This window comes from Nitrospirota bacterium (genome assembly GCA_040757335.1).
Lineage (GTDB): Bacteria > Nitrospirota > Nitrospiria > 2-01-FULL-66-17 > 2-01-FULL-66-17 > JBFLXB01.
Genome location: JBFLXB010000009.1, coordinates 1 through 110,027, shown reverse-complemented (window position 1 = coordinate 110,027; position 110,027 = coordinate 1). Strand labels below are relative to the sequence as shown.

Genomic DNA, 110,027 nt, shown 5'->3' with positions numbered 1-110,027 from the left:
TTTCCATTTGCTCATCGCTCTTGTCGAAGAGGTGGGCTTTCATTTAGCACAGGAATGCTTCTGGTACAACCCCGCAAAGATGCCGATGCCGGCCGAATGGGTGACAGTTCGGCGGATTCGAATCAAGGATTCTGTGGAGTATGTGTGGTGGTTCTCAAAGACCCCCTGGCCAAAAGCAAGCAATCTGCGGGTTCTGAAAGAATACAGTCCGGACATGATTCGATTGAGCCGCAGGGGTGTACGACCCACGGTACGCCCGTCGGGGCACGTCATCCGGGACTCCTTTGACAAAGTCGAGGCCGGCGGCGCTATTCCCCCCAACGTTGTTGAGAGGGAATTACCAGAAGAATCGGGGGCACCAATTCCAGAAGCAATGCTGAAGTTCGGCAACAACGCCGCTAACGATGATTACGCGAAGCGGAGTAAGGAACTCGGTCTGAAAATGCATCCAGCGCGGTTCCCCGCCGCCCTGCCGGAATTCTTTATTAAGCTCCTGACTGAGGAGGACGATACAGTTGTCGACCCCTTCGCTGGGTCTAATACGACGGGCGTCGTCGCCGAAAGTCTGCGACGCCGGTGGACCGCTATCGAGCGTGTTCCCGAGTATCTGGAAGCAAGTAGGGTGCGGTTCGAACGCCTATACAAGCCAGAGACACAACCCGCGCGAGTACAACCTGGGTTGTTCTGAGCTAAATTCTAACTCTGTCAGGGCTGGACGGTTCTTTAAGAGCATAGCATCTAGCTGGGAAATTGAGCATGGAAATCAATGGCATCTGAATCAACGGGACAACATACTCTAGGACTCCATTTTTTTTCGAATCAGGCTATGTGATGAGCACCAGACTGACTCAGGAGTTCCAGGAAACGGTTCCGCGGGAAACTGCGCCTCGATGGTGGACAGAACCCTGCGCTCATCGCGAATGTTCCCTACACCAACTGGCTCCTTACATCGGAAAGATCAAGAGTAGTATTGCTGGTGATTTGATCGAGCGATACTCGATGCGAGACGATCTAATTGTCGACCCATTTGCGGGTGCCGGCACGATTCCATTGGAAGCAGCACTCCGCGGACGTCGAGCATTCGCTACTGATATCAGCCCCTATGCACGAATACTCTCGCAGGCGAAGCTTTCGCCGCCAGTAACATTGCAGGCCGCCCTAAACACTGTCGAGAAAGCTTTGTCGGAGGCCGAGGCCCTTCCACAACCAGACCTCCGTTCAACGCCTCAATGGGTGCGACGGTTTTTTCACCCAGATACGCTGCGTAGCGCACTACGTTTTGCAACGGTAGCGAGACGACGCGGTAATGAATTCCTAATGGCTTGTTTCCTTGGGATTCTCCATCATCAGCGCCCAGGATTTCTTTCCTATCCAAGCAGTCATTTGGTCCCATATATTCGCAGCAAGAAGTATCCCCGCACGAGGTTTCCTGAGATGTATGCGTACCGCGAGCTAAGGCCCCGTTTGCTTGCCAAAGTGCACCGTAGCTATAAGCGGTTTTCCAGACCTCGCAAGTTAGGTGTAAAGTTTTTCCAAATCCCAGTCGAAAAAGTCAGTTTCCCCAGTCGGTTCGACGCTCTCATAACAAGTCCTCCCTATATGAACGCGCTCGACTATGTCCGCGACAATCGCCTCCGGCTCTGGTTCATTGACCCTAGTTTGGCAGAACGGGAAGACGACGACATCACCCAACGGCGCAAAGCGTTCGTGGATGGAATCACAAGCTTAGCAACGAAAGTGGAAAAGGGACTTAGACGCGACGGCTACTGCATTTTCGTTGTAGGCCAAGAAGTGCAGCGTAGCTTCCATGCTCATCCATCCTCCGTAGTCGTTTCGCTCGTCAAGCAACATGCTCCATCGCTGCGCCTCCGTAAAGTCATCACCGATGATATTCCAGACGTACGTCGAACTCGCCGAAAGTATCGCGGTGTGAAGTCAGAACATTTCCTCATATTTCAGCGAAACTGAAATGCGTGCGAATCTCCCTGACCGAAGTTATTTTGTCGGCAAGCCTCTGCCAAACCGTGCTGACGTAGTAGTCGTCGGGTGGGTTGATAGCGGGAATGACGCCCACGTGTTCCGCGCACGATCAGATAGCCTTAACCGAGACCTGGCGTGTAAGGTTATTCCGCGATCGAACCTCTTGCACGACCAAGACGGTGGAGAACTCTGGCGGAAGGAAGTCTATAAAGCCGATGCGCTGAAGAGCTCAACTGTCGTCAAGTTTGAGGACATTCAAGAATGGCGGGACGATTCTGCAGGAATCGACTGCGTCGTTCTCATCTCTGAGTTTGTTGAGGGACCAAGTCTCCGAAAATTCGTATCAGCCTTTGCCGATGTAATTACGGTAACCTTTATTGCGAATTGGCTGGCAACCATGCTCAACCTATTTAACGAAATGAAACGTCAAGGCGTTAGCCACGGCGACCTTCATAATGGGAACATCTTGGTCGAGGATCGCTCGTCGTATGATTTGTTGGGGCCTCAATATGTTTTTCGGGTTACGGACTTCGGGGTCGCAGATGCGACAAGCGAACCTCGGTTCAAAGACGATTATCTGCAGCTTGCCGATATACTCAAACAACTGCTGGGTTTGGTAAGATATTCGGAAGGCAGTCCAAAGGACAAGTTCATCTTCAAAGTCCTTCGTGACCACTTCGTTTCTCGTCATCTAGTCGAAGCAGATCTCACGCGGGATCCTCTTGCAAGACAACCGGCTAGTCTTCTCCGACGTCTGATAGATCTCGATGGTGATTTCGAGCGGAGTGCTGCTCAGGAGTCCGCTCGTCTGCTTACACCATTCGACTTCCTTAGCTGTGAACAAATCGGGGAGGCCCCGTCTTTGTTACGCGCGCTATATTCTGACAGATTTCTTGGGCTGTCTGAGATCGAAAGCCAAAACAATGTTGTTGTTACGGGTCCACGTGGTTGCGGGAAGACGACGGTTTTCCGAAGTCTCAGCCTTGACCAGAAAATGCATGTAAATGAGGCAGACCCTGACCAAACGCGTTACATTGGTGTCTACTATCGGTGTATTGACCTTTACTTTGCATTCCCTCGCTATGTGATTCCGGCTCGCAACGAGGCGCTGGACATCCCTATTCACTTTATTACTGCGACCCTGCTTGCCAAGCTCCTGGATTCACTCGAAACATGGGCCCGCAAGCACTTCGGTGATGAGTTCAATTCTGCAGAGTCAAAGGTCGCAGAGAATCTCTGGAGTGCCTTCGAGATTGATCCGCCCCAATACCCGGGGCAGACAACGCTCAAGGCCATCATAGCAAGACTCAACAAGGAACGATTAAAAGCGGCCGAGCGTCAACGATTTGTGAACGACGAGAATCGTGACATAGGACGATGTTTCGGCCCAGAAGTATTACTAAAGGCGTGCGAGGCTTTGAGCCACTTCCCATTCGCTCGAGGACGGCCAATTTACTTCTTCATTGATGACTATTCTTCGCCAAAGGTCACGAAAGATTTACAGAAAAGCCTGAATCGTGTGTTCATGCAGCGAGCATCTGTCTGTTTTTTCAAGCTTTCCACAGAAAGCCCTGTCTCATTTGCAAAGAGCGACATCGACCAGAAGATATACGTCGAGAGTAGAGAATTCATCGTCCAGAACCTGGGACTGGTCTATCTTCATGCTGAAATAGGTCCCAAGCTCACGTTTATTGATGACGTTTTTCGTCGTCGGCTCGCCCAGAGCAATACAAGCCTTTCCGCGAGAGAGCTTGCGCATCTCGTTGGCACCAGTTCGCAATGGAGTAACAACGAATCGGCGCGTCAGATTCGTGACGGCAAGAAACCACTTCTGTGGGGCAGAGAAACGCTCTGTAGCCTGTGCAGCGGTGATATTCACTACCTAATCAGCTTGGTTGGAAACATGGTGAATCTGAGTGGTGGAGCCCAAGAGTTGGCAAATGCACAGGGCGCGTTCAGAATACCGCCCGAGACCCAAAACCGGGCGATTCGTGAGGAAGCGGGCAGGTTCTTGAAGAATCTGCGAGGCATCCCCAAGTGCGGAGAACAGTTGGTTTCGATTGTCGAGGCCTTTGGGAACGTGTCTCACTCACACCTGAAGTACATCGACTCAAAAAACGAGGACGGGTCTCCTCCTAAACAGGCATCACGGGTCGAACCATATGAGCCGTTTTCCCTTTCACCGGCCGCACAGCAACTCTACGACGAACTACTACGCTATTCTGTTTTCATAGAAGACTTTCGTGGCAAGAGTCGCCGCGGTAAGGTGGTGCCACGCCTCTACCTACGGCGCTTCCTAATTCCTCACTTCAATCTGACGTTCAGCATGCGCGACTCAATTGAGCTTGAACCGGTAGACTTTGAGGAGTTTCTCCTGGCGCCAAAGACCTTCGAACAAAAGTTGAGATTGAAAAGCCAGGAAGATGCAAGGAGATTTGCAAAGACGGAGGAAGGTGAAGATAAAGACCAACTCCCACTGCGACTCGGGATCCCGCTCAATGACTCTGATAGTCCCAACACCTGACGAGAAACTTGCAGCGCAACGAAAGCCAGCGCTTGTAGCCGTAGATGCAGTGGAGCTGCATCCACAAGACTGGCTTGTGGTATGTGGTGGATTTGAAGATCGAGCCCTAGCAATCTTGGAGAACGCAACATCGAATGGAACACCTTTCAATGTAGCGGTCATTGTTTACGAGCCATTTGTTCCAGAAAACAAGACGGCTGATATCCGAAGAATTTGCCAAGATCGGGGCATAAGCGTTAGGGAATTGACCTATGACCGGCAAGACCCTGCCGGCTTCGGCAACGATCTGATCGAAGCATTGGCTGTATGTCGTGGGCGAATTGTCGTGGACATTTCAGGGATGTCGCGATTGCTGATTGTACAGGCGTTGGTTGCGCTTCAGAAACGTCCTAAGGGATTTGCGGACTGCTTTGTTGCCTACGCAGAGGCGCAGTGTTATCCACCAAGCGCCGAAGAAGCTGACGCAGAAATTTCTAGGTCGGAGTCAGATCCAACATTTTCCATTTTCTTTCTTTCCTCTGGCGTATTTGAGGTCACGGTCGTTCCTGAACTATCCTCCAACGCAGCCGCCAGCGTTCAGACAAGACTCATAGCGTTCCCGTCCCTCGACGCGCACCAACTGACGGCACTACGGGCCGAACTTCAACCATCCCGTCTGAGCATTATCGAAGGTATTCCGCCTGGCGCCCATAATCAATGGCGGCAGGGGACAATCGCCCGAGTAAATCGCCTTGATCAAATTCAAGATGCTGAACGCTACAAGGTCAGCACGCTAAATTATGAGGAGACCCTTTCCTCTCTGTTAGCTCTATACGTTAAACACGGGGTCTATGAGCGCCTGCTCGTGTCACCCACAGGAAGCAAGATGCAGGCAGTAGCGGTCGGTATTTTACGGTCGTTTGTGGAGGATATTCAAATTGTATATCCTACTCCTCGCGATTTTCTTAAGCCAGAAAGATATACACAAGGTGTAGGACAGCTGTACTTGCTGGAGCTTGGGCCACTTTCGGAAAACTAAATGGCAAGATAGCTACTCGTCGCAAATGGTCTTTCGCCGGGCTTATATCTGTGCTGATTCAAAGGAGTGGGCGGGAAGGAAAACTCGATGGGCCTAGAAATGCAAAAATGATCCGTCCTGTAAACTATCCGGCCAAGCCATTTTATTGGACATCCTTGACTGATAGAGGTGTTAAGTCCCATCGATTTCTGAGTTCAGTCTCATGACATCTTCGAAACGGTACGCGAAGACCAAACCCACGCCCAAGTCGACGAACTCGACCGCACATAAAGCACCAATACCGAGGGCTCCGAAACGGCTCAACCGCCCAGGAGTCCCCATGTTAGATGCGATATTAGGCAAGCCATTTTGTGCACTCGACGACGGTTTCATTCGCGTCATCGACTATATGGGTGATGACTCCGCGGTTGTTCAGGCCGCACGGGTCTCGTACGGGACGGGTACCAAGCAGGTGCAAGGAGACCGTGCCCTTATTCGCTATCTAATGCGACATTCGCACACAACTCCGTTCGAGATGTGTGAGATCAAGCTCCACGTCCGCGTTCCGATGGATGCGTGGCGCCAGTGGATTAGGCACCGCACCGCAAACGTCAATGAACATTCAACGCGTTACTCCGTCGCCATTGACGCCGCCCAACGCACGGCCCCGGACGAGTGGCGGGCACAAGCTACAGCGAGCCGTCAAGGAAGCACGGGCCACCTACCTCTTACCGAGGGTAAGCGTCTGTCCGCCAATGAAAGGCAGCTTCAGAAAATGGCGCGCGAAGTGTATGAGGCAAGGATCACGGCCGGGGTTGCGCGCGAGCAGGCTCGGAAGGACCTTCCGTTATCTACTTACACTGAAGCGTATTGGAAGATTGATCTCCACAATTTACTTCATTTTCTCAATCTGCGGATGGACGTACATGCGCAGCAGGAGATCCGTGCATACGCGACAATTATCGGCCAGGAAATCGTTGCCAGGTGGGTACCGGTAGTTTGGGAGGCATTCCTCGACTACCGCCGGCACGCCGTTCAACTCTCACGCATCGAGGCCGAGATCATAGGTGCTCTCGTTTCGAACGCCACGGCGCGCGCGCGCAGCCTCGCAGGCAAGTTCGGCCTACTCAACGCGGGCAAGGACGGTCGCCTTGCACCCAACCGTGAGCGAACGGAACTAGAGGCGAAGCTGCGTGCCCTCGGGCTAACATTACCATGGGGTTAGCGAACGAGCCTCTCCGCAGGTTGTTATGGTATTTTAGAATTCTTCCCCATTTCCTCTTCCAAATCGCGGTAGATCCGTTGATTGATCCGTTGCCACAAACCGAGCGGCGTCGGTTCCTTCCTCCGAAAGCGAGGCAGCGTTTTGGCGTAGTCCCAGCCGTGCTCGATTTCCGGCTCGACCCACGAAATACGCGTTTTCCGCGGCTCGCCGCTCCAGTTGATCATCGCTTCCCCGACCGGCAGTTCGTGCAGCAACGCCTCCGGTCGCACGCGCTGGTCGTACATCTGCCGATGCGTGAGTGAAGAGGAATTGGAGTCTGTCCGCCGGGGATTCAGGTAGCGACGCAGGCTGATTACCTGCTCGGCGTCCGATGTGGATTTGCCCGCCGATACTTGAGCGAACCACCGTAGCTCCTGCCCGAAGAAGTCCGACGCCCACAGCGCCGACTCCAGGCTCTTGAGCCGCATAAAGACTTTCATCTCGGTGTTCCCCATCACCGTCTCCAGAAATCCCGTCGAGAGCCCTTTCTCCCGATCCGCGAGCTGCGACGTCAATTGGAACGCCGCCACCACCGCAACGTTGGCCTCGCGCGCCTGCTCGAAGACCACGGCAAAATCGGGGAGGGCGTACGAGCCGAATTCGTCCAGCACCACCAGACACGGCATCAGCGGCCTAAAGTCCTTCTCGCTGTAAACCGCACCGATCGAAGATTGCAGGTCGGTCAAGATCACCTTGCCCAGCTTTTCCGATTTCTTCGTCTCCTGCAGCCGCGGGAGCGCGGCGTAGATGATCTGGCTTTTCTTGATCGCCTGGTAGAAGTCCACGTCGCTAACCGGCCGGCACAGAAAGTCCCCCATCGGGGTGCTCGAGATCGCGCCTAGCTCCGAGATCAGGCCGGAGAGCAAGTCGCTCACTTGGGCCGTGCCCTTGAACTTCCGCACGAACTTCTCCACCTCGATCAGCGAGTCCGACGCGTTATCGTTATACAGATCTTGTTTCAAGATCCGGAACGCCTGGTCCGGCGTTTCGAAGATTGCCAAAATGTCTCGGTACGAGAACCCACGCTTGAGATGGTGGAGCGCGCGCACCATCTTGAGAATGGCCGTGTAGGCGAGGTTGGAGTAGTACGAGGCGGGGTGGCCTTCGGGAACGGACGGCAGGAGGCGGTGGATCTTGTTCGCGATGATCCCGGCCTCGCGCTCGGCGTCGCGCGCCATGAGCGGGTTGTAGGCGTGGGAGAGCGTCGGGTCCTGGGGATCGATCACCCGTAAGTCGCTCGCGCGCCCGCAGGCTTGGGCGAGCCACGCCACTTTGGCAAAGCCGGTGTAGCGGCGCTTGCCGTCCATGAAGATCACCGCACCGCCTCGGCGCATTTGCTGGTAGATCAATGAGAGCAGGAAGCTCGTCTTGCCCGCACCGGACGAGCCGACCACGGCCATGTGCTGGGTGAGCAGCCGGTCAGGCAACACCAGCTCCTTGCCGGTTGCGGCGTCATAGCCCAGCGTCAGGCCAGGCCTCGGCCCCACAAGAGGTGTCGCGTTAGTCGGGACTTCCATTTTTCTCTGCAGCGATCTTCGTCCTGAATCTGGCGACTCCTCTGGCGATCACCAGCACTACGACTGTTTCGTCGACGAGCACCAGAACCATGGCCCACCATGGATCCACCCACCCGGGGATTGGCACGACGGCCCGAAAGGGAAGAAAGAAAGCGGCGTGTACCAGAACTAGTGCCGTGCCACCCAGCACCCAGGGCCAGCGACGGCGTGTGTGCGCGATCGGCAGGTACTCCGCCGGCCGCGCCTCATCACGCATGCCGCGCCCCGGTCAGCTTCACCTCGTACGGCTGGCACCGTGTCCAAGACCGGACCGCCTCGGGAGCGAGCGCCTCCAGCGCGGGCAGCGAGAGGGCGGCCACGCATTTGTACGTCACGCCGCTTGCGTTGATATTGAACAGCGCCGACGGGTTGGGCTTCCGGCCTTGCGCGGCCTCCGCCAGGACGCCGTGCTCTCGCAGCACGTCGACCAGCAACGGCCAGGCGGGGTGGAGCTTGCCGAGCGGACGCCGGATCGGCAGCTTCTCTTTGAGCTGCGACGGTAAGCGGTCAAGCGTCTTCTCTCGTAGGGCGTGTTCGAGCACATAGACGAGATCTTCAGCCGTGAACCCCTCGGGATATCCCCCGCGGTGCCGGTTGATATTGAAATCAGGGACCGCCGCGCAAAACGCCTCCCATAGATAGGGCTTCACCCCCTCAACCTGTTGTCGGCTCCGGGAAGTTTCCTGCTCGTGCGCGATCGCGTCGGCCTTGTGCATCAGCTCGAACAGCACCGAGGTGACCGGTGGCGCCGACGTGGGGATCTCTTCGGGGTTGTGGTAGTACCGCAGAGCGCATAACAGCGCCTCCCGGTGTGCCGGACCCATCTCGGAGTAGAGAGCGGGCAGGCTCGCGATCATGAGTCCGGATATTCGATCGTGGGGCAAGCGCCGATCGATCCAGCCGCCATCGGAGTTCTCGTAGGCCAGCACCTTTCCCAGGTCGTGGCCGAGCGCCATCAGTAGGCAGAGCCGCCGCTCGTCATCGGGCCGACCCTGCGCGAGTGTGGCCATGATCTCGATCGTCCGCGCGGTGTGCTCGATGAGCCCGCCCGGGACGTTGAGGTGGTCGGCCAGCGAGGCCGGGTGTTCGGGCGAGGCCGCGAAGCACGCGAGGATCTGCTCGGTCAGGGGTGAGAGGACACCGAGCTTCTCGGCCTGTGCGTACAGCGCGGTGGATCTCGGGTCAGCTTGCGGCACGCTGAAGTCCAGTGGTTGATTGGGCGTGACGAGCATCCGCGATAATCGCGGCAGATGCTCGGCGGTAGTCCGGCGCCGAACGGTTCGTGCAACCACGAGCGCCCCCACGCCTCCGAGTCCAGCACTCAGGGCGCCCAAGCCGAGCGCGCTGTCCCGTAAGACGATCCATCGCAAATCGTTTTCGGCTCCCCAGAGACTCCAGGTTGATCGAGCCCCGCCGAGTAGTGTGTTGAGTTCGTTCCGATTGTCTCCGTTACGGACCGTTTTCCCGTTTGTCGCCTCATCCAGAGCGGTCTGGTAGACGCCCCACGCTTCAGGCGTGTCTTCCCACGACATGAGCCTAGCGATAGCCGCACCCGCGCGCATCGGGAACCATCGTGTGCCCCGCCACAGCGCCTCCGCTCTCTGAGCACTTTCTTCGACCTGGGATCGAACGATATCGCCAAAAGACGCGTGTGCCGACACGGGCGCGGTTGCGAGTGTCATCGCGAGGGTCGCAGGAGCGAGTCCGGGAGCGAAGCGAACCAACTTTGGGGACGTTTCCACCATCAGATCCGGTGTAGTTCCGAAGTATCAATGCGGTCTCCCCACGATACCTGCCCCATCCAAGGTCTTCTGCTCTGAATCTCGCCAAAACACGCCCCACGCCGTCCGTTTTGTGGCCTCAGCCGATCTCGCGCGGTTGCTACAGTCGCGCTCACGCAACGGGGCGCTGCCCCACAACCAAGGAGGAGAGATGAAAGAGACACGTACGATGGCCCAGGTCGTGGTGCTCACGCTGCTCTTGCTGGCCGTGCTCGCGCCAGCCGTGGCGCTCGCGGGCACGGCCGACACCGAGTTCCAGCCGCTGTACCAGAAGTTCATCGACTGGGTCAGCGGGTATCTGGGCAAGACGCTGGCCGTCGCCGCCCTGATCGCCGGGCTGTTCATCGGAATCGTCCGGCAGAGCCCGCTGGCCGCGGTGGCTGGAGTGGCAACGGCAATCTTCGCAGCCTACGGACCTACCGTTATTGAAGGTCTGGTCGGCGCCACGTTCTAACGATGCTTCCGAGGATTTGGGTAATGAGCCTGTTCAGGAATGCGCCAGATGCAAGGCGCCGCGAGAACCGGACCGGAGCGTACTGGTCTGTACGTGAGGACCGGAAGCGCAGTGGCAACGCAGCAAATGGTCGTTCATCAACAGGCTCCTGATGGAGACGCGAATCCCGAGATACATCGACGACCCGCCGCAATTTCTGTGGTGGGAACTGGACGAACTGATGTTCGTCGTCGCCGGCTTCGGCCTCGGCATCTTCCTCGACTATCCCAGTGTCGGCGGGTTGATCGGAATTGTCCTGGCCAGACTGGCCAGTAAGCAGAAATCGGGACGGGCTGACGGGTACCTCTGGCACGCCTTGTACTGGATCGGCGTCGTGGCGGGCAGGCCGCCGGGACACATCCGGGAGATGGTGGAGTGAGGATCGAGCGGTATCTCGCGGGACAACGAGAGCATGGCCTGCTCAAGCTCGCGGTCCTGGTGCTGGTCTTGGGGCTGCTCGCAGAAGGCGTGCTGGTGCTCCTGCTGGCGAGGTCCCAGCGCATCGTGCTCGTCCCGCCCGCGCTCTCGGAGCAGCGCGAGATCTGGGTGAGCGACGAGGTCGCGAGCGCCGCCTACCTGGAGGACCAGACGCGGTTCCTGCTGCCGTTGTTGGCCGACGTGCACCCGCGCAACCTGGACGCGCAGTTCTCGCTCTTTCTGCGCTACGTGGCGCCCGAGTCCTACGGCGCGGTCAAGGCGCAACTGCTCGCCCAGGCCGAGCGCGCGCGCCGGAACGATCTCGCGCAAGTCTTCTACATTCAGAATCTCGACGTGAAAGACCATACCGTTCGAGCGACCGGGCTCTTGCGGCGCTTCGTCGGCAAGACATCCACATCGGAGGAGGTGGCGACCTATGAAGTACGTTACGAAATGCGGCGTGGCCGCCCTGTGGTGGTTGGCGTTGCTGTCGGCGCCCCAGGCGTGGGCGCTCCAGAGCGTGTCGGGCCATGATGCGGCGGTGGTGAAGGTCAGCAACCGGGATCTCAACCGCATCGCGCTGCCGTCCAAGGTCCTCAAGGCTTACACGAGCAAGCCGATCGACGTGAAGGTCGAGGGCCGCGACGTGTACGTGAAGGTGCCCGCAACCACTGCCGGACCGATCGAGCTGTACCTGCTCACCGAGGAAGACACCTACACGCTGATGCTGGTTCCGGTTCCCACGCCGGCCGAAACCGTGGTGATCAAGGCCGGATCCGACACCGGGCCCAGCCTGGAGGGCGAACCCTACGTGCGGCAGATCAAATCGCTGCTGCGAGCGATCGCGTCTGGCGCCGTACCAAAGGGCTACGACGAGAGCCCGGTCACCGACGCCAAGGAGGAGTGCACGCTCGCGCAGTGCTCGCTGATCCCGACGCGGCGCTACCTCGGCGCGCGCCTCTCCGTCACCGAGTACCGGCTCGCCAATCCCGATGGGGAGCCGCGCGCGTACTCGGAGGCCTCGTTCGACCAACCGGGGACGCGGGCGGTGGCCATCGAGCGGCAACCGATCGAGCCGGGCGGGGCGACGCGGCTCTTCCGCGTTGAGGAGGTGGCGCCGTGAAGCTGGCGGAACGCCTCGGCACACTCGCTCGCAAGCCCGTGGTCGTCATGGGCGTGATCGCGGTCGCCCTCCTGGTCGTGGTCGTGCTGATCATCGGACCCGGGACCACGCCCAAGCCCACCCCACCCAAGAAGGCGGTGGAGGTCAACGTCTTGGGAAGTGCGGATCTGGAGAAAGAGCACTGGCGCGCGACCGCCGAGAAGGATCTGGAAGCGATCAAGACCCAACAGCGAGCGATCGAGGCGCAGCTCAAAGCGCTCGCGGAGAAGGGATCGGACCGGTTTTCACGAACGACGCCGTCCTTGACGACCGGAACGGTTCGGCGCGACCCGTTCGAGCCGAGGATCAAGCCGGCGCCGATCCAGCCCCTGCTCCCGGTGGCAGCGACGACGCCGATACGACCTGAGATGGTTCCGATGCCTGCGGCGCTTCCCGCAGCCGAGCCGATCCGCATCTTCGGGCCGGATACCGGGGTCGGCGCGGCACTCGCGTCGTCCACTCCGAAGCCGGTTGAGGCCGCGAAAGCCAACGGCTTGGGCGAGGAGTCGGCGTACCTTCCCTCCGGGAGCTTCGTCCAAGGCATCCTCCTCTCCGGGCTCGACGCGCCAGCCGGAGTCACGGCCTCCAAGGAGCCGCACCCGGTGCTGATCAAGCTCTCGGACCTCGCCGTGCTACCCAACCGCGCGCGACTGGACATCAAAGACTGCTTCATCGTGGGCGAGGGGTACGGCGACCTCTCGTCCGAGCGCGCCTACGTCAGGACCACCACGCTCTCGTGCGTGAAGGCGAACGGCCAGAGCCTGGATACCGCGCTCAAGGGGTTTGTCGCGGGCGAGGACGGCAAGGTCGGGCTGCGCGGCCGCGTGGTGTCCAAGCAGGGACAGTTCCTGGCCAAAGCGTTGGTCGCCGGGTTCGCCGAGGGGCTGTCGGATGTCTTCAGGCTCTCGGCCACGACCGTGAGTGTCTCGCCGTTGGGGTCCACCCAGTCGCTCGACCCCGAGCGCGCGCTGGAGGCGGGCGCGCTTTCCGGCACGGGCCGGGCCCTCGACCGCCTGGCGCAGCACTACATCAACATGGCTGAGCGGCTCTTCCCCGTGATCGAGATCGACGCGGGCCGCAAGGCCGAGGTGGTCGTCCTGCAGGGGCGGCCGCTCGAATCCGTGGAGGCCAAAGCCCGATGAAGATCGTTCATCACGTATTCGCACTCCTGGTCTTCACCGCGGCGGCCACACCAGCCCTCGCGGGGGAGGACATTCCGGCCGTGGTGCGCCAGGCGCTGCCCCAGGTCGACATCCAGCGCGTGGAGACGAGCGAACTGGCCTCGCCGCTCTACACCGTGGTGACCGCTCAAGGAATCTTCTATCTGGATGGCAGCGGCCGCTACCTCTTCACCGGCGAACTGTACGACCTGAAGACCCAGGAGAATCTGACCCAGGCCACGATCTCAGCTCGCCGTCGCATCGCCTTCAACGATCTCCCACTTGGTGACGCGATTCTTTACAAGAAAGGGCTGCGACGTCTGGCGATCTTCGTCGATCCGGATTGCCCTTATTGCCGCAAGCTGCATCAGGAGTTGGGGCAGCTCGACGCCACCGTGTACGTCTTCCTGTATCCCTTGGCCGAGCTGCATCCCTTGGCGTATCGCAAGTCGGTGTCGATCTGGTGCAGCGAGAACCGGATTGCCGCGCTCGACGCGGCGCTGGGCGGGCAGGTGGTTCCCGCGCGCGACTGCGAACATCCAATTGACCGTACCGTCACCCTAGGGACGCGGCTCGGGGTGCGGGCCACGCCGACCATCGTGCTCGACGACGGGCGCTGGATCGAGGGATACCGCTCGGCCGCAGAACTGGCGCGGCTGGTCGGTGCGACCCCTTCAGGAGTTCCCAACACCAATCGCTGACGGATCTGTCCACCATCCACGAAGGAGCTGTGACGCAATGACCCATGACCTGTTGTATTTCGTCTTACTTCTGATGCCCATCGCGGGACCGGCCTGGTACCTGCACATCGAAGCCAAGCAAGAGATGGCTGGCCGTGGCAAAGAGGAACAGTCGTCATGAGGTTTGCGGCGGCGTGCGTGTCGATCCTGGCCGCTGCGGTCCTTGCGGGTTGCGCCGCCCGTTATAGCTGTCCCGCGCCCAAGGGGGTGTCGTGTAAGCCGATCTCGGAGGTGTACCGGTCAACCCTCGGCAGCGCCACAACACCGAAGGTGGCGAAGAATGCGACGGCTCCGTCGACTCCAGCCAAGCCTGCTGCGCCGCCTTCGCTCGCTGAAGGCCAGCCGCCGATCCGCTCAGCCCCCAAGATCCTGCGGGTATGGATCGCGCCCTGGATCGATGACGAGGGCGACCTGCACCAGGAGGGGTACGTGTACGTGGTGGTGGATCATGGGGCGTGGACGTTCGGGGTGCCTGCGACGACTCAAGAGGCGGGGAGCCGCGATGAGGCGAAGTGAGCGGCTCCAGGAGCTCTTCGATCGGGAGCGGCTTTCCTCATTCCTACCCTACGAGGCCTACGACCCGGAGACCGGAGTCTTTCTGGTCGAGCACGGGGCCGGTGTGGTCTTCGAGTGCCTCCCGCGCTGCGGAGTCGGGATCGAGACCATCCAGGTGTTGGAGGCGCTCTACGCCGCGACCTTCCTGCCCCCGGGAACCGCGATCCAGGTGATGCTCTACGCGTCGCCCTCGGTGGGGTCGTTGCTCGCGCTCTGGAGCGAGGCGCGTGGGACCGGCCCGCTGTTTTCGCGCATGGCGCAGCAGCGAATCGATCTCCTGCGCGGCCGGGCCTCGGGGGAGGGCGACGCAGGGCTCGGCCCCGCGCCGGTCCGCGACTTCCGGCTCCTGGTGAGCGTGACCGTGCCGACGAATCTCAATGGATCGGGCTCGTTGACCGATCGAGCGAACGAGCTGTTCACCAAGGTCGAGGGACTTCTGCAGTCCATGCACCTCTACCCACGCAAGCTCTCGGCGCAAGGCCTGATCGGGCTCGTCTTTGAGCTGCTCAATCCCCGCCACCCGGTCGAACGACTACCAGTTTGGGACGAGACGGCCCCGCTCCGGGACCAGACGATCTTCGCCGACAGCCCGCTACGATTGGAGGCCGCGCATCTCGTGCTCGACGGCCGGGTCATCAAGAGCCTCTCGGTCAAGCAGTATCCCCAGGAGGCGAGCCTGGCCACGATGAACCAGGTCATCGGCGACGGGTTGAAGGGGATGGACCAAATCCCCACGCCGTTCTGCCTGACGCTGAACGCGCTGGTCCTTGATCTCGACAAGGACGTGAAGGCCATCGAGGCCAAGGCGGGCCTGGTGACGTATCAGTCGCTCGGCGTCCTGGCGCGCATCCTGCCCAAGATCCAGGAGAAGAAGGAGCACTTTGACGTGCTGTTGAAAGGACTCGGTGATGGCCACCGGCTGATCAAGGCCTACCTGCACCTGGCCCTGTATGGCCGCGAGGCGCAGAGCCTCGATCAGGTCGCCCAGCAGGTGGTGGGCCTGTTCCGCAAGCAGGGGTTCATCCTGCAGGAGGATCACTTCATCACGCTGCCCCTCCTGCTTGCAAGCCTGCCGATGGGGCTTGGCGCCGAGCACGAGAAAAAGCTGCTCAAGCGCGCCAAGACCGTGCTGTCGTCGAACGCGGCGTTCCTCTCGCCGGTCTGCGCAGACTGGAAGGGCACGGGCTCGCCCGCCCTGTTGCTGATCTCCCGGCGCGGTCAGGTGATGCTGCTCGACCTGTTCGACTCGCCGGGCAACTACAACGCGGTGGTGGCGGCCAGCTCCGGATCGGGGAAGAGCTTTCTGGTCAATGAGCTGTGCTTGTCCTACCTGGCGGCGGGCGGGCAGGTCTGGGTGATCGACATCGGCCGCAGCTACGCCAAGCTCTGCCGCCTCCTGGACGGCGACTTCATCGAGTTCCGGCCGGACAACCCGCCGGGCTTGAACCCGTTCTCGCGGGTGAAGGACTTGGACGGCGAGGACACGGATCTCGATCTGTTGATTCCGATCATCGGCCAGATGGCCTCGCCGTCCAAGCCGCTCTCGGATCTGGAGCGCTCCTTCATCGAACGCGCGATCCGCAAGGCGTTCGGCCAGCACCAGCACCAGACCACGATTACCGCAGTGGCCGAGGCACTGGCCAATAGCGACGATGCCCGAGCCAAGGATCTGGCGACGATGCTCTTTCCCTACACGCGCCGCGGCCGGTACGGCCGGTTCTTCGAGGGGGAGATGACGCTCCGATCGAAGAACCCCTTCGTGGTCCTGGAGCTGGAGGAACTGCGGGGCAAGGGCGATCTGCGGAGCGTAGTGCTCCTGCTGCTGATCTATTACATCCAGACCGAGATGTACCTGGGCGAGCGCAAGCGCAAGAAGCTCGTGGTGATCGATGAGGCGTGGGACCTGCTCGGGGAGGGGAACACGGCCAAGTTCGTCGAGCACGGGTACCGGCGCTTTCGCAAGTACAACGGCGGCATCGTGACGATCACGCAGGGGATCAACGATCTGGCCAAGACCGACGCGGGGCGCGCGGCCTTGGAGAACAGCGACTTCCTCTTCCTGCTGCGCCAAAAGGCCGAGAGCCTGATGGCGCTCAAGGAAACCGGGCGGCTCTTGATGGACCAAGCACTGTTCGAGCTGCTTTCCAGCGTCCACACCGTGCCGGGGCGCTACTCGGAGGTGTACGTGCGGACTCCCATCGGCGCCGGGATCGGTCGGCTGATGGTGGATCCGTTCACGCATCTGGTCTATACGACCAACCCGGCCGAGTATGCGCGGGTCGAGGCCTATCAGCAGCAAGGTCTCAACCTGGTGGAGGCGATCGAGCGATGCCTCGGGTGATCACCGTCGCGGTGTTGAGTGCGGCGCTGAGTGCCGCTGGGACCGCAGCCGTTCTGCTCCAATGGGATGTTTCCCGTGCGAAGCGGGACCCTGGTGCCTCTCTCGCCGTCGTGGATCTGGCGGGCATTGTTGAGCGGCAGCGGGCAGCAGTGATTCGCGCAGCCAAAGATCCTGAATCCGCCGAGTTGATGATGGCCGAGCGACTGGTGCGGCTGGCATCTGTGCTTGCCGAGGCCGGGCAGACGCGCCTGATCTTGAACAAGCCAGCAGTCGTCAGCGGGACCCTGGGCGATCTTACCGGGGAGATCGAGGAGCGACTCAAGCGAGAGGGGAGCGATGCGCGTGAGCCGTCGCGTTGAGAGCTGGGCGGTGCTTGCGTGGACGCTGGTGTTGATAGTGGTCGGCGGCCAAGCCGCCCTAGCGCTGTCCGGCATCTCGATCGGGATCAACCCCACCGCGTCGCAGCCGTATCGAGTGTTCATCGTGCTACACGGCAGGCCGTTCGGGCGTGGTGACCTGGTGGCGTTCCGGTTCGGCGGCAGCCGCTACTACCCCGCGGGAACGATCTTCGTGAAGGAAGTCAAAGGACTGGCGGGCGATCGGCTGGAGATCCGACAAGATCGAACGGTCCGGCTCAACGAGGCTGCGATGGATGCTGTTCGCGCGACCGACAGCAAGGGCCGAGCGGTCGAGCCCTTTCTATTCGAGGGCACAATCCCGTCGGACAGGCACTTTCTGTATTCGGATGCGCCGAACTCCTACGACAGCCGCTACTACGGTCTGATCGCCAAGAGCCAAATCATCGGGCGCGCGGTGCCACTACTGTGAGGGTGCTGATGCAGGGAAAGACGATGGCGCTCAGGATTTTGATTACGGCAGCATGCCTTCTCGTAATGCTGCCGATCGTATTCAACTCGCTCCGCGATGTGGAAGCAGGTCCGGCTCACCAGTCTGATCGTATCGGTCCCGTTTACCCGATCATCGAACCGGACTGGAGCACGTGGTTGCCCAAGCAGATACAGAAGCGTCTAGCGGAGCAGCCCCTGACCGTGTCGCGGAATCAGATCCGCGCAGCCCTTAACAGACAGGTCTCAGATTTTGATCTGCCGGAGGTGAAGACCCCAAGGACGTATACCATCGATCCCAGTGTTCGAGTGCCGCACCCCGGGACGGATCCCCTTGGACGCACCCTTGCTGTGGGGGAGCCGCTCAACCCGATGACCTATCTGGCAGGTTTCCGGCCGATCGTGGTCATCGACAGTCGGAAGGAACGACACGTTGAGTGGGCCAAGAGGGCGCTGACTGAAACGAACTCGATCGTACTCACACTGACTGGCGATGGGCTCACTCTCAGCGCGCGTCTCGGCGCTCCGGTCTACCCCGCTCCTCCGCAGCTCCTTGAACGATTGTCGATTACGAGGGTGCCAGTAGTCATCTCAGGGGCTGATGGCCGCCGCGTGCGTGTTGAGGAAGTCATTCCGTGACGGACGGGGAGTTGCTTCTTGCTACGGTCGATCAGCTCGACGGCTATCGCGTCGAGTCCTATGACGGGATCATCTCGGTCCACGTGTCGGGTGGGATCAACTTCGTGCGGGGCTGGTTCGTTGCGCTCCGCGATCTCGTGGGTGGGAAGGTGGGGACATTTGAGAACGAGGCGATCCGCCTTGAGGAACGCGCCAAACGGAAACTCTGCGGGCGAGCCGGCCAGATCCCGGGCGTCAACGCGGTCATCGGCCTGCAGTTTGCCTACCACCATATCGGCCAGCAGCGAAAATCCATGCTGGCGCTCACTGTGACCGGAACTGTCTGTCGTATTCGATCTGTGTCGGGTTCTCCGCATCATTAGAAATTCAGTACGCCAACACCACTCCCATTCTTGATTCTACAAGACGATCGGACTATACCTAACAAGCCTCTGCTTTCACGCGAAGCCCTTCGGGGGGGCAAAGGCAATTCACACGCTCAGGGGTCTATCATGAACGATGACCCACACGTAGCCTTCTTTTGTGACATGACGGCGATTCCGGCTGCGAGCAGGCAGCTGCACATGGACACTACCAAGGAAGTCTTTGGAGCCGTGCAAGCCGTCCGAGAGCTGCCGAACGGCTATGCATTTCAGGTTCCGAATGGGCTCTTGATCAAAACCGCAGCATTTATTGATAACGAGCGTCGCTGTTGTCCGTTTCTCTCCTTTACGGTCGAGGTGGAACCGGCCGGCGGCCCAATCTGGCTACGGCTCACGGGTCATGATGGCGTGAAGCCGTTCATCCGGGCAGAGATCGGCGATGCACTCAACGAATCCGTTGCACAAGCCGCCAATTTCCGATGAGGGATCGATGAACATACTTGTTACCACCGGGCTGTTCATGGCGACCGCCGTTGCCGAAATCGTCGGCTGCTATCTACCGTACCTCTGGTTAAAGGGCCGCGCTCCGGTGTGGGTACTGGGACCAGCAGCCGTGTCCCTTGCTCTGTTCGTTTGGCTGTTGACGCTTCATCCCACCGACGCCGGGCGCGTGTACGCCGCGTACGGTGGGGTGTATGTCGCGACGGCACTAGCGTGGCTCTGGCTGGTAGATGGCGTCCGTCCTCACTTCTGGGACGTGGCCGGGTCGGTGGTGGCGATCCTTGGCATGGCCATCATCATGTTTGCGCCTCGCGCTTAGCATGCCATGCCTTGACTGAGTCGACCGCTCACCGCGTTTGGGAGGGAGTACCTCAGGCGATGAGCCAGACGTGACAGTAAGCGTTCGAGCAACGCCGATGAACTGCAAGGCCGATCGGTTGACACAATGTACGGTGGGGTGATACAAAGTCCGCATGAGTGCCTCGCAGGCGAAAAGTGTCGTTCGCAGAAAAGCTCCCGTCCTCGTGTTCTCGAGTCTCTTGTTTCTCCAACTCAGCGGCCTGACCTGCATTCAAGATGCCTCGGCGTCTCCGTTCACCGGGAGCAGCGCCGGCTCGTCCGCCGTGATCAGTGATCCGTCGCCTGAGCCCTTGCCCGCTTCGTCCGATGGTTCAGCGGGGAGCCTCCACCACGACTGCCCCTGTCACCACCTCACTTCCCTCCCGAGTATCTCGATCGAATCCGTGGCCGATCCGGGCGGGTCGATCGCTCCCGTATCGTTCTCTCCTCCAGAGGATCTTCCGCAGATACTGTTTCATCCTCCGCTCCTGCGTCTGTAGTTCTCCCACTTCAGTAATCGATTCCTAGTTCAATCCCTTTTCAAGGGCAACCCATCGGTATGGCTGCCCAAGGAGGCGTTTCGCAGTGCTTATTCGACGTGTCGTGTCCTGCGCGCTCTTTGCGCTGATGATTCCGATCGCCTTGATCAAACCCTCCACCGCAGAAGAAGGCGGCAAGCGCTATTCCCTGGAAGAGGTCTTAACCCTTGCCGAACAGCGCAATCCGTCCCTAGCGGTCTTTCAATCCAATGTTGAGGCTGCTCGCGGGGCATTCACGTCCGCACGCGCGTATCCCAATCCCGAAGTCATGATCGAACTGGGTACCGGCAAGCCGTTGGACCCACCAAACGCCGACAGCGGGCGCGAACATCGTCTGGAACTGAGCCAATCCCTGGAGTGGCCCGGGAAGCGGGCGTCTCGTACCCGGGCCGCGGAGGCGCAGGTCGGGGTGGCTCGCGGGAACCTGGACGACTTCCGGCTGGAACTGCGGGCTCAGTTTAAAGAAGCCTTTTTCGAGACGGTGCTCGCCCAACAGACCGCACAGGTAGCGGCTCAAAATCTGGCGACGGCCCGGAGTCTGGTGGAATCTGCCACGTTACGAGTCGAGTCGGGAGAAGCGCCCGACCTCGAGCTGATCCGCGCTCGGGTGGAACTCTTCAATGTGACTCGGGAGGCGCGCCGCGCTCACAATCGTCTCCTCACCGCCAAAACCGCGCTCAACAGCCTGCTTGCCGGGGCCTTGGGGGAGACCTTCGACGTGGTCGGCGCCCCACCTCGTCTTGATGCCGCGTACGAGTTGCCCGTTCTGATCGAACGCTCCCTCGCCACGCATCCGCTCATCGTCCGTCAGGAGCAGGCCTTGAAGGCGGCCGGGTACACGCTGTCCGAGCAACGACAGGCCCGCGTTCCGGACCTGACCGTCACCGCATCGACCGGCGAGGAGATCGACAAGCGGTCCTCGGCGATCGGGTTGGCGCTGTCCGTGCCGCTCTTCAATCAACGACGGGGCGACATCGCCACCGCACGAGCCGAGCAGGCAAGGGCGCAAGCGGAGTTGGCGCAAACGCGCCTCGATCTCACCAAGTTGATTTCTCAGGAGTACGAGAACTATCGCCTGGCAATTGATCAGATCAACACCTTCGAGGAAGGCCTGCTCAAACAAGCCGACGAAGCGTTACGCATCGCGCAATTGAGCTATGAACAAGGAGAACTGGACTTGCTGAACCTGTTAGATGCCCAGCGGGTGCAGCGCGTCGCCTTACTCGAATATTACGACGCGCAGTTTGAACTCCAGACGGCGCTCGCACGACTGGAACGCGTGACAGGAGGTTTGCAATGAGGTCGGCAATAGCAATAGGAGGAGGAACACTCGTCGTGGCTCTGGCGTGGTTGGCGTTGGGGTGTCAGTCGCCCACTCCCCAGCCGAAGGCCGGGGAACAGGCGGAGCAAGCCGCGCCCCATCAGGACGAACACGCTGAAGACGGGCATGCGGAGTCCGAGGAGCGGGGAGGGCTCATCACCTTGAGCCCACAAGCCCAACAGCTTGCCGGGATCGCGGTGGAAGAAGTCGGTCGCCGGTCCTTACGGCGCGAGGTGCGATTGCCGGGCACGATCCAGGCCAACCAGAACCGACTCGCGCACGTCGGCCCCCGCATTCAGGGCCGGGTCGTGGCGCTCTCGGCGGGATTGGGCGACCGCGTGAAATCGGGCGCGACGCTGGCGATGATCGATAGCCCGGAGTTGGGGCAGGCCGAATCGGACTTCGTGACCGCCAGGGCAAAGTTCGTCGTGGCCGAGAAGGCGTACGAACGGGCGAAGACCCTGCTCGATGGCAAAGTGATCGGCACGGGCGAATTCCAACGACGCGAGGGCGACTATCTGGCGAGCAAGGCCGAAGCGCAGGCGGCGGAAGACCGACTGCGTCTGCTGGGCCTGGAGGATCCGGAGATCGCCAATGTGGGCGGCAACCGATCGGTTCGATCCCAGGTGGCGATCACCACCCCGCTGACCGGAACCGTCGTTGACCGGGACGTCACGCTGGGGGAGGTGGTCGAGCCGGCGAAAACGCTGTTTACCGTCGCGGATCTGTCCGCACTCTGGGGGGTGGCGGATGTTCCGGAACGAGATCTGGCCACCGTCAAGAAGGGCTTGCCCGCCAAGGTCTCGGTCTCCGCGTATCCCCGTGAAGTGTTTTCGGGGAAGGTCACGTACATCTCCGATACCCTCGACCTCTCGTCGCGCACCGCAAAAGTCCGGGTCGAGATCGACAATGCGCGCGGCAAACTCAAACCCGAGATGTTCGCGACGTTCATCCTCACCGAGGAAACCGAGGGCGTCCTCAGCATCCCGGAACACGCGGTCCAACGCGATGGAGGCAAACCCATTGTATTCGTCTCCAAGGACGCGGGTTTTGAGAAACGTCCGGTTGAACTCGGGCCCGAACAACACGGGTACTACCCGATCCAGTCCGGCCTCCAAGTGGGAGAACGGGTGGTCACGAAGGGCGCTTTCGTCCTCAAGTCCGAATCCGAGCGCGGGCAGATGGAGGAGGGCCATGGGCATTGACCGGATCATCGAATTTGCCTTGCGCCAGAGGATTCTCGTGCTGGTGGCGGTCCTCCTGTCGGCGGCGCTGGGCATCGCCGCCTTTCGCGCGCTGCCCATCGACGCGTTCCCGGACGTCACCAACATCCAGGTTCAGGTCATCACCGAGGCGCCGGGGCGCTCGCCGGTGGAGGTGGAGCAGTTCGTCACCTATCCCATCGAAGTCCAGATGACCGGACTCCCGCGATTGGCCGAGCTGCGGTCGCTGTCCAAGTTCGGGCTCTCGATGGTGACCGTGGTGTTCGAAGACCAGGTGGACATCTATTTTGCCCGGCAACTTGTCCTTGAGCGCTTGATCGAGGCCCGAGAGAAGTTGCCGGCGGGGGTCGAGCCGGCCATGGGCCCCATCTCCACCGGACTCGGCGAGGTCTATCAGTACACGTTGGAACGACCGGAAGGCGCGAAAGGCTCTGAGAACGTCGAAGCCGATCTGACGGAGTTGCGCACGATCGAGGATTGGATCGTTCGTCCGATTCTCAAGACCGTCCCGGGTGTGACCGACGTCAACGCCTTCGGCGGATTTGTGAAGCAGTACCAGGTGCTAATCGATCCGGATCGGTTGAAGAAATACGACCTCACACTGCGAGAAGTGTTTGAGTCGGTCGCCCAGAACAACACCAATGCCGGAGGCAATATTCTGGAACACGCCTCGGAGCGGTACTTGATTCGCGGCGTGGGACTGATCAAAGACCTTGAAGACATCCGGGACATCGTGGTCAAGGCGCACGACGGCGCGCCCATCTTCATCAAAGACGTGGCCGATGTGACGGTCGGATCGGAGACCCGTCAGGGCGCATTGGTCAAGGACGGGCGGGGCGAAGCGGTCGCCGGAATCGTGATGATGATCCGGGGGGGCAGCGGCAAAGAGGTGGTGGCGCGGGTCAAGGAGAAGGTCGCCGAAATCAACCGGAACCAGGTGCTGCCCGGCGGGGTGACGATCAAGCCGTTCTACGACCGGACCGAGTTGGTCAAAGCGTGCATCCGGACCGTCACCAAGGCGCTGGAAGAGGGCGGGGTCCTCGTGATCGCCGTCCTGTTCCTGTTTCTGGGCAACGTCCGCAGCGCGCTGATCGTGGCGGCCACGCTGCCCTTGTCGCTTCTGGTGACGTTTATCGCCATGCAGCAGGTGGGACTGACGGCCAATCTGATGTCCTTGGGCGGGCTGGCCATCGCTATGGGGATGATCGTGGACGGCTCGGTCGTGATCGTGGAGAACATTTACCGGCACCTCTCCGAGCCGTCGGCTGCGAAGCGGGATCGACTCCGTGTCGTGCTGGAAGCCAGCCGCGAGGTGGCCAGACCGGTGGTGTTCGGCATCGCCATCATCGTCATCGTCTTTCTCCCCCTCTTCACCTTGGAAGGGATGGAGGGGAAGATGTTCGCGCCGATGGCGTATACGATCAGCATCGCCCTGGTGGCCTCGCTGGTACTCTCGCTCACGTTGTCTCCCGTCCTCTCCTCGCTTTTTCTCCGGGGCGGGAGTGAGCAGGACGTGTTCATCCTTCGGTGGGCCAAACGATTGTATCTGCCCCTCTTGCACCGGGCGTTGCGCAAAAAACCCGTTGTCGTGGCGGTGTCGGTTGCCTTATTGATCGCCAGCCTCGCCCTCGTGCCGTTCCTCGGGACCGAGTTCATTCCCATCCTCGATGAAGGCGCATTGACTCCCCAGGTTCTCCGGCTGCCCAGTATTTCGCTGGCGGAGTCGGTTGAGATGGAGAACAAAATTCAACAGACCCTCCTCAAGTTTCCGGAAGTGGAGACCGTAGTCTCCAAGATCGGATCGGCCGAGATTGCCACTGATCCCATGGGACCCAATGTCAGCGATCCGATCGTGAATCTTAAGCCGCGGAGCGAGTGGACGACTGCCTCTACCAAGGAGGAACTCGTCGATAAGATTCGGACCGAGTTGGAGAAGATGCCGGGCGTGGCCTACAACTTCACCCAGCCCATTGCGCTCCGTGTCGACGAGCTCATCTCCGGCGTGAAATCGCAGATCGCAATCAAACTGTTCGGCGACGACCTGGACCTCTTAAAGGCCAAAGCCGACGAGATCGCTCGGGTCGTCTCGACCGTGCGCGGGGTGACCGACTTGCGCGTCGAACAGACCGCCGGCCAGCCGTACATGACGGTGGAGATCGATCGCCGCAGGATCGCCCGATACGGGATCAACGTGGCGGATATCGCCGAGGTGATCGAAACCGCGATTGGGGGCAAGACCGCGACCGAGCTCTTCGAGGGCGAGCGACGGTTTGCCGTGGTGGTGCGGTTTCCCGAGGACCGGCGCGACAGCTTGGAGTCTATCGGAAATATCTTGGTGAGCACCCCCGGCGGCGCGAGAATTCCCCTGGCCGAGGTCACGAACCTCGCGCAAGCGGACGGACCGGTCCAAATCAGCCGGGAGAACGGCAAGCGGCGCGTCGTAGTCGAGTTGAACGTCGAGGGCCGGGACATCGGCGGGCTCGTGGCCCAAAGCCAACAGAAGATCCGCGAGCGGGTCCAACTCCCCGAAGGCTATTACCTCACATGGGGCGGGGCGTTCGAGAACCAGCAGCGCGCCATGAAACGCCTGGCCATCATCGTGCCGCTCACCATCGGCCTGATCTTCTTTCTGCTGTTTTCCACGTTCAACTCCTTGCGCTACGCCGCGCTGATCATCATGAACCTACCGTTCGCGCTGGTCGGCGGCATCCTGGGGTTGTTCCTGTCCGGCCTGTATCTGTCGGTTCCCGCCTCGGTGGGGTTCATCGCCCTGTTCGGCGTGGCCGTGCTCAACGGCGTCGTGCTGGTGTCGTACATGAATCAACTGGTACAGGAGGGTGCCCCGGTCTTCGAGGCCGTGGTGAAGGCATGCGAGCGGCGGTTGCGGCCCGTGCTCATGACCGCACTCGTCGCGATCCTCGGCCTGATTCCCATGCTGTTCGCCTCCGGACCCGGATCGGAGATTCAACGCCCGCTCGCGACCGTCGTGATCGGCGGCCTGCTGTCATCAACCCTCTTGACCCTCGTGGTTCTGCCGACCCTCTATCTCTGGGTTGAACAACGTCGAGGTCTGAACAACGGAGGCAACGGCCCGCAGCCCGCGGGTACAGCCGTTCCAGCTACACACGCGGAGGTTGTTCCATGAAAGAGGTCAAAGCCTATATTCGCCACCACATGGTGAACCGGGTCATCGAGGCCTTGGAGGGAGCCGGGTTTGTAGACATGACCTTGATCGACGTCCAGCGGATCGCCAAGGGGGTCTCCACGCCCGAAGATCGCTACTCGCTCGAGCTGGCGGAGAAATACATGAATGTCCTGCGCCTGGAGCTGGTGTGCCGGGATCAGGACGCGGCCACGGTGGTCGACATCATCGAGCGGACGGCTCGAACCGGACGGCGAGGAGACGGGCTGATCGCCGTCGTCCCGGTTGACACGGTCGTCCGCATCAGCACCGGCCAGCGAGGCGACGCAGCGCTCCTGCCCGACGCAGGCCACGAATCGGAGGCGTAGATGCGGCTCACAAACGGCGGACACGTGTTCAGATCGATTAGCGCGGTGGTGTTCTCGATAGCGATCGGCCCCGCTGTCCCGGCGTTTGCCGTCGTCTTCTACGAGTGGACGGATGACGCCGGGGTAATTCACCTGACGGACGACGTGTCAAAAGTTCCATCTCGGTATCGAGAGCGCGTTCAAGAAGTCACCGTCCCCGACGGACCACCTTCCGGTGAGGAGCAAGCCTCCACCGCGCCGCAACCGCCTCGCCAGCTGTCGGCTCCCACGGAGGATGTCGACTTTGAGGGACACGACCGGCAATGGTGGAGGCAACGTCTCCAGGAATGGCGCGGTCGCAAAGCGACTGCGGAACAGAACCTCGCCAAGGCCCGAGATCGATACAACCGTCTCTATTTCAACCATAGTTCTGTTGCCGACGTCCGGCGAGAGATCGAGCGGTACGAGGCGGAGATCCTGGAGGCGACCCGCATGCTCGATGAAGTTCTTCCGGAAGGAGCGCGCAAGGCCGGGGCGCCGCCAGGGTGGTTGCGGGAGTAGGCGATGATCGACACGCTGTTACCCGGGCTGGCGGCTCTCCCGAACATGCACCCCCTCTTGGTCCACTTCCCCATCGCTTTCTTCTGTGGCGCGCTCGTGATGGAAGGAGCGGCCGTCCTGTACTCCGAGAGACTTCACATCGCGGCGACTTGGGCTACATCCATGTCCACCGTAATTGGATGGTGACCGTGACTCTGGTGGCGATCGTCCTGGCTCTGTATCTGCTCTGGATCAATCGACGGCAGCTATGGGTCTTCCAACGCTGGAGGCTTCTCTTAGGACTGGCCGTTCTGGCGGCGCTCGTCGCGTTGGGTGCCGACCGGGGCGCTCGATTGGTGTTTTAATTCGGCATCGGGGTGAATCCGCGGATCATCAACGTGACGACCCAAGAAAGTCATCATGGGGACCGCTGAGGGATTACGGACAATCGGGACGCTTCTTCTCTGCGCCCTCTTGATCGGTTGCCTCTCTTCCCGGACCGCCAAGATTCTCCCGGCTCAAGAAATCTGTAACGAGGAGGCGGATCGCCTGCTTGAGGCGGGAGAGTGGCAGAAGACTATCGAGCAGCATCAGCAGATCATCCGACAGGCCCCGAACCTTGCGCTGGCTCACTACCACTTGGGCATTGCCTACGGACAGATCGAGCAATACGCTCAAGAAGTTTCGGAGTACCAAAAGGCCATCGCGCTCGGGCTCCAGAAGGCGGATCTGTATTACAACCTGGGTATCGCCTTGGGTGAGAATTTTCATGATTACCCAGGAGCGATCGCGGCCTTCACCCACGCGGTGCGACTGGTGCCGAGCGATGCCGACTTCCATTTCAACTTGGGCTTCGCGTATCTGCTCAACAACGAGCAGGGACCGGCCGAGCGGGAATTACAGGAAGCACTTCGCCTCGATCCGACCAACCTGCCGGCGCGCCTCAGCCTGGGAAGCCTGTACGCCGATCAGAAGGAATTTCAAAAAGCGAAGGACCAATGGAATGAAGTGCTCAGACTCGATCCGTCCAATGCCGAGGCCCTGGCCAATCTGAAATGGTTGGAGGGGCAAGGCGAGCGCCGCGATGCGAAGTGAGACAGCCGTGTCACCACGAGTCGAGCGCGGAGGTTTCGGTCGCAATGGGTGAGCGAGGCGCTACGGGGAAAGAGGGGCACGCCGGGTTCGAAGGACCATGGTGGCGGTTTCCCGTGCTGCGTAACGCGCTGGCCGCCGGCCTGATCGCCGGCGCGGGCTTTCTCCTCGCTCATGGCGGGTTGATCACGGATACCGTCGAGAACGTGTTCTACTGGGTGGCCATCCCGCTCGGCGCGTGGCACTGGGCGCGCGAAGGGATCGAGGATCTGATCAAAGAACGGCAGGTCGGCATCGAAATGCTGATGCTCGCGGCCACCGTCGGCTCCGGCATCCTGGGCCTGTGGGACGAGGCTGCCGCGCTCGTCTTTCTCTACGGCGCGGCGGAAGGCACGGAAGAATACACCTACGCTCGCACGCGCCACGCGATTCGCGCCCTGCTGGACCTCGCGCCCAAGGAGGCCCGTGTGCTGCGCGATGGACAAGAGATCACGATCCCGGCCGAGCGTCTCAAACCGGGCGATCTGTTTGTGGTACGGCCTGGCGAGGCTATCCCTACGGATGGCCTCGTCCGGTCGGGCACCTCCAGCGTGGATGAGTCGCCCGTCACGGGCGAGTCGATTCCGGTGGACAAGAGACCGGGCATGACAGTGTTTGCCGCCTCCATCAACAAACAGGGCGCGCTAGAGGTCGAGGCCACGGCCGCGTTCGCCGACAACACGTTGAGCAAAATCATTCACTTGGTGGAACAGGCCCAGGAGCAGAAGGGCCGGGCCCAGCAGTGGATCGAGCGCTTCGGCCGCCGGTACAGCCCAGTCGTGTTAGCCGTCGCCGCGCTGCTGCTGGTGGCTCCCTGGGTGATGGGCCTGCCGTTACAGGAATGGTCGCTGCGCGCCGTGGTGTTGCTGGTCGCGGCGGCGCCCTGCGCGCTCGTGATGTCCACGCCCGTTGCCATGGCGGCCGGGATCGGGTCCGCGGGCCGCCGTGGCATCCTGATCAAGGGCGGGGTCCACCTCGAGCACCTCGGCCAGATCCGGGTGGTGGCCTTTGACAAGACCGGGACGCTCACGCGCGGCGAGCCGGTCGTGACCGACGTAGTTCCGGTCCGCAGCACCACTGCGGAACTGCTCGCGACCGCGGCCGGGCTGGAACGCCGCTCCGAGCACCCCCTGGCCCAGGCCATCCTCCGCCACGCGGAGACAGCGGGCGTTGAGCCACTCGCGGCCGAGGCGTTCGAGGCGCTTGCCGGCGCCGGCGCCAAGGGAACCATCAACCATACGATCTGGTACATCGGCAACCCCGACCTGTTTGAGCGCCTGGGCGTGGGCCTCGCAGCGGTCCGAGCGCAAATCGCCAGCCTGCAGGAAGAGGGCAAGACCGTGGTGCTCGTGGGCCACGGCAGGCGGCTGCTCGGGGCGATCGCCCTCCAGGATCAAATCCGGCCCGGCATGAACGACGTGATCGCGGCGCTGCACGCGGAGGGGGTGCGCGTCGTGATGCTCACCGGCGACAACGCCCGTAACGCCAGCGCCGTCGCCCGGAGACTCGGTATCGATGACGTACGCGCCGACCTGAAGCCCGAGGACAAGGTCGCCGCCGTGCGCCAACTGGATAAACAGGACGGCGCAGTGCTCATGGTGGGTGACGGGGTGAACGACGCCCCGGCGCTTGCTGCGGCGACATGCGGCGTGGCCATGGGCGCGGCGGGCAGCGATGCCGCCATTGAAGCGGGGGACGTCGCGCTCATGGCCGACGATCTCACCAAAGTGGTGGAGGCGATCCGCCTCGGCCGCAAGGCCCGTCGCATCAGCGCGCAGAACATCGTGTTCTCGGTCGTTCTTCTTACCGTGCTGATTCCGACGGCGCTCGCCGGCTATCTGAGTGTGGCCGTCACGGTGTTCATCCACGAGACCAGCGAGCTGCTTGCAGTGGCGAACGGATTACGAGTGGCGAGATGGTGAACCGAGGGGGAGAGGCGGGGCAGATACACCTACAGGAATTCCTACTCACGCGGAGGTCAGCTATGAGCAAGCACAACACCGATTCCCCTCATGAACAGCGAATGGGGATGGACCGCCGTATCTTGAATATCTCGCTGGTCATTTCTTTCGCGCTGATCGCGTCGGGATGCGCCGTGTTTAGCCCTCGTACGGCTCCCCAAACGATTACAAAAGCCGACGCGAGGCTCGTTATTCCTTGGGGTGGTCAATACCGTTTCCGCCAGCAACGGTTGACCGAGGAGCAAAGCAAGAAGGTCAACGACCGCCTGGGCCGTCAGGCGGTTCAATCGGCGGGGGAGACGATCAACTACTACGCGGTCACCCGCCATCCGAAACGGATGACAGGGGACTCGGGACTCGTGTTCGTCGAGATGATTGACGGGCCACAGGGCCCTTTGCGCCTCGTGCTCTCACTCCGCCATCAAGTGGTCCAAAATCTTGTGGTGGAAGACGGGTCGGCGGCCACAATGATCCGGCACGAGTTTCTCGATCAATTTATCGGGAGAGACCTGGAGCATTCATTCAAGGTAGAGACAGACCCGGCGGCGTTTCACCGGATTCCGGTCCCGATCGCGCCGCTTGCCGGACACGTTGAGCTATCCCAACGCATTGCGGATGCGGTACTGAAAGTGGTAGTGCTCGTGTCGGTTTTGAAGCTGGAATGATTCGGATGCAAACGACCGGCATCGGCTCCCGGAGTGCCGTACCTTGGCGATGGGTGATTTACCGTGACGGTTGGGTGCCACGTACGCATGGTTCATTCTTGCCCGATAGGTTGGGAAGAAAATGTTGGGAAGAAAGTGCTTGACCTCGCGGTTTAAGGAGTGTTACGTTTCTAAAACAAATGCTACCACTAGTTGGACATATAAGAAGTGCTCAGGCGGCGTTGTGGATCGTCCTGCTTGCATTCGGGCTTGACGGCCTGGTGTGGGATGGCGGCCTCGTCAATCACGCCCACACCGATGGGGAGCAATTTCATACGCACAGAGACCTGCGCGGCGGCGATTCCGAGCCCCACGGCCACACCCGTGATCATGGGCACGACCACGGTCCGACCGCTGTTCCTCGCGACCTCGACTCGCTGGCCGGCATGTATTGGACAGCGGCCTTCCCCAGCGAAGGATTCCTTCACAGCCACGACAACGACCATGCAAGCGGCAAGTTCTTCCCGCCAGAGAAGGGAGAAGTTTTCCAAACGCCGCTTCGGGCGCTGGAAAGCCCATTGCCAGCGTCACCCGACCCCGCGGAGCCGGAGGTTTTGCGCTCGCGAGGCCCGCCTTTCCTGCTCGTCTAACTTAACGTTCTTTACACCTTAAACCGCAAGCCCGGCCGCGCGATCGGCTTAGAGAAGCCGGTCCAGGGCCGACGAGAACAAAGGAGCGAGTATGGAGCGCGTGATGCATGCCATCGCGAGAGGAACGTGTGCGTTCGCGATGGCCCTACTGGGCGCAAGCGTGCTGGGCGTGCCGGCCGCCGACGCCCACACCAAAGGGATCAGCCTCAGCCGGTATGGCTTGATCGATATGTCGTGGACTGGCAACGTGTTGTATTCCAGCTACAGCGACTACGTGAACGCCTACCCCCAGCTCCGTCCATACATCGGCGGGGCGTTGCGCCAGGGGTTGGTGCTCAAGAGCTTTGACGTCTCGGTCACGCAGGACCTCTACCAGTACCCCGCCAAATTTGCGCTCTTTCTGGCGTTCGGGCAAGACTCGGCCGCGATCGAGGAGGCGTTCTTTCTGTTCCACAAGATGCCGTATCAGACCCAACTGAAGGTCGGCCAGTTTCGAGCCCAGTTCGGCAAACACAACCAATATCATGACCACGAGTGGATCTTCGCCAACCCCCCGATGATTACCACCGTGCTCGCGAGCGACGACGGATTCAAGATCCTTGGCGCGGAACTCACCTGGCAACCGCCGCTCGGCCAGTTTGTGGAGCTCGCCGTGGACGTCGGCCGGCGGGACACGCTGGGGGTCTTTCAGGCCAAACCCGCCCCGGTCGATCCGGCTGAGACGGACGCGACGAACGCCTTCGTGATCACGAAACTCACGCACTATCTCGACCTCACCGATGCGTCGAGTTGGGAGTGGGGCGCGACATATGCTCAGGGTGGGAACAATTCGGATCCCGGCAACGACGATCAGGACCGGGTCTACGGGTTGGATTTTACATTCAAGTACAAACCCGCCCCGTTCAGTCCGTACGTCCGCTGGACGACCGAGCTATTCCATGACACGAAGGAACTGACGCGCCTTGGGCTACCGAACGAGACCCTGAAGGGACTTTATTCCGAAGTCGACTATCGTGTGACCTACAACTGGGCGCTTGGCGCTCGGTTCGATGCCGTCACGGGTGACGTGGACCCCGCGGACGCCACGCTCGGCGATGTCACGCGCACGCGCTACTCGACGGGGATCCGCTATTTCTTCAACCCGGTGTCCCGCGTCAATCTCCAATTCGATCACATTCCGTCGGCCGACACCGCCCCAGGATCCAACGTGGTCATCCTCCAACTCAATGTGGGAGGAGGCACTGTGACCCCCGGTGTCGGGAAGTTCTACACGCTGTGGTAACCTTTTCGGTCGACGCCCAACGAAGGAGAACCTCCATGCTGTCATCTCGGATCATTGCAACAGCCGCGGCGGTCTGGCTTATGGCCTCAACGCCGGTGTCCGCCTCCGCAGCCCTCAGGATCGTCACCTCCTTTCCGCAGGATGCCTCGATCGCCAAGTCGATCGGCGGCGAATACATCGAGGTCGTGAGCCTCACGACGGGTGTCCAGAACCCCCATGCAGTGGATCCCAAACCGTCGTTTGCTATCCACCTGAATAAGGCCGATCTATTGATTGTCAACGGCCAGAACATGGAGATGGCGTGGCTACCGATCGCGCTCAGCAGCAGCCGGAATCCCAGGATTCTTGAAGGAACCGAGGGGTACCTGGATCCCTCGCAGGGGATCACGTTCCTTCCGTACTCGAAGGACGAACTCCAAGCGACACCATTCTTTTCCCTCAACTTGATCGTAGGCGATCCGACCAAAACGGGGAATCACCACTACTGGCTGGACCCGGAAAACGGCTTGGTTGTGGCGAAAAACATCTACGACAAACTGGTCGCGATGGACCCAGACCACGCCGACGTGTACGGGGCCAACTACGAGGGGTTCGTCTCACGGCTCAAGGCGAAGATCGGGGAGTGGGATCGCATGATGGCCCCATACAAGGGCGTCAAGATCGTGAGTTATCACCGCGACTGGATCTATTTGGCCAAGCGCCACGGCCTGGACCTGTTTGCCTACATCGAACCGCGGGAGACCATTCCCCCCAGCGCGGGTGAGGTCGCTGTCCTGGTCAAAAAAATGAGGGACAAGCACATTCCCGTGGTTTTGGTGTCGCCGTGGCAGCCCCAGAAGATCTCGAAGGAGATTGCGCAGCAGACCGGCGCACGCTTTGTGTCGTTGCCATCCACGGTGGACGAGCGGTTTGGCGCGAAAGACTACATCGGGCTCTTCGACGTGATCTACGCAGATCTCACGAAAGCGCTCGGCGACTCCCAGGCGGGGCGGTGAGCGGACGTCAGCGGAGAATGGGTTGAGACCGGCGCAGATCCAAGCCGAACGTCTGGCGATCGGCTATCACGGCCGAGCCATCCTCACGGACATATCGCTGAAGATCGCTGCGGGCTCGTTCTGGGGCATCGTCGGGCCCAACGGGTCGGGCAAGACCACCCTGGTGAAGACGCTGGCCGGCATCCTGCCGCCCGTTGATGGGCGGCTCGATCGTCCGCCGGGGCTCCGTTTCGGCTACGTGCCCCAGCGCAACAATCTGGACGATATCTTCCCGCTGACCGTCCTGGACGTGGTGCTGATGGGGCGGTTTCCCAGGATCGGGATCGGGCGGCGAGTGCAACAGGCTGACCGCGACTTGGCCGTCGAGTATATGCGCCAAGTCGCGGTCGACCACCTCACCGACCGGCCGTTTCGCCTTCTCTCGGGCGGCCAAAAGCAGCGCGCGCTGATCGCTCGAGCCCTCACGTTCGAGCCCGATGTTCTGGTATTCGACGAACCCACGACTGGGATGGACCTCTCGGGTGAGCTGGAAATGATGCAATTGATTCTCGATCTGCATCAGCGGTCGGGGCGCACCGTACTGATGATTACTCACGATTTGAACTTGATCGGCAACTATGCCGAATCATTGATCGTGGTTCACGAGGAACAGGTGATGACCGGTGCGGTGTCGGAGATCATGCGCGACGAGACCCTGGGGAGGATCTATCGCCAGAACGTCCACGTCCACAGCATCCACGGCCGCACGCACGTCTTCGTGCATGGCCACGGTCGGCACGACAATACCGGGGGGCGCGGGTGAGTATTTGGGAGGCGTTGCCGATCCTCCAGAACGGTCTGGCGGCGTGTGTGATCACGGCGTTGGTCTGCTCGTTCCTCGGCGTGTATGTGGTGTTGAAGCGCGTGGTGTTCGTGACCGCCGCCCTGTCACAGACGGCTTCCTTGGGGATTGCGGGCGCGATGTTCCTGGGAGTGGTGATCGGCGGTGTCGGGCCCGACCACGTCGGTTCGGTGTGGCCGATCGTGGCCGCGGTGGCTGCGAGCTGCGGACTGGCCGCCGTCCTGGCGTTCCAGCACGCCGAGCGTCGCCTTACGCGCGAAAGTTTGCTGGGCGTGGCCTATATCGTACCCGCGGGCATCGCCTTGCTGCTGCTGGACTACGTCGGAGGCGCGACGCACGACATCGAGAATCTGCTGTTCGGGAACGCGGTGTTTGTCTCGACGGCCCAGGTGTTGGTGTTGGCGCTCGTGGCCGCTTCGGTCCTGGGTTTACACGCGCTGTTGTATAAGGAGTTTGTCTTTACTGCGTTCGACCTGGAGACAGCGAAGGCGTCAGGAATGCGCACGATGGCGCTCAACCAGGCGCTGTTCGCCTCCATCGGGCTAACGATCGCGGTGACGATCAGCTCGGTGGGCGCGTTGCCGGTCTTCGCGTTTATGGTCATTCCGTCCGCTGCGGCGCTGCTGATGACCCGGCGCCTCGCGCAAACCTTCGTGCTGTCGGTGGCCATCGGGGTGGCCGCCGCACTGGTCGGATTCTATGCCTCATTTCAATGGAGGCTCCCGACCGGTCCGGCCATGATCGCCGTCGCGTCCGCGTTTCTCCTACCCGGCGTGCTAGCGAGGAGGCGCAGCGGATGAAAGAGCGAAATCCACATGTTTGGCTATACAGCCATCACAGTGTTCATCCACAGACCAGGAGTTTCTTGCGACGGCCTTGCGAGTGAGCCGATTGTGTAGTGGCTCTCTCTGACGTATCGGCGCGATGGCTGCGGCATGACGACTGGCTTGCCCCCTGAGAACGCTCACCCGTCTTTTCCCCACTTCGCCACCTAAACGCCCTGTTCTAAGTCGCCAGAATCAGCGACTCCTTGACCGTATCCGGTGCCTCGGTGGAGGTCCGCTGAAGCGTAGGCTTGCCTCCAAAACAGGGGAGGCACCGTATGGGAAGGGGCACCGTCTGGCTGTTGGCAGGGGCGGCGATCAGCTTTCTACTCATGGCCGATGCGGGTAGCGCGCAGGCCTGCCCCGGCCGCGTCTTCAACCCCGTGACCGATGTCGACTGGATGGGCGTCTTTCCGATCAAGATCGGCGGCATCACGGTCGCGAGTTTCGATGCCGAGGACACCGAGACGGTCGGCACGTCGCCGATTTGTTTCTGCTCCGACCGTCCTCCTCCGCTCAACGTGCTCCCCGGCATTCCCGTGTCCTTCTGGGAGCCAGTTCGCTTGATCGAGGTCGTGCGCGATCCGTACTGCTTCCCCTCGCTCGGCGGCATGGATCTCTCGCCTACGATCCAGGGCTTCGGCACTAACTCCGGCACGCAGGCGACCGACGAGCACCACGCGTTCTATCAGGTGCATTACTACACGTACCCGTTGTTTGCGCTCCTAGAACTCGTGCTCGATTTCGGCTGCCTGGAGAATACAGCGTTCGATCTCGCGTACGTCACCGAATTGGATCCGCTCTGGAACGTGCCGGAGCTTGCGGCTCTGCTCACGCCCGAGACGTTTCTCTTCGCCAATCCCGCCTCGATCGCCGCGTGTGCGGCCGACTGCGCCGCGGCCACGGCGGGCTTTCCGCTGGACGGCCTCTTCTGGTGCGAGGGGTGCTGGGGTGGGGTGTACCCGCTCAACGGCGCGCTCTCGGCGGGGAATGCGAGTCCGCAGCAGGCCTCGGCCCTGATCGCAAGCCGGATGTTGTTCAAGCTGCATCGCGAGGGCTTGCTCTGGGGAACGGTCGGGGTTGATGGGCTTTGCCGGAAGTACCCCATGCCGATCATGCGCAAGAGCCAGTACAAGCTGCAGCTTGCGTACCCCAAGCGGGGGCGCGTATTTCCCCTTGGCCGCAGTGACATCGCCTGGGGCGTGGGGGCGTCGTTTCCGGTCGCGGGGGAGGACTTCGTGTACGTGGTGTGGAGGAAGCGTGACTGCTGCGTTCTGTAAGGTGGGGCTCGCGCTCTGGGCTTCAGTCTTCATCGGGCCGTCTTCCGCGCTGGCCGCGGACCGGCTCTATTACTTCTGGTCGTTCTCGATGCCGGAGGCGAGCCTCAAGGCCGCGCTGGCGGACGGGGAGAAGGTCGGGCTCGTCGCTGTGTTGCGCGGACTACCCGAAGGATCGGCCAAGATGTCGCTCGGCCGCCTCAAGCGGCTACTGGGGAATCACCAGACCGAAGTCCTCATTGAGCCGCGTCTCTTCACGCTGTACGGCATCACCGCGGTTCCGACCCTTGTGTACGCCGAAGGCGTCGATCCCTCATGTGAGATCTGCGGGTTGCCGCCTCGACACGCGATTGTGACCGGCGACGTCCCGCTGGCCTCGGCGCTGGAACACCTGGCCCGCGAGACGCCGTCGGTCGATCGGTTACTTGCCAAGCTCCGGCAGGGATTCTATGAGCGGTGACGCACCATGATCGTGAGATGGATCGCCACGATCGCGTTGTTATGCCTCCCGCTTCCGGCCTGGGCGCAGAGCACAACGTTTGACGAGGCGATCCAAGAGGGCCAGGCCTTCGGTCAAGCCCAGCCGCAAGGCCAGGACGCCGCAAGCGGGCTGATCGATAGCGCGATCCAGAACCAGACGATCCCCGGGATCACGCCGCAAAGCCAGTCCGACGCGGCCGCGCAGGGAAGCTTCTACCTCGATAACCCGAGCCAGCTCGACCTCCAAGGTCAGGGCGCGCTGTCCACGACCGAAGGCGGCCTGTTCCTCGGCCAGTCGTACAACCTTCGTTCCCGGTCGGTGATCGCAGCAGATGATCCGTTGATCACCGGCAGCCAGCAAGCCGCGAGCGGCACACAAGGTTGCATCACGCAACGGGTGTGCACGCAGCCGACGAGCCAGGTCGTGAGCACGACGCAGCCGGTGACGTGCTCGATCGAGTACGCGGAGACTGCCGGTCAGTGTACGTATCCGCTTCCTCAGCCGGGCATCGTGTCGGGAAGCGGGAACTCGGCGGTCTGCACCGATCATTATCTCTATGGGCGGGTGTTTCAGCCCGACGCGACCACGGTGGACGTCCAGGTTCTGGACACCTCTCCCAGCGGGTCGCCGCACTGGAACTGCGGTGGGCCTGGATCGGGCCGCGGGGCTGATGACTGGCACACACTCGGCACGATGACGCTGCCGGTGCCATCCATTGGGATGCAGGTGTGTTTCTCCGCAGTGGGCGGCGGTTGCAGCGGCACCAGCAACGTGTGTGTGTCGGGCGTCGGGCAGACGGTGAACCTTGCTTCGTGCCCTCCGAGCGGGGCACAGTCCGTCCGCGTCTCGTATACGGCCACGATCAGCACCACGCCTCCGCCCCTCGATCCCGCGACGGTCCAGGCCGCGTGCGGCAGCTACATGAACGACCGCTGCACTCAGGTCAACGAGCAATGCGCCGCGACCGACTGCACGCGCTCATACGTCTGCGCCGACACCAGCCAGGTGATCGACGGCTGCGCGACCTACCGGAGCCAGGGTTGCACGCTCCAATCCAACGCCTGCTCGCTGACCAACGCCTACAGCCAGTGCCTGGCGCAACAAGAGAATTATGCCTGCGCGACTCAGACGATCCAGGAGGGGTGCGCGCAGGAAAGCGTGCAGGTGATCTGCCCGGACAGTCCAACTGGCATCCGGTGTCTGGACCCGACCGACTGCGCGGACACGACCTCCGTCCCTAGCACGGACATGGCACTGGCGACGAGCCACATCGCGAGCCTCAACGCGATCGAGGACGATCACACCGCCGATCCGCTCGTCATCTTCGCCGGGACCGGGGAAAGCTGCCGGCGAACGCTCGGGAGCGGGATCACGCGCGACTGTTGCGCGCTGGACACCGCCTTGCTGGGATGCAACGCCAACGAAGAGTTGCTGCAGACCCATCGGCAAAACGGGCAGTGCGTGCAGATCGGCACGTACTGCAGCCGCGACGTCAACTTGCTCTTCGGCAGCGTGTGCGTGGAGCACACGACTAGCTTCTGCTGCTTCTCCTCGAAGCTCACGCGGATCATCCAGGAGCAAGGACGGCCGCAGCTTGCGATCGGGTGGGGGAGCGCCCAGAGTCCGGATTGCCGCGGGTTCACACCCGAGGAACTGCAGCGGATCAACTTCCAGGCCATCGACTTCAGCGAGTACTCGTCCACGATCGTGGCCAATCCGCCGGATCCCGCGCAGTTGAGCAGCCAGGCCCAGGGTTCTCCAGCGCTCGTACCCGATCCCACCAGCGTGCCGCCGGCATCAGGCAGCATCAGCAACACGCAGGTCCAACAAGATTTAGACCAGTTCTTCCAGACGCACCTGCCATGAGATCCGTGGTACTCGGAATCGTGGTGTTGATCGCCATGGCCCAGCTGGCCAGCGCCCAGTCTGGCGTGTTCTTCGATCGGAGCCGCGACGGGTGGTTCTGGTATCTGGAGCATCGCTCAGTTCCGCCACCCAAAAAGCCAGCTCAGACACCGTTACCTCCGACCGTGAAAGCGATGCGTGAACGCGCTGAGGAGTTGCTCGCTCGGGCGATCGAGGAGCCGACCGAGGCCAGGGTCGTGGCCTACATGGCGTTCCAGCAGCAGCTCACTCAGCGGTCGGAGCAGTTCGCGCGGGTGTGGCAGCGTGTGCTGTGGCAGCACCCGGAGCTGGACCCCACCGTGACCGAGCCGGTCACCGCGGCCGCGCTGTCCCCAGTCCAAGCGGATCGGGTCCGGCGGCAAGACGCCGCGCTCTCGGATCTCGCCAGGACGGCGGGGCTGTTCTATTTCTTCTCCCGCCACTGCCCGCTCTGCGAGGTCCAGTCGCCGATCCTTGCCGCATTCGCCGCGGCGTACGGATTCCGAGTGATCGCGGTCAGTCTGGACGGTGCGCCGGATCCGGTGTTCGAGCAGGCGAAGGTGGATGATGGGGCGGCGGAGAAGCTCGGTGTGACGCAGGTCCCGGCGGTCTTCCTGGCCCGGCCGCCGTCCGACGTGCTGCGCGTGGGGACCGGTCTTCTGACCATGGAAGAACTGAGTCGGAGAATTGTTCGACTGAGCGAAGCCAATGAGGAGATGAATGAAGAGGACATCGATGACACGCTGGCTGCAATGGACGATGGTCGGGGTACTTTGGGGGCTTCTGTGGAGCACGCCAGCTTGGGCCGATCTGCAGCAGCAACTGAATGAATTGGCGGATTCGCTCGGCGTGATGACCGCCACAACGACGCCGGGGGCGTACGAGGGCCAGACCCGCGGCTATCTCACGGGTGGCGGTATGTCGCTGCGGTTTCCGCAAGCGTCGCTGGATCTCGCCTCGATCAATCTGCCGAAAGTGCGGGCCGGTTGCGAAGGGATCGATCTCTATCTGGGCGCGTTCTCGTATATCAATACCGACCAACTCATCGCCAAGCTCAGAGCGATCGGCAGTGCATCGCTGGGCTATGCCTTCCAGCTCGCCCTGGAGGCGATCTCGCCGCAGATTTCCGGGATCATCAAACACTTCGAGAATGTGACCGAGCGGATCAACAACCTCAATCTCTCGTCGTGCCAGGCGGGCCGAGCGCTGGTGGATGCCACGGGTCTGCCGGAGAAGATCCGCTCCTCCCAGATCGGCCGATGCACCGGCGCGCGCACGGCCTCGGGGGCCAGCCCGGACTACAGCGCGGCCCGGCAGGCGTGCGCCGCCGACCCGAGCACCGGCGTGGTGGGCGATGCCGAGGATCAGGCCCAGGGCAGGCGGGATCGCAACTACCTCTGGGAGGCGCTGAGCAACCTCAATGGCGTGGATGAGCCCTCGCGGGAGTTAATCCTCTCGGCACTGGGTACCGTCGTCGCGGTGAATGATCAGGTCGTCACGTGGCCGCCGATCGTTTCCTTCGACCAGCTCGTCGATGGCGGGAACATCACGCGCTACGACTGCACGGTCGACTGCCTCGCGCAAGCGACCGTTTCCGAACCCACCGCCACGGGTCTGACGGAACTGGTTCGCCAGCGCTTGGAAGGGATCCTGGACCGGGTCCGGACCAAACAGACGTTGAATGCGGCCGACATCGACCTGGTCTCGGCAGCTCCCTTGCCGCTCTACCGGATGGTCAACGCGCTATCGACGCTGACGCCCGCGGTGGCGGACAGCTACCTGGCGCAGTGGGCCGAGCCACTGGCCCTGCTCATGGCCCAGCACTGGGTGGACACGGCGGCGCGACAGGCCCGGCGCGCGCTGTCGGTCGCGAAGGTCGAGAGCGCGGTGCAGGAGGCGATCGAGGGGCAAATCGCCGAAGTGCAGGATGACATCCGGACGCGCGTGCAACGGACGCGCTTCGTGATGGACTCGATTCGCGTGGAGGTCGAGATGCTCGAACGGGTGGAACGCGCCATGATGCGCAATCTCTCAGCGCACGGACTCGAAGCCGCTTACCAATTCAGCCGTACGCCAGGACCCTAAATGGTCTACGAAATTCACACCTATGGCGGCGGTGAGTTTCTCGTCACGATCCTGATCGCGATCAAGCTGCTCCTCGGCGGGAGTGCCTATCTCACGCTGATCAAGGCCATGGCCGTGCTCGGCCTGATCATCTTCATCGGCTGGATTGTGTTCTCGTTCCGGTTTCAGCTCTCTTGGTTGCTCTGGTTTGCGTTGGCGTATCTGGGGTTCTTCGTGCCCAAGGTCGACGTGTCCGTGATCGACCACCTGCGGCCGGCCGATACCCAGGTCGTCACGGGTGTCCCCGCTCTGCTCGGTTACGTCGGTCATCTGTCGTCGGCCCTTGGTGACGCCCTCACCCGGCTCATGGAGCAGGCCTTTTCGCTGCCGGGCGATATCGAATTCAGAACAGCAGGCTATGCAACTTCGCTTCATGTGGTGCGGGCGGGCCTGCTGGAACAGATTCCAGAGCCCTACGTGGCGGGCAGCGCGTCGCGGTACATTCGCGACTGCGTGCTGTACGACCTGCTCGACGGCACCAAGGCGGTCAACGCGGTGCTGACCAGCCCTGATCTCCTGGCGGCGTTTGCTTCCGATCATCCGAGCCGCTTTACCGAGACGCACATTGCCGGCGATGGGACGGAGATCCAGGGCACGCCGGAGGTCGTGACGTGCGCGGAGGGCTACAGCCGACTGACCGCGGGGCTCAACGCGGTCTATACCGGCTGGTGGGGGCGGTTCGTCCAGGCCCTGGCCGGTGCCAGGGGCTTACAGCCGGCCGCGGTGGACTCGGTCATGACGACGTCGTATCAGAGCCTGATGAATGTGGCCGCGACGCCCCAGGCCATTCTCTTTCAGTCGGCCATGATTCATAGCTTCGACGAGGCGATTCAGCTTCAAGCGAAGCTGACCGGATCTGACGCGTATCTCGTGGGGCTCACGCTGGCCCAGGCCCAGTACCAGCAACGATCCGCATTGTTCACGATGGGGCAACTCGCCCAACGGCTGTTGCCGGTGCTGCGCAGCGCGGTGGAGGGTCTGCTGTACGGCCTGTTCCCGCTCTTGATGCTCCTCCTCTTCACCCCGCTAGGCCCGATGGTCCTCAAGACGTATGGGATCGGGTTTCTGTGGCTGCAGTGTTGGGGGCCGCTCTTCGCGATCCTGAACCTGTTGACCGCGGTGCAGGCCGAGAGAATGTTGGCTGCCTACACGTCTGCGGGCATCACGCTCGCGACGTACCGGACGCTCGAAGTATTGACCGCGGATGGCCTGGCGATCGCCGGTGCCCTGTCGCTTGCTGTGCCGGTCATCGCGTGGGCGCTCGCGTCGGGAACGTTCGCGGGTTTGTCCCAGGCGGTCGGGTCCGTCACAGGATCGGCTCAGTCTGCGGCCGGGGCCGCAGCAGCCTCGGCTGGGATGGGCAATCTCAGTACGGGGAACGTGAGTCTTTCGAATCTGTTGGCGAACAAGTTCAATCCGGCAGCAGAATCGACGACCGGCATCACGTTCCGTGAATATGGGACTGTGGTCGATGGCGGCCACGCGCCAGCCCGCTATGGATACGTAACGCCGTCTGGCGGCGCAACCCAGCTCGCGGTGAGCAGCTTAGGTGGGGCGCTCACTGTGCAGGCCGGACGCCAGTCGAGCCAGGAACTCCGGCACGCGTACCAGGACACGTATCAGCGAGCGCAGGAGGCATTTCAAGTCGAGTCGGCGCAGTTTCATTCGGCGCTGACGCAGCAGGCGGAGCGCCACACCGCGGCTCAAAGCGAGCACAGCGTCGGGCGCACGGCCGAGACCGGGCGATCGGCGGAGGCGCAGCGGACGGTGGCGGCCGTGGACCGGGCGGCCAATCAGTTATCGGAGAAGTTCGGCTTCTCAGCCGACCAGGCGCGAACCATTGCCGAGCGGGCGCTTCTCGCGAAAGCAGTGGACCTCAAGGGCGGTGGAAGCCTCTCGGGTCCTTCCGGTTTGGGAGGCCGAGGTGTGGGATTCAATGTAGGGGCATCAGCCTCCGCCACTGGCATCAAGAACCAACATGAGGATGTTGGCGTCACCGCCAAGGAGCAGCAGGCTTTCGAACACGTGTATTCGGCGGTCACGGACCAAGAAGCGCGTGACGCCTACGCCGTGAACGAACAGGCGCGAACGAGTTCTCAGGGTCGCCACGGCCATGCCGCGACAACCGGGAGCCGGTTCGGCGTGAGTGCCAGCTCGGGGCAGGAAAGCCAGCGCAGTCAGGGGCTACGCGACCTAGTCTCCCAGCTCGCATCACTCTCCATTCAAATGAGAGAGAGCGAAGGCAAGTCCGTGACGCTTAATCAGGACCAGACCGCTGCGCTGGTGCGTCACATTAGCCGCGAGACAGGCAAGAGCGAGTCCTACGTCGCGACGAAGATCGGAGACGCGATGATCTCCAATTCGGCTGACCGTACTGCCATCGGGGACCGCAGTGTCGCACAGTGGGCGCAAAGCTGGTTTGACCAAAGCCGTCCGACGGAACAACTATTCGGGATAAAGGGCTTTCAGGACGAGATCAGCCGAACGATCGATACTGATCGCGGTGCAGTTCGCGATGCGGCGGGTCGGACGGAAGGCACCGTCAGCCAAGGGCAGGATCACACCAGGAGCGGCGTGGCCTCAGCGGGCGCATCGACGAGGCAACAGGCGCGGGACGTCCAGACGCAGGCAGAGCATCAGGCAGCGAGCACGATGGCGCGTGTGGATGCGGGTGAGAAAAACGCGGAGCAGGCCCAGGATTCGGTGGGGCAACACGGTGGGCAACTCGTAGGACGCGTACAGGAATTTCAACGAGGCACAGCCAGCCTGGCAGAGACTACTGCGGAAGGGATCAGAGATCTCAATCCGTTTCGCAATGAGCAGGACACACGGGTCAACAAGAGCAGAGAACGCCTTTTCGAGGATGCGACACCGCACCCCAACTTCTATCCGGAGTCGCGGCTGAAGGCACTCGATCGAGTCGAACGCTAATCGTTGCGGTCCCGATCGAGGAGTTCCTGACCGTAGTTCCAGTAGGCCTTTGTTCCTGGAATACAGGGATTCCGCTCGCGCTCCTCGTCCCAGTCGACAAAGCGAGCCCACGCCTCCTGGGTTGGGCGCTCGAGTGTCAGTAGTTTGGTGATTGTCACAATAAGGAGCCAACCCACGACAATCGCCGCGACTACGAGCAGGCCAGCGAGAAGGTCCTGATGAAGCAGCCAGCCGACAATCCATACAGCAACGATAAGCAGACCGAAAGTGGCTGCGAGCTTCCCCGCACGACGACGGAGTGCCCGCCGAGACGGAGCAATAGAGGACGCGGTAACCAACTTACCCATCTCTTAGCACCCGCCGTACAGCGTACGGTCTATTGGGCAACGAAATCAATGCCGCTTCGGGAGCTTCGGGAGCGAGCCCAGTAACTTTGACGCGACCCGACTGGCATCGGAACGGCTTCGAGCGCGACCGGTTTCGTTGTTCTCCAGGACGCCACCCTGGATGTGACGCGACAGGATGTCCTTGATACGCGGTGAGCGCTGATAACGCGGGATGGTGTCAAGCCATGTGATGATGTGCTGGTCACGCGCATTCCGCGGATTGAGATAGAGCTGAAAGGACATCCGTTTAGCCATGATAGAACCACGCGGCTTTGTGGTACCCGCGGACGTTAGCGAGCTGGGGATCGCTGACGAACACCATCTGCGGGAAGGCCTTGAGCAGGAGCGGTTTCAGCAAAAGGCTGCCACCGCCACTGCCGATTAGATATTCGATTGGTTCACTGCTCCAGCGTGCATGAATCCAAGAGACGATCTCTCCGGTGAGGCCTGTGAGTTCCGCGTCGAGTAGCGCCGCATCGAGTTCAAATCGCTTGCCCAGCACATGGATCGCGCCATCGCGAAGGGCCGTTTCGATACCCAGGGCGTCCCAGTTCCCCGGGTACCGGCTGGTGAATGTCGGGATCGCGGCCTGGTAGACCGCACTTATCGCAGTTTTCAGGCTGCCGGAGCCCTTCTGTACGAACTCGCCTTGGTGCATCAGGACGAAATCCGTGGTTTTGAAGCCGATATCCACGACGCCTACCCGCGCGTTGGCGTACCGCTCATCGACATTCCCCAGCGTGTCTTTGAAGATCAGGTCCATGAGCGCGCCATAGGGCTGGGGGACGACGGTCAGATGCCGAACGGCAAGACCCAGCATTCGGTCGCCCACCGTAATCGCGAAACGTCCTGAGAGCGTGTCCTCGATCACTGTGCGGTCGTCGAAATCGTCGACCGGCAGGCCGGTCACCACCGCGTACTCCTCGATCGACGACTCGGCCAGCAATGCGAGCGCGGTCAGAAACAGCACGCGATATTCCTGACTCTGCGTTCGGACCCGATCGAGCGTCGCGCGCGCGAACTGCCCTTGGCGCCGTGCAAGCGTCCCTACAAAGTAGGAAGCACCTTCGAACGTGACTGCCAGATGATCGAGGCTGCCTGACTGAGTGTCGAGGCCTGACCGAAACGCCAGGTCAACGGCCGGGCTGACAACGGATGGAAAGACCAGCGTGCTCGATTCATCACCCTGACCTGCATGAACCGGCATTGCTTTGGTGTAACCGAAGCCCACATCGAGTCCCACGTAGCGCATGATGGCCTCCCCACGCATTTTTCATGAAATGTTTCCTGAATTAGCGGGTCCGATTCCCCTCTATCGCGCCACTTTCATGAAATGTTTCCTGAAACCCGCCATGGACAACTCGTGATCGAAGCTCCCGCGATTTCGATCATGCGCTCGATGGCCGTGGCCGGGATCGAATGGAACCGCGCGTAGAACTCAACGACGACCGCCTTTCCGCTCCGCAGTTCTCCGCGGATCTCGATGTAGCTGAAATACAGGGACTGGTACTCGCGTCCGGTCTCCTGAGCCAGCGTGCGGAGCTGGTCCAATCGAGGGCGTTCCTGCCGCGTAAACCACTCCCGCCACGCTCGCCACGCGGCTGACGCCACCCGCGCCGCGGTCCGCACCTTCAGATTGAACTTGTGCGCGACCAGGCTCTTCCCGAACACCCTGGAGAACATCTTCTGGGGCGATGCCTCTGTCGAGAACGTCACGCCCCGGCGTTCGTAATCCGCTTCGATTTCCAGCAACAGGCGGGGGACGTGCTCGCTCACCAGGCTGTGCCGATCCTCTGCCGGGACGTAGACACGTTGCCGCGCCAATCCCCGAGCTCGAAGGAATTCTGCGATGTCCTTTGGGAGCCTCGACTTGCCCATCGTCTGATCCTTCGTCGTGCCAGGTTTTTGCCCGTCGCCCCCCCTGAACCATAAGGGCCAACCGAGTCGTCGGGCCTGCCATTTGCCGTGCCAGCTTCCTGCCCAATCTCCCCAGCGCTTTAGGCCCTCTGGTCTGCCAGGGCCAACCACCGTTTTGCTGCGTTCCACGGTACCGAAACGCTGGCACGCGATCTCGTCGCATTGCCGCCACATCTCTCGTCCATCTGGCGGACCTTCCGCATCGCAACACGTCCGCGGTGGGCTACCGTCAACGCGTGGGAAAACCAAAACCCCGAAAAATGAATTGGCCCCTGCGGGGTGGAGCGAGCCCCCGGCCCCTCCAGCCCTCCCCGGAAGGGGAAGGCATCCCGCAGGCCTCGGCCGTGCTGGGACGTGACTGGCGGCCGTTGCTTTGCGCCGCGAAAAACGAATCGCGCGTGGTCGGGACGCGAGGGTTGTGACGTCCTACGACGAGGGACGAGCGAAAGGAGGTGAAACCGATGGCGACCGTGATCTATGAGCGTGCGTTCGAGGTGGAGGGAATCGATGCCCGGGCCGTGATTGTGGACCACTCGCAGCCGGACCGGCTCGAGTTGCATTTCGGGATCACCGAGCGATCCCGCTCCGGTGGCCCGGAGGTGGTGACGTACCGGAACCAAGTGCAGCAGGCCTGTGCACAGGTCTCGCGGACCGTGCGGCGAGCCATTTGGCAGGACCTGTTTGCCGAGGCCAAGGCCGAATTGGACCGCGAAATCCGCATCGCGACCGATCCGCACCACGAGTTCGCGGAGATCGAGCGGTACTGAGGGGCGAAAAAGGAGTGGAGACGATCGTGACCAAGGGCACGGTGCCCTTGGAATCCCCTCACTGGAGGAGGACGCGCATGAACGCAGCAGCGGCGTTACTGGCGATGGATCGGTGCTTGAGAACGGTGACGTTCCGACGTGGCGATCACGTTCACGACGGGCAGGGACGGACCGGCACCGTCTTGTCCGGTCGGTTGGGGATCGATGGCCCGGTCATCGAGAACGAGTTTCGGATCCGTTGGGATGACGGCGACGTCAGTTGGGTCGCGGAGAGGAGGCTGTCATGGAGGATCGAGGGTCCCGAGACCGAACCGTGTGCGTCAGCGATGAGCTCGTCGATCGGTTAGGCGATCTGTACCAGAGGTACGCGTTCGAGATGACGTTCGTGGAATTTCTGGAGATGGTCATTGCCCGGATGGAAGCACGGTATGGGCCAACGCGCGCCCGCGGGGGCGAGCGCGCGTTCGTGGCGCTCGACGATATGCCCGACCCCGCGGCCCCAGAAAAATGAACGCGAGATGCCGTGGAGAAGGCGTCCGCCTTCTGATTCCCCACCAGCAGGAGGAGCCCCCATGGTGATTCGCACGCGTTCGATCCATCAGGCGCGCCCCGGCGACCTGGCGACGTATCGATGGGGCTCGTTGCGAGTGTTCGAGAACGGGCGGGTGTTCGCGCCATCCGAGGGGCTGCTCGCGGCGTACAAGGCGGGACGGGTCTCGTGGGATGGGTATGAGCGCCGGTACCGCGTGGAGATGGAAACGCTCGCTCAACGCTCGCCGGATCTCTTCCTGACGTTGCTCCGTCGTCCCGAGGTCACCCTGGTTTGCTACGAGGCGTTACCAGCCCGATGCCATCGCCGTTTGCTGGCGGCATTGCTGGCACGCATTGCGGGCGAACAGGGCGTTCAGGTGTTGCTGGACATTCAATAACTCACACAGGCACACAGGGAGGATCTGTCATGGACTACTGTCGAATCACGATGTTGGGCCGACTGACTCAGGACCCGGAAGTGCGCGCCACCCCAGGGGGGGCGGCCGTGGCCGGTTTCTCCGTGGCCATCAATCGCAAGTACCGCAAGGCCGAGACCGAGGAGATCGTCGAGGCCGTCACCTTTGTGGCGGTCCGGGCCTTCGGCAAGCACGCCGAGCACGCAGGCCAGTACCTGCACAAGGGCCGGCAGGTTCTGATCGACGGCGAACTGCGGCAGGACGAGTGGAACGACAAGGAGACCGGGGAGAAGCGCCAGCGGTTGTACGTGGTGGCGCAGCGGATTATCTATCTGGGGAAGGCGAACGGCCATGGCCCTGGACAGACGGCGGGCCAAGACAGCCCGGATCCGGGGGAGGCCGATATTCCGTTCTAAACTGGAACCGCATCCCGCATCCGTTTCTTCGATCCCTGATCAGCGGCCTCTTGTCCCAGAACACTGGACGAGAGGCCGTGTCGTGTCCATGGTCGTCGTCCTCGTCTCCTGACGTGGGGACGGTTCCTTCCCTCCTAATCCGAAAAACGACTTCGAATCCTGCGTGACAGGGGCGCCGCCCCTGACCCACCGATCAGCCAAGCAAGGAGGGAGCGCCAGTGTGCGATGCCGACGGAGCGTCTTGCCGAGATCAACCACTCCTTCGACCAGGGCGACGCGCGATCACGGTGGTCCGCATCCAGATGGTGCGGGAGGGGAAGTTTCCCTACGGGTCCAACGCGATCAGCCAGTCCTCGGACGCGGCCAAGCTCGTCCAGACCTATCTGGCCGGCGCCGACCGCGAATACTTCGTCCTCCTGCTGCTGGACGGCAAGCACCGCGTCAACGCGCTCAACGTGGTCGCGATCGGTTCGCTGACCGCGGCGCTCGTCCATGCCCGGGAGGTCTTCAAACCCGCGGTGCTCTCGAACGCTGCGGCCGTCATATTAGCGCACAACCACCCCAGCGGCGACACCGAGCCCAGCCGTGAGGATCGCGAGCTGACTGAGCGATTGGTCAAGGCCGGCCGGCTCCTGGGCATCACCGTGCTCGACCATGTGATCGTGGGCGACGAGCGCTTCTTCAGCTTCGCGGATCACCACCTGATTCCAGCGAATGGAGGATGCCTGTGAGCGCCAAGACGATGCAGGTCACGCTGCCGTGGCTGGAGTTGCCCAACGCACCTGCGGAGCCGATTCGCGCGGAGACCCTCCTGGCGGGCCTCAATGCCGAGCAGCGCGAGGTGGTCCAGCACGGAGAGGGGCCGGTCTTGGTCCTGGCGGTGGCCGGTTCGGGCAAGACCCGCGCGATCACCCACCGGGCGGCCTATCTCGTCGCGGTCCGAGGCGTGCCGGCCTCGCGCATCCTGTGCCTGACGTTCACCAACAAAGCCGCGGCGAACATGCGGGACCGGATCGCGCACCTGTTGGGCGGCCAACTCGGGGGCATGACGGTTGCCACGTTCCATGCCCTCTGCGTGCGGCTGCTGCGCATGCACCACGCGTTCATCCCGCGCAGCAACCGCTTCACCATCTACGATGGCGACGACGCGAGCGAGGTAGTGCGGCGCGTGGCCAAGGACTTGGAGGCCGAGGGCTACGAGCCCTCGCTGCGGGCCGACCTCGATCGCCTCAAACACCTCGGCGTGGCTCCGGAGGGAGACCTTGCCGGGGCGCTGGATTGCGGCGAGGTCCAGCGCGAGTACGTGGATCTGCTGCAGCGGGCGTATGCGCGCTACGAGCAGATGCTCGCGCGGTGCGACGCCCTGGACTTCGCGGACCTGCTCTTCGCCACCGTCCGCGTGCTGGAGCAGCACCCGCCGGTCTTAGCGCGCGTGCGGAGCCGCTACCAGCACCTCCTGGTTGACGAGTACCAGGACTCCTGCCCCTTGCAGGAACGCTTGCTCCGGCTGCTGGCCGCGCCCGGCTACAACCTGTGCGCGGTGGGGGATGACGATCAAGCGATCTATGCCTTCCGGCACGCTGACGCGAGCGGCCTCCTCACCTTCGAGCAGCGTTATTCGGGCAGCCAGATCCTCCGCATGGAGGAGAACTACCGCTCCACCGGCGCGATTATCGAGGCGGCGCGCCGCGCGATCGTCGCCAATAGGCAGCGCCAGCCGAAAACCATCCGCACGGCGAATGTTTGCGGCGAGCCCGTGCGTGTCGTCGGGTTTTCCTGGGAGGATGTGGAGGCGGGGTGGATCGTCGAGCAGATCCAGCAGGCCCGGGCGCAGGGCGTGCCCCTCGGTGAGATCGCGATTCTGTGCCGGGTGGCGTCGCTCTTCCGGCCGATCGAGCGTGAGCTGGCGCGGGCGCTGATTCCCTACCACCTGGTGGACGGTCTGGCCTTCTGGGACCGGCGGGAGATCAAGGACGTGTTGGCCTACTTACGCTGGATCCATAACCCCCACGACCTGGTGAGCTTCCTGCGCATCGCCAACGTGCCGCCGCGGGGGATCGGGAAGAAGGCGCTGGCGCAGATCGAAGAGCGTTTGAAGGCCGACCCTGCGCGGTCGCTCCCGGACGTGCTCCAAAGCCTGAGCCAGTCCTGTCGCCCGTTGCGGGCGTTACGGTTCCAGATCGAGGCGCTCCGCGAGGAAGCCCGCTCGGTCCCGGCGCTCATCGCCGCGGTACTCACGCGATTGGGCTACGAAGCTCACCTGCTCAAGGCATTTCCCGACGGCAGCCGGCGGCTCACGCACATCGAGCAGTTGCAGACGATCGCGGCGCGCGACGAGCAAGGCTCGGACGATGTACTGGGGGAGTTTCTCGCGCAGGCGGGCCTGGGGCAGGGCGCGGACGGGAGCCCGGCCGACGGCGTGCGGCTGATGACGATCCACGCGGCCAAGGGCCTCGAGTTTCATTCGGTCTTTGTCCTCGGCCTGGAAGAGGGCATCCTCCCGCACGCGCGTTGCCGCGAGACGATCGAGGAGGAGCGGCGGCTGCTCTACGTGGCCATCACCCGCGCCCGATCACGGCTGGTGCTCTCGTGGTGCCGCCGGCGCCTGCTCCAGGGGCGGGACATCAGCCACCCGCCGTCGTCGTTTCTGGAGGACATTCGTCCGGGACGATCGCGATGTGGGACTGAAGACGGGTCGGTGGTCTGGGCGAAACCAGGTCCCCGACCTCATGGCCTCTTGGCGGGAAGGTCACGACATGCAGATGGTCGCTGAGGCGATGAGGCTTTCCCACAGCAAGGTCACGCGCCACGACTTCTGCCCGCGCGCGTATCGCTATTACTACGTCGAGGGCTGGCGGCCGATCGCCAAGCGTCCGTCGCTGCTCTTCGGGGGCGCCATTGATCGGGCGCTGTCGGCGCTGTTCCAGCAAGACGCCGATCCTCTCGCCGTGTTTAGCGGGGCCTGGGAGGCGCTCAGGGGCGCCCCGGTGGCGTGGGGCAAGCGGCACACGTGGGAGGCGCTCCGCGACATCGGCGGCGCATTACTCGAGCGCTTCATGAAAGAAGAGCGACCCCGCTTCTCCGAGGTCCGGCCCGAGTGCGTGCAACGGCACCTCTCAGCCGAACTCGCTGGCGTGACGTTCATCGGCTACCCCGACCTGTACGCCCGGGTCGACGGCCTGCGCACCTTGGTGGACTTCAAGACCGCCCAGGCCTCGTACGACCCCGAAGAAGTCCGGCTCAACGAGCAGCTCACCGCGTACTGGTGGCTGCTGGAGGCCAACCACTTGCCGGTGGACCGCGTGGCCTTCTGCGTACTGCTCAAGCTCAAGGAACCGCGGATCGAGTGGCACTTCGCCACGCGCAGGCCCGAGGAGGTCGCCGAGTATCGCGACAAGCTCGCCCTCGTGGCGTCGGACATTGTCCGGGGGCGGTTTCCCAAGAAGACCTCCTCCTGCGGACAGTGGGGCGGGTGCGACTATCGGCCGCTGTGCCTGGGTGACGAGGCCGCGATCCCCAAGGACTTGGTGTTGACGGAGGAGATCACGGACGAAGAGGTCATCGTCTAGAGGAGGAGGTTGCCATGCCCACGACTCAGAATGGTCAGACCAAGACCGGAACCGAGGTCGCGACGTTCGACCCGGTCGAACAGCTCAAGAAGGAAACGGCCATCACCGCGCGCGATTTCTACGCGGTCTATGACCGCCGGTGCGGCCGAAAGCTGATCCCGAGCGCGCGGGTCTACAACAACTGGGCCAAGGAGGCCGGAATCAAGACGCGGATCGTCGCGGCCGGGTGCGATACCGAGATGGCCTGGGCGCACGTCAAAGGCTGGATCGGCCCCGACGCGAACCCCGTCTTGCAGCGCGAGGCCAAGGTCACGATCGTCTGGCGGACCGAGTGCGAGGACCTGATCTGGAACGCGATCGCGCACAAGACCGACCGGGACGGCCAGGTCGTCAAAGCGGGCAAGCCCTACACGGTCGGCCCGGATGGGTTTCCCGTGCTGACCGAGCCCGCCGACCAGCTCGCGATCATCCAGCAGCTCTCCCGCATCAAGCGGTTCGGCGAGCGGACGGCCGTGACCAAGGCCGAGGCGATCGTGGAGAAGAAGCTGCTGGGGGTGGAGTACCGCGAGCCGGACGAAATCACGCACGAGCAGCGCGAGGCCCAGGCGGTGGCCGAGGCCAACGGCGAGACGCCCGCGGACGCTCAGGCCACAACCGGACAGCCGGCCGCACCGGCGAACGGCTCTGCGCCGGATCGTCAACGGGATCCGGTCACCCGCGCGTTGACCACGGTGGTGCAGGTCGGGGGCAAGCGCGCCAGGACCGCGGGGATCCAGGCCGCGCAGCTTGAGGCGATCTGGAGCTGGGCTGAGCGCCTCGGCAAGGGTCGCGTGGCCGCGGTGCTCAAAACCTTCGGGGTGGAGAAGTCGGTCGAACTGCGACAGGACGAGGCGGATCAGGTCCTGGCGCAGCTTAAGGACCTGGCAGTGCCTCCAGCGCCAACGGGAACGGACGCCACGACGGCGTAATTCGAAAGACGATCAGGGACTCCCACGGGCCAGCGACGAGTGCTGGCCCGTGGTGTTTCACGAGACGAGGCGTCGTCATTCGATGCAGCTCGTCATCACAGAGAAGGAGGAACGGACATGGAAACCGTGTCGGAGTTTGCCGCGTGGACGGGACGGGGACGGCTGGATCAGCTTGTCGGGGAGCTCGAGCGGCAGAAGAACGCCAGGATCGACTTCGTGGCGGATACGCGCAGTCTGGCGGTGGCGGCACGGGATGGGCAGCTCTCCCTCGTGCCCACCGAGCCCCATGCGATGGCATGGCTCCCCCAGCAGGGTCTGCCGATCCAGGATCTGGCGCTGGAACAGATGGGGAGCAAGGTGGTCCCGCCAGTCCCCGGGCGGTTCATGAAGGAGTTGGCGCACGAACGCCCGGTGCGTGCGGCCGAATTGCTCAACGGGCTGATGCAGGATGCCCCGGGACGGCGGTTCATCCGGTGCCTGGATGGCCACGTGCGCGCGGTGTTGTCGGACCGGTACCGCGTACTGGATCACTACGACATTGCGTTCGCGGCGCTTGATGCGGTGCGAGCAGCCGGTGGCGAAGTGATCGAGGCGAGTCTTTCGGACACGCGCATGAAGCTCAAGTTCACGACCCGCTCGATCTGGGACGCGATCGACGAGAGGAGAACGGGCGATCCAGGCTCCTGGTACTCGGGCGGCCTCGGCAATCAGGAGCACCTGCGGCGCGTCTCCGCACGGGTCGGCGGCGACCTGCCGGGCGGGCCGGGAACGGTCCATCCGCTGGTCACCGTGTCCAACAGCGAGACAGGGCACGGCGGCTTTGGCGTGCGCATCGGGCTCTTGCGCGCGATCTGCTTCAACCTGGCCACGGTGGAGGACGTGGTGGCCAAGGTACATCTCGGCGAGCGACTCGCGGTGGGGATCTTCACCGAGGAGACGGTGAGCCAGGAGTCGAAGCTCATTTACCTCAAGGCGCGCGATGCCATCAGAAGCGCGTTTCATCCCGAGACATTCGCCCGAATCGTCGCGATCGCGCGGCAGGCGCAGGATGACGCGGTCACCTCGCCGCACTCGGCCGTCCAGAACGTGGCCAAGGCGGTCGGCCTCGCCGAGGAGAAGCGCAACGCGCTCCTGGAGTACTTCCTTCGCGAGTACGACGCCACGCGCTACGGGATGGCGCAGGCGGTCGCGCGGTTGGCCCAGGATGAATCCGATCCGGATCAGGCCGGTGCGCTGGAGGACCTGGCAGGCACCATTCTCCGCAGCCGCGATCTCGCGCTGGTGTAGGTGCGGTGTGGATCTCACCGCGCTGGGTGAAGAGGTTGTGGATTCCCGCCAGGACGTGGTTCGGGCGCTGGGCCAAGCGCTTGATGCCGTCGACACGGCTGTTGAGAAAGCACGCGCGGCAGCCGATCACGCGTACCACGCGTATGGCGATCCGAATCCGGTCAGCGGCGAGCTCGAGGATCTTCTGGGCATGCTGCGTATCTGGTACGCCGCCGCGGCGATGCTCCTTGATGACGTTGAGGAGGAGCCATTGAGCGGGCACCCGTGCCAGATTCTCGATGCTGCTGGCCGAGACGTGAGGAGTCGTTGAGGGAACACGCCGCTAGGATGGCGGTAATCACGAGAGGGAGAGTTCGAATCTGGGAGGATGCTATGATCGAGACCTCTGAGATTCCATGGCCCCTGCTCGAGCAGGTCGTCGGGGGGGCGTATCGGGAGTTCATGTTTGTCGGAGAGGTGCAGGGCATTCTGCTCTTTAAGCACATCTGGACGCGTCGATACATCAACGTTGATCGGATTGGCGAGACATATCGGTACGCGGACGGTGGCTATGGGCGAATTCCCCGCGTTGAAGCGCTGCACCATGCCTTGAGCTGAAGAGCCGGCGATGAAGTGGACCCTTGTTGACCTGGAGCGGTTCGCGGCGCTGTTTCGCGGACGGCCCGACGCGTTCGGAGTCTTGCAGGCCGGGCGGATCTGCGCGGTTCGGCGCCGGCTCACGCTCGCCCAGTACCGGCTACACCTGGAGGGAAAGCTTCGCCTGGGCGTCTACCCGCTCTTGCATGATGGCCACACGCACTTTCTCGCGCTCGACTTCGATGGACCGCAGGCGGAAGGCGCGGAGGATGTGGTGGTCGAGCGCGCATCGCAGTATGGTCTGGCCCTGTGCCGGGAAATCAGTAAGAGCCGCGGCGGGCATCTGTGGCTGTTCTTTGCCGAATCGGTTCCGGCACGGGATGCCAGAGCGGTGGCGCTGACGCTGCTCGCCAAGGCTGGCGTGAAGGCCGAAATCTTTCCCAAGCAGGATGTCGTGCCGGCCAATGGCCTGGGCAATTTCATCTGGCTTCCGCTCTCGGGCGAATCGGTTCCGCTAGGGAAGACAGTGTTTGTGGATCCGGAGTCCCATCAACCATATGCCGATCAGTGGGACTACATTGACCGCATCCCAACCGTGCACCCGCGCGAAATTGCAGCTTTGGTCCGGCAGGCGCGTGCCTCTCGGGCCCACCCGGAGGCGAGAGACAGGGATGCCCGTGCGTACCACGGTGACCTCTTACCCTGCGCGCAGGCCATGATGCGGGGAGTTGGTGAAGGGTGCCGCGACGTCGTGGCGTTTCGTCTGGCGATCCACCTCAAAGCCAGTGGCCTCTCAAGGGAAAGGGCCGAACAGATCCTGCGCCGGTGGGATGCGAGAAGGAATCGGCCGCCGTTGGGGCTGCCGATAATCAGAGAGAAGGTCAGATCGGTGTATGAGAGAAACTACACGAGCTATGGGTGCGAGGATCCATTGATTCTGCCGTTCTGTCGGGAGGACTGCCCAGTCCGCCGTCGTAGAGCCGGAGCGGGATAAGAGAGGAAAGCGATGAGTCTGGAGCGGGTGAGTGAGATTCTCGAAGGCCTGCGCGGTTTTGCCTGCCCGCACTGCGGAGCGGGGCGTGATCCAGACACCGTCGGATTGGTGTGGGAGTCGATTGAACAGAACTGGCGGTGTCCGATCTGCGGGTATCGGGCGCGCGAACCCGAGAAACCGCAGTCTGGGGTAGATCAACAGAGCCTGCCAGACCCCGTCGGCCCCTGCGCGATAGGGGGAGTATCATGAACAACGGAGATTCGGGCTCGCTCGTCCATCATTGTCAAGACATCGCCGCCATTCCGTCGGGCGAGATTCCGGCACTGCTACTGCGTCTGGCGGCCACTCAGAGCGCGTTGGTCGCGCGGCTGTTGAACGACGCTCACAACAAAAGCGAATCACGTCCGCCGAAAGACCAGCTTCTGACCATTCCCGAGGTGGCAACACGGCTATCAGTTCCTGCTCCCTACGCATACGATCTCGCTCGAAGGAGCGTTCTGCCGACCGTCCGATTCGGAAAGTACGTTCGAATTCGTGCCTCGGATCTTGAGGTGTGGCTTAAGGACAACCAGAAGGGAGCAGAGCGAGTTCCTGGCCATACGACTTCGCATGGGTTGAGTCGTGTGGCGCCTAAGGCTCGACAGGCTCGCGGCCCCCGTATTGATTTGGCCGTCCGTCATCCTGTAAAACGGCGGCTCGCTGCGAGGGGAGCGACTCGGTCTCGCTCGCCGATCGAACGCCTCGTGCCGCTGCCTTCGATTCTAGAAGGCGGCGGTGAGAAAGAAGGGGGAACATGGCCTGCATCCGAAAACGACGGAAAAAGTGGATCGTCGACTACCGGGACAGCGCAGGAATCCGTCGGTGGGTGACCTGTAAGACGCGGCGAGAAGCAAAAGACGTTCTCTCGGACAAACTTCGTGAGGCGCGTCTGGGTGCCCTGCCGGCGTACGACCGCGACATCACGGTCGAGACCTACTCGAAATCGTGGCTCAAGCTTATCGCCCCGACGATTAAACCACGGACCCTGCTCAGTTACGAGCAGAATCTGCGCCTTCACATCCTTCCCAAGTTCGGTAGCCTCAAGCTTTGCCGGCTGACCCCAGCCCATCTGCGGGCATTTCTCGCCGAGAAGCTTTCCCTGAATCTTTCGAGGGCCACGGTGCGGATCATGTATGGCACCCTTCGTGCGATGTTGAACGCCGCCGTGGTCGACGGGGTGATTCTGGCCAATCCCACGGTCCGGATCGGTCGGCAGTTCCGCTTGAGCAAGCGGGCAAAAGAGCGCCAGGAAGAGATCAAGGCGATGACCCGTGAGCAGCTCGTCCGATTTCTCGCTGCAGCAGAGCTGGAAGAGCCGCGTTATGCGCCGCTGTTCCTAACGCTCGCGCGCGCGGGTCTCCGGCTCGGGGAGGCACGCGCCCTTCAGTGGGACGATCTCGACTTTGCCGCTCGCGAGTTGCGGATCACCAAGGGGATCTCGGCCGGAGAAATCGGGACGACGAAAACCGCAACCGGCCGGGTGGTCGATATGAGCCTGCAACTCAAGGAACGTCTCGATCGCCTCCTCATCGAGCGGCGGACAGAAAAGTTGAAGCGAGGATGGACGAAGATGCCGCCGTGGGTGTTCTGTTCAATTCACGGGACCGTCATGGACGAGGGGAACGTCAGACGCGCAATGCGTGCGGCGCTGAAGGCCGCCAAGTTGCCCGGGCACTTCACTCCGCACTGCCTGCGGCACACGTTCGCCTCATTACTCTTGCAGCAAGGCGAAAGCCCCGTCTACGTCATGGAGCAACTGGGCCACGCGTCGATCCGCCTTACCGTGGACACGTATGGGAAGTGGCTTCCGAAAGGCAACAAGGCGGCGGTCGATCGCTTGGATGACGCTGCTCCAGAACCAAGTGGTAGCAAACTGGTAGCAAATCGGCAAAAACCGCGCCGCCCCCAGACGGGGGCGGTGTCACAAGGTCTTGGTCTTACGAGGAATTTAAGTGGTGGAGGGTACCGGGATCGAACCGGTGACCTGCTGATTGCGAACCAGCCGCTCTCCCAACTGAGCTAACCCCCCACGTGTCAGCGGCCGAAGGATCATAGCAAAACTCGCACGTGCGCGCAACGCGCGAGGCCGATGAGTCCGCTATTCCGTCTTGGGGTGTCCTTCCGGGAGCCCGTACCGCTCGTCAACCCTGCCTGGAGGACCGACATCCTTGTGCGGGCTCAACTCGGCGCACTCCGCGGCTTTTTTGCCCAAGGCTTCCAGCCGTTCCTTCATCGGGATGTTGTTGTCGTGGGCGAGGCGAAAGTATTCGACTTGGCAGTAAAGGTATTGCTGGTCCACGCCCGCCAGCGCTTGGCGCACCACGGTCAACGCCTGGTCCAACGGAATCCGGCGATTCTTTTCCGGGCGGTAAAACCCGTCCAGTTGTTCGATCAGTTGCGCGTAGGTCACGTCGGCAAAGGCCGCGTTGCTCTCGCGCAGCGCGTCCAGCACGGGTTCGAACTGCTCGCGGGCTTCTTGGGGAAGTTGCGCGGCCGCTTCATCGGCGAGTTGTCCCCATCGCGTCGCTTGCTCCTCGCGTCCGGCCAGGTACCCGGCCACGTACCCGAACTTGAAGGACTCCGGCGCGGTGAGCCACCAGGCCCCGTCGCGAGGCTGCGCCCACGCCGGGTTAGCGAGGCTCAACAAGAGGATGGACGCGATGACGACCCGGATCAAGCCGCTTTACTTTTTGCGCGCAGGATACCCAAATAACGGTTCAGGATGTTTTCACGGGAGAGGAATGGAATCAGCGGCTGGTTGCGAATCCCCAAGCGTCTCAGCTCGCTGACCAGGCGAGGGTCGTCGCCGATCTGCAGGCCGTGTTGAAACGCGGTGATGGCCTGGGCTTTTCTGCGCATGGCGAGGAAGGCCTTCCCCAGGTTCCAGTAGAACTCGGCCCGGTTTCCGGCTTCGTCGACCGCGCGCTTACAGAGCGCCAACCCGCGCGGCGGGTCCTGGTGCAGCACGACCAGGCACAGACCGTAATACGACATCAAGGGGTACGGGAGTTCATGTCCGCTCTGCTCGGTGTAGCGAAACATGGCCTGACGAAGCGCGCGGAACGCCTCGTCGAAACGTCCCTCGCGGACGTACAGGATGCCGAGTTCCATGTAATCTTTCGGGCGCATTTCCTGGCTCATGGCGTCACGTCTCCCTGGGATGTCCCGTTGCGTGAACCGGCGGCGCGATCACGACGCGCCGCCCCACAATGCTCAACCGACCTTCGGCATAGAGTTGGAGGGCCTCCGGCAATAGGCGGTGTTCCTGGACGAGGATGCGATCGGCCAGCGAGGCCTCGGTGTCGTCGTCATGAACCGGAACCGCGGCTTGCAGGATGATCGCCCCGTCGTCAACGTGTTCGGTGACAAAGTGTACCGTGCACCCCGAGAGTTTGACACCGTATTCGACCGCCTGTCGTTGCGCGCGCATGCCGGGAAACGCGGGCAAGAGGGACGGGTGCACGTTGATGATCCGGTCTGGAAAGGTGTCGAGGAGCTCGCGCGTCACGATGCGCATGTACCCGGCCAGCACCAAGACCTCTACGCCGGCGCGGCGCAACTCTTCGGCGAGGTAGGCGTCGTGCGCCTCGCGAGTGGGGAACGCCTTGGGGTTGACGAACCGGGTCATGAGGCCCGCCGCGCGCGCGCGTTCGAGCGCCTGGGAATCTTCGCGATCGCTGATGACGATCGCCACCTTGGCGTCCAGGCGCCCGGCGGCGATGGCGTCGAGGATCGCTTGCAGATTGCTGCCGCGTCCCGACGCGAGCACGCCCATCATAAGGGTTCGATCAGGCATAGCGAACCCCCGGCGTTCCCGGCTCGATGGTCCCCACGATGACGGCCCGCTCCCCGAGCGCCTCGGCGTCGGCTCGAACGGATTCCGCCTCGTCGGCCGCGACCACCAGCAGGAGACCGATGCCCATGTTGAACGTGCGCAGCATTTCGTCGTCGGGAATAGCGCCCCGCGATTGAAGAAGCTGGAAGATCGGATGCGGTGTCCACGCTCCGCGGTCGATGCGCGCCGCGCACCCGTCGGGGAGGACTCGGGGAAGGTTCTCCGTGATCCCGCCGCCCGTGATGTGCGCGATGCCTTTCAAGGTGTGGTTCCGCATCAGGGCCAGGACCGTCTTCGCGTAAATCCGCGTGGGGGTCAGCAGGACGGATCCGAGAGGCTCGGCCAGTTCCGGGAGCCGGTCATCCACGGCCAGGCCTTCGACTTCGAAGAGCAACTTGCGCACGAGGGAATAACCGTTGCTGTGCAGCCCGCTCGACGCCAGCCCCACCACCACGTCGCCTGGAACGATGGTGCGGCCGTCGATGAGACGCGCCCGGTCAACCACGCCGACCGCGAATCCCGCGAGATCGTAGTCGCCTTCGGCGTACATCGACGGCATCTCGGCGGTCTCGCCGCCAATGAGCGCACACCGGGCTTGCCGACAGCCCTCGGCGATGCCGCCCACGACTTCGGCGGCTTGCTCGGGGTCGAGCTTGCCGGTGGCGAAATAGTCCAAGAAAAACAACGGCTCGGCGCCGCAGACCATGACGTCGTTGACGCACATGGCCACCAGGTCGATGCCGATGGTGTCGTGGCGGCGCATGAGGTGTGCGATTTTGAGCTTGGTGCCTACGCCGTCGGTTCCGGACACCAACACCGGTTCGCGATAGCGGCTGGTGTCGAGTTGGAACAACCCCGCGAATCCACCGAGATCGGTGAGGACCTCGGGCCGGAGCGTGGTCTTCACAAGGGGTTTGATGAGTTCGACGACTCGGTTGCCGGCGTCAATGTCCACGCCAGCGCTGCGGTAGGTCTGCTTGGTCACGAGTGGGGGCCCGCCCTGCGCAGGAGGCATGATACAAGAACATCCCCAAAAGATCAATTTGTGCAAATGGCGTTCTGACGCCATTTGCGAGGCGCTACCCACGGGTGGTTTGGTCGGCCGAAAATCGACCATAGGGTTGGGGTGAGGGGGCGGCGCGCCCGCGCTCCAACTGGATTGACACTTTGGGGGGTTGTCTTTAAGATCGGCTGCCTATGCGCCTTGACCACCGGACCGTGTTCATCACGGGGGGAGCCAAGCGGATCGGCAGTCACCTGGCGCGGGCCCTGGCTCAGCGCGGCGCGAACCTGGTCATCAACTACCGGTACTCGAACGCCGATGCCCAAGCGGTTGTCCGCGAGTTACAGAAGATCGGGGTCGACGCGTTGGCGGTGCCTGGCGACGTGTCCAACGCCGCGGACGTGCAGCGCATGATTGCGGGCGCGCTGGAACGCTTCGGGCGGATCGATGTCTTGATCAACAATGCCGCGGTGTATTTCAAAACCCCGTTCGCGCACCTCACGGAAAGCGAATGGGACCTCACCATGGACATCAACCTCAAGGGGAGCTTCCTGTGCGCCAAGGCGGTGGCGGAGCACATGCGAAGCCGTGGGGAGGGGAAAATCATCAACTTTGCGGACTGGGCGGGGATGCGGCCATACCCGGAATACCTTCCCTATTGCGTCTCGAAGGCCGGTGTCATCGCGCTCACCCAAGCGCTCGCCCAGGAGCTCGCGCCGGCGGTGCAGGTCAACTGCATCGCGCCGGGCCCCATCCTGTTACCCGAGGAGATGGAAGAGGATGAACGAGAGCGGGTGGTTCGCGCCACGCCGCTCAAGCGAATCGGCTCGCCGGAGGACATCGTGCAAACCGTACTCTTTCTGATCGAAGGCACCGACTTTGCGACCGGCGGAACGTATCTGGTCGACGGCGGTCGCTACATCGCCTCATAGGGCGACGCCTGTCCATGAGCGGCCATCTGCGGCGTTGCTTCGCCATCCGCAAGGAGGGAGATTCCCAGTCGCTCCTCTGGAGCGATGCGGATTGTCGCTGCGCATCTGAACCAGGGTCTTCGCCGTGTATCAAGTGACCAAGCGCCTCACCTTCTGTTACGGACATCGGTTGATGGACTATGACGGCAAATGCCGCGTGCCGCACGGCCATAATGGGGTCGTGGAGATCGAGCTGGAGGCCGAGCAGCTCGACCATCGGGGGATGGTGTATGACTTCAGCGAGATCAAGGCCGCGGTGCAGACCTGGCTCGACCGCGAGCTCGATCATCGCATGCTGCTCAGGAAAGACGATCCCCTCGTGGACGTGTTGCAGCGCATGGGGGAGCCTATCGTCGTGATGGACGACAATCCGACCGCGGAGGCCATTGCGCGGCTGATCTATGACTTCGCGGAGGCCCGCGGCTTTCCCCTGCGGCAGATCCGGTTGTGGGAAACCGAGACGTCGTACGCGACGTACCAGCGGCCTCGCTCGGGCGGTCCCGGGTAAGGGAAACCGCGGGATCGGGGAGAGGTCGATGGCGCGGCGCGGCGGCGGGGCCGGGGTACTCGCGAGTGGAGGGGTGGAGAGCGCCGCGCTGTTGGTGTGGGCGCTGGAGCGGTATCGCTCCGCGACGCCGCTGTATGTCCGCGCCGGCCTCCGATGGGAAGCCGCTGAACTGCGTTGGTTGCGTCAGTTCGTCGCGCGGATCGGCGACCCGCGGCTGGTCCGACCGGTGGTATTGGATCTCCCGGTGCGTGACGTGTACGGCGCGCACTGGAGCCTGACCGGCCGGGCGGTGCCCGATGCGCGTAGCCCAGATGCCGCCGTGTATTTGCCGGGCCGAAACCTCTTCCTGTTGAGCAAGGCGGCGGTCTACGCGGCGCTGCACGGTCTGGATGCCGTGACCATCGGTCCCCTGAAAGACAACCCCTTCCCGGACGCGACCCCCGCCTTCTTCGACGCGATGGGGCAGGCGATCCGCCTGGGCCTCGAGAGTTCGATCAAGATCGAGACGCCGTTCCGGCACCTCCACAAAGCCGACCTGATCGCGCAACACCGCCACCTGCCGTGGGGCCTCACATTCTCGTGTATTCGTCCCGTGCGCGGTCGGCATTGCGGGCGCTGCAACAAGTGCGCGGAACGCCGACAGGCGTTCGTGGTGGCCGGCGTCAAAGATCCCACCCGGTATACGCGTGGGTAGTGGCGGTTACGTGCTGGGTCTCAGCCGATCGAGCGCGTGTCTCGCGGCCTGCTGTTCGGCTTCCTTCTTGCTCCGCCCCGTTCCCACCCCGTAGACCTCTCCGCGGATCAACAGCTCTACGTCGAATTGTTTGAGGTGGTCGGGGCCCGACTCGCGCAGCACCCGGTACACGGGCAGCACCGAGAAGTCTCGCTGGCAAATCTCCTGGAGTTCGGTCTTGTGGTCCGCGACTTCAGGTCGCGACAGGTTCTCGAACAGGTCGGAAAACGCGGTGAGCACCACCTGACGCGCGGCAACGAGTCCGCCGTCCAGGTACACGGCGGCAATCACGGCTTCGAAGGCATCGGCCAACAGTGAGGCTTTGTCGCGACCCCCGGTCAGTTCCTCCCCGCGGCCCAGGACCAACGCGCTCCCGAGATCGAGCCGACGGGCGACGTGGCTCAGCGCCGCTTCGCTCACTGTTTTAGCCTTGAGCTTGGAGAGTTCGCCCTCCGGAGCGTTCGGAAACTGCGACAAGAAGCGTTCGCTGATCACGAGGTCGAGCACCGCGTCCCCCAGAAACTCCAGCCGTTCGTTGTCTTCCCGGGAGGGATCCGGCGATTCGTTGAGGTAGGACTTGTGGGTCAGCGCCGCTTCGAGCAAACGCGGCGTGCGAAAACGGTAGCCGAGGCGCTCGGCCAACTGGTCGATGGGTGCTGGCTCGGACATCGGGTCAAACTGGGTGGAACTTGCGATTGCGCTTGCGCTAGTCGGTGAAGCGGCGGAAAACCAAGCACGCGTTGACGCCCCCGAAACCGAACGAGTTGGACATGGCCACGTCCACGCGCGCGCGGCGAGCCGTGTTGGGCACGTAGTCCAGGTCGCACGCGGGATCGGGGTCGGCCAGGTTGATGGTCGGGGGCAACATCTCGCGTTGGATCGCCAAGATCGAGAAGATGGCTTCGATGCCTCCGGCCGCGCCCAACAGATGGCCGGTCATGGATTTGGTGGAACTGACCGCGATGTCGGTGGTGGCGCCGAACACGGTCTTGATGGCCCGCGTTTCGATCGCGTCCGCCATGGTCGAGGTGGCGTGGGCGTTGATGTATCCGACCTCTCCGGGTTTGGTGCCCGAGTCGGCCAGGGCGGCGCGCATGCACCGCACCGCGCCTTCGCCGTCATCGGGTGGTGCCGTGATGTGGTAGGCGTCCGCCGAGGCGCCGTAGCCGACGATTTCCGCATAGATTCTGGCGTCGCGCCGGCGGGCGGACTCCAGCGATTCGAGCACCACGACGCCTGCGCCTTCGCCGATGACGAACCCGTCCCGGTCTCGGTCGAACGGTCTCGACGCGCGGGCGGGATCATCGTTGCGGGTGGAGAGCGCGCGCGAGGCCGCGAAGCCCGCCACGCTGAGCGGGGTGATCGCCGCCTCGGTGCCCCCCGCGATCATCACGTCCGCGTCCCCGCGCTGTACCAGCCGGAACGCGTCGCCGATGCAGTGGTTGCCGGTCGCGCAGGCGGTGACAGCCGCGGAGTTGGGACCCTTGGCGCCGAGCTGGATCGCCAGTTGGCCCGACGCCATGTTGATGATCGTCATCGGGATGAAGAACGGGGTGATTCTCCTGGGCCCTTTCTCCTTCAGGACGGTGTGCCACTCTTCGATGGCCTGCAGTCCCCCGATGCCCGACCCGATGTACACGCCCACCCGCTCGGGACCGACCGCCTCCATCCGCACCCCCGCATCGGCGAACGCCATTTGGCCGGCTGCGCAGGCGTAGTGGATGAACGTGTCCATCTTCTTCACGTCTTTCTTGTCGATCCGGTCGATCAGGCGGGCGGGGTCAAAGCCTTTGACTTCACCCGCGATGGTGACCGGGAAATCGGTCGTGTCGAACCGGGTGATGGGCCCGATACCCGAACGACCCGCGCAGAGCGCGGCCCACGTCTCTTCGACGGTCAAGCCCAAGGGCGTGACCAGGCCCAAACCCGTTACGACAACTCGGCGCGTCATCGCGGGACCTTCAGGGGACAGGAACTGACGGACAATTCGTTATAGCTTTTCGTTGATGTAGTCGACGGCTTGCTGGACGGTCAGGATTTTCTCGGCATCCTCATCGGGAATCTCGATTCCGAACTCCTCTTCGAACGCCATGACCAGCTCGACGGTGTCAAGCGAGTCGGCGCCGAGATCCTCGACGAAGTTGGCCTCGGGCGTGACGTCCTCTTCGTCGACCCCCAGTTGCTCGGTGATGATTTTTTTTACGCGATCCTCCGCACCCATACTCTCTCGCACCTCCTGTTCTGTTCTCTCGTGTTGCGTGTATCGGTGACCGACGGTCCGACGCCTGCGGGCCGTCAGGGACGGGCTATCCCATCCACATCCCACCGTTGACGTGGACGACCTGCCCCGTGATGTACGATGCCGCGTCGGACGCGAGGAACACGACGGCCTGCGCCACGTCTTCCGGACCGCCAAGCCGACCCAACGGGATCTGTTCGCGCAGGCGCGTCTGAACGTCGTCCGGGAGTTGGTCGGTCATCGCGGTCTTGATGAAGCCGGGCGCGACCGCGTTGGCGGTGACGCCGCGGTTCGCATACTCGCGTGCAACGCTCTTGGTGAAACCGATGATGGCCGCCTTCGAGGCGGCGTAGTTGGTCTGCCCGGCGTTGCCCATGACGCCGACCACGGACGCGATGCTGATGATGCGGCCGCGCCGCTGCTTGATCATGACCCCTAGGGCGGCTTTGGTGCAGTAAAAGGTCCCTTTCAGGTTGACGTCCAAGACGCGATCCCAGTCCTCGTCCTTCATCCGGATGAGCAGCCCGTCGCGGGTGATGCCCGCGTTGTTGACCAACACGTCGAGCCGGCCGAATTCAGCCACCACACGCTCAACCCCCGCGGCGACCTCCGCGCTGCGCGCGACGTTCATGGCCAGGCCCAGCGTCCGAGCGCCCAGGGTTTTGGCGGCCGTTTGGGCCTTGTCGGCCTCCACGTCGGCGACCACCACGGAGGCCCCGCACGCGGCCAGTTGTTGGGCGATGGACCAGCCGATGCCCTGGGCGGCGCCGGTGACCAGCGCCACGCGGTCGGCCAGGCTCGCGGCGCCGAACGCTCCCGCGGCTGGCGCCGAGTCGCTCACGAAGACGCTCCCACCTCGACGCGCTCGATCGCAGCCCACACGCCTTCGACCGCGTCCGGCGAGTCGGCTTGCAGCGTGCGGGCGGATCGCTCGATTTTTTTCACGAGTCCCGACAGCACGCGTCCAGGACCGACTTCGATAAACGTGGTCACTCCCTGCGCGAGCATGAACCGGATCGAATCCTCCCACAGCAGGGGAGAGGAGAGTTGGCGGACCAGGGCCGGGACCACGGCATCGCGCGACGCGAGGGGCCTGGCGTCGACGTTGGCGACGACCGGGACGGCGGGCGCGGTCCACGCGGCTTGTCGCAAATCCAACTCCAGCCGCTTGGCCGCCTCGCGCATCAGCCGGCAATGCGAAGGGACGCTGACCGGCAGCGGGACCACGCGTTTGGCGCCCGCAGCGACCGCAAGTTCCGCCGCTCGCTCCACCGCCCGGCGTTCACCGGCCAGCACGATCTGACCGGGCGCGTTGAAATTGGCCGGTTCCACCACGCCCGACGCCGAAGCGTCCCGGCAGACCGATGCCACCGCTTCGCGATCGAGACCGAGCACCGCGGTCATTGCTCCGGCTCCTTCCGGCACCGCCTCTTGCATATAGCGCCCTCGTTGATGCACCAACCGGACGGCCTGCGAGAAGGGCACCGCACCCGCGCACACCAGAGCAGTATATTCGCCCAGACTGTGCCCCGCGGCGAATGCCGGAGCCATGGGCTTTCGCGCCAACACGCGCCAGGCCGCCACGCTCGCGGTGAGCAGCGCGGGTTGCGTGACTGCCGTGCGGTTGAGCTCGGCCTCGGGGCCCTCGAACGAGATCCGGGCCACGTCCCAACCCAGCGCCTGGGCGGCCTCGGCGTATGTGACTTTGGCTTCGGGGAAGTGCTCGTACAAGGCCTTCCCCATCCCGACGCTTTGGGAACCTTGGCCGGGAAACAGCCACGCGATCTTTGGGAGAGCGGTCACGGTCGGATCAGTCGTCCATGGGAAAACGGTGGCCTGATATTGCTGAAAACCTCTCCGGTTGTCAAGCGCGTAGATCGCGGGTTTACCACCGCACGATCGCCGACCCCCACGTCAGTCCCGCGCCGAACGCGGCGAACAACAATGCCTGATCGGGGGAGACGCGACCCGCGCGAACCAGTTCATCGAGCGCGATGGGAATCGACGCGGCCGAGGTATTCCCCACGCGGTCGAGGTTCATCACCACCCGTTCGGTCGGCAGGCCCAGCCGGGCGCCGACCGCTTGGATGATCCGGCGGTTGGCTTGGTGCGGAATGAACCATTGGATGTCGGCGATCGACAGGCCGTTGGCTTTCAGCGCTTCCCACGCGGTCTCTTCGAGGGTTCGAACCGCGACCTTGAAGGTCTCGCTGCCCTTCATGCGCAAGAACTGCAGGCGCCGGACCAACGTATCCTCCGACGGCGGATGGCGCGATCCGCCACCCGGGACGTGGATGAAGTCCCACAACGAGCCGTCGGCGTGAATGTGGGTGGAGAGGATCCCGCGGTCCCCCTGCTCCCCGCGCAGCACTGCGGCGCCCGCGCCGTCGCCGAACAGGATACACGTCGTCCGGTCGGTCCAGTCCACGACGCGCGAGAGCACCTCGGCGCCGATGACGAGGATCGTGCGCGCGGCACCTGACCGCACGTATTGGTCCGCCACCGACAGCCCGTAAAGGAAACCGGTGCACGCGGCCGACAGGTCGAACGCAAAGGCGTGGGTCGCACCCAGGCGGGTCTGGACCAGACAGGCGGTGGCGGGAAACAACATGTCGGGGGTCGCGGTCGCGACCAGGATCACGTCGACATCCGCCGCACGCACGCCGGCCGCCTCCAGCGCGCGCCGAGCCGCGACCACGGACAAATCCGAGGTGGCCTCGGAGGGCGCGGCGATCCGCCGCTCTCTGATCCCGGTCCGCTCGACGATCCATTGGTCCGACGTCTCCACCATTTGCTCGATCTCCGCGTTCGTGAGGACGCGTTCCGGGAGGTACGAGCCGGTGCCGATGATCCGGGAGCGCAACATGCGGGTCAGTCCTTGCTGCCCAGGTGACGTTCGATATCGTCTCGGATGTGACGGTTGACGTGACCGGCGACAAAATCCCTCGCCACGTGGATGGCGTTCTTGATCGCTTTGGGCGAGGATCGACCGTGGCAGATGATCGACGCCCCATTGATGCCCAACAACGGGGCGCCGCCGTATTCCGCGTAGTCCACGCGGCGCTTGAATCGGCGGAATGCGGGCCGCAAGAGCGCAAAGCCCAGTCGCCCGAACGCGGACTCCGTAATTTCGCGACGCAGCACCTGCATGATCGCTTCGGCGAGGCCCTCGCTGATCTTCAACGCCACGTTGCCGATGAATCCGTCGCAAACGATCACGTCCGCGTTTCCGGAATAGACGTCCCGGCCCTCCACGTTGCCGATGAAATTGACCTGGGTTTGTTTGAGCAGCTTGAAGGTCTCCTTGGTCAACTCGTTGCCTTTGGTGTCCTCCTCCCCGATGCTCAACAAGCCGACCCGTGGGCTGGGGATATTGAGCATGCGCTGCGCATAGACGTGACCCATGATCGCGAACTGGACCAGGTGTTGCGGTTTGGAATCGACGTTGGCACCCACGTCCAGGAGGACCGCCGCACCCTTGAGCGTCGGCAGGATGGTCGCGATGGCGGGGCGCTCCACGCCTTGTAGGGTGCCCAACAGAAAAAAGGCCGTGGCCATGGATGCGCCGGTATGCCCCGCGCTCACCACCGCATCGGCCTCACCGGCCTTCACCAGTTCCGTGGCACGCCAGATCGACGAGTCTCTGCGCCGCCGGATCACCGACGACGGGCTCTCGTCCATGCCCACCACGGTTGGGGCGTGGACGGTGCGAATCCTCGTCGAGGGCGGATGTTTGGCGAGTTCGGCGCGGATGCGCGCCTCGTCGCCGACCAAGATCAATCGCGTGTGTGCGTCGGCGTCCGCCAGGACAGCGCCTTCAACCACGGCGGAAGGCCCCGCGTCGCCGCCCATGGCATCCACGGCGATCGTCGTCATGTTCGACGACTCTGGCGTTGGTGAGTGTGGGCTCAGCGGCTGGCCGGTCGCGTCGACGGTTCCGGGCGACGTGCTTGAGGCCACGTCGTGCGGGTGGGGTTAGACCTCTTTAACGGGAATGACGTCGCGCCCGCGATACGTCCCGCAGGAGCGGCATACCCGGTGAGGGAGTTTCGGTTCCCGGCACTGGGGGCACAGGCTGAGGGCCGGCGTCGCCAACGCGTGATGCGCACGACGCTTGTCTCGTCGCGCGCGTGATATCTTGTGTTTAGGGTTCGCCATGTGATGGTCCTTCGAGTATCCTTCGCGTCCCGCTCGTCACGGGGTTGTGGTTGTGAAAACGTCTCGATCCGGCGCTTCAGCCCTGCATCCGCCGCCGAACGTTCCGAAGCGCCTCCAATCGTGGATCGACCGACGGGGAGTCCTCGCAGCCGCACGGCCCGTCGTTCAAGTTCTTGCGGCATCGCGGGCACAAGCCCAAACAGCCATCGCGGCAGAGCACCCGCATCGGAACCTGCAAGAGCAGTTGCTCCCGGACCAGATCGTCGAGGTTCAGCACGGGGCCTGACACGAACGTGACGTCCAGATCGCCGCGGTCCAACGCGTTTCGTTCGCCCGCCGCGCCTCGCGGTGCGAGCGGCACCAGATCCACGGCGCACGGCGCGCGTACCGTCAGCGTGACGGGCGCGAGGCAGCGGCCGCACTCGACCTCGACCTGCCCGTGTACTTCGCCCTCGACGAAAAAGCGATCCCCTTGGGGCGTGATCCGGAGCGAGACCGGGACCGAGTCGAGAAGGCGCACCCCCTCGCCCAATGGTTCGAGCAGGGCACGGTCGTGCCGATACTCGAGCACCAAACCCTCTGCCGGGATATCAGAGAACCGGATCGGCGCGGAGATCATAGCCGTCAACAGCGGGCTCGACTATATGCAATCCCTCACAACCTTGTCAAGCGACGAGCGGTGGAGACCGCGGGCCTCGCTCGCTAGATCCCCTCCCGCTGAATCAGGACGAGTTCCTGTTCCACCGCGCGCTTGGTCTCGGGATCGGCGTCCGGAGCCTTGAGAAATCGTTGGTAGGCGGCGGCCGCCCGTCCCGGCATCAGTGACAAGCGGAAGTGTCGACCGAGGTGCAGCGCCTCGCGGGTCGAGTCGCCGACCGCGGCGTAGGAGCTGGCGAGGCGCAGATGCGTGGTGGGGTCGTACGGGTCGTTGGACGCCGCGGTCAGAAACTCCCTGATCGCCTCCTGATGGTCGCCCGCGTCTTGCGCGAGGATGCCCAAGGTGACGCTCGGCTCGGCGAGGTGAGGATCGTCCTGTTGTGCGCGGCGGGCTTCGGCGCGGGCTTCATCGCGCCGCTGGTCGCTCAGGAGGGCCCAGGCCAGGTCGGCGCGAGCGGCCGCGTGGCGGGGCTCGACGGCGAGCACCGCGCGAAATTCCTCGATGGCCGCGGCGATGCGCTGGTTCTTCAAATGGTTGATCCCGCGGAGATAGCGGTCGCGTGGCGACGGGTTGGGACCTTCGGGGACGGCTCCCAGGCTCGCCCGGAGGCGACCCCAGTCGACCGACCCGGATTCCACGCCGCGCGGGGGGGTCGCCTGGATCATGGTTTCCACCACCCCCAGGCGCTCCGACACGCCCGGGTGCGTCGTGAAATACGCGGGCACCGAGGGCGGGTTGAAGCGCTCGTAAACCTCCAAGGTTCTGAAGAAACGCGCGAGGCCCGACGGATCGTAGTGAGCCTTGCGTAAGAAACTCACGGCGGCGGCGTCCGCCTCGGCTTCGTGCTCGCGGCTGTAGGCCAACTGCAGGTGATAGCTCGCACCGCTTCCAAACGCCAGGGCCGCCGGGTTGCCGCGGCTGAGCAGCAGCGCGGCCACCGTTGCGAGGTTCATCGCGAGGATTTGGTTGCGATCTTGGAAGAAATGGTTGTACGAGACGTGGCCGAGCTCGTGAGCGAGGACGCCGGCGAGTTCTTCGTCATCGGACAGCTTGGACAGCAGGCCCGTAAACACGAAAATATAGCCGCCCGGGATGGCAAACGCATTCGGCTGCGGTTCGTCGATGACGAAAAAGTGAATCGCTGCAGGGTCGGCCCCGATCGCGGTGACCAGGCGCATTCCCGTCTGTTGCACCGGTCCCGTGACGTCCGAGTCCACGATAAAGCGGTAGGTATGCAGCGCCTCTGCGAGGAACGCCCGACCGTAGGCCTTTGACGGAGGTCCGGAATCGGGATCGGCCGGCGGAGGGCGTTGCGCGGGGGCGCCAACACATCCCGCCAGCGCGATCGCGGTCACACACGCGACCGCGCGGCTGCGCCAACGGGGTTGATCACGCACCCCGGTAGCCTACCAAAACCAACTCGCCTGCGCCAGGTCGCGCTATCTGCGCTTATGCCGCATCTTCTTGCGCAGTTTTTTGTATTTGTGCTTGCGCATCTTCTTGCGGCGTTTCTTGACGACTCGTGACATGCAGTATCCCCGCTTTGGGTGGCGATGTGGAGGGGCATTGTAGGGCGATTGTGTGTGGGAATGCAAGCGGACGGAGCGGCTTGACCGCTGGGGACGGCGTTCCTATAATGCGGCGATGCCCTGCTGGGGTCGGACGGCTCTCCTGGTGATGTCGGCCTTGTACGCCTGTTCAAGCGCTCCGAAGCTGTCCGACGACGGACGGTTGGTGCGCGACGTGGCGGCATTGGTCGCCGAACTCGAGCGCGCCTACGAACACCGCGACGGCGCCGCGCTGATGTCCGGAGTGGCGACCCAGTTTCCCGATCGCGAGACCCTGCAGCGGACGGCCCAAGCCGCCTTCGACCAATTCGATCGGATCGACCTGGCATTGACCATCGAGCGCATTCATCTCGAGGGACAGACTGCGACGGTGTCTCTTCATTGGGACGCGCAGTGGCGGGCGGCCGGGAGCGCCCCGATCGCCCGGCAAGGCACCGCGCGCTTCTTGGTCGAAACCGATGTCCGCCCCGTCCTCACCGCGGTGCTGGGCGACAATCCGTTCGTCGCCAGTCCCTCCGTTCCTCCGTAACCCGCGCTTCGGTGCTTCCCTCGTCAACTGAGGTCGTGATTGTAGGCGGAGGCGTGGCAGGCCTCAGGGCCGCGGTCGAGGCCGCGCGCACACGCCGAGTCGTGCTGTTGAACAAAGAGCGGGGGAACAAGAGCAACAGCGCATACGCGCAAGGCGGCATCGCCGTGGCGCTGGAAGGCCGCGCGGAACGCGACGCCCATTTTGCCGACACCATGCGCACGGGCCGTGGCCTGTGCCGGCCCGAGGCGGTGCGTATCCTGGTCGACGAGGGGCCGCGACGTGTTCGCGAGTTGATCCGTTGGGGGGTGGAGTTCGATCGGGAGGGCCGCGGGTTTGCCAAGGCGCACGAGGGGGCTCACACCCGACGCCGGATCCTCCGGGCCGGGGGCGACCGAATCGGAATGGAAATCACCACCGTCCTACTCCGACTCGTCGAGTCGAACCCTCGGATTACGATGGCAGCGGGCGTTTTCTCGGTCGACCTGTGCCTGAAGGATGGACGCTGCGTTGGAGTGTGGGTTTTGGACCGAGGTCGCCTGCGTCTCGTCCGGGCTGGAGCCGTGATCCTCGCGACGGGCGGGATCGGGCAGGCGTACCTGCGAACCACCAATCCACCGGTGGCGACCGGTGACGGCGTGGCGATGGCGTACCGCGCCGGCGCCGTGTTGGCGGATCTGGAATTCGTGCAGTTTCATCCCACCGCCCTCGCGCTGAAGGGTGCGCCGGCGTTCCTCCTCTCGGAAGCGATGCGCGGTGAGGGCGCGGTGCTGCGCAACACGGCGGGAGAAGCCTTCATGGAGCGCTACGATGCCCGACGGGAGCTGGCACCCCGGGACGTGGTCGCACGGGCAATTTGGCGGGAGATGGCCGCATCCGGCGACGATCACGTGCTGCTGGACGTGACCACGCTCCCACGCCGGTGGCTCCTGGAGCGCTTTCCGCTGATTGCCAAGACGTGTCGACACTACGGCGTGGACATCGCCTCGACGCCGATCCCGGTCGCCCCGGCCGCTCACTTCATGATCGGCGGGGTCAAAACCGACGTATACGGGGCCACCAATCTGCCCGGTCTGTACGCGGTGGGTGAAACCGCGTGCACCGGTGTGCACGGGGCCAACCGTTTAGCGAGCAATTCATTGCTCGAAGGGCTGGTCTTCGGCTCGCGAACCGGGCGGGCTGCGGCCGCCAGCGCCCGGCTCGCAGGACTGCGGGGCGCCGAGCCGCCGGAGGCCAAGGAGGCCGGAACGGCTTCGGACGCGACGGCACTCAAGGCGGTCCGCGCGACTATCCGGCGGCTGATGTGGGATGGTGTGGGCATCGAACGCACCGGTTCGTCGATCCGTCGAGCTCTCGACGGCCTAGCGCAGGAAGGCTGGCTTCACCGCGCGGCCTTCGCGTCCCGAGAGGGAATCGAGGCGCAAAACCTCTTGCTTGTGGCCACGGTGGTGGCGAAGGCTGCGCTCGCGCGACGCGGTAGTGTGGGGTGTCATTTCCGCGGCGATTACCCGCAGAAGGGAACGCATTGGCGGCGGCACGTGACCGTGATCGGGGGCCCAGCCCGGCGAACGCCCACGGTGCGTTCAGGGTGAGGCTTGGTTGGACGGTCGTCACGCGCGTCCCGGGGCGCGCCGTCGGTTACCGAGTTGGCGTCGGAGGAGTGGTGGTGTAGTGCACGGCGTCGCCCGTCTGGACCCGATAGATCGCCGGGTCCACCTGGGGCATGGTGCGGAGATAGCCCTTCTGGAACTTGAGGACGCGATTGACGTAGGTGCGGGTTGCCTTGATCGGCGGAATGCCGTTGTGCCGATCCACGGTTTGTTCGCCGGCGTGATACGCGGCGAGTGCGAGCGCGGTATCCCCGTTGAATCGATCGAGCAAGTAGCGAAGGTACTGAACCCCCCCGCGCACGTTCTCTTCCGGGTCGAACGGGTTTGCCACCGCGAGGTCTTGGGCGGTCCCCGGCATGAGTTGCATGAGCCCCAAGGCGCCAGCCGATGACACGGCTCTTGGATCGTAGTCTGACTCGGCCCTCACCACGGCTCGCACCAGGGCCGGATCCATCCGATACTTGAGTGCAGTGTCGTCAATCAGGCGGTAATAACGGGTCCGATCGCGTTTCGCGGTCGATCGCAGCGCCGTAAATCCCACGTCCGAGCGAATCTTATACGGACGGTAACCGCGCTCCACCGGCACGTTGGAGTAGTGGACCGACCCATCAGGAGCCATGTAACGAAAGATTTCCGCGCGACCCTCGCCAGGGAGAACGAGACCGGTCCACGCCAGCGCGGCTACGACCGCCAGGGCTGTTGCGGGGTTCATGGCTCCAAAAGGTAGCACAGGGGTAGGACAGCCGTCAAAAACCTGAGATTCCAGGCGGCATCCATATATTGACAACTATCAAGTCATATTATATAAACGTTACAGTTAATATTATCTGAGTTATATTTCGAACATCTGGGGAGATGCCATGCGTTGGGAGCCATTTAAGGACCTGTTGTCCCTACAGGATCGGATGAATCGGCTGTTCGAGGAATCGCTGGCCCGTGGAACAGCGAGGCAACCCGAGGAACGGCCGTCCCAATGGAGCCCCTCCGTTGATATCCTGGAAACCGAGGGCGAGATTATCTTGCTCGCAGAGGTGCCGGGGGTGGATCTCGAGAATATCGAACTTCAGATCCGCGACAACGTGCTCACGCTGAGAGGTGAGCGGACGTTTGAAAACACGCTCAAGAAAGAACACTATTTTCGGATCGAGCGGGCTTACGGCAGCTTCAGCCGGTCATTCACCTTGCCGTCCACCATCCACCAAGAACACGTGCAGGCGCGTCTGAAGGACGGCATTCTCGAAGTGCGAATGCCCAAGCGATCTCAAGGTTCAAGCCGGGCGATCGCGGTCGAGGTGAAATGACAAGGGTGTCCTGGGGATGAACGAGGACTCGAGCCAGCCCGTCTTTCATATCGGCAGCGTTGCCGCGATCGCCTCGGTGCACCCTCAGATGTTGCGACTGTATGAACGTCAAGGACTCTTGAAGCCGTCCCGAAGCCTGGGGCGAACCAGGCTGTACTCCGAGCAAGATGTCGAGCGGGTGAAGCTGATCGTACACTTAACTCGTAATGAAGGGGTCAATCTGGCGGGTGTGGCCAAGATTCTGGAATTGGACGACAACATCCGAGAGGTCGAATCCGTCATCCGACGGTGGATGCAAGAGTGGTCTGCGCGTGTGGAACGCGAGCTGGCCACGCGACACGAATCCCTGGAGGCCGCCCGTCATCCGCCGGCGCGCGCGATCACGGTGCCGATCCGACGGGGTTGACTCGGGGCAACGAACACAGAGAACCGTGACGAAAAGGTAGAGCGATGAGACTGGATCGACTGACCGTTAAAGCCCAGGAAGCCTTACAGGCGGCCCAACGAAGCGCCGAGAGCCGCGGGCATCAGCAAGTCGACGCCGAGCACCTGGCACTGGCCCTCGCGGCGCAGGACGACGGCGTGGTGCCTCCGCTCTTGAAGAAGATCGGCGTGGACGTGGGACGGGTTCGCCGTGACTTGGAGCAAGCTCTCGATCGGTTGCCCAACGTGACCGGGGGCGGGGGGCAGCTGTTCGCCGGGCCGAGGCTTCAGGAGGCGATCACCAAGGCCGAGCAGGAGGCCGAGCGGCTCAAGGACGACTATGTCAGCACCGAACACTTGCTGACCGCGCTCCTCGACGCCGGTGGCACGATCGGCACCCTGCTGAAGGGGGCGGGGGTCACCAGGGACCGGCTCTTGGCCGCGCTCACGGAAATTCGGGGCACCCAGCGGGTGACCGACCAGAATCCCGAGGACAAGTATCAAGCGCTGGCGCGGTACAGCCGAGACCTGACGGATCTCGCCCGCAAGGGCAAGCTGGATCCGGTAATCGGCCGCGACGAGGAGATCCGCCGCGTGATTCAGGTGTTGTCGCGGCGAAGCAAGAACAACCCCGTGTTGATCGGGGAGCCGGGCGTGGGCAAGACCGCCATTGCCGAGGGCCTCGCCCAGCGGATTGCGCACGGGGACGTGCCCGAGGGCCTCAAAAACAAACGGGTCATGAGCCTCGACATGGGCGCCTTGATCGCGGGGGCCAAGTATCGCGGGGAGTTCGAGGACCGGCTCAAGGCCGTGCTCAAAGAGGTGACGGCCGCCGAGGGCGACGTCATCCTGTTCATCGACGAGCTGCACACGCTGGTAGGGGCGGGCGCGGCCGAGGGAGCGATGGACGCGTCGAACATGCTCAAGCCCGCCCTGGCGCGCGGAGAGTTGCGCTGCGTGGGTGCCACGACGCTCGACGAGTACCGCAAGCACATCGAAAAGGACGCGGCGCTGGAGCGCCGATTCCAGCCGGTACTGGTCACCGAACCGAGCGTCGAGACCACGATCTCGATCCTCCGTGGATTGAAGGGCCGCTACGAGTTGCACCACGGCGTCAGGATTCGCGACGCCGCGCTGGTCTCCGCGGCCATTTTGTCGCATCGCTACATCACCGACCGGTTCTTGCCGGACAAGGCGATCGATCTCATCGACGAGGCGGCGTCCCGTCTTCGCATTGAAATCGACAGCCTTCCGACCGAACTCGACGAGGTCGAGCGCAAGATCCGGCAGCTCGAGATCGAGCGCGAAGCGGTGAAGAAAGAGCGGGACGAGGCGTCTCGGGAGCGATTGGAGCGGATCGAGAAGGACCTGGCGTCCTTGGGCGAAGAGAAAAATCGGCTCACCGCCCAGTGGCAGACCGAGAAAGCCTCCATCGGATCGCTCCGCGCTTTGAAAGCCGAGATCGAGAAAGCCACGGAAGACGCCGAACGCGCCGAGCGCGCGGGCGACCTTGGTCGCGCGGCCGAACTGCGCTACGGTCGCCTGATCGACCTCAACAAACGCCTGGAGGCCGAACAGGTTCGTCTCAAGGATGTCCACTCCACCACGCGCCTGCTCAAAGAGGAGGTGGACGAGGAGGACATCGCCGAAATCGTGGCGAAGTGGACCGGGATTCCCGTCTCACGGCTGTTGGAGGGAGAGATTCAGAAACTCGTGCACATGGAGGAACGTCTGCGCGAGCGCGTGGTCGGCCAGGACGAGGCCGTGGTCGCGGTCTCCAACGCGATTCGACGAGCCCGTTCCGGGATTGCGGATCCCAATCGCCCGATGGGATCGTTCATCTTTCTCGGTCCGACCGGCGTCGGTAAGACCGAACTCGCTAAGACCTTGGCGCAATTTCTGTTTGACCAGGAGCAGGCGCTGATCCGGATCGACATGTCCGAGTACATGGAAAAACACGCCGTGGCCCGCTTGATCGGCGCGCCCCCAGGATACGTGGGGTACGAAGAGGGCGGCCAGCTCACCGAGGCGGTCAGGCGGAGACCCTACGCCGTGCTGTTGTTGGACGAGATCGAAAAAGCGCACCCGGATGTGTTCAACGTGTTGCTCCAACTCCTGGATGACGGGCGGCTGACGGACGGGCAGGGGCGGACGGTTGACTTCAAGAACAGCGTGGTGATCATGACGTCCAACGCCGGGAGTCAGTTCATCCAAGAGCTGGCTCACGACGAAACCGAAATGCGCAGCCAGGTCATGGCGGCGCTGCGCGCCCAGTTCCGGCCGGAGTTCCTGAACCGGGTCGACGACATCATCATCTTCCACCCGCTGAGAGCCGAACAGATCGGGAAAATCGTGGAGATCCAGCTCGCGGCGGTGGCAAAGCGGCTGGAGGAGCGCCACATCAGGCTGGAACTCACCGACGGGGCGAAAGCCGTGCTCGCGATGGAGGGATACGACCCGGTTTACGGCGCCCGCCCGCTCAAGCGAGTCATTCAGCGCGACCTCCTGAATCCGCTGTCGCTGAGATTGTTGGAGGGCGAGTTCCGGGACGGGGACGTGATCCGCGTGGATGTTCGCGAGGGCGGGTTGGAATTCGTGAAATCCGGCGTTGCCCAGCCGGCCTCGTAACGTCGCTAGAAGCGGTACGCGCCCGACTTCGTTGATTTTTGAGCGTGATCGGTCCTATCATCGGAACATGTCGAGAGCTCGGACGGTGTTCGTTTGCCAGTCGTGCGGGGGCCAGCACCCCAAATGGCTCGGACGCTGCGCCGAGTGCGGAACCTGGAACAGTCTGGTCGAGGAACCCCACACCGGGATCGCGGCGATGAGCGGAAGCGGCTCCTCCGCCGCGCCGCTCCGACTGGCCGACGTGCCGGTCGACGCCGCCGAGGCCAGGTCTCCGACCGGCATGGCGGAGCTGGATCGCGTCCTGGGCGGAGGACTGGTAGCCGGCGCGGTGACGTTGATCGGCGGCGACCCCGGCATCGGCAAATCGACGTTACTCCTCCAGCTCGCCGACCGGTTGGCGCGGACCGGTCAACGCGTCTTATACGTTTCCGGTGAAGAGTCCGCTCGCCAGATCCGCCTGCGCGCGGAACGAATCGGCGTGACGGGCGACTCGGTGTGGCTGTTGGCGGAGACGTCGCTCGACCGGGCGATCGAAGCCGCGATCACCCACGCTCCCCGCGCGCTCATCGTGGATTCCGTGCAAACGCTGCGCAGCGAGACGCTGGAGTCTTCCGCAGGGAGCGTGGGTCAAGTGCGTGAAGTGGCGAGCCGGCTCATGGTCCTTGCCAAACAAACCGGGACCGCGACGTTTCTGGTCGGTCATGTCACGAAAGACGGGGCGATTGCCGGCCCTCGGGTCCTGGAACACATCGTCGACACGGTGCTGCACTTCGAAGGCGAGAAGAGCCATCCCTATCGGATCCTGCGTACGGTGAAAAACCGGTTCGGCTCCACGCAAGAAGTCGGGGTGTTTGAAATGAAGGGGTATGGGTTGTCCGAGGTGGCCAATCCCTCGGAACTCTTCCTCTCGGAGCGTTCCCACGGCACATCCGGTTCAGCGATTCTGGCCAGCGCCGAGGGGACGCGGCCCATTCTGGTCGAGTTGCAGGCGCTCGTCACGTATCCCGCGGCGGGGACGCCGCGACGAACAGCCAACGGGGTCGATCCCGCTCGGCTGGGGCTGCTGCTGGCCGTGCTCGAAAAACGCGTGGGATTGGGAGTGGGCGGGCAGGACGTGTTCGTGAATGTGGCCGGAGGCTTGTCGCTGGACGAACCCGCCGCCGACCTGGCTGTGGCGGCCGCGGTGGCTTCGAGTTGGACAGACCGCGCCATCGATCCCAAGACCGTGATTTTCGGCGAGATCGGGCTCGCGGGCGAAATCCGGGCGGTGCCCCAGGCGGATATTCGCCTTCGCGAGGCCGCGGCTTTGGGGTTTGCGCGCTGCGTGGTTCCGGCTCGGAACGCGGAACGGGCCGCGGCCTCCGGGGTCGCCGTCGTTGGGGTCGAAGACGTCCATCACGCACTCGAAGCGCTTGGCATCCGCTGACCGCGGCGTGGCGGGTCGCGCCGCGGATGATCGGCCGAGCGGCTGCTGGCCGGGGTTGGCCGTGGCGCTCTGGGCCGTCCTCGTCGCGGGGTGCGCCGCCCATCGGCCGGCGGTCGAGGCCGACGTCCTTCCCAAGCGCGACGCCACGCTCTCCGAACTCGAACGCATGCTCGCCGAACGATCGGAGGTCGAGGCCTATCGTGCCCTGGTCACCTTTCAGGCCTCGCGCGGCGGCCGGTCGGGCAGCGTGAAGGGGACGGTGCGGTACACGCCGCCGAAGACGTTCGAAGTCCACGGTCTCGACCCGTTGGGGCGGGATCTGTTCGTGCTCAGCGCGGAGGGCGAGCACGTGACGCTGCGACGAGACGACGCCGCGCCCGCCCTGGTGGGGGCGGACCTCATTGAGAGCGGTCTGGCTCCGTGGGTGGGACCGATCCGCGTCGCCGACGTGCTGCTGGTATTGGGGGCCAGCCATGGCGTGGCGGTGGATCCTCTCGAGGTCGTCGCGCTCGAGCGCGGGGAGGAGCGCTACACCCTTTATGTGTTGGTCGTTGACGGCGGGCGAGCGCGTCTGGAACGCAAGATCCTGTTCGAGCGCACGCGGTTTCTGCCGGTGAGCGAGGAATGGTTCGACTCCGACGGTTCGCGCCGAATACGCGTCGAGTTCGATCGCTATCGCGAGGTGCGCGGAACGTGGCGGCCGTTTCTCGTGAGCGCGCTGAGCGAGTCCGGCTCGTTGCGTATCGAATTTCACGAACTGGCAGTCGATCCATCGTAGCGTGGGGATGAGGCTTCTGGCGATCGATGCCGCGCTCGACGACGCGAGCGCGGCGGTGTGGGAGGGCGAGGGTGAGCCGGCGCTCGGGTCGGTCAGCGAGGTGGTGTGCACCGAGCGGGCCACGGCGTCGCGCGAGTTGTTGCCCGCGATCGACCGGTTGCTCGGGCTGCGGGGCTGGTCGACGTCGGACCTCGACGGCGTGGTGCTGACGCTCGGTCCCGGCTCGTTCACCGGCTTGCGTATCGGCGTGAGTTTGGTGAAGGGACTGCGGTCCGCGTGTCCGGTGCGGGTCGCAGCGGTGGGGACGCTGGATGCGATCGCCGTGGCGTCGGGCCGGTCGGGCCACGTGGCGGCCGTGCTGGATGCTCGCCGCGGCGAGGTGTACGCTCGGCTCTTTCGCTGCGACGACGGCGGGGCCGAACCGCTCGGCGACGAGGCGGTGACCACGCCTGACGCATGGGCCGCGTCGTTGCCGGGGGGCGCAGCCCTGTCCTGCGTCGGACCAGGCGCGGCACGCCATGCCGATGTCCTGAAAACCGCCCTGGGATCCCGTGTGAGCGTCGCCCCGGGACCCCTGATGACGGCCGCGGCTGCGGCGCTGCATCTGGGAGCCCGCCTCTTGGCTTCCGGGCGGGACACGCCGGTGGAGGCGTTGCTTCCGCGATATGTCAGGCGGTCGACCGCGGAGGCGAATCTGGAGCGCGGCGTGCTGGGGAGCCGTCGACGGCGCATGCTCGGCTGGGATCCGGCGCGTGGTCGGACCTAGCCCCGAGGTGGAGAACCGACCCGGTCGTCGGGCCGAGGAGCCGTCGGTCGGTCGCATTCGTCCCATGACGCTCCCAGACCTCGATGTCGTGCTCGCGATCGAGCGGGCGTCGTTCGCGCAGCCGTGGACCGAGGACATGTTCCGGGCGGAACTGACCGAGAACCCGTCCGCGCGGTTTTTCGTGGCCGTAGCCGGGGGCGATATCGTCGGCTACATCGGAGGGTGGTTCGTGGTGGACGAGCTGCAGGTGGTCAGCCTCGCCGTGCGGCCGGACGCCAGACGACGCCGGGTGGCCAGCCGTCTCCTGGCGCATCTCTTCGACCACGCGGGGGCCCCGGTGCGCCGAGCGTCCCTGGAAGTGCGGCGGTCGAATCGGGCCGCGATCGCGATGTATGAGCGGTTCGGGTTTCGACCGGCCGGCGTGCGCCGGGGGTATTATGACGAGCCCAAGGAGGACGCGGTGTTGATGGAGCGGGTCGTGTGACGCGGTACGCTCAAGAACAGGAGGGAGCGCGATGCGCGATGACGACGTCAGTTGGATCGAACACCTCCGCAAGACCAATCGAGAATACGTTGACCTCGAACGGCGACACCTTGAGTTGGAACGAGAACTCGGGGACTTGGTCAAACGTCGCGTGTTGACCACCGACGAAGAAGTCAGGAAAAAGAACGTCCAGAAAGAAAAACTCGCCACGAAGGATCGCATGAACGACATTTTGCGACATACCCGGCACGCCCGCATGGCGTCCTGACACGATCGGGTCTGCGTCGTATGTTCGGTATCGGCTTTCCAGAACTGATCGTGATCCTCCTGCTGGCCCTGATCGTCCTGGGGCCGCAGCGGTTGCCGGAACTCGCGCGCACGCTGGGGCGCGGGTTCGCCATGCTCAAACGCGCCGCGGACGACGCACAGGCCCAGGTGCAGGACGAACTGCGAGCGGTGGAAGACACCATGGAGCCGAAGTCCACCTCGGGGCCGAGGTCCGCCTCCCCCCAGTCGCCGGATCGATCGACCGATGGTTGAGGACAGGACCGGGGGGGCGATGCCGCTGCTCGATCATCTCGTCGAGTTGCGGAAGCGCCTGATCATCAGCGCGGTCGCGGTGCTGGTCGCGGCCGTCGGCGCGTTTTCATTTTCCGACGAGATCCTCGGCTGGTTGGTGTCTTCGCTCGACCAAGAGCTGGTGTTTCTGTCCCCGACCGAAGCCTTTTGGGTCTCGTTGAAAATTTCGCTCGTCGCGGGTCTGCTCATCGCGTTGCCGCTCGTGTTCTATCAAGCGTGGCGGTTCATTGCTCCCGGCCTGTACCGATCGGAGCGCCGCTACGCCGCGGGGTTCGTGATCACCTCGTGCGCGTTTTTCGCCGCGGGGCTCGCGTTCTGCGCGTTCGTGGCGCTGCCCTTCGCACTGAAGTTCCTGATCGCATTCGGCGTGGAGCGCGGTATCAGACCGATGATCTCGGCGCGGATGTACGTGGATTTCGCGTTGAAGTTTTACTTGGCGTTCGGCGTGATCTTCGAGGTGCCGCTCGGCGTCACGCTGGCCAGCCGGATGGGCCTGGTCACGCCGGCGGCGTTGGCCCGCAACCGGCGCTACGCGTTCCTGGTCAACGCCATCCTGGCCGCGGTGCTCACGCCGACCTCCGACCTGTTCAACATGGCGCTCATGTTGGTGCCGCTCACCGTGCTCTATGAAGTCGGCATCATCGGGGCACGCATCTTCGGACGCCGGAGGTCTGCGCCCGAAGCCGCCGCGGCCGAGGTGTAGTCCCTTGCCCGAGTTGCCCGAGGTTGAATCCATCACTCGGCGTTTGCGACCAGCAGTCATCGGCCGCACGATCGACTCCGTCGAAGTCCTCCGCCGGGACATCTGGTCCGGGCCGTTGACCGCCGATGAACTGCCGGGCCGCACGACAGTTCGTCTGCTCCGCCACGGCAAATCCATGCTGTTCGAGTTGGAACCATCGCTGTGGCTTGGCGTTCGCCTGGGCATGACGGGCCAGTTGCTGGTCGCTCCTCGTAACACGCCGCGTCCGCCGCACACCCACGTGGTGGTGACGTTTGCCGGCGAACCGCTGGAGCTCCGATACCGGGACCCACGGCGGTTCGGCGCCTGGCGCGTCGCCAAGTCGCTTGTCGAGTTCGACCTGGCTCCGGATGCTTTGACCCTGCGTCGGGCGACGTGGGAGCGGATCGTCGGGACGCGGAGCGGGATGCTCCGTCCGCTGTTGATGAATCAACACATCATCGCGGGCTTGGGCAACATCTACACGAACGAAGCCCTGTTCGCCGCGCGACTACACCCTCGCCAGGAGGCGTCGGATCTCAATGACGCGCAGCGCGAGGCGCTTTACCGCGCCATCAAATCCACGCTGAAAGAAGGTATTCGGTGGGGTGGGTCAACGATCCGTGACTACCGCACCCCAGATGGGGCGAGCGGCCGGTTTCAAGAGCGCTTTCGCGTGTACGACCGCGCGGGGCTGCCCTGCAAGCGCCGCTGCGGCGCCCGCATCCAGAAATTGCCCGCCGCCAAAGACGCCCAGCCCGGGTTTTTCTGCCCCCGCTGTCAGCGGGTGGGGGTAGCTAGCCGCCAGTCACGTTGAAGGCTCTCCCGCCGATCGAGCGCCCGCGCGGGAGCACGGTGATCGCGGAGTCGGCCTTGCCCACGACGCTCTGTTTCGGGAGCACGTTGAAGCGATCCGCGATCACCCGACGCAGGTGCGAGCCCTCGCCGACGATCGACCCATCGAGAATGACCGAGTCCTCGATGCGGCAGCCTGCGTCGATCCGCACGTTGCGCCCGATCACGGATCTTGTGATCTCCGCGTCCACGATCTGGCTGCCCTGGCCGATCATGGCGGCATCGACCCGAGTGCGAACCAGGCTCGCGGCCGGGCCGTCGTAGCTGTCGGTCATGATCGGCCACGCCGCGTTGCGCAAATCAAAACGCGGCCGCTCGCCCAACAGATCCATGTGCGCCTGCCAATAGGCGTCGATCGTGCCCACGTCACGCCAGTACCCGTGCTCCTCGTAGGCTTGGAGATCCGGGATTTCGTTGGCGAGAAAGTTGTACGCCACCACGCGGTGTTCACCGACCATACGCGGGATAATGTCGCGTCCGAAGTCGTGTGAGCCCCCGTGCATGGAGTCTTGGTTGAGGATGTCCACGAGGGCATCGGCCGCGAACAGGTAGTTGCCCATCGACGCGTACGCCCGCGTGGGGTCCCCGGGCATGGGTTTGGGCCGCCTGGGTTTTTCGTCGAATCCCATGATCCGATCTTCCTCGTTGACCTCGATCACTCCGAACGAGGAGGCGGCTGCCAATGGCACCGGCAGCGCCGCGACCGTGATCTGGGCCTTATGCGCAAGGTGGAAATCCACCATCTGGCGGATGTCCATGCGATAGATGTGGTCCGCGCCGAACACGGCGACCAGGTCGGGCGCGAAGTCGTGAATCAAGTTGATGTTCTGATACACCGCATCCGCCGTGCCCTCGTACACCATGGCGCCGGTCTTCATCTGGGGCGGCACCACGGTGATGAAGTTTTGGTGAATCCGTCCGCCGATCCGCCACCCCCGCCGTAAGTGCTCGATGAGCGACTGCGAACGGTACTGCACCAGCGCGTAGATGGCCATCACGTCGGAGTTGACGAAGTTGCTGAGCACGAAATCGATGATGCGGTACTTGCCGCCGAAAGGCACGGCGGGCTTGGTACGGAAATCGGTAAGAGGAGCCAACCGTTCGCCGCGACCGCCGGCCATGATCATGGCAAGGATGCGGGGCTGAACAGTGCGGGGCACTGCGGAGTCCTCCTGCGAACGCGTGGCCACTGGGAGAAACCGTCTAGAGGCTCTACTTTGCTCCGACGAGGGCCGCTCTGTCAACCGCCGGTTGGGAGTATGCTGGCCCCTAGCGTCAGACGATCTCGATCGCTTCTTCGGTCACCTTTCCCTCCACGATCCGGTACGCCCGCAGCTCGGGCTTGTCGCGCTGTTGCAACGACACGAGGAGGTAGTACGGCTCCGGGTCGTAGGCCAGGCGAATGTCGCTTTGCGAGGGGCGGGCGGGGGTTTCGGGGTGGGAGTGGTAGATGGCGACCAGACTCAGGTTGTTGTGGCGCATGTTCTTGAAGGCCCAGAACTGCTCCTTGGGCGCCATTTCGAAAAACACCCTGGGCGTGGCGTGGACATTTTGGATCCGGTAGAGGTGTGACGGCGCATCAGGGGGCCCCGCCAGCAGACCGCAGCACTCTTCGGGATACGTCTCCTCGGCGTGGGCGATCATGGCCGCGACCAGGGCCTTGGGGATCTTCACGCGTGCGGCGCGCCGGCGGGCGGCAGGGTGCAGGACTGCTCGTAATCCAGCAGAGTCGTGATCGTGGGATTCGGCCCGCAGAGCGCGCAGTGCGGGTTCTTGCGCGTCTTGAGGGTACGAAACGTCATGTCCAGCGCGTCGTACATGACCAAGCCCTGGGCCAGCGACTCGCCCACGCCCAGAATCTCCTTGAGCGTTTCCGCGGCTTGGAGAATTCCGATGGTCCCGGCCAACACACCCAGCACACCGGCCTCCTGGCACGACGGGACCAATCCCGGGGGAGGAGGTTCCGGGTACAGGCAGCGGTAGCAGGGCGTGCCGTTGTGCGCTCTGATGACCGCGACCTGCCCCTCGAAGCGGAAGATGCTGCCCGACACCAGGGTTTTTTTCTGAAAGAAACAGGCGTCGTTGATCAGGAACCGGGTGGGGAAGTTGTCGGACCCGTCGAGCACGATGTCGTAGTCGCGGATCAGGTCCATGACGTTGGCGGACGAGATGCGGTCCTGATACAGATTGATTTTGATGTCGGGGTTCAACGCCGCGAGCGTCTGGCGAGCGGATTCCACCTTGGGCACTCCCACGCGGTCCGTGGTGTGCAAGATTTGTCGCTGCAGATTCGACAGGTCAACGGTATCGGCGTCGATGAGGCCGAGCGTGCCCACGCCCGCGGCCGCCAGGTAGAGCGCCGACGGCGATCCCAGGCCTCCTGCGCCGACCAGGAACACCTTGGCATTGGCGATTTTCTGCTGTCCCTTGCCGCCGACCTCTTTGAGGATCAAGTGCCGGCTGTACCGTTCGATCTGTGAGTCGGTGAGTGCCATGGGCCGCGTCTGCTCCGTGTCGGTTACTCGACGATGTTGCGTTCGATGGGGTCGACCTTCACCCCCTTGGCTTTGAGTCCGGCGATGGCGCGTTCGATCTCGGCCGCGTCCCCGGTCAACTCCACGTCCATCCATCCGGTTTTCGCGGTCACGTCGGCGCGCCGGATATTGGTGATGACTTTGTATTCGTGGCTGATCTGATAAATGACGGGGTCCTTGATTTTGGTTTCCGGGAACGTGATGTGGACCTTGAGGCTCGCCATGGTTAGATCCGCCCGCCCGCGATGGCGGGGACGATCGACACGTGGTCGCCGTCTTTGAGCGGCGTGTTCTGGTTGGTCAGGAACCGGATGTCTTCGTCGTTGACGTAGATGTTGACGAAGCGCCGGACCGCGCCCGTTTCGTCACACAAGCGCTCGCGCATGCCCGGATACGAGGACTCCAGCGCGCTGATCAACCCGCCGATCGAGTCCGCTTTGGCCTCGACCTCGCTCGCGCCCCCGGTGAGCTTACGCAGCGGTGACGGGATGCGGACCATTACGGCCATCTCAAGGCTCCTTCAATCGGAATCGTCGCTGGAATTTCTCCAGCGTGGGTTCGATGTACACGGCCTCGCCCAACGTGCCGGCAACGGCTTCCTGCGTCTTGAGCCCGTTGCCCGTGATGTAAGCCACGGTCACGTCGCGTCGTCCGATCGCGCCCTGTTCCACCAGCTTCTTGAGGACGCCGATGGTCACCCCGCCCGCGGTCTCGGCAAAAACGCCTTCGGTTTTGGCCAACAGGTGGATGCCTTCGACGATTTCGTCGTCCGTCACGCTCGTGATCACGCCGTTGGTTTCCCGTGCGGTTTTGAGCGCGTAATACCCGTCCGCCGGGTTGCCGATGGCCAATGACTTGGCCAACGTCTTGGGCTTGACCGGCTTGATGAAGTCGCGGCCTTCTGAAAACGCCGCGGCCACCGGCGAGCACCCGGTCGCCTGCGCGCCGTTGACCTTGGTCTTGACGCCCGAGATGAGCCCCACGCGCTCGAACTCCTTGAGCCCTTTCCAGATCTTGGTCAACAGCGAGCCCGATGCAATGGGGACCACGACTTGGTCCGGGGCGCGCCATCCGAGCTGTTCCGCGGTCTCGAACGCCAGGGTCTTGGAGCCTTCGGCGTAGTAGGGCCGGATATTGATGTTCACGAACGCCCACCGGTACTCTCCCGCGATCTCGCTGCACAGACGGTTCACGTCGTCATAGGTTCCTTCCACCGCCACCACGGTGGGATGATAAATCAAGTTGCCCAACACCTTGGCGGACTCCAGGTCCGATGGGATGAAGACGAAGCACCGCAGCCCGGCTTGCGCGGCGTGGGCGGACACGGAATTCGCGAGGTTGCCGGTCGAGGCGCAGGCCACGGTGTCAAAACCGAACTCCCGCGCGCGGGTAAGGGCCACCGCCACCACGCGGTCCTTGAAGGACAGGGTGGGGTGGTTGACCGTGTCGTTTTTCAGGTACAGCTCGTTCAGTCCCAGCGCTTGGCCGAGCCGATGTGCGCGGATCATGGGCGTGAACCCGCCGTGCAACCCGACCGTGGCCTCTTTTTCGACCGGGAGCAGATCGATATACCGCCACAAGCTCTTGGGCCCAGCCGTGATGGTCTCGCGGGAAACCGACGCGGCGATCGCCTCGTAGTCGTAGTCGACCTCCAACGGACCGAAGCAAAACTCGCAGACGTGGAGCGGGTCCGGCTGGTACTGCTTGCCGCACTCGCGGCACTTGAGCCCCTTGATCTTGTCCATGGCGTTCGCCAGTCGACGGGTTACGCCGTCCGGCAGACCTCCTGCTCGTAGTCCACGAGCTCGGTAATGGTCGGCTGGTCGCTGCACACCGGGCAGTGGGGGTTCTTGCGTAACGGGACGTTCCGAAACCGCGTGGTGAGCGCGTCGTAGGTGAGCAAACGATCGGTGAGCGGCTGCCCCACGCCCAAAATCAGTTTGAGCGCTTCGGTCGCCTGGATCGTCCCGATGACGCCCGCCAGCGCGCCCAGCACACCGGCTTCTTGGCAGGAGGGCACCAACCCTGCCGGCGGCGGGGCTTTGAACAGACACCGGTAACACGCCGATTTGCCCGGGAGGATCGTGAGCACCTGCCCGATGAAGCGTAAGATCCCGCCGTGGACCAACGGTTTCTGGGCCAACACCGCGGTATCGTTGATCAGAAACTTGGCCGGGAAATTATCGGTGCCATCGATGATCAAGTCGAAGTCCTTGACCAGATCGAGGGCGTTCTTGGCCGTGAGCCGATCGTGGATCGGGACCACCGACACGTCGGGATTGAGCGCCGCGATCTTTTCGCGCGCCGACTGGATCTTGGGGCGGGCGATGTCGGGCGTGTGGTGGATGACTTGGCGTTGCAGATTGGAGAGATCCACCACGTCGCCGTCGATGATGCCGATCGTGCCCACTCCGGCCGCTGCCAGGTACAACGCGGCGGGCGATCCCAGCCCGCCCGCGCCCACGATGAACACCTTGGCGTTCGCGATCTTCTTTTGTCCCTTGCCCCCCACCTCCGGCAGCAGGATGTGTCGGCTGTAGCGTTTGATCTGATCCTCGTTCATCGCCATCTGCGGTGTTCCTCGTCTTTGCCCTTACGCGGTTCCGAAGTATCGCTCGATGCTGAAATAGCGCTCTCCCCGGTCCGGTAAGACCGTGACCACGCGCCGTCCCTTGCCGAGCCTGCGCGCCACTTGCCGCGCGGCAACGACGTTGGCGCCGGAGGAGATTCCCACCAAGAGACCTTCGCGCTCGGCCAAACCCTTCTTGGCGCGATACGCGTCGTCGTCCGTTACCGTAATAATCTCATCCACGACCGCTCTATTCAAGACCTTTGGAATGAAGCCCGCCCCAATGCCCTGAATCTTGTGCGGGCCGGGGGGCCCGCCGGACAACACCGCCGAGGCGGCCGGCTCAACCGCCACGATCCGCACCGAGGGGTTCTGGGCCTTGAGGACCTCCCCGACGCCCGTGATCGTGCCCCCGGTTCCCACGCCCGCCACAAACGCGTCGACCCGTCCGTCGGTGGCGGACAAGATCTCGGGCCCGGTCGTCCGTCGGTGCACCTCCGGGTTGGCGGGGTTGGCGAACTGATCCGGCATGAAATAGTCCGAGTGTCGCGCCAACAATGCGCGCGCCTCGTCAATGGCGCCGGCCATGCCCAGTTGTGCCTTGGTCAACACGACCTCGGCCCCGAATGCCTTTAAGATCTCGCTCCGCTCCCGCGACATGCTTTCCGGCATGAGCAGCACGAGTCGGTACCCCCGCACCGCGGCGATGAGCGCCAGGCCGATTCCGGTATTTCCGCTGGTGGGCTCGACGATGGTGGAGCCCGGCTTGAGCCGTCCGTCGCGCTCGGCGGCCAGGATCATGTTGAGGCAGATGCGATCCTTGACGCTCCCTCCAGGATTTGCTGCTTCAACCTTAGCGTAAATCTCGGCCCAGCCGTCGTCGCTGAGGAGCCGCACCAACGGCGTGTCGCCGATCAGCGCGGTCGCGTCGGCGGCCGCTTTCACCCGCCCCCGCCCATGTAATAGAGGAACTCGAGTGCGTCGCCCTCCTTGAGCGTGGTCGTGGCGAACTCTTCTTTTTCGAGAATCTTGAGGTTGTGCTCGACCGAGACCATCTGGGGCTCGATGTTGCGCGCTTTGAGCAGATCCAGGACCGTGGTTTGCTGGATCTCTTCGATCTTGCCGTTCAGTTTGACCTTCATCGCGATCCTTTGTGGTCGTGAGTGGAGGTTCGGCGTGTGACGCCGCAGACCGCGGGCAGGGCACACGGTGTGCATCCGGCTCCGGAACCGCGAGATCAACACCTAAAAGGATTCCATTTGTAGCAAATGGTGGAAAAACGTGTCAAGCGGGGATCGTAAGCCGGGGATCGAAGGCCGTTGGCGGGAAACCCCCGCTGGTCGGTGTTTTTTCGCTTGACCTCGCAGGGCCAATTGCGCTACGTTCCAACCCACAAAGTGGGGCATAGTGGGATAAAGTAGGAGTTGAGACCACGTGTTTCTCAGCCGGTACCACCACACCATCGACGCCAAAGGGCGACTCAGTATTCCGGGAAAATATCGCGACGCCCTCGCGCAACGGGCTACCGAGGTGCTGATCGTGACCAAAGACCAGGAACAGTGCCTCGCGATTTTGCCGCTCGATGAGTGGAAACGGCGGGCCGCCAAGATCCAGGCCATTCCCGATACGGCGCGGGTCAGCAAAGACTATCGACGATTCTTTCACGGTGATGCGGTGGATTGCACGCTCGACGGGCAAGGTCGAATCTTGATTCCTCCCGAGCTTCGCCAATACGCAGGTCTGGACCGCGACGTCATGCTGGTGGGACTTCACGACTACTTCGAGGCGTGGTCGCTGGTTCGGTGGCAAGCCAAATCCGCGCAACTGGCGCGTGATCTCGATCAGATCGTCGGGGCGGTTACCGGCTACGGCGTGTAGGAGAGGAGCCTGTCCATGAGCGGCCATCTGCGGCGTTGCCGCTGCGCATCCGGTGCTCACGTACCGACCTCGTACGCTCCGCTCCGGTGCTCGCGGCGCCTTGCATCTGGCGCGCTCCTGAACAGGCTCCAATCTCAGATAATGCGATTGGTTCTCCACTAACTATCTATGGAAGCGGAGCGGCAGGAGTGGAAGCAGTGCATGAGCCGGTCATGGTCCGCGAAGTGGTGCAGTGGTTGGGGTGCGGACCCGGGCGGAGAATCGCGGACGTCACGGTGGGGCTCGGGGGGCACGCGGCAGCGATCATCGCGGCGTGTGCACCCGACGGGATGCTGGTGGGACTCGACCGGGATTCGGAGGCCCTGGCGATCGCCCGCGATCGGTTGCCGGCGGATCGTGTCCGTCTGCACCAGGCCGACGCTCGCGCGCTTCCGGAGGTGCTGACGGCCGACGGCTGGACGGCCGTTGACGGGGTGCTGTTCGATCTCGGGGTCTCGTCGCTGCAACTCGACACCCCCGAGCGGGGCTTTTCGTTTCAACGCGAGGGACCGCTGGACATGCGTATGGATCACCGTAACCCGCTGACGGCCGCCGAAATCGTCAACGAGTGGCCGGAGCCGGTGTTGGCCGACGTCATTCGGCGATACGGCGAAGAACGGTGGTCCGGCCGGATCGCCGCGGCCATCTCGCGGGCGCGGAACCTCCGACCCATCGCGCACACCCGCGAGTTGGCCGACCTCGTCGTCAACGCCATCCCCGCGAGGTATCGCGCGCCCCATCCTCATCCCGCGACGCGGACCTTTCAAGCCCTGCGCATCGCGGTGAATCACGAGCTGGAAGATCTCGAGCCGGCGCTGGAGGCGGCGCGGCGCTGCGTGACCGCCGGTGGGCGATTGGTGGTGATCACCTTTCATTCGCTGGAAGATCGCATCGTTAAACAGACCTTCCGGCGCTGGGAAGGAGGGTGTGTGTGTCCGCCCGACCTGCCGGTTTGCGCGTGCGGGCGTCGCCGGTTGGCCCGGGTGCTTACCCGACGACCGATTACCCCGAGCGCCGAAGAGGCTCTCGCCAACCCCCGCGCGAGGAGCGCCAAACTCCGCGCAGTCGAGTGCATGGCGGAGGCCGCGTGAGCGCCGACGGAGTCGGGGACTTATTGGGAAGGTCGTGATGCCGGGGAGCGTACGGAGCAGCGTGCTGAGACGATTGGGAGGATGGTGCGTCGGCCCGCGCCGCGCGTGGATGATCTGGGGCGCGGTCGTCTCGCTCAGCGTCGTGGTGCTGTGGCACCACCATCGGACGATTCAGCTGGGTTACGAAACCGAGCGGTTGCAGGCCGAAAAGACCCAACTCGAACGTCTGCATCGTCAACTGCTGATCGAACGCGAAAGCCTGGCGTCGCTCGATCGGATCGAACGATTGGCCGGCGCAATGGGACTCACGCATGTTCCTCCCCGCGAAACCGTGGTGATGCGACTGCCGCCGCTTGAGCCGGATTCGGAGCAACTGTTCGCCGTGGCGGTGGGTCGGGGGGTGTTGCCGACGGACGCGCATGCCGCGCCCTGACGAAACCGACCGCCTGGCTCGTCGGCGTGCCCTGTGGGTGTTCGCCGTGTTCGGGGTGGTCTACGCGGCGCTTGCGGTCCGCGTGGTGTATCTGCAGGTGTTCCGCGGTCCGGAACTGGCTCACCGCGCGGAGCGACAACACGAGAAGGCCGTGGCGGTCGAAGCGGAACGCGGCACCATCTACGATCGCAACGGCCGGATCTTGGCCGCGGATTTGACCGTGCCGTCGCTCTACGCGGTGCCGCCGCTCATCGACAATCCCCAGTCGATCGCCCGTGAGTTGGCTGCGGTGTTGCGGGTGCCAGCCACACCGCTTGCGCGACGCCTGCGCGAAGACCGCGCGTTTGTCTGGCTCGAGCGCCGCGTGGATCCGGCCGTGGCCCACGCGGTGGAGGAGTTGGGGGCCGAGGGGGTTCGCCTACTGCCGGAGCCCCGCCGGATGTATCCCCGCAAGGCGTTGTTGAGCCACGTGTTGGGGTTCGCGGGAACCGACCACGAGGGCCTCGAAGGACTGGAACGGTTCTACGACCGCGAATTGCGCGGCGAAAAGGGCTGGCTGATTTACGAACGCGATGGCGCCGGGCACCGGCTGTTCCCCAAAGGACTCCAATACGTCGCGCCGTCCCGGGGGCGAGATCTGATCCTCACGATCGATGAGGTGATCCAACACATCAGCGAGCGGGAGCTTGACGCCGCCATGGCCGACAGCGGGGCTGAGAGCGGCTCGTTGATCGTGATGGATCCGTGGGACGGCGGCATCCTGGCTCTGGCGGTGCGCCCCACGTTCAACCCCAACGCCGTCGACTATTCGAGCCCCGCGCAGTGGCGCAACCGCGCGATCACCGACGCCTTCGAGCCCGGCTCGACGTTCAAGCTCGTCACCGCGGTCGCGGCGCTGGAAGCCGGCCTGGTCCGACCCAACGAGATCATCGACTGTGAGAACGGGCGCTGGGTGATGCCGGGCGGCGTGTTGCACGACCACGAACCGCTCGGCCGGGTGCCGTTCACCGACGTGATCACCAAGTCCAGCAACATCGGGACCGCCAAGATTGCGCTTCGCCTCGGCGACGAACGGTTGGCGCGCGCCATTGCCGCGTTCGGGTTTGGCAGAAAAACCGGGATCGACCTGGGCGGGGAGGCGCCGGGCCGGGTCCCGCCGGTCGCCCGCTGGTCCAAACGCTCCGCCGCGACCATCGCCATCGGCCAGGAACTCATGGCCACGCCGCTCCAACTGGTCGCGGCCTACGCCGCGGTCGCCAACGGCGGTCGCCTCGTCAGACCTCACCTCGTGGTCCGGGTGGAGGGCTCCGAGGGCCGGGGGGTCGCGGGGCCGTCGGAGGACGCGTCGGGTCCGCGCGTGATGTCGGAACGAACCGCGGCGGTCATGACTCGGCTGCTCGAAGGCGTGGTCGAGCCCGGCGGGACCGGGGCTCTGGCGGCGATCGAGGGCGTGCGGGTGGCGGGCAAGACGGGCACGGCGGAACAGGTGGATCCGGAGACCGGCCGGTACTCGTTCGACCGGGAGGTCACGTCGTTCGTGGGGTTTGCGCCGTCGCGTGCGCCCGCGGTGGTAGTAGCCGTGGTGCTGGAGAATCCGCGCGGCCGGACCTGGGGGGGCACGGTGGCCGGTCCGGTGTTTGCTCGGGTGACCGAGGCGACGCTGCGTTATCTGAGCGCGCCGCGCGACGCGCCCGCACCGCCGCAACACGTGACCCGCGTGGCGTGGCAATGAGGGCTCCCCGCCGGCTCAGCGAGTTGCTTCGTGGCATCCCCGGCATCACCACGCCGGGCGATACCGATCCCGAGATCACGCTGGTGACCGCGGATTCGCGTCGGGTGATTCCCGGGGCGCTGTTCGCGGCGCTACGCGGCGTCCGTCAGGACGGTCATCAGTTTCTCCGCGAAGCCGTCGTCCGCGGGGCGGTCGCAGTGGCAGGCGAGGACGGCAAAGCGATCCGGGCGGTGGCGGGACCGCCGCGTCTGGTGCGGCTCATCGTCCCTGCGGGCGCCGGATGGTTCGGACGGGTGGTGGCTCGCGCATGGGGCGATCCCTCGCATCGGCTCGGTCTGGTCGGCGTGACCGGCACCAACGGCAAAACCACGACCACGCATCTCATCCGGGCGATCTACCAGGCGGCGGGGCGCTCCACCGGTCTGCTCGGCACGGTGTCGTACGCGGTCGGAGAGGAGATCCGTCCTGCGCCGCACACCACGCCCGACGCCGAAACTCTACAGGCGCTGCTGGCGGAAATGGTGGCGCGGTCCGTCACCGACGTGGTGATGGAAGTCTCCTCCCACGCCCTGGCACAGGACCGCGTGGCGGGCTGTGCCTTCGACGTCGGGGTGTTTACGAACCTCACGCAGGATCACCTGGACTTCCACGGCACGATGGACGCGTACGCCGCGGCGAAGCGCCGGCTGTTCGAAGCGCTGGGCGAGGACAACCCGAAGGTGCGGCCCCGCCTGGCCGTGATCAACCGCGACGACCCGCGTTGGAACGAGATGGCTCGGGCGTCGGGCGCGCCGGTGTGGACCTTCGGCCTCGATTCAGGGGCCGATGTCTATCCCGCATCGGTGTCGTCCTCGGTGGACGGTATCCGGTGTCGAGTGCGCACCCCGAAGGGCCAACTGGACCTGACCTCGCCGTTGATCGGGTCGTATAATCTCTCGAACCTCCTTGCGGCGACTGCGGTGGCGGTCGGGCAAGACGTTCCGCCGAAAGCGGTCCGCGAGGGGATCGCCGCGATGATCAGGGTTCCGGGCCGGTTCGACAAGGTCGACGTGGGGCAGGACTTCACCGTGGTAGTGGATTACGCGCACACCGAGGACGCGCTGCGCCGGGTCTTGGCCGTGGCCCGCGAACTCTGCCGCGGTCGCCTCATCACCGTGTTTGGGTGCGGGGGCGATCGCGATCCCGGCAAACGCGCGCCGATGGGGCGCGTGGCGGCTCGCGCGAGCGACTTGGTCATCCTCACGTCGGACAACCCGCGGGGTGAAGACCCGCTGGCCATCATCGAGGCGATCGAGGGCGGCATCCGCGACGAGGTGTCGGCCCGGCCACCGGGCCGCCCGTCGGCGTTTTCGCGTCAGCCGTACCTGACCTTGCCCGACCGGCGGGAAGCGATCGAGCGCGCGGTACAGACCGCCGAGGCTGGCGATCTGGTGGTCATTGCGGGAAAAGGGCACGAGGATTATCAACTCATCGGTTCGCGGCGCCTGTCGTTCGACGACCGGGCGGTTGCGAAAGACGCGATTGAACGGCGACTTGCGGTTCGCGCGCAGTCCGCGTGACGCTGATGAACGGGAGCGAGATGTTTCTGGCGAGTGAATTGGCGGAGGTGGTGAGGGGCCGGATCGTGGCCGGTCGGCCGGACGCGCGGATCGAGGCGATTTCGACCGACACCAGGCGGCTCCCGCGGGGCGCGGTGTTTTGGGCGCTCAAGGGCGAGCGCTTCGACGGTGCGGTGTTCGTGGCGGACGCGCTCGCGGCGGGCGCGTGCGGGGCGGTGGTGGCCGATGCGTCGGTACCCGCCTCCGGGGTCTGGCGGGGCCGCGACGTCGTCATCATCGCGGTGGCCGACCCCCTGCGCGCACTCCAGGATGCCGCGGCGGCGTATCGCGCGCGGTTCGTGATCCCGCTCATCGGCGTGACCGGAAGCAACGGAAAGACCACCACCAAGGAAATGACGGCGGCGATCCTGGCGCGCCGCGGCGGCGTGCTCAAGACGCAGGGGAATCTCAATAACCACATCGGAGTGCCGCTCACCCTCTTGGGACTGTCCGCGGCGCACCGCGTCGCGGTGGTGGAGCTGGGCGTCAATCACCCCGGGGAGATGACGCGCCTGTGCGAGATCGCGCGCCCCACCGTGGGCGTGATCACCAACGTGGGACACGCCCACCTCGAAGGGTTCGGGGGGGTCGAGGAGGTGGCGCGCGCCAAGGGGGAGTTGTTCGCAGCATTGCCCGCCGACGGGATGGCGGTGTTGAACGCGGATGACCCTCGGGTGGCCGGACTCCGCAAGCACCTGCGCTGCGAGTCGCTGACGTTCGGGCTGCGTACCGCGGACGTGCATGGGGGCATCGTCGAAGAGGTCGCGCGGTCGGGCACGCGCGTGGAGATCCGCTACGCCGGGTCGGCGGTGCAGTGCTTCATCCCCGTCGTCGGACGTCACAACGCGTCCAACGCCGTGGCCGCGGCGGCCGTCGCGGTGGCGCTGGGCGTGGACCTCGACACCATTCGGAGCGGCCTGGAGTCGTTCCGGCCCGCCCGGATGCGGAGCGAGCTCGTGTCGACGCCGGCCGGCGTCGACGTGTTCAACGACGCCTACAACGCGAACCCCTCGTCGATGGAGCGGGCGCTGGAAACCGTCGGTCGGTTGCGGGGCGCGGGCCGCGTTTGGGCGGTGTTGGGGGAGATGCGAGAACTCGGCGAGGCCTCGGAGGCGCTGCACCGCGAAGTGGGGCGGGCCGCGGCGCGCGCCTCGCTCGACGGCCTGGTCGCGGTGGGCCCTGCCGCGCGGTGGCTCGCGGACGAGGCGATCAAAGCGGGCATGCCGGCCCGCGCGATCGCGTGGGTAGAGACCGCGGGCGAGGCGCTCCCCGTGATCGCGGCGTGGAGCCGGCCCGGGGATTTGGTCTTGGTCAAAGGGTCGCGGCGAGTGGGGTTGGAGTACGTGGCGGAGGGACTGGGCGTCGGCGCACCCGCGCCGGCGGCCCCCTCCTCCTCATAACAGCGAGCGCGGATGTTCTATCACCTTCTGTATCCCCTGCACACCGACTTCGCGTTCCTCAACGTCTTTCGCTACATCACGTTTCGCACGATCTACGCAGTGTTGACCGCGTTGGTCATCAGTTTCCTGCTCGGGCCCGCCATCATTCGTTGGCTGCAGCGCCTGCACATCGGTCAGCAGATCCGGGAAGAAGGACCCAAGTCGCACCAGGTCAAGTCGGGAACGCCCACGATGGGCGGCCTCCTCATCTTGATTGCCGTGGTGTGCTCGACCGTGTTGTGGACCGATTTGACGAATCGATACGTGTGGGTGGTACTCCTCGCCACGGTCGGGTTCGGACTCATCGGCTTTTGGGACGACTACCTCAAAGTCGTCAAGCGCCACTCGCGGGGTTTGATCCCGCGGTACAAATTTTCGCTCCAAGTGCTCGTGGCTTCGGTGGCCGCAGCCGTGCTGGCTCAGGCCCCGGGGTTTTCGACGCAGATCGCACTCCCGTTTTTCAAGACGGCGCAACTCGACCTGGGCTGGTTCTACCCCGCGTTGGTGCTACTGGTGGTCGTCGGAGCCTCCAATGCCGTCAACCTGACGGACGGGCTCGACGGGTTGGCGATCGGTCCGGTCATCGTGGCCGCCACCGCGTACATGATCGTGGCGTACGCGGCCGGACACCGCAAGATCGCCGACTACCTGCTGATCTCCTACATCGAGGGGTCCGGGGAGCTGGCCGTGTTCTGCGGTGCGATGATCGGCGCGAGCCTCGGGTTCTTGTGGTTCAACACCTATCCCGCCACCGTGTTCATGGGCGACGTGGGTTCGCTGCCGCTCGGTGCGGCGCTGGGTCTGGTGGCGGTGGTGTCCAAACACGAGTTGCTTCTGCTGCTGGTGGGCGGGTTGTTCGTGATCGAAGCCCTGTCCGTGATCTTTCAAGTGGCGTCGTTCAAATCGCGGGGCAAGCGCGTGTTCTTGATGGCGCCGATTCACCACCACTTCGAGCTCAAGGGATGGGAAGAGCCGAAAGTCGTGGTGCGATTCTGGATCATCGCGATCATCCTGGCGCTGCTGAGTTTGAGTACCTTGAAGCTACGGTAGTGGACCTGAAAGGCAAACGGGTGACGGTGGTGGGGCTGGCGCGCAGCGGCGCCGCGGCGGCCCAGTTGTTGCTGCGCGAGCGGGCGGCGGTGTCGGTCACGGACAGCCGCCCGGCCGCGGAACTGGCCCCGTGGACGGCGCGGTTCGAGTCGGGGGAGATCCGTTGGTTCCTGGGGGCGCATCCGGATGAGGCGTTTCGCGACGCGGAGTTGATCGTGCTGAGCCCCGGCGTGCCGCTGACCAGCCCGCCGCTTCAGGCCGCTCAGGCGAGAGGCATTCCGATCTGGAGCGAGCTGGAGCTCGCCTCCCGATTCGTGTCGGCCCCGATCGTCGCGATCACCGGCAGCAACGGCAAGAGCACCACCACGGCGCTGACCGGGGAGATGTGCCAGGGCGCGGGTCGGCGAACCTTCGTGGGCGGGAACATCGGCGTGCCCCTCTCGGAGGCGGTCCAACCCGGCTCGGCGTGGGGTGAGGTCGTGCTCGAGGTTTCCAGCTTTCAGTTGGAAACCGTGGTGACGTTCCGTCCCGCGGTGGCGGCGTTGCTGAACGTCACGCCGGACCACCTCGACCGGTATCCGAATTTCGAGGCGTATGCCAGGGCGAAAGGGCGCATCTTTGAGCGCCAGCGCGCAGAGGATGCGGCCGTTCTGAACGCCGATGACCCGGTGTGCCGCGACCCGGCGTTGACCGGGAAGATCGCCGCTCGGCGGGTGCTGTTTTCGCGGCTGGCCGAGCCGCCCGGCGACGGAGTGTGGGTCGATGGCGGCAACATCGTGTACCGGGTGGGCGGGCGACGCGGGCTGGTCCTGGCGCTGGATCGTCTGCGCATCGCGGGCGTGCACAACGTCGAGAACGCCATGGCCGCCGCCGCGGTCGCGTTGCTTCGCGGGATCGACGCGGCGGTGGTCGGGAACGTCCTGGCGGAGTTTCGCGGGCTGGAACATCGCTCGGAGTTCGTGAGGGAACTGCGGGGCGTGACGTATATCAATGATTCCAAAGGCACGAACGTCGGCGCGGCGCAGAAGTCGCTGGAGAGCTTTCGCCGCCCCGTCATCCTCATTGCAGGCGGCGTGGGCAAGGGGGCGGACTTTTCCGCGCTGCGACCGCTGGTGGCGCGGCGGGTCAAGAAAGCGGTGCTGATCGGGGAGGCGCGGCCGCAGCTCCGGCAGGCGTTTGAAGGGATCACCACCGTGGCCGAAGCGGACGGACTGGAGGAGGCGGTGCGGATCGCCTCCGAGAGCGCAGTGCCTGGCGACGTGGTCCTGTTGTCGCCGGCGTGCGCAAGTTTCGATCTCTTTCGCGATTTCGAAGAGCGGGGCCGACGCTTCAAAGCGTTGGTCAACGCATTATGAGGCGCCGGACCGCTCCGCGTACCCCCAAGGCGTGGCTGAGCGCGCGCCTGGAGCCCGACATGTGGGGGCGCGGCGACGGCCTGATCGTGTTGGTGTCCGGCGTGCTGGTCGTCATCGGGCTGGTCATGGTCTACAGCGCCAGTTCGGCTCTGGCCACCACGCGGTACGGCGACGCGACCCATTTCATCTCCCGCCAAGCGATGTGGGCCGCCGTGGGGGTCGCGGCGTTTGGCGCGGGTGCCGTGATCGATTACCACTGGTGGCGGCGCTTCGTGGTGCCCCTGACCTTGGGGACGATCGCGATCTTGGCCGTGGTGCTTGTGGCCGGCTGGACGGTGAACGGCTCGCGCCGCTGGCTTCGCGCGGGTGGATTCACGATCCAACCCTCTGAGTTCGCGCGCGTGGTGTTCATCGTCTACCTGGCGCACGTGTTGGCCAAACGCGGCGAGGCGTTGCGATCGTTCAAGACCTTGGCCCCAGGGCTTGCGGTGGTGGGGGTGGGGGTGGGCCTGATCGCGGCGGAGCCGGACTTGGGCAACGCCGTGGTGCTCGCGACCGTGGCCGGGCTGTTGTGCGTCCTTGGCGGCGCCCGGTTGACGCACCTGGGGGCGTTGGCGCTCTGCGCAGTCCCGCTCGTGGCCTACGCGGTGATGGGGACGGCTTATCGCAGGCGGCGATGGTTCGCGTTCCTGGATCCCTGGAGCGACCCCACCGACTCGGGGTTCCAGGTCATTCAGTCCTTATTGGCGATCGGCGGGGGCGGGGCGGCCGGGGTCGGGCTCGGCGAGGGGCGGCAAAAGCTGTTCTTCCTCCCCGAACCGCATACCGATTTCATCTACTCGGTGGTGGGGGAGGAATTGGGGTTGTGGGGGACGCTGGCGATCCTGGCGCTGTTCGCCGCGCTGCTGTGGCGTGGCTGGCGGGTGGCGCTGGCCACCGCGGATCCGTTCGGGCGCTTGCTCGCGTTCGGTCTGTCGATCGCGATCGGACTGGCGGCTGCGCTCAACATCGGGGTCGCGACCGGCGTGTTACCCACCAAGGGACTGCCGTTGCCGTTGGTGAGCTACGGCGGGTCGTCGTTGGTGGCCAATCTGTTGGCGGTCGGCATCCTGTTCAATATTTCGCGGCAACGCGGCGTGGGGTGGGGATGCGGATCGTGATCGCGGGCGGCGGTACCGGCGGCCATTTGTACCCTGGGATCGCGTTGGCGCACGAGTTCGTTCGGTTGCGGCCGGGTTCCTCGGTGTTGTTCGTCGGGACCGAGCGGGGGCTGGAGGCGCGCGTGGTGCCTCGCGAAGGGTTTGAACTCGCCACGATCCGGGTCCGCGGGATCGTGGGGCGCGGCGTCTGGCGCGCCGCGGCCACGCTGGTGCGACTACCGGTCGCGTTCGCGCAGGCGTGGGCCGTGCTCAGGCGGTTTCGACCGGATCTGGTGGTGGGGGTCGGCGGATACGCCGCGGCCCCCACGATTGTGGCGGCCCTCCTGATGCGCCGGGCCATCGTGCTGCTGGAGCAGAACGTGCTGCCGGGTCTGACGAACCGGCTCCTGGCGCCGTTGGCCGATGTGGTGGTGGCCGCGTTCGAGGAATCGCGGGCTGCGTGTCGAGGTCGGGTGGAGGTGTTGGGCAACCCGGTCCGCCGGACGGTCGTGACGGCGGGGCGCACCTTACCGCCCGATGCCCCGGCCCTGCTCGTCTTCGGCGGCAGCCAAGGGGCCGTGGCCATCAACCGCGCGGTCACGGGCGCGCTGGGGCGGCTCGCGGCGATCCGAGGGCTGTCGATCGTCCATCAAACCGGACCCGCGGATCACGCCGCCACGCAACGCGCGTACGCGGCCGCGGGCGTGACGGCAAAGGTGGAGCCGTATTTGGACGACATGGGAGCGGCGTACGCAGGCGCGGCGCTGGTGGTCTCGCGCGCTGGGGCCACCACCGTGGCGGAACTCACCGCGTGCGGCCGTCCCGCGGTGCTCATCCCGTATCCACACGCCGCGCACGGCCATCAGGAGCACAACGCCCGCGCGCTGGAGGCGGCCGGCGCCGCGCAGGTGATTTTGGAGCGCGATCTGAGCGGGGAGCGGCTGGGAGAGATGGTCGCGGGGTTGCTCGGCGACCGGCCGCGCCTGACACGAATGGCGGCGGCGAGCCGCAGCCTGGGCCGCCCCGATGCCGGCGAACAGATCGCGCGTCGGTGTCTCGCGCTGGTCGAGGGGTGAGGGACGCCGGTGTATAAGAAGATCCAACGCCTACACTTCGTGGGCATCGGCGGATCGGGGATGAGCGGGATCGCGGAGGTCTTGCTGACACTGGGGTATCGCGTGACGGGGTCGGACCTGGCCGTGTCCGAGGCGACCCGCCGGCTGGAGGGTTTGGGCGGGACGGTGTACATCGGCCATCGCGCCGACCAGGTCGAGGGCGCGCAAGTAGTGGTGGTATCGTCCGCGGTCTCGTCGAGCAACGTCGAAGTGATCGCGGCTCGCGAGCGGATGATCCCGGTGATCCCTCGCGCCGAGATGCTGGCCGAGCTCATGCGGCTCAAATACGGGATTGCTGTCGCCGGCGCGCACGGCAAAACCACCACCACGTCGATGATCGCCACGGTGCTCGCGCACGGCGGATTGGATCCCACCGCGGTGATCGGGGGCAAGCTGAATCGGTTCGGAGGACCGGCCAAACTGGGGCAGGGAGAGTTTCTGGTGGCGGAAGCCGACGAGAGCGACGGGTCGTTCCTCAAGCTCTCGCCCACGATCGCCGTGGTCACCAACATCGACCGCGAACATCTGGATCACTATCACGACCTCGAGGCGATCAAACGCGCGTTCCTCGACTTCATCAACAAGGTGCCGTTCTACGGAGCCGCGGTGCTCTGTCTGGATGAACCGCACCTCCAGGCCTTGATCCCCAAGGTGGAGAAGCGCGTGCGCACCTACGGTCGGACCACCCAGGCGGATCTGACCGTGACGTCGCTGCGCCTGAGCGCCAAGGGCTCTGAATTCGAGGCACGCCTGGGCGCGACCGAACTGGGCCGCTTCACATTGACCGTCCCCGGAGCCCACAACGTGTCCAACGCCATGGCCGCGATCCTGGTGGGCCTGGAGCTGGACGTGCCCGTGTCGGCGATCCGCGAAGGGCTGGCGCAGTTTACGGGGGTCGAACGGCGTTTTCAGATCCGGGGCGAGCGGCGGGGCATCCTCGTGGTCGACGACTACGGGCACCACCCGACCGAGATCCGGGCCACCCTGGCCGCGGCGAAAGACGGGTGGGGGCGACGGGTGGTGGTGGTGTTCCAGCCTCATCGGTATACCAGGACCCGGGATCTCTTCGCGGAATTTTGTACGGCCTTCTACCAGGCCGACGTGGTGCTGGTCCTGGATATCTATCCGGCGGGTGAGCCACCGATCGAGGGGGTCACCGCGCAGGCGCTGGTGGCGGGGATCCGCGAGCACGGGCACCGCGACGCCACGTGGATCGAGAACCGCGACGCGGCGGTGGACCGACTGGTCCAGATCGTGCGACCCGGCGACATGGTAATCACGCTTGGTGCGGGCGACGTGTGGAAGGTGGGGCCCGCGTACTTGGAGCGGGGATGAGCCTGTCCATGAACCTGGACGCGCCAAGGGCGCGACTGGTAATCGGTCCGAAGGGACCTTACAGGTGGCGCAGCACCGGTCATCTGCGGCGTTGCCGCTCTTTAGGTTGCACGGCCGCCTCACCGTCTCGGCGGCGCTCGTGGCTTGGCGCCACTTCTTCGTGGCGCCACTCGCCTCACGTACAACCCAGTACGCTGCGCTCTGGGTCTCGCGGCGCCTTGCATCTGACCGGTCCTGAACAGGCTCAGGTGTTAGGCTCCCTGGACGGGAATCGATGACCGAACGAACAGCATTGACGACACGTTCTGACCTCCGTGCGAGTTTGAAGGACATCAGGGGGGAGGTGCGGTACGACGAGCCTTTGGCGCGGTTCACCTCGATGAAAATCGGCGGCCCCGCCGATGCGCTGGTGATTCCCGCTGACGAGGCCGATCTGCGGGAGGCGTTGCTGGCTGCCCGCGCCGCCCGAGTGCCCGTGATGGTGCTGGGCGGCACCAACATCGTGGTTCGCGACGGCGGCATGGCGGGCGTGGTGCTGCGATTGTCCGGCCTCAAGGCGATCCGGCCTGCGGGGACGAATCGGCTGTACGCCGAAGCCGGAGGCCCGTTCCCCACCTTGGCGCACGCCGCGAAAGACGCGGGGCTATCGGGTCTTGAATTCGCCTGCGGCATTCCCGGCACGGTCGGCGGCGCGGTGGTGATGAACGCGGGGACGCGCGACGGCGAGATCGCCGACGTCTTGGAGAGCGTCCGGTTGATGACGTTCGAGGGCGAGATCGTGGAGATCGCCGCGTCCAAGCTCGGGTTCGCCTACCGCGAGTCGCATCTGCCGCCCGGGGTGTTGGTGGGCTGCACCGTAGGGTTGAAGCCGGACGACCCTCCCGCGATCGAGGGCCGGATGCAGGCGATCCTCGAGTATCGGCGGGAGACGCAGCCGCTGCACCTTCCCAACGCGGGGTGCGTGTTCAAGAACCCGCCCGGCCAGTCGGCCGGCCGGCTCATCGACGAGTTGGGGCTCAAGGGATATCGGATCGGGGGCGTTCAGGTGTCCGAACGCCACGCCAACTTCATGGTCAACGTGGGCGGCGGGACCGCGAAGGACCTGACCGCGCTCATCCGCCACGTGGGCGGCCGGGTTGAACGCGAGCGGGGCGTCACGTTGGAAATGGAAATCCGACTTGTGGGACGGGAATGACGGCCGAACTGCGCGTGGGAGTTTTGATGGGCGGCCGCTCCGCGGAGCGCGAGGTGTCGCTCCGCTCGGGGGAGGCGGTGTTGGGGGCGCTCAGACGCCGGAGCATCGACGCAGTGGGCATCGACGTGGACGCGTCCGTGGTGGAACGGCTGGGTCGCGAGCGCGTCACGCTGGCGTTCATCGCGCTGCACGGCCGCTACGGTGAAGACGGCACGGTTCAGGGCTTGCTGGAAATCCTCGGGATTCCCTACACCGGCTCAGGGGTGCTCGCGAGCGCCCTGGGGATGGACAAGGTCATCTCGCGGACGCTGTTCGCGGCCGCGGGCCTGCCGGTGCCGCGCTACGTGCTCCTCACGGAGCCCGCGCCCCCTCCATTGCCCTTCGCGTTTCCGGTGGTCGTCAAACCCAACGGGGAAGGCTCGAGCGTGGGGGTCAGTCTCGTTGCGAGCGCCGCGGACCTTCCCACGGCGCTGGGCGAGGCGTTTCGGTACGACCGGCGGGTGCTCATCGAGGCGTACATCGCGGGAAAAGAAGTGCAAGTCGGCATTCTGGGCGACCGCGCGCTGGGCGCGATCGAGATCCGCTCCAAGACCGCGTTCTACGACTACACCGCCAAATACACGCCGGGGATGTCCGAGCACATCTTTCCGGCCACGCTGCCGCCCGACGTCATGCGGCGCACCCTGGACGTGGGGTTGGGCGCGTTTCGGGCGCTGCGGGGCGCGGGATACGGCCGGGTGGATTGCCTGGTCGACCAAGCGGGCACGCCATACGTGCTCGAGGTCAATACCCTCCCGGGACTGACCGAGACGAGCCTTCTGCCCGACATCGCGCGGGGCGTCGGACTCTCGTTCGACGACCTGGTGGTGGCGATCGTGCGCGAGGCGCAGGGGTCGGGGGCATGAAGCGACCAAAACGCCTGGCGCGTCGCCTGATCGGGCGGTTCGCGCTGGCCGGGCTCGCCGGTGGCGTGCTGTGGTGGACGGCTCGCAGTCTCTGTGGGGCTGGCGACACGGCCGGGTTGTGCGGCTGGGACACAATCGAGCGGGTGGAGGTCCGGGGCACGGTTCGACTGAATGCCGATCAGGTCCGGGCGTGGGCGGCCGTGCCCCTCGGGGCGCACCTGTGGACGACCAAGGGCGAACAGCTCGTCGCGCGGCTCGAAGGCCGCCCATGGGTCAAGGCCGTGACCATCACGAAGCGATTCCCCGATACGCTCGTCATCGAGGTGGCCGAGTGCGTACCCGCTGCAGTGGCCGCGACCGATCGAGGCCGCGTCTTGGTGGACGCCGACGGGTGGGCGATCGGCCCCGCCTCACTTGCCCACGGCTTTCCGGTGATCGTCGGGGCGTCGACGTCGCGGCCCGAGCGGCTCCGGCTGGCGGCGCGAATTCTGGCCGGATTCCGTGCGGCGGACGTCTCGTTGGCCCCGATCGACTCGTTGGTCATCGACGTGGCAAACCCCGACGACCCCGTGGTCAGGCTGCCGGACGGAATACACGTGCGGATCGGGCGCGGTGGCTTCGTCGAAAAGTGGCGCCGGGTCCAAGCGATCGCCGACAACGCAACGGAGCGAATCCCGAGTCCGCGGCTGGTGGACCTGCGGTTTCCCGACCGCGCGGTGGTCACCGGGTGGGATCGGGCGCTGTAGCCGCGATGGGCGCCTGAGAGGAGGAGAGTCGTGGCGAAGAGAGATCAGATCGTCGTGGGGTTGGACGTGGGGACCACGAAAATCTGCGCCATCGTGGGCGAGGTATCGGAGGGGGCGATACCCGGGGAGCGCCCCCACGTGAAAATCATCGGCATCGGCACCCACCCGTCGCGGGGGTTGCGCAAGGGGGTGGTGGTCAACGTCGAGAGCACGATCGAGTCGATCAAAAAAGCCGTGGAAGAGGCCGAGCTGATGGCCGGGGTGGAGATCAACTCCGTCTACACCGGGATCGCCGGCTCGCACATCAAAGGCTTCAACAGCCGCGGGGTGATCGCGATCAAGAACCGCGAGGTCGCGGCGGCGGACGTCAAGCGGGTGGTGGAGGCGGCCAAGGCGGTGGCGATTCCCATGGACCGCGAAATTCTCCACGTGCTGCCGCGCGGATTCTCGGTGGACGACCAGGAAGGGATCAAAGACCCGATCGGGATGTTCGGGACCCGCCTTGAGGTTGAGGTCCACATTATCACCGGGGCGGTGACGTCCGCGCAAAACATCGTCCGCTCGATCAACCGCGCGGGCCTGGAGGTGATCGATCTAATCCTGCAGCCGCTCGCGTCCAGCGAGGCCGTGCTGACGCCCGAAGAACGCGAGTTGGGCGTGGCGATGGTCGACATCGGCGGCGGCACCACCGACTTGGCCACGATCGTGGACCATGGCGTCTGGCACACGGCGGTGTTGGGGATCGGCGGGAATCACCTCACCAACGACATTGCGGTGGGCTTGCGCACCCCCGCCTACGAAGCCGAAAAGATCAAAATCCGTTACGGATGCGCAGCCACCTCGATGGTGCGCGACCACGAGACCATCGAAGTGCCGAGCATGGGTGGACGGCCGCCGCGGGTGTTGTCGCGACAACTCTTGTCCGAAATTATCGAACCGCGCGCGGAGGAGATGTTTTCGCTGGTCGCTCAGGAGTTGCGCCGGATGGGGTACGAGGACCGCGTGGCGGCCGGGGTCGTGATCACCGGCGGGACGTCCATCCTTGATGGAATGCCCGAATTGGCCGAGCGCGTGATGAATCTGCCCGTGCGCCGCGGCGCGCCGCTGGACGTGGGGGGGCTGGTCGACATCATCAACAGCCCGATGTACGCGACCGGTGTGGGGTTGATCCTGTATGGGGCCAAGCACCGCGAGCCAACCCGCGCGCCCCGTAACGGCCACGGGGCATGGCATCGGGTGGTCCGTAAGATGAGGGATTGGGCCCAGGAGTTCTTTTAGGAGCTGATCAGAATCATGTAGTTCTGAGCCTGTTCAGGAAAGCGCCGGATGCAAGGCGGAGCGAGAACCGGAGCGGAGCGTACTGGGTTGTACGTGAGCACCGGAAGCGCAGCGACAACGCCGCAGACGGCCTTTCATGGACAGGCTCCTAGCCCGCGCGCCGCGGGACTGCGGGCCGGCATGAGGCCGACCAACACGCGGCAGGGAGGAGACGGCATGTTCCTATTTGACGAAGAAACGCAGGGCACGATGCCCGCCCGCATCATCGTGATGGGCGTCGGGGGCGGGGGCTGTAACGCCATCGCAACGATGATCGCGAGCGGCTTGAGCCAGGTGGAGTTTGTCGTCGCGAACACCGACCTGCAGGTGTTGCGCTCGTCGCCGGCGAGCACCAAGATCCAGCTGGGGGCGCGTCTCACCAAAGGGCTGGGGGCGGGTGCCAATCCGCAAGTCGGGCGGGATGCCGCGCTGGAAGACGCGGATCGGATCCGCGAAGTCTTGGCCGGGGCCGACATGGTCTTCATCACCGCGGGATTGGGCGGCGGCACCGGCACCGGGGCCGCGCCGGTCATCGCGGGAATCGCCAAAGAAACCGGCGCGCTGACGGTGGCGGTGGTCACCAAGCCGTTTACGTTCGAAGGCGCGCGGCGCATGCGCCAGGCGGACGAGGGCGTGCGCGAGCTGCGGACCGCGTGCGATACGATGCTAGTGATCCCCAATCAGCGTCTGCTCAGCGTGGTGGAAAAGGGCACGCCCTTGACACGTGCGTTTGCGGTCGCCGATGATATCCTGCGCCAGGCGGTGCAGGGGATCGCTGAGGTCATTACGGTCCCGGGCCTGGTGAACGTCGACTTTGCGGATGTCAGGGCGATCATGACGCACATGGGACGCGCAGTGATGGGCATGGGACGGGCGCGCGGCGAACAGCGCGCGGTCGAGGCCGCACAGCGCGCGATCGCCAGCCCGTTGCTCGAAGACGGGTCAATCCAAGGCGCGCGGGGCGTGCTCATCAACATCACGGGCGGTCCCGACCTCTCGTTGCACGAGGTGACCGAAGCCTCGTCGATCATCCAGGAGGCCGCCGACCCCGACGCCAACATCATTTTCGGCTCGGTAGTCAACGACCAACTTGCGGACGACGTGCTGGTCACCGTGATTGCGACCGGATTCGACCTGCCGACGGAGGCGCCCGTTCGGTCGCTGAACGACGCCCCCGCGCGGCAGGTGGGGCCCGTGGCGGTTCCGGTGGCGTCGCCTTCCACGCGTAGCCTGTTTATGGAAGTCGCTTCGCCGACGAAAAAGACCGCGAACGTGAAGTCCCGAGATGGACTGACGGAGGAGGAGTGGGACGTGCCCACCTTCCTTCGCAAACAATTGGACTAGTGGACCAAGGCGTGTCCGTCTCGGCGTACCGCGTTGACGTCGGCGTGGAAGGGGAATGGATTGTCCTGAGCGGATTTTCCGCGCCGCATCGGTTCGGGACCCGGCGGTTCCCCGCCGCATCGACGCGGTCGATCGAAGGCACGCCGGTCCTGAGCGCGCGACAAGTGCACAAAGACGCCATCGTGGCGGTCCCGTCCGACGAGCGTGACGCCGCGCAGTGGCAGACCGAAACCGCCGGGGCGGACGCCGACGGTCTGACGACCGATCGGACGGACTGCTGGCTGGGGGTAACCACCGCGGATTGCGTGCCGCTGCTGTTGCACGATCCCGGGGCGAGGGCCGTCGCCGCGGTCCACGCCGGCTGGCGGGGCGCGCTGTTGGGCGTCGCGCACGCCGCGGTGCGGACTATGGTGGATCGTTTCGGCGCCAGCGCGTCGCGTCTGGAAGCTGCGCTGGGTCCGCATATCGGGCCCTGCTGTTTTGAAGTCGGCCGCGCGGTCTTGGAGCCGTTGTCGCGTTTGCCCGAAGGGGACCGGTGGGTGTCTCGCCGCTCCGGAGAGAAGGGACACTTCGACCTCGGCGGGTTCGTCCGCTGGCAACTGGCCGAGACCGGGATTGCGCCGGAACGCGTCGTAGCCCTTGGCCTTTGCACGCGGTGCCAGCCGGCGTTGTTCTCATCCTACCGTAGGGAGGGGAAGCGGCCGCAAGGCATGTTGAGCGCCGTGCACGTCGCGGCCGGGGCCTGACGCTGACTGCGACGACGATCGCCGATCGCATGGCCGATGTCTACGAGCGGATCGCGCGCGCGGCCGAACGCGCGGGGCGGAATCCGTTGTCGGTCCGTCTCATCGGCGTCACCAAGGGTGTGGGGCTTCCCGCGATCCGGGAGGCGTTCGAATCCGGCTTGCGCGACGTCGGTGAAAACCGGGTGCAGGAGGCACTCGAGAAGATGGCTTCAGCTGACGCGTGGAGCGGGTCCGACTCCGCTCGTCTGGCTTGGCACCTGGTCGGGCGATTGCAGAGCAACAAAGTTCGCGCCGCGGTGGGACGTTTTGACGTGATTCATTCGGTCGACAGTCTGCGACTGGGCCAGGCGATCGACGACGCGGCGGCCCGCGCAGGGCTCGTCCAGCGCGTTCTGATTCAGGTCAACGTGGGCCGCGAGCCGCAAAAAGGCGGGGTGGCCCCGGAGGAGGTGGAGCCGCTCTGGAACACCCTCAGTTCGTGCCGCCACGTGCGGCTGGACGGGTTGATGGCTATTCCCCCGGCGGCTTCGGACCCCGAACAGATGCGCCAGTACTTTCAGGAACTGCGCCGCCTGGGCTGCGTGGTCGGGGCTGCCGAGTATTCCATGGGCATGAGCGGTGATTTCGAAATCGCGGTCGAAGAAGGGGCCACGATGGTCAGAGTCGGTACCGCGATTTTTGGACTGCGGGTGGTAGCGTGAAGGGAGACGCATGTTCGTAGCAGCGAATTTTCTGTCGGCGCTGGCCGGGGTGTTGGATATGGTCTTAACCTTTTACATGTGGGTAGTCATCATCGCTGCCCTGTTGTCGTGGGTCAACCCGGACCCGTACAACCCCATCGTGCAGTTCCTCCGTAAAGTGACGGAGCCGGTGTTCCACCCAATCCGCCGAGTCATGGGAGGCTACGGATTGGGCATCGATCTCTCACCGCTCGTGGTCATTGTTATTATCTATTTCCTACGGTGGTCCGTGGTCGCGAGCTTACAGCAGGCGGCGATGAAGATGCACTGACGCACAACACGGGGAGCGCGCCGCTTA

The 110,027-nt window shown here is 64.0% G+C and carries 120 protein-coding genes, 1 tRNA gene and 1 pseudogene; 90 read left to right on the top strand and 32 right to left on the bottom strand.

Annotated elements, in window-relative coordinates:
• The 5 genes from AB1451_07165 to thyX form a co-directional block, all read left to right on the top strand.
• Nucleotides 1–688, top strand: a 688-nt coding sequence (locus AB1451_07165) for a site-specific DNA-methyltransferase (protein ID MEW6682689.1), incomplete at its 5' end; no start/stop codon positions are given.
• A 143-nt stretch (nucleotides 689–831) separates the two neighbouring features.
• Nucleotides 832–1,968, top strand: a complete 1,137-nt coding sequence (locus AB1451_07160; protein MEW6682688.1) for a hypothetical protein — start codon at nucleotides 832–834, stop codon at nucleotides 1,966–1,968.
• Between the two features lies 1 nt (nucleotide 1,969).
• Nucleotides 1,970–4,504 (top strand): AarF/UbiB family protein, encoded by a 2,535-nt coding sequence (locus AB1451_07155; GenBank protein ID MEW6682687.1) that lies wholly within the window; start codon nucleotides 1,970–1,972, stop codon nucleotides 4,502–4,504.
• Nucleotides 4,479–5,522, top strand: coding sequence for a hypothetical protein (locus AB1451_07150; GenBank protein ID MEW6682686.1), 1,044 nt, complete (start codon nucleotides 4,479–4,481; stop codon nucleotides 5,520–5,522). Before AB1451_07155 ends, AB1451_07150 begins: the two co-directional genes overlap by 26 nt.
• 319 nt (nucleotides 5,523–5,841) lie before the next feature.
• Complete coding sequence (thyX, locus tag AB1451_07145; protein ID MEW6682685.1) at nucleotides 5,842–6,726, top strand: FAD-dependent thymidylate synthase; 885 nt, start codon at nucleotides 5,842–5,844, stop codon at nucleotides 6,724–6,726.
• A gap of 23 nt (nucleotides 6,727–6,749) precedes the next feature.
• On the opposite strand, the gene AB1451_07140 is transcribed toward thyX, so the two are convergent.
• Nucleotides 6,750–8,192, bottom strand: coding sequence for a TraM recognition domain-containing protein (locus AB1451_07140; protein MEW6682684.1), 1,443 nt, complete (start codon nucleotides 8,190–8,192; stop codon nucleotides 6,750–6,752).
• Between the two features lie 338 nt (nucleotides 8,193–8,530).
• Complete coding sequence (locus tag AB1451_07135) at nucleotides 8,531–9,853, bottom strand: HD domain-containing protein (GenBank protein MEW6682683.1); 1,323 nt, start codon at nucleotides 9,851–9,853, stop codon at nucleotides 8,531–8,533.
• Nucleotides 9,854–10,253: 400 nt separating this feature from the next.
• Here AB1451_07135 and traA point away from each other — a divergent pair, with 400 nt between their 5' ends.
• The 15 genes from traA to AB1451_07060 all read left to right on the top strand — a co-directional run bounded on the left by traA (nucleotide 10,254) and on the right by AB1451_07060 (nucleotide 19,636).
• Nucleotides 10,254–10,556, top strand: coding sequence for a TraA family conjugative transfer protein (gene traA / locus AB1451_07130; protein ID MEW6682682.1), 303 nt, complete (start codon nucleotides 10,254–10,256; stop codon nucleotides 10,554–10,556).
• 151 nt (nucleotides 10,557–10,707) lie between these two features.
• Entirely contained in the window at nucleotides 10,708–10,974 is a 267-nt protein-coding gene (traL, locus tag AB1451_07125; GenBank protein ID MEW6682681.1) for a type IV conjugative transfer system protein TraL, read from the top strand.
• Nucleotides 10,971–11,546 carry a type IV conjugative transfer system protein TraE gene (traE, locus tag AB1451_07120; protein MEW6682680.1) on the top strand — a complete coding sequence of 192 codons (576 nt, stop codon included), beginning with the start codon at nucleotides 10,971–10,973 and terminating at the stop codon, nucleotides 11,544–11,546. The genes traL and traE overlap by 4 nt, the downstream gene beginning before the upstream one ends.
• A complete protein-coding gene (locus tag AB1451_07115) occupies nucleotides 11,449–12,135 on the top strand; it encodes a type-F conjugative transfer system secretin TraK (protein ID MEW6682679.1) in 687 nt (228 codons plus the stop codon). Before traE ends, AB1451_07115 begins: the two co-directional genes overlap by 98 nt.
• Nucleotides 12,132–13,316: a TraB/VirB10 family protein gene (locus tag AB1451_07110; GenBank protein ID MEW6682678.1), complete on the top strand. Its 1,185-nt coding sequence runs from the start codon at nucleotides 12,132–12,134 to the stop codon at nucleotides 13,314–13,316. The genes AB1451_07115 and AB1451_07110 overlap by 4 nt, the downstream gene beginning before the upstream one ends.
• Entirely contained in the window at nucleotides 13,313–14,035 is a 723-nt protein-coding gene (locus tag AB1451_07105; protein MEW6682677.1) for a DsbC family protein, read from the top strand. The genes AB1451_07110 and AB1451_07105 overlap by 4 nt, the downstream gene beginning before the upstream one ends.
• A gap of 37 nt (nucleotides 14,036–14,072) precedes the next feature.
• Complete coding sequence (locus AB1451_07100; GenBank protein MEW6682676.1) at nucleotides 14,073–14,195, top strand: hypothetical protein; 123 nt, start codon at nucleotides 14,073–14,075, stop codon at nucleotides 14,193–14,195.
• Nucleotides 14,192–14,590, top strand: coding sequence for a type IV conjugative transfer system lipoprotein TraV (gene traV, locus AB1451_07095; GenBank protein ID MEW6682675.1), 399 nt, complete (start codon nucleotides 14,192–14,194; stop codon nucleotides 14,588–14,590). The genes AB1451_07100 and traV overlap by 4 nt, the downstream gene beginning before the upstream one ends.
• Complete coding sequence (traC, locus tag AB1451_07090) at nucleotides 14,577–16,970, top strand: type IV secretion system protein TraC (GenBank protein MEW6682674.1); 2,394 nt, start codon at nucleotides 14,577–14,579, stop codon at nucleotides 16,968–16,970. Before traV ends, traC begins: the two co-directional genes overlap by 14 nt.
• Nucleotides 16,958–17,329 carry a TrbI F-type domain-containing protein gene (locus AB1451_07085; GenBank protein MEW6682673.1) on the top strand — a complete coding sequence of 124 codons (372 nt, stop codon included), beginning with the start codon at nucleotides 16,958–16,960 and terminating at the stop codon, nucleotides 17,327–17,329. Before traC ends, AB1451_07085 begins: the two co-directional genes overlap by 13 nt.
• Nucleotides 17,313–17,798, top strand: a complete 486-nt coding sequence (gene lepB / locus AB1451_07080; GenBank protein MEW6682672.1) for a signal peptidase I — start codon at nucleotides 17,313–17,315, stop codon at nucleotides 17,796–17,798. Before AB1451_07085 ends, lepB begins: the two co-directional genes overlap by 17 nt.
• Before the next feature lie 8 nt (nucleotides 17,799–17,806).
• On the top strand, nucleotides 17,807–18,454 hold the full coding sequence (locus AB1451_07075) for a hypothetical protein (GenBank protein MEW6682671.1): 648 nt from the start codon (nucleotides 17,807–17,809) through the stop codon (nucleotides 18,452–18,454).
• The gene (locus AB1451_07070) at nucleotides 18,451–18,816 is read left to right on the top strand and encodes a heavy metal-binding domain-containing protein (GenBank protein ID MEW6682670.1); all 366 of its coding nucleotides are present in this window, start codon (nucleotides 18,451–18,453) and stop codon (nucleotides 18,814–18,816) included. Before AB1451_07075 ends, AB1451_07070 begins: the two co-directional genes overlap by 4 nt.
• A gap of 129 nt (nucleotides 18,817–18,945) precedes the next feature.
• Nucleotides 18,946–19,299 carry a hypothetical protein gene (locus tag AB1451_07065; protein ID MEW6682669.1) on the top strand — a complete coding sequence of 118 codons (354 nt, stop codon included), beginning with the start codon at nucleotides 18,946–18,948 and terminating at the stop codon, nucleotides 19,297–19,299.
• 7 nt (nucleotides 19,300–19,306) lie between these two features.
• Nucleotides 19,307–19,636: a YnfA family protein gene (locus tag AB1451_07060; GenBank protein ID MEW6682668.1), complete on the top strand. Its 330-nt coding sequence runs from the start codon at nucleotides 19,307–19,309 to the stop codon at nucleotides 19,634–19,636.
• A 352-nt stretch (nucleotides 19,637–19,988) separates the two neighbouring features.
• On the opposite strand, the gene AB1451_07055 is transcribed toward AB1451_07060, so the two are convergent.
• A complete protein-coding gene (locus tag AB1451_07055) occupies nucleotides 19,989–20,135 on the bottom strand; it encodes a hypothetical protein (GenBank protein MEW6682667.1) in 147 nt (48 codons plus the stop codon).
• A gap of 106 nt (nucleotides 20,136–20,241) precedes the next feature.
• Here AB1451_07055 and AB1451_07050 point away from each other — a divergent pair, with 106 nt between their 5' ends.
• The 21 genes from AB1451_07050 to AB1451_06950 all read left to right on the top strand — a co-directional run bounded on the left by AB1451_07050 (nucleotide 20,242) and on the right by AB1451_06950 (nucleotide 43,793).
• Nucleotides 20,242–21,495 carry a TolC family protein gene (locus AB1451_07050; protein ID MEW6682666.1) on the top strand — a complete coding sequence of 418 codons (1,254 nt, stop codon included), beginning with the start codon at nucleotides 20,242–20,244 and terminating at the stop codon, nucleotides 21,493–21,495.
• A 35-nt stretch (nucleotides 21,496–21,530) separates the two neighbouring features.
• On the top strand, nucleotides 21,531–22,721 hold the full coding sequence (locus AB1451_07045; GenBank protein MEW6682665.1) for an efflux RND transporter periplasmic adaptor subunit: 1,191 nt from the start codon (nucleotides 21,531–21,533) through the stop codon (nucleotides 22,719–22,721).
• Nucleotides 22,711–25,884: an efflux RND transporter permease subunit gene (locus AB1451_07040; protein ID MEW6682664.1), complete on the top strand. Its 3,174-nt coding sequence runs from the start codon at nucleotides 22,711–22,713 to the stop codon at nucleotides 25,882–25,884. The genes AB1451_07045 and AB1451_07040 overlap by 11 nt, the downstream gene beginning before the upstream one ends.
• Nucleotides 25,881–26,249 carry a P-II family nitrogen regulator gene (locus AB1451_07035; GenBank protein MEW6682663.1) on the top strand — a complete coding sequence of 123 codons (369 nt, stop codon included), beginning with the start codon at nucleotides 25,881–25,883 and terminating at the stop codon, nucleotides 26,247–26,249. Before AB1451_07040 ends, AB1451_07035 begins: the two co-directional genes overlap by 4 nt.
• Nucleotides 26,250–26,273: 24 nt before the next feature.
• Nucleotides 26,274–26,789, top strand: a complete 516-nt coding sequence (locus AB1451_07030; GenBank protein ID MEW6682662.1) for a DUF4124 domain-containing protein — start codon at nucleotides 26,274–26,276, stop codon at nucleotides 26,787–26,789.
• Nucleotides 26,790–26,792: 3 nt separating this feature from the next.
• Nucleotides 26,793–26,975: a DUF2231 domain-containing protein gene (locus tag AB1451_07025; GenBank protein ID MEW6682661.1), complete on the top strand. Its 183-nt coding sequence runs from the start codon at nucleotides 26,793–26,795 to the stop codon at nucleotides 26,973–26,975.
• Nucleotides 26,976–26,977: 2 nt separating this feature from the next.
• Nucleotides 26,978–27,133, top strand: coding sequence for a hypothetical protein (locus tag AB1451_07020; protein ID MEW6682660.1), 156 nt, complete (start codon nucleotides 26,978–26,980; stop codon nucleotides 27,131–27,133).
• Between the two features lie 55 nt (nucleotides 27,134–27,188).
• On the top strand, nucleotides 27,189–27,863 hold the full coding sequence (locus tag AB1451_07015) for a tetratricopeptide repeat protein (GenBank protein MEW6682659.1): 675 nt from the start codon (nucleotides 27,189–27,191) through the stop codon (nucleotides 27,861–27,863).
• 44 nt (nucleotides 27,864–27,907) lie between these two features.
• On the top strand, nucleotides 27,908–29,821 hold the full coding sequence (locus tag AB1451_07010) for a cation-translocating P-type ATPase (protein MEW6682658.1): 1,914 nt from the start codon (nucleotides 27,908–27,910) through the stop codon (nucleotides 29,819–29,821).
• A gap of 62 nt (nucleotides 29,822–29,883) precedes the next feature.
• Complete coding sequence (locus AB1451_07005; GenBank protein ID MEW6682657.1) at nucleotides 29,884–30,525, top strand: hypothetical protein; 642 nt, start codon at nucleotides 29,884–29,886, stop codon at nucleotides 30,523–30,525.
• A gap of 221 nt (nucleotides 30,526–30,746) precedes the next feature.
• On the top strand, nucleotides 30,747–31,154 hold the full coding sequence (locus tag AB1451_07000) for a hypothetical protein (protein MEW6682656.1): 408 nt from the start codon (nucleotides 30,747–30,749) through the stop codon (nucleotides 31,152–31,154).
• Nucleotides 31,155–31,245: 91 nt separating this feature from the next.
• Entirely contained in the window at nucleotides 31,246–32,436 is a 1,191-nt protein-coding gene (locus tag AB1451_06995; GenBank protein MEW6682655.1) for a hypothetical protein, read from the top strand.
• Between the two features lie 35 nt (nucleotides 32,437–32,471).
• Nucleotides 32,472–33,431 carry a metal ABC transporter substrate-binding protein gene (locus tag AB1451_06990; GenBank protein MEW6682654.1) on the top strand — a complete coding sequence of 320 codons (960 nt, stop codon included), beginning with the start codon at nucleotides 32,472–32,474 and terminating at the stop codon, nucleotides 33,429–33,431.
• Between the two features lie 22 nt (nucleotides 33,432–33,453).
• Nucleotides 33,454–34,233: a metal ABC transporter ATP-binding protein gene (locus AB1451_06985; protein ID MEW6682653.1), complete on the top strand. Its 780-nt coding sequence runs from the start codon at nucleotides 33,454–33,456 to the stop codon at nucleotides 34,231–34,233.
• Complete coding sequence (locus AB1451_06980) at nucleotides 34,230–35,072, top strand: metal ABC transporter permease (protein MEW6682652.1); 843 nt, start codon at nucleotides 34,230–34,232, stop codon at nucleotides 35,070–35,072. The genes AB1451_06985 and AB1451_06980 overlap by 4 nt, the downstream gene beginning before the upstream one ends.
• A gap of 302 nt (nucleotides 35,073–35,374) precedes the next feature.
• Nucleotides 35,375–36,376, top strand: coding sequence for a TraU family protein (locus tag AB1451_06975; GenBank protein MEW6682651.1), 1,002 nt, complete (start codon nucleotides 35,375–35,377; stop codon nucleotides 36,374–36,376).
• Entirely contained in the window at nucleotides 36,357–36,833 is a 477-nt protein-coding gene (gene trbC / locus AB1451_06970) for a type-F conjugative transfer system pilin assembly protein TrbC (protein MEW6682650.1), read from the top strand. The genes AB1451_06975 and trbC overlap by 20 nt, the downstream gene beginning before the upstream one ends.
• 6 nt (nucleotides 36,834–36,839) lie before the next feature.
• Complete coding sequence (gene traN, locus AB1451_06965) at nucleotides 36,840–38,720, top strand: conjugal transfer protein TraN (GenBank protein ID MEW6682649.1); 1,881 nt, start codon at nucleotides 36,840–36,842, stop codon at nucleotides 38,718–38,720.
• On the top strand, nucleotides 38,717–39,568 hold the full coding sequence (locus AB1451_06960; protein ID MEW6682648.1) for a conjugal transfer protein TraF: 852 nt from the start codon (nucleotides 38,717–38,719) through the stop codon (nucleotides 39,566–39,568). The genes traN and AB1451_06960 overlap by 4 nt, the downstream gene beginning before the upstream one ends.
• Nucleotides 39,474–40,823 (top strand): conjugal transfer protein TraH, encoded by a 1,350-nt coding sequence (locus AB1451_06955; GenBank protein ID MEW6682647.1) that lies wholly within the window; start codon nucleotides 39,474–39,476, stop codon nucleotides 40,821–40,823. Before AB1451_06960 ends, AB1451_06955 begins: the two co-directional genes overlap by 95 nt.
• On the top strand, nucleotides 40,824–43,793 hold the full coding sequence (locus AB1451_06950; GenBank protein ID MEW6682646.1) for a conjugal transfer protein TraG N-terminal domain-containing protein: 2,970 nt from the start codon (nucleotides 40,824–40,826) through the stop codon (nucleotides 43,791–43,793). It abuts the gene before it with no gap.
• Here the strand turns inward: AB1451_06950 and AB1451_06945 are convergent.
• From AB1451_06945 to AB1451_06935, 3 genes are all read right to left on the bottom strand, one after another.
• Nucleotides 43,790–44,140, bottom strand: coding sequence for a hypothetical protein (locus tag AB1451_06945; GenBank protein ID MEW6682645.1), 351 nt, complete (start codon nucleotides 44,138–44,140; stop codon nucleotides 43,790–43,792). The two genes, AB1451_06950 and AB1451_06945, sit on opposite strands and share 4 nt — an antisense overlap.
• A gap of 286 nt (nucleotides 44,141–44,426) precedes the next feature.
• Nucleotides 44,427–45,422, bottom strand: coding sequence for a ParM/StbA family protein (locus AB1451_06940; GenBank protein MEW6682644.1), 996 nt, complete (start codon nucleotides 45,420–45,422; stop codon nucleotides 44,427–44,429).
• Between the two features lie 83 nt (nucleotides 45,423–45,505).
• On the bottom strand, nucleotides 45,506–46,057 hold the full coding sequence (locus tag AB1451_06935) for a hypothetical protein (GenBank protein ID MEW6682643.1): 552 nt from the start codon (nucleotides 46,055–46,057) through the stop codon (nucleotides 45,506–45,508).
• A 500-nt stretch (nucleotides 46,058–46,557) separates the two neighbouring features.
• Here AB1451_06935 and AB1451_06930 point away from each other — a divergent pair, with 500 nt between their 5' ends.
• The 14 genes and pseudogenes from AB1451_06930 (at nucleotide 46,558) to AB1451_06865 (ending at nucleotide 57,442) form a co-directional block, all read left to right on the top strand.
• The gene (locus AB1451_06930; protein MEW6682642.1) at nucleotides 46,558–46,863 is read left to right on the top strand and encodes a hypothetical protein; all 306 of its coding nucleotides are present in this window, start codon (nucleotides 46,558–46,560) and stop codon (nucleotides 46,861–46,863) included.
• 283 nt (nucleotides 46,864–47,146) lie between these two features.
• Nucleotides 47,147–47,374 carry a hypothetical protein gene (locus AB1451_06925; protein MEW6682641.1) on the top strand — a complete coding sequence of 76 codons (228 nt, stop codon included), beginning with the start codon at nucleotides 47,147–47,149 and terminating at the stop codon, nucleotides 47,372–47,374.
• 61 nt (nucleotides 47,375–47,435) lie between these two features.
• Nucleotides 47,436–47,792: a DUF488 family protein gene (locus AB1451_06920; GenBank protein MEW6682640.1), complete on the top strand. Its 357-nt coding sequence runs from the start codon at nucleotides 47,436–47,438 to the stop codon at nucleotides 47,790–47,792.
• A gap of 29 nt (nucleotides 47,793–47,821) precedes the next feature.
• Nucleotides 47,822–48,226, top strand: coding sequence for a single-stranded DNA-binding protein (locus AB1451_06915; protein MEW6682639.1), 405 nt, complete (start codon nucleotides 47,822–47,824; stop codon nucleotides 48,224–48,226).
• 218 nt (nucleotides 48,227–48,444) lie between these two features.
• Nucleotides 48,445–48,957 (top strand): DNA repair protein RadC, encoded by a 513-nt coding sequence (gene radC, locus AB1451_06910; GenBank protein MEW6682638.1) that lies wholly within the window; start codon nucleotides 48,445–48,447, stop codon nucleotides 48,955–48,957.
• Nucleotides 48,954–50,999 carry a UvrD-helicase domain-containing protein gene (locus tag AB1451_06905; protein MEW6682637.1) on the top strand — a complete coding sequence of 682 codons (2,046 nt, stop codon included), beginning with the start codon at nucleotides 48,954–48,956 and terminating at the stop codon, nucleotides 50,997–50,999. Before radC ends, AB1451_06905 begins: the two co-directional genes overlap by 4 nt.
• Complete coding sequence (locus tag AB1451_06900; GenBank protein MEW6682636.1) at nucleotides 50,983–51,795, top strand: PD-(D/E)XK nuclease family protein; 813 nt, start codon at nucleotides 50,983–50,985, stop codon at nucleotides 51,793–51,795. The genes AB1451_06905 and AB1451_06900 overlap by 17 nt, the downstream gene beginning before the upstream one ends.
• A gap of 14 nt (nucleotides 51,796–51,809) precedes the next feature.
• Nucleotides 51,810–52,763: a hypothetical protein gene (locus AB1451_06895; protein MEW6682635.1), complete on the top strand. Its 954-nt coding sequence runs from the start codon at nucleotides 51,810–51,812 to the stop codon at nucleotides 52,761–52,763.
• Between the two features lie 117 nt (nucleotides 52,764–52,880).
• On the top strand, nucleotides 52,881–54,050 hold the full coding sequence (locus tag AB1451_06890) for a hypothetical protein (GenBank protein MEW6682634.1): 1,170 nt from the start codon (nucleotides 52,881–52,883) through the stop codon (nucleotides 54,048–54,050).
• A gap of 7 nt (nucleotides 54,051–54,057) precedes the next feature.
• Nucleotides 54,058–54,360, top strand: coding sequence for a hypothetical protein (locus AB1451_06885; protein MEW6682633.1), 303 nt, complete (start codon nucleotides 54,058–54,060; stop codon nucleotides 54,358–54,360).
• Between the two features lie 62 nt (nucleotides 54,361–54,422).
• Complete coding sequence (locus AB1451_06880; GenBank protein MEW6682632.1) at nucleotides 54,423–54,647, top strand: hypothetical protein; 225 nt, start codon at nucleotides 54,423–54,425, stop codon at nucleotides 54,645–54,647.
• 10 nt (nucleotides 54,648–54,657) lie between these two features.
• The gene (locus AB1451_06875; GenBank protein MEW6682631.1) at nucleotides 54,658–55,620 is read left to right on the top strand and encodes a primase C-terminal domain-containing protein; all 963 of its coding nucleotides are present in this window, start codon (nucleotides 54,658–54,660) and stop codon (nucleotides 55,618–55,620) included.
• 245 nt (nucleotides 55,621–55,865) lie between these two features.
• Nucleotides 55,866–56,489 (top strand): helix-turn-helix domain-containing protein, encoded by a 624-nt coding sequence (locus AB1451_06870; GenBank protein ID MEW6682630.1) that lies wholly within the window; start codon nucleotides 55,866–55,868, stop codon nucleotides 56,487–56,489.
• Nucleotides 56,414–57,442, top strand: a pseudogene (locus AB1451_06865) (site-specific integrase). The gene AB1451_06870 and the pseudogene AB1451_06865 overlap by 76 nt, the downstream one beginning before the upstream one ends.
• 170 nt (nucleotides 57,443–57,612) lie before the next feature.
• Here the strand turns inward: AB1451_06865 and AB1451_06860 are convergent.
• The 5 genes from AB1451_06860 to purM all read right to left on the bottom strand — a co-directional run bounded on the left by AB1451_06860 (nucleotide 57,613) and on the right by purM (nucleotide 60,509).
• Nucleotides 57,613–57,688, bottom strand: a tRNA-Ala gene (locus AB1451_06860).
• 69 nt (nucleotides 57,689–57,757) lie between these two features.
• A complete protein-coding gene (locus AB1451_06855; protein ID MEW6682629.1) occupies nucleotides 57,758–58,336 on the bottom strand; it encodes a hypothetical protein in 579 nt (192 codons plus the stop codon).
• Nucleotides 58,333–58,800, bottom strand: a complete 468-nt coding sequence (locus AB1451_06850) for a tetratricopeptide repeat protein (protein MEW6682628.1) — start codon at nucleotides 58,798–58,800, stop codon at nucleotides 58,333–58,335. Before AB1451_06850 ends, AB1451_06855 begins: the two co-directional genes overlap by 4 nt.
• 4 nt (nucleotides 58,801–58,804) lie before the next feature.
• A complete protein-coding gene (purN, locus tag AB1451_06845; protein ID MEW6682627.1) occupies nucleotides 58,805–59,455 on the bottom strand; it encodes a phosphoribosylglycinamide formyltransferase in 651 nt (216 codons plus the stop codon).
• Entirely contained in the window at nucleotides 59,448–60,509 is a 1,062-nt protein-coding gene (gene purM, locus AB1451_06840) for a phosphoribosylformylglycinamidine cyclo-ligase (protein MEW6682626.1), read from the bottom strand. Before purM ends, purN begins: the two co-directional genes overlap by 8 nt.
• A gap of 182 nt (nucleotides 60,510–60,691) precedes the next feature.
• Between purM and AB1451_06835 the strand changes: the two genes are divergently transcribed.
• The 3 genes from AB1451_06835 (at nucleotide 60,692) to AB1451_06825 (ending at nucleotide 62,670) form a co-directional block, all read left to right on the top strand.
• Complete coding sequence (locus AB1451_06835; protein MEW6682625.1) at nucleotides 60,692–61,429, top strand: SDR family oxidoreductase; 738 nt, start codon at nucleotides 60,692–60,694, stop codon at nucleotides 61,427–61,429.
• A 124-nt stretch (nucleotides 61,430–61,553) separates the two neighbouring features.
• Entirely contained in the window at nucleotides 61,554–61,976 is a 423-nt protein-coding gene (locus tag AB1451_06830) for a 6-carboxytetrahydropterin synthase (GenBank protein ID MEW6682624.1), read from the top strand.
• Nucleotides 61,977–62,004: 28 nt separating this feature from the next.
• Nucleotides 62,005–62,670: a 7-cyano-7-deazaguanine synthase gene (locus AB1451_06825; protein MEW6682623.1), complete on the top strand. Its 666-nt coding sequence runs from the start codon at nucleotides 62,005–62,007 to the stop codon at nucleotides 62,668–62,670.
• Nucleotides 62,671–62,676: 6 nt separating this feature from the next.
• Here AB1451_06825 and rnc read toward each other — a convergent pair whose 3' ends face one another.
• The 11 genes from rnc to AB1451_06770 all read right to left on the bottom strand — a co-directional run bounded on the left by rnc (nucleotide 62,677) and on the right by AB1451_06770 (nucleotide 71,293).
• Complete coding sequence (rnc, locus tag AB1451_06820) at nucleotides 62,677–63,378, bottom strand: ribonuclease III (protein ID MEW6682622.1); 702 nt, start codon at nucleotides 63,376–63,378, stop codon at nucleotides 62,677–62,679.
• A 37-nt stretch (nucleotides 63,379–63,415) separates the two neighbouring features.
• Nucleotides 63,416–64,660 (bottom strand): beta-ketoacyl-ACP synthase II, encoded by a 1,245-nt coding sequence (gene fabF / locus AB1451_06815; GenBank protein ID MEW6682621.1) that lies wholly within the window; start codon nucleotides 64,658–64,660, stop codon nucleotides 63,416–63,418.
• Between the two features lie 39 nt (nucleotides 64,661–64,699).
• The gene (acpP, locus tag AB1451_06810) at nucleotides 64,700–64,930 is read right to left on the bottom strand and encodes an acyl carrier protein (GenBank protein ID MEW6682620.1); all 231 of its coding nucleotides are present in this window, start codon (nucleotides 64,928–64,930) and stop codon (nucleotides 64,700–64,702) included.
• A gap of 85 nt (nucleotides 64,931–65,015) precedes the next feature.
• Nucleotides 65,016–65,789, bottom strand: a complete 774-nt coding sequence (gene fabG, locus AB1451_06805) for a 3-oxoacyl-[acyl-carrier-protein] reductase (GenBank protein MEW6682619.1) — start codon at nucleotides 65,787–65,789, stop codon at nucleotides 65,016–65,018.
• Nucleotides 65,786–66,751: an ACP S-malonyltransferase gene (gene fabD, locus AB1451_06800; protein ID MEW6682618.1), complete on the bottom strand. Its 966-nt coding sequence runs from the start codon at nucleotides 66,749–66,751 to the stop codon at nucleotides 65,786–65,788. The genes fabG and fabD overlap by 4 nt, the downstream gene beginning before the upstream one ends.
• 82 nt (nucleotides 66,752–66,833) lie before the next feature.
• Entirely contained in the window at nucleotides 66,834–67,814 is a 981-nt protein-coding gene (locus AB1451_06795) for a beta-ketoacyl-ACP synthase III (protein MEW6682617.1), read from the bottom strand.
• Between the two features lie 5 nt (nucleotides 67,815–67,819).
• On the bottom strand, nucleotides 67,820–68,824 hold the full coding sequence (gene plsX / locus AB1451_06790) for a phosphate acyltransferase PlsX (protein ID MEW6682616.1): 1,005 nt from the start codon (nucleotides 68,822–68,824) through the stop codon (nucleotides 67,820–67,822).
• Nucleotides 68,825–68,923: 99 nt separating this feature from the next.
• The gene (rpmF, locus tag AB1451_06785) at nucleotides 68,924–69,106 is read right to left on the bottom strand and encodes a 50S ribosomal protein L32 (GenBank protein ID MEW6682615.1); all 183 of its coding nucleotides are present in this window, start codon (nucleotides 69,104–69,106) and stop codon (nucleotides 68,924–68,926) included.
• Between the two features lie 76 nt (nucleotides 69,107–69,182).
• Nucleotides 69,183–69,725, bottom strand: a complete 543-nt coding sequence (locus AB1451_06780) for a DUF177 domain-containing protein (protein ID MEW6682614.1) — start codon at nucleotides 69,723–69,725, stop codon at nucleotides 69,183–69,185.
• A gap of 83 nt (nucleotides 69,726–69,808) precedes the next feature.
• Nucleotides 69,809–71,161 carry a M48 family metalloprotease gene (locus AB1451_06775; GenBank protein ID MEW6682613.1) on the bottom strand — a complete coding sequence of 451 codons (1,353 nt, stop codon included), beginning with the start codon at nucleotides 71,159–71,161 and terminating at the stop codon, nucleotides 69,809–69,811.
• A gap of 42 nt (nucleotides 71,162–71,203) precedes the next feature.
• On the bottom strand, nucleotides 71,204–71,293 hold the full coding sequence (locus AB1451_06770) for an AURKAIP1/COX24 domain-containing protein (protein ID MEW6682612.1): 90 nt from the start codon (nucleotides 71,291–71,293) through the stop codon (nucleotides 71,204–71,206).
• A gap of 148 nt (nucleotides 71,294–71,441) precedes the next feature.
• Between AB1451_06770 and AB1451_06765 the strand changes: the two genes are divergently transcribed.
• Both AB1451_06765 and nadB read left to right on the top strand, forming a co-directional pair.
• Nucleotides 71,442–71,861 carry a hypothetical protein gene (locus AB1451_06765; protein MEW6682611.1) on the top strand — a complete coding sequence of 140 codons (420 nt, stop codon included), beginning with the start codon at nucleotides 71,442–71,444 and terminating at the stop codon, nucleotides 71,859–71,861.
• Between the two features lie 11 nt (nucleotides 71,862–71,872).
• Nucleotides 71,873–73,450 (top strand): L-aspartate oxidase, encoded by a 1,578-nt coding sequence (nadB, locus tag AB1451_06760; GenBank protein MEW6682610.1) that lies wholly within the window; start codon nucleotides 71,873–71,875, stop codon nucleotides 73,448–73,450.
• 46 nt (nucleotides 73,451–73,496) lie between these two features.
• On the opposite strand, the gene AB1451_06755 is transcribed toward nadB, so the two are convergent.
• Entirely contained in the window at nucleotides 73,497–74,180 is a 684-nt protein-coding gene (locus tag AB1451_06755; protein MEW6682609.1) for a lytic transglycosylase domain-containing protein, read from the bottom strand.
• A 148-nt stretch (nucleotides 74,181–74,328) separates the two neighbouring features.
• Between AB1451_06755 and AB1451_06750 the strand changes: the two genes are divergently transcribed.
• The 11 genes from AB1451_06750 (at nucleotide 74,329) to mutM (ending at nucleotide 83,391) form a co-directional block, all read left to right on the top strand.
• On the top strand, nucleotides 74,329–74,769 hold the full coding sequence (locus AB1451_06750) for an Hsp20/alpha crystallin family protein (protein MEW6682608.1): 441 nt from the start codon (nucleotides 74,329–74,331) through the stop codon (nucleotides 74,767–74,769).
• A 16-nt stretch (nucleotides 74,770–74,785) separates the two neighbouring features.
• The gene (locus AB1451_06745) at nucleotides 74,786–75,175 is read left to right on the top strand and encodes a MerR family transcriptional regulator (GenBank protein MEW6682607.1); all 390 of its coding nucleotides are present in this window, start codon (nucleotides 74,786–74,788) and stop codon (nucleotides 75,173–75,175) included.
• Between the two features lie 44 nt (nucleotides 75,176–75,219).
• Nucleotides 75,220–77,820: an ATP-dependent chaperone ClpB gene (gene clpB / locus AB1451_06740; protein ID MEW6682606.1), complete on the top strand. Its 2,601-nt coding sequence runs from the start codon at nucleotides 75,220–75,222 to the stop codon at nucleotides 77,818–77,820.
• A gap of 67 nt (nucleotides 77,821–77,887) precedes the next feature.
• A complete protein-coding gene (gene radA, locus AB1451_06735) occupies nucleotides 77,888–79,246 on the top strand; it encodes a DNA repair protein RadA (GenBank protein MEW6682605.1) in 1,359 nt (452 codons plus the stop codon).
• A complete protein-coding gene (locus AB1451_06730; protein MEW6682604.1) occupies nucleotides 79,233–80,024 on the top strand; it encodes a hypothetical protein in 792 nt (263 codons plus the stop codon). The genes radA and AB1451_06730 overlap by 14 nt, the downstream gene beginning before the upstream one ends.
• A gap of 7 nt (nucleotides 80,025–80,031) precedes the next feature.
• Nucleotides 80,032–80,790 (top strand): tRNA (adenosine(37)-N6)-threonylcarbamoyltransferase complex dimerization subunit type 1 TsaB, encoded by a 759-nt coding sequence (gene tsaB / locus AB1451_06725; protein MEW6682603.1) that lies wholly within the window; start codon nucleotides 80,032–80,034, stop codon nucleotides 80,788–80,790.
• Nucleotides 80,777–81,274: a ribosomal protein S18-alanine N-acetyltransferase gene (rimI, locus tag AB1451_06720; GenBank protein ID MEW6682602.1), complete on the top strand. Its 498-nt coding sequence runs from the start codon at nucleotides 80,777–80,779 to the stop codon at nucleotides 81,272–81,274. The genes tsaB and rimI overlap by 14 nt, the downstream gene beginning before the upstream one ends.
• Nucleotides 81,275–81,305: 31 nt before the next feature.
• Nucleotides 81,306–81,542 (top strand): DUF465 domain-containing protein, encoded by a 237-nt coding sequence (locus tag AB1451_06715; GenBank protein MEW6682601.1) that lies wholly within the window; start codon nucleotides 81,306–81,308, stop codon nucleotides 81,540–81,542.
• A 20-nt stretch (nucleotides 81,543–81,562) separates the two neighbouring features.
• Nucleotides 81,563–81,814, top strand: a complete 252-nt coding sequence (gene tatB / locus AB1451_06710) for a Sec-independent protein translocase protein TatB (protein ID MEW6682600.1) — start codon at nucleotides 81,563–81,565, stop codon at nucleotides 81,812–81,814.
• Nucleotides 81,807–82,556, top strand: coding sequence for a twin-arginine translocase subunit TatC (gene tatC, locus AB1451_06705; protein MEW6682599.1), 750 nt, complete (start codon nucleotides 81,807–81,809; stop codon nucleotides 82,554–82,556). Before tatB ends, tatC begins: the two co-directional genes overlap by 8 nt.
• Nucleotides 82,557–82,560: 4 nt before the next feature.
• Nucleotides 82,561–83,391: a bifunctional DNA-formamidopyrimidine glycosylase/DNA-(apurinic or apyrimidinic site) lyase gene (gene mutM / locus AB1451_06700; GenBank protein ID MEW6682598.1), complete on the top strand. Its 831-nt coding sequence runs from the start codon at nucleotides 82,561–82,563 to the stop codon at nucleotides 83,389–83,391.
• On the opposite strand, the gene glgC is transcribed toward mutM, so the two are convergent.
• The 9 genes from glgC to thiS all read right to left on the bottom strand — a co-directional run bounded on the left by glgC (nucleotide 83,372) and on the right by thiS (nucleotide 89,674).
• Nucleotides 83,372–84,589 (bottom strand): glucose-1-phosphate adenylyltransferase, encoded by a 1,218-nt coding sequence (gene glgC / locus AB1451_06695; protein ID MEW6682597.1) that lies wholly within the window; start codon nucleotides 84,587–84,589, stop codon nucleotides 83,372–83,374. The genes mutM and glgC overlap by 20 nt on opposite strands.
• A gap of 115 nt (nucleotides 84,590–84,704) precedes the next feature.
• On the bottom strand, nucleotides 84,705–85,103 hold the full coding sequence (locus tag AB1451_06690) for a M67 family metallopeptidase (protein ID MEW6682596.1): 399 nt from the start codon (nucleotides 85,101–85,103) through the stop codon (nucleotides 84,705–84,707).
• Nucleotides 85,100–85,924: a molybdopterin-synthase adenylyltransferase MoeB gene (gene moeB / locus AB1451_06685; protein ID MEW6682595.1), complete on the bottom strand. Its 825-nt coding sequence runs from the start codon at nucleotides 85,922–85,924 to the stop codon at nucleotides 85,100–85,102. The genes AB1451_06690 and moeB (AB1451_06685) overlap by 4 nt, the downstream gene beginning before the upstream one ends.
• Nucleotides 85,925–85,947: 23 nt before the next feature.
• Complete coding sequence (locus AB1451_06680) at nucleotides 85,948–86,187, bottom strand: NIL domain-containing protein (GenBank protein MEW6682594.1); 240 nt, start codon at nucleotides 86,185–86,187, stop codon at nucleotides 85,948–85,950.
• A gap of 2 nt (nucleotides 86,188–86,189) precedes the next feature.
• The gene (locus AB1451_06675; GenBank protein ID MEW6682593.1) at nucleotides 86,190–86,471 is read right to left on the bottom strand and encodes a MoaD/ThiS family protein; all 282 of its coding nucleotides are present in this window, start codon (nucleotides 86,469–86,471) and stop codon (nucleotides 86,190–86,192) included.
• 1 nt (nucleotide 86,472) lies between these two features.
• Nucleotides 86,473–87,708, bottom strand: a complete 1,236-nt coding sequence (gene thrC / locus AB1451_06670; GenBank protein MEW6682592.1) for a threonine synthase — start codon at nucleotides 87,706–87,708, stop codon at nucleotides 86,473–86,475.
• Nucleotides 87,709–87,728: 20 nt separating this feature from the next.
• Nucleotides 87,729–88,532 (bottom strand): molybdopterin-synthase adenylyltransferase MoeB, encoded by an 804-nt coding sequence (gene moeB, locus AB1451_06665; GenBank protein MEW6682591.1) that lies wholly within the window; start codon nucleotides 88,530–88,532, stop codon nucleotides 87,729–87,731.
• Nucleotides 88,533–88,556: 24 nt separating this feature from the next.
• Nucleotides 88,557–89,477: a cysteine synthase A gene (gene cysK / locus AB1451_06660; protein ID MEW6682590.1), complete on the bottom strand. Its 921-nt coding sequence runs from the start codon at nucleotides 89,475–89,477 to the stop codon at nucleotides 88,557–88,559.
• Complete coding sequence (gene thiS, locus AB1451_06655; GenBank protein ID MEW6682589.1) at nucleotides 89,474–89,674, bottom strand: sulfur carrier protein ThiS; 201 nt, start codon at nucleotides 89,672–89,674, stop codon at nucleotides 89,474–89,476. The genes cysK and thiS overlap by 4 nt, the downstream gene beginning before the upstream one ends.
• 292 nt (nucleotides 89,675–89,966) lie before the next feature.
• Between thiS and mraZ the strand changes: the two genes are divergently transcribed.
• The 19 genes from mraZ (at nucleotide 89,967) to AB1451_06560 (ending at nucleotide 110,000) form a co-directional block, all read left to right on the top strand.
• A complete protein-coding gene (mraZ, locus tag AB1451_06650) occupies nucleotides 89,967–90,410 on the top strand; it encodes a division/cell wall cluster transcriptional repressor MraZ (protein ID MEW6682588.1) in 444 nt (147 codons plus the stop codon).
• A 197-nt stretch (nucleotides 90,411–90,607) separates the two neighbouring features.
• Nucleotides 90,608–91,540 (top strand): 16S rRNA (cytosine(1402)-N(4))-methyltransferase RsmH, encoded by a 933-nt coding sequence (gene rsmH / locus AB1451_06645; GenBank protein MEW6682587.1) that lies wholly within the window; start codon nucleotides 90,608–90,610, stop codon nucleotides 91,538–91,540.
• A 61-nt stretch (nucleotides 91,541–91,601) separates the two neighbouring features.
• Nucleotides 91,602–91,973 carry a cell division protein FtsL gene (locus tag AB1451_06640; GenBank protein ID MEW6682586.1) on the top strand — a complete coding sequence of 124 codons (372 nt, stop codon included), beginning with the start codon at nucleotides 91,602–91,604 and terminating at the stop codon, nucleotides 91,971–91,973.
• Entirely contained in the window at nucleotides 91,960–93,705 is a 1,746-nt protein-coding gene (locus tag AB1451_06635) for a penicillin-binding protein 2 (GenBank protein MEW6682585.1), read from the top strand. The genes AB1451_06640 and AB1451_06635 overlap by 14 nt, the downstream gene beginning before the upstream one ends.
• Nucleotides 93,702–95,264: a UDP-N-acetylmuramoyl-L-alanyl-D-glutamate--2,6-diaminopimelate ligase gene (locus AB1451_06630; protein MEW6682584.1), complete on the top strand. Its 1,563-nt coding sequence runs from the start codon at nucleotides 93,702–93,704 to the stop codon at nucleotides 95,262–95,264. Before AB1451_06635 ends, AB1451_06630 begins: the two co-directional genes overlap by 4 nt.
• A 5-nt stretch (nucleotides 95,265–95,269) precedes the next feature.
• Nucleotides 95,270–96,703, top strand: a complete 1,434-nt coding sequence (murF, locus tag AB1451_06625; GenBank protein MEW6682583.1) for a UDP-N-acetylmuramoyl-tripeptide--D-alanyl-D-alanine ligase — start codon at nucleotides 95,270–95,272, stop codon at nucleotides 96,701–96,703.
• A 12-nt stretch (nucleotides 96,704–96,715) separates the two neighbouring features.
• The gene (gene mraY, locus AB1451_06620; protein ID MEW6682582.1) at nucleotides 96,716–97,792 is read left to right on the top strand and encodes a phospho-N-acetylmuramoyl-pentapeptide-transferase; all 1,077 of its coding nucleotides are present in this window, start codon (nucleotides 96,716–96,718) and stop codon (nucleotides 97,790–97,792) included.
• Nucleotides 97,792–99,147 (top strand): UDP-N-acetylmuramoyl-L-alanine--D-glutamate ligase, encoded by a 1,356-nt coding sequence (murD, locus tag AB1451_06615; GenBank protein MEW6682581.1) that lies wholly within the window; start codon nucleotides 97,792–97,794, stop codon nucleotides 99,145–99,147. The genes mraY and murD overlap by 1 nt, the downstream gene beginning before the upstream one ends.
• Nucleotides 99,144–100,307: a putative lipid II flippase FtsW gene (gene ftsW / locus AB1451_06610; protein ID MEW6682580.1), complete on the top strand. Its 1,164-nt coding sequence runs from the start codon at nucleotides 99,144–99,146 to the stop codon at nucleotides 100,305–100,307. Before murD ends, ftsW begins: the two co-directional genes overlap by 4 nt.
• Nucleotides 100,295–101,362: an undecaprenyldiphospho-muramoylpentapeptide beta-N-acetylglucosaminyltransferase gene (murG, locus tag AB1451_06605; GenBank protein MEW6682579.1), complete on the top strand. Its 1,068-nt coding sequence runs from the start codon at nucleotides 100,295–100,297 to the stop codon at nucleotides 101,360–101,362. Before ftsW ends, murG begins: the two co-directional genes overlap by 13 nt.
• Nucleotides 101,363–101,371: 9 nt before the next feature.
• The gene (gene murC / locus AB1451_06600; protein MEW6682578.1) at nucleotides 101,372–102,736 is read left to right on the top strand and encodes a UDP-N-acetylmuramate--L-alanine ligase; all 1,365 of its coding nucleotides are present in this window, start codon (nucleotides 101,372–101,374) and stop codon (nucleotides 102,734–102,736) included.
• Nucleotides 102,737–103,010: 274 nt separating this feature from the next.
• Nucleotides 103,011–103,931, top strand: coding sequence for a UDP-N-acetylmuramate dehydrogenase (murB, locus tag AB1451_06595; protein ID MEW6682577.1), 921 nt, complete (start codon nucleotides 103,011–103,013; stop codon nucleotides 103,929–103,931).
• Nucleotides 103,928–104,836 (top strand): D-alanine--D-alanine ligase, encoded by a 909-nt coding sequence (locus tag AB1451_06590; GenBank protein MEW6682576.1) that lies wholly within the window; start codon nucleotides 103,928–103,930, stop codon nucleotides 104,834–104,836. The genes murB and AB1451_06590 overlap by 4 nt, the downstream gene beginning before the upstream one ends.
• Complete coding sequence (locus AB1451_06585; protein ID MEW6682575.1) at nucleotides 104,833–105,582, top strand: FtsQ-type POTRA domain-containing protein; 750 nt, start codon at nucleotides 104,833–104,835, stop codon at nucleotides 105,580–105,582. Before AB1451_06590 ends, AB1451_06585 begins: the two co-directional genes overlap by 4 nt.
• A 30-nt stretch (nucleotides 105,583–105,612) precedes the next feature.
• Entirely contained in the window at nucleotides 105,613–106,860 is a 1,248-nt protein-coding gene (gene ftsA, locus AB1451_06580) for a cell division protein FtsA (GenBank protein MEW6682574.1), read from the top strand.
• Between the two features lie 216 nt (nucleotides 106,861–107,076).
• The gene (ftsZ, locus tag AB1451_06575) at nucleotides 107,077–108,243 is read left to right on the top strand and encodes a cell division protein FtsZ (GenBank protein MEW6682573.1); all 1,167 of its coding nucleotides are present in this window, start codon (nucleotides 107,077–107,079) and stop codon (nucleotides 108,241–108,243) included.
• 11 nt (nucleotides 108,244–108,254) lie between these two features.
• Nucleotides 108,255–108,989: a peptidoglycan editing factor PgeF gene (gene pgeF / locus AB1451_06570; GenBank protein MEW6682572.1), complete on the top strand. Its 735-nt coding sequence runs from the start codon at nucleotides 108,255–108,257 to the stop codon at nucleotides 108,987–108,989.
• Nucleotides 108,986–109,690: a YggS family pyridoxal phosphate-dependent enzyme gene (locus tag AB1451_06565; protein ID MEW6682571.1), complete on the top strand. Its 705-nt coding sequence runs from the start codon at nucleotides 108,986–108,988 to the stop codon at nucleotides 109,688–109,690. Before pgeF ends, AB1451_06565 begins: the two co-directional genes overlap by 4 nt.
• Before the next feature lie 10 nt (nucleotides 109,691–109,700).
• On the top strand, nucleotides 109,701–110,000 hold the full coding sequence (locus AB1451_06560; GenBank protein ID MEW6682570.1) for a YggT family protein: 300 nt from the start codon (nucleotides 109,701–109,703) through the stop codon (nucleotides 109,998–110,000).
• Nucleotides 110,001–110,027 lie beyond the last annotated feature (27 nt).

Bases quoted from the DNA above. Each gene is read 5' to 3' on its own strand.
- traV (MEW6682675.1), top strand. From the start codon at position 14,192: ATGAGGTTTGCGGCGGCGTGCGTGTCGATCCTGGCCGCTGCGGTCCTT.
- AB1451_07160 (MEW6682688.1), top strand. From the start codon at position 832: ATGAGCACCAGACTGACTCAGGAGTTCCAGGAAACGGTTCCGCGGGAA.
- ftsZ (MEW6682573.1), top strand. From the start codon at position 107,077: ATGTTCCTATTTGACGAAGAAACGCAGGGCACGATGCCCGCCCGCATC.
- tatB (MEW6682600.1), top strand. From the start codon at position 81,563: ATGTTCGGTATCGGCTTTCCAGAACTGATCGTGATCCTCCTGCTGGCC.
- murF (MEW6682583.1), top strand. From the start codon at position 95,270: ATGAACGGGAGCGAGATGTTTCTGGCGAGTGAATTGGCGGAGGTGGTG.
- AB1451_06930 (MEW6682642.1), top strand. From the start codon at position 46,558: ATGGCGACCGTGATCTATGAGCGTGCGTTCGAGGTGGAGGGAATCGAT.
- AB1451_06875 (MEW6682631.1), top strand. From the start codon at position 54,658: ATGAAGTGGACCCTTGTTGACCTGGAGCGGTTCGCGGCGCTGTTTCGC.
- AB1451_06895 (MEW6682635.1), top strand. From the start codon at position 51,810: ATGCCCACGACTCAGAATGGTCAGACCAAGACCGGAACCGAGGTCGCG.
- murG (MEW6682579.1), top strand. From the start codon at position 100,295: ATGCGGATCGTGATCGCGGGCGGCGGTACCGGCGGCCATTTGTACCCT.
- fabF (MEW6682621.1), bottom strand. From the start codon at position 64,660: ATGACGCGCCGAGTTGTCGTAACGGGTTTGGGCCTGGTCACGCCCTTG.
- AB1451_06995 (MEW6682655.1), top strand. From the start codon at position 31,246: ATGGAGCGCGTGATGCATGCCATCGCGAGAGGAACGTGTGCGTTCGCG.
- ftsW (MEW6682580.1), top strand. From the start codon at position 99,144: ATGAGGCGCCGGACCGCTCCGCGTACCCCCAAGGCGTGGCTGAGCGCG.
- mraY (MEW6682582.1), top strand. From the start codon at position 96,716: ATGTTCTATCACCTTCTGTATCCCCTGCACACCGACTTCGCGTTCCTC.
- AB1451_06750 (MEW6682608.1), top strand. From the start codon at position 74,329: ATGCGTTGGGAGCCATTTAAGGACCTGTTGTCCCTACAGGATCGGATG.
- thiS (MEW6682589.1), bottom strand. From the start codon at position 89,674: ATGAAGGTCAAACTGAACGGCAAGATCGAAGAGATCCAGCAAACCACG.
- AB1451_06975 (MEW6682651.1), top strand. From the start codon at position 35,375: ATGGGAAGGGGCACCGTCTGGCTGTTGGCAGGGGCGGCGATCAGCTTT.
- AB1451_06630 (MEW6682584.1), top strand. From the start codon at position 93,702: ATGAGGGCTCCCCGCCGGCTCAGCGAGTTGCTTCGTGGCATCCCCGGC.
- AB1451_06780 (MEW6682614.1), bottom strand. From the start codon at position 69,725: ATGATCTCCGCGCCGATCCGGTTCTCTGATATCCCGGCAGAGGGTTTG.
- AB1451_06770 (MEW6682612.1), bottom strand. From the start codon at position 71,293: ATGTCACGAGTCGTCAAGAAACGCCGCAAGAAGATGCGCAAGCACAAA.
- AB1451_07015 (MEW6682659.1), top strand. From the start codon at position 27,189: ATGGGGACCGCTGAGGGATTACGGACAATCGGGACGCTTCTTCTCTGC.
- AB1451_06715 (MEW6682601.1), top strand. From the start codon at position 81,306: ATGCGCGATGACGACGTCAGTTGGATCGAACACCTCCGCAAGACCAAT.
- AB1451_06870 (MEW6682630.1), top strand. From the start codon at position 55,866: ATGAACAACGGAGATTCGGGCTCGCTCGTCCATCATTGTCAAGACATC.
- thrC (MEW6682592.1), bottom strand. From the start codon at position 87,708: ATGGACAAGATCAAGGGGCTCAAGTGCCGCGAGTGCGGCAAGCAGTAC.
- AB1451_07075 (MEW6682671.1), top strand. From the start codon at position 17,807: ATGCAGGGAAAGACGATGGCGCTCAGGATTTTGATTACGGCAGCATGC.
- AB1451_06755 (MEW6682609.1), bottom strand. From the start codon at position 74,180: ATGAACCCCGCAACAGCCCTGGCGGTCGTAGCCGCGCTGGCGTGGACC.
- AB1451_07115 (MEW6682679.1), top strand. From the start codon at position 11,449: ATGAAGTACGTTACGAAATGCGGCGTGGCCGCCCTGTGGTGGTTGGCG.
- AB1451_07060 (MEW6682668.1), top strand. From the start codon at position 19,307: ATGAACATACTTGTTACCACCGGGCTGTTCATGGCGACCGCCGTTGCC.
- AB1451_06560 (MEW6682570.1), top strand. From the start codon at position 109,701: ATGTTCGTAGCAGCGAATTTTCTGTCGGCGCTGGCCGGGGTGTTGGAT.
- AB1451_06925 (MEW6682641.1), top strand. From the start codon at position 47,147: ATGGAGGATCGAGGGTCCCGAGACCGAACCGTGTGCGTCAGCGATGAG.
- clpB (MEW6682606.1), top strand. From the start codon at position 75,220: ATGAGACTGGATCGACTGACCGTTAAAGCCCAGGAAGCCTTACAGGCG.
- murB (MEW6682577.1), top strand. From the start codon at position 103,011: ATGACCGAACGAACAGCATTGACGACACGTTCTGACCTCCGTGCGAGT.
- acpP (MEW6682620.1), bottom strand. From the start codon at position 64,930: ATGGGTGCGGAGGATCGCGTAAAAAAAATCATCACCGAGCAACTGGGG.
- AB1451_07035 (MEW6682663.1), top strand. From the start codon at position 25,881: ATGAAAGAGGTCAAAGCCTATATTCGCCACCACATGGTGAACCGGGTC.
- AB1451_07150 (MEW6682686.1), top strand. From the start codon at position 4,479: ATGACTCTGATAGTCCCAACACCTGACGAGAAACTTGCAGCGCAACGA.
- AB1451_06915 (MEW6682639.1), top strand. From the start codon at position 47,822: ATGGACTACTGTCGAATCACGATGTTGGGCCGACTGACTCAGGACCCG.
- AB1451_06990 (MEW6682654.1), top strand. From the start codon at position 32,472: ATGCTGTCATCTCGGATCATTGCAACAGCCGCGGCGGTCTGGCTTATG.
- AB1451_06880 (MEW6682632.1), top strand. From the start codon at position 54,423: ATGATCGAGACCTCTGAGATTCCATGGCCCCTGCTCGAGCAGGTCGTC.
- plsX (MEW6682616.1), bottom strand. From the start codon at position 68,824: ATGACGACGATCGCCGTGGATGCCATGGGCGGCGACGCGGGGCCTTCC.
- moeB (MEW6682591.1), bottom strand. From the start codon at position 88,532: ATGGCGATGAACGAGGATCAGATCAAACGCTACAGCCGACACATCCTG.
- moeB (MEW6682595.1), bottom strand. From the start codon at position 85,924: ATGGCACTCACCGACTCACAGATCGAACGGTACAGCCGGCACTTGATC.
- purM (MEW6682626.1), bottom strand. From the start codon at position 60,509: ATGCCTCCTGCGCAGGGCGGGCCCCCACTCGTGACCAAGCAGACCTAC.
- AB1451_07005 (MEW6682657.1), top strand. From the start codon at position 29,884: ATGAGCAAGCACAACACCGATTCCCCTCATGAACAGCGAATGGGGATG.
- AB1451_06890 (MEW6682634.1), top strand. From the start codon at position 52,881: ATGGAAACCGTGTCGGAGTTTGCCGCGTGGACGGGACGGGGACGGCTG.
- AB1451_06850 (MEW6682628.1), bottom strand. From the start codon at position 58,800: ATGAGCCAGGAAATGCGCCCGAAAGATTACATGGAACTCGGCATCCTG.
- AB1451_06835 (MEW6682625.1), top strand. From the start codon at position 60,692: ATGCGCCTTGACCACCGGACCGTGTTCATCACGGGGGGAGCCAAGCGG.
- AB1451_07085 (MEW6682673.1), top strand. From the start codon at position 16,958: ATGCCTCGGGTGATCACCGTCGCGGTGTTGAGTGCGGCGCTGAGTGCC.
- AB1451_06960 (MEW6682648.1), top strand. From the start codon at position 38,717: ATGAGATCCGTGGTACTCGGAATCGTGGTGTTGATCGCCATGGCCCAG.
- AB1451_06585 (MEW6682575.1), top strand. From the start codon at position 104,833: ATGAAGCGACCAAAACGCCTGGCGCGTCGCCTGATCGGGCGGTTCGCG.
- AB1451_06590 (MEW6682576.1), top strand. From the start codon at position 103,928: ATGACGGCCGAACTGCGCGTGGGAGTTTTGATGGGCGGCCGCTCCGCG.
- AB1451_07135 (MEW6682683.1), bottom strand. From the start codon at position 9,853: ATGTCGTGGGAAGACACGCCTGAAGCGTGGGGCGTCTACCAGACCGCT.
- AB1451_06825 (MEW6682623.1), top strand. From the start codon at position 62,005: ATGGCGCGGCGCGGCGGCGGGGCCGGGGTACTCGCGAGTGGAGGGGTG.
- tsaB (MEW6682603.1), top strand. From the start codon at position 80,032: ATGAGGCTTCTGGCGATCGATGCCGCGCTCGACGACGCGAGCGCGGCG.
- AB1451_06680 (MEW6682594.1), bottom strand. From the start codon at position 86,187: ATGGCGAGCCTCAAGGTCCACATCACGTTCCCGGAAACCAAAATCAAG.
- AB1451_07055 (MEW6682667.1), bottom strand. From the start codon at position 20,135: ATGAAACAGTATCTGCGGAAGATCCTCTGGAGGAGAGAACGATACGGG.
- AB1451_06765 (MEW6682611.1), top strand. From the start codon at position 71,442: ATGTCGGCCTTGTACGCCTGTTCAAGCGCTCCGAAGCTGTCCGACGAC.
- radA (MEW6682605.1), top strand. From the start codon at position 77,888: ATGTCGAGAGCTCGGACGGTGTTCGTTTGCCAGTCGTGCGGGGGCCAG.
- AB1451_06920 (MEW6682640.1), top strand. From the start codon at position 47,436: ATGGTGATTCGCACGCGTTCGATCCATCAGGCGCGCCCCGGCGACCTG.
- AB1451_06900 (MEW6682636.1), top strand. From the start codon at position 50,983: ATGCAGATGGTCGCTGAGGCGATGAGGCTTTCCCACAGCAAGGTCACG.
- AB1451_06745 (MEW6682607.1), top strand. From the start codon at position 74,786: ATGAACGAGGACTCGAGCCAGCCCGTCTTTCATATCGGCAGCGTTGCC.
- AB1451_07010 (MEW6682658.1), top strand. From the start codon at position 27,908: ATGGGTGAGCGAGGCGCTACGGGGAAAGAGGGGCACGCCGGGTTCGAA.
- AB1451_06950 (MEW6682646.1), top strand. From the start codon at position 40,824: ATGGTCTACGAAATTCACACCTATGGCGGCGGTGAGTTTCTCGTCACG.
- tatC (MEW6682599.1), top strand. From the start codon at position 81,807: ATGGTTGAGGACAGGACCGGGGGGGCGATGCCGCTGCTCGATCATCTC.
- traN (MEW6682649.1), top strand. From the start codon at position 36,840: ATGATCGTGAGATGGATCGCCACGATCGCGTTGTTATGCCTCCCGCTT.
- rnc (MEW6682622.1), bottom strand. From the start codon at position 63,378: ATGTCCGAGCCAGCACCCATCGACCAGTTGGCCGAGCGCCTCGGCTAC.
- traL (MEW6682681.1), top strand. From the start codon at position 10,708: ATGGAGACGCGAATCCCGAGATACATCGACGACCCGCCGCAATTTCTG.
- AB1451_06635 (MEW6682585.1), top strand. From the start codon at position 91,960: ATGCCGCGCCCTGACGAAACCGACCGCCTGGCTCGTCGGCGTGCCCTG.
- AB1451_06675 (MEW6682593.1), bottom strand. From the start codon at position 86,471: ATGGCCGTAATGGTCCGCATCCCGTCACCGCTGCGTAAGCTCACCGGG.
- AB1451_07105 (MEW6682677.1), top strand. From the start codon at position 13,313: ATGAAGATCGTTCATCACGTATTCGCACTCCTGGTCTTCACCGCGGCG.
- AB1451_06945 (MEW6682645.1), bottom strand. From the start codon at position 44,140: ATGGGTAAGTTGGTTACCGCGTCCTCTATTGCTCCGTCTCGGCGGGCA.
- AB1451_07065 (MEW6682669.1), top strand. From the start codon at position 18,946: ATGAACGATGACCCACACGTAGCCTTCTTTTGTGACATGACGGCGATT.
- purN (MEW6682627.1), bottom strand. From the start codon at position 59,455: ATGCCTGATCGAACCCTTATGATGGGCGTGCTCGCGTCGGGACGCGGC.
- AB1451_06935 (MEW6682643.1), bottom strand. From the start codon at position 46,057: ATGGGCAAGTCGAGGCTCCCAAAGGACATCGCAGAATTCCTTCGAGCT.
- traA (MEW6682682.1), top strand. From the start codon at position 10,254: ATGAAAGAGACACGTACGATGGCCCAGGTCGTGGTGCTCACGCTGCTC.
- AB1451_06795 (MEW6682617.1), bottom strand. From the start codon at position 67,814: ATGTTGCGCTCCCGGATCATCGGCACCGGCTCGTACCTCCCGGAACGC.
- thyX (MEW6682685.1), top strand. From the start codon at position 5,842: ATGTTAGATGCGATATTAGGCAAGCCATTTTGTGCACTCGACGACGGT.
- AB1451_07100 (MEW6682676.1), top strand. From the start codon at position 14,073: ATGACCCATGACCTGTTGTATTTCGTCTTACTTCTGATGCCCATCGCG.
- AB1451_06955 (MEW6682647.1), top strand. From the start codon at position 39,474: ATGACACGCTGGCTGCAATGGACGATGGTCGGGGTACTTTGGGGGCTT.
- AB1451_07155 (MEW6682687.1), top strand. From the start codon at position 1,970: ATGCGTGCGAATCTCCCTGACCGAAGTTATTTTGTCGGCAAGCCTCTG.
- rpmF (MEW6682615.1), bottom strand. From the start codon at position 69,106: ATGGCGAACCCTAAACACAAGATATCACGCGCGCGACGAGACAAGCGT.
- AB1451_07025 (MEW6682661.1), top strand. From the start codon at position 26,793: ATGATCGACACGCTGTTACCCGGGCTGGCGGCTCTCCCGAACATGCAC.
- traC (MEW6682674.1), top strand. From the start codon at position 14,577: ATGAGGCGAAGTGAGCGGCTCCAGGAGCTCTTCGATCGGGAGCGGCTT.
- AB1451_07040 (MEW6682664.1), top strand. From the start codon at position 22,711: ATGGGCATTGACCGGATCATCGAATTTGCCTTGCGCCAGAGGATTCTC.